The organism is Corallococcus interemptor, from assembly GCF_003668875.1.
Classification (GTDB): Bacteria; Myxococcota; Myxococcia; order Myxococcales; family Myxococcaceae; genus Corallococcus; species Corallococcus interemptor.
This window is the reverse complement of sequence record NZ_RAWM01000009.1, coordinates 1-115,343: the sequence shown is the minus strand read 5'-3', so window position 1 is coordinate 115,343 and position 115,343 is coordinate 1. Positions and strand designations below refer to the sequence as shown.

Below are 115,343 nucleotides of genomic sequence, written 5' to 3'. Positions count from 1 at the left end.
GCCGCCGTGAGCCCCTCCACCGCGTCGTCGATGGCCACCACAGGGTGGCCTTCCCGCTGGAGGATCTGGGTGACGGCCTTGAGGACGACGGAGTCGTCATCCACAACGAGGACCTTGGCGCGCTTGACTTGGTTCACGGCAACCTCTCGAGCTGCAGGGGAATGGGCAGGAAGACGGTGAAGCGGGAGCCCTGGCCCACGTGGGTGTCCACCTGGAAGGTGCCCCCGTGGTCCTGGACGATTCGGTAGGCGATGGACAGGCCCAGGCCGGTGCCCTCGCCGGGCGGCTTGGTGGTGAAGGACGGCTCGAAGATGCGCGGCAGGTGCTTCTCTTCGATGCCCGCCCCCGTGTCCGTCACCGCGAAGAAGGTCCGGTCGCCCTCGCGCCCCGTCTCCAGGGTCAGGCGGCCTTCCGCCTTGGGCAGCGACTGCAGGCCGTTCTGCAGCAGGTTGAGCACCACCTGCGCGAGCGTGCCGGGGTCGCCGTACACCTTGGGCAACCCGTCCTTCAGGCCCAGCTTCATCTCCACCTTGGGCATGGACTTGAGCTGCGCGCGGAAGAGGACCGCGGCGTCCTCCACGCACTTGGACAAATCAAAGAGGCGCCGGTCTTCCACGCGGCTGTGCCGGCTGAACTTCAGCAGGCTCTCCACGATGCGCTTGCAGCGCAGCGCGCTCTCTTCAATCAGCTTCAGCGACTCCAGGTCGCTCTCGCTGCGGCCCGCGTCGCGGGACATCAGCTGCGCGAAGGCGAGGATGCCGCCCAGCGGGTTGTTGATTTCGTGCGCCACGCCGCCCGCGAGCTGGCCCACCGCGGCCATCTTCTCCGTCTCGATGAGCCGGCGCGTCATGGCCTGCTCCTCCGTGACGTCGCGGTAGGTGCACACCGCGCGGTCGTCGCCCGCGAAGGGGTACGCGGCCACCACGTAGCTGCGCCCGCCCTGCTGCACCTCACCGCGCGCGCCCTTGCCCGTCTCCATGGCGGAGGGCAGCGGGCACCCGGCGCAGGGCGTGTCCCGGCCGAAGAGGTACTGGTGGCAGGGGACGTCCGAAGGCACCTCTTCGATGGAGCGGCGGGCCACCTGCGCGTAGGCGACGTTGGCCCGGCGCACCGCGAAGTCCCGCGCGCGCACCACCGCGAGCGGCGTCTCCATGCAGTCGAAGGACAGCTCCCACTCGCGCTTGGCCGTGGAGAGCAGGCGCGTGCGCAGCGCGACGCGCTCCTCCAGGTCCGCGTTGAGGTGCTTGAGCTCCGCGTTCTGCTCCTGGGTGACGCGGTAGAGCCGGTCGTTCTCCGCGTGGAGCGCGTACTGCTCGAAGGCGCTCTTCACCGTGAGGACCAGGTGGCTGTCGTTCCAGGGCTTGGAGATGAAGCGGAAGATTTCCGAGCGGTTGATGGCCTCTTCGATGGCCTGCTGATCCGCCTGGCCCGTCAGCATGATGCGCTGGGCGCGCGGCGCCTGGAGCTTCACCTGGTTGAGGAACTCCACGCCGTTCATGCCCGGCATGCGGAAGTCGGAGATGACGACCTCCGGCTGGAAGCGCTCCAGCGTGCGCAGGCCCGTTTCGGCGTCCGTCGCCGTCTCGATCTCCCACTCACCCCGGCGCAGGACCCGCCGGATGGACTTGAGGATGTTCTCCTCGTCGTCCACGAGCAGCAGCCGGCCGCGGGTGACCGGTTCCTGCGCCTGCGCTTGAGCTCCGAGGGTTCCCATGGACTTTCCGGGAATCGACATTTGCAATGGCCTTGCCAAACCAGAGATTTGGATAAACCCCGGCAATCACGCCTCTTTTCAGAGACATGACAAAAAGGGGCAAGGTCATTGTAGACCCACCGCCCCCAACCGGGTCAAATGAGACCCCGGGTTTTTGACCCGCTGGGTCAGCCTGCCCGTGAAGGCGGCGCCGAAAACAGGGGCGCGGGGGGGTGGAGGCAGATGCGGTCGCGGCCCTCGCGCTTGGCGCGGTAGAGGGCCTCGTCCGCGGTGAGCAACAGCTGTTCCGGGGTGAGGATGGCGCGGTGGGGGAAGCTGGAGACGCCCAGGGACGCGGTGACGCGCAGGGCACCCTCCGGGCCTGCGTGCAACTCGTTGATTCCCTTGCGGATTCGCTCCGCCACGGTGAGGGCGCCGGGCAGGTGGGTGCAGGGCAGGAGGATGGCGAACTCCTCCCCTCCGTAGCGCGCCACCAGGTCCGTCTCGCGCACGCTGTGCTGGAGGGAGGCCGCCACCTCCCGGAGGACGCGGTCCCCCGCCCCGTGGCCGTGGGCGTCGTTGATGTTCTTGAAGTGGTCCAGGTCCACGAGGATGAGCGACAGGCTCTCGTCGTAGCGCTGCGAGCGGCGGAACTCCTCGCGCAGCCGCTCCTGGAAGTAGCGGTGGTTGTGCACCTGGGTCAGGCCGTCCGTCACCGCCAGGCGCCGCAGCTCCTCCACCTGGGAGTGAAGTGACTTCAACCGCGAGTGCGTTTCGAGGCTCCGGTAGAGCCTCAAACGCAGCTCTTCGTCGTCCCATGGGGTCAGAATCACCTCACCCCCTCTGCGCAGAGCGGCGAGCCGCAGGGCCCGATCCTCCGGGGGCGCAAGAACCACCACGGCGGGTTGGGGCGCCGGTGGTGGTGGGGTGAGGGCCTCCAGCAGGGCCTGGGCCTGGCCTGGGTCGAGGCCACCGGAGCAGAGCAGGACGCCGTCTACCTCCTGGGTGAGCCCCAGCGCCTCCGGCCCGGAGCGCGCCACGCGCAGGGCGAAGTCCTCCGGGCCGAGCGTGCGCACCAGCTGAGGAAGCAGTGCCTGCGAATCGTCCACGACCAGAAGCGTGTAGGGCTGGGTTTTCACCGTGTCCCCGTAAAATGATGACTAGGCGGTACTATAGGGGTTTCCCACAAGAAGGGCCAAGAGGTTTGCCACCGGGGGGGCCGTCTGCTAGCGAGCGCGGCGTTTCCTTCCTGACGGAACGCACGCGACATGACGACCGTGGCCAAGTACCCGAGCATCAGCCTCTTCTTCCCCGCCTGGAACGAAGAGGACTACGTGGAGCGCGCCGTGAGCCGCGCACTGGAAGTGCTGCCGAAGCTCACCGACGACTTCGAAATCATCGTCGTCAACGACGCCTCCACGGACCGGACCCAGGAGGTCTGCGACGCGCTCGCGGCGAAGGTCCCCCAGCTGCGGGTCATCACGCACCCGGTGAACCTGAAGCTGGGCGGGGCGATGCGCACGGGGCTGGCGGCGAGCACGAAGGACCTGGTGCTCTATTCGGACATCGACCTGCCGTGGGACATGCGCGAGCTGGAGCGGGCGCTGCACCTGATGGAGTACCTGGAGGCGGACATGATCTGCGCCTTCCGGTTCGACCGCACGAGCGAGGGCTCCAAGCGCATCGTGTACTCGTTCGTCTACAACCTGCTCATCCGGGCGCTGTTCGACATCCAGATCAAGGACGTGAACTTCAGCTTCAAGCTGATGCACCGCCGGGTGCTGGAGTCGATGGAGCTCAAGAGCCAGGGCTCGTTCATCGACGCGGAGCTGGTGGTGAAGGCCATCCGCAAGGGCTTCCGCGTGTTCCAGATGGGCGTGGACTACTTCCCGCGCACGCGCGGCATCTCCACGCTGGCGTCGCCGTCCGTCATCCTGAAGATGGTGAAGGAGCTGGTGGCGCTGTACCCGGAGACGCGCTCGCCGCCGCCGCCGGGCAAGCCGGTGCGCCTGCCGCCGTCGGTGCAGCCGCTGCGCTCGGTGCAGGGGCGCGGGTAGGACGTCATGGCGTCGCGCACGCGGCTCATCGTCAACGCGGACGACCTGGGCCTGCATCCGTCACTGGACGCGGGCATCCTGCGAGCGCACCGCGAGGGCATCGTGACCAGCGCGACGCTGCTGGCCATGGGGCCCTCCGCCGCGGATGCGGTGGCGCGGGCGAAGGCGCAGGGGCTGGCGGTGGGCGTGCACCTGGCGCTGTCCACGCGGCTGCCGTGCGCGGCCCCCATGGAGGCCGTGCGGACGGTGGCGCCGGACGGGCGGCTGCGCGGCGACTGGGCGGCGTTCGCGAAGGCGTGGCTGACGGGGCGGGTGCGGCGCGAGGAGCTGGAGCGGGAGCTGTCCGCGCAGGTGGCCCGTGCCCGGGAGCTGGGCGCGCAGGTGGATCACCTGGATGGACACCAGCACCTGCACCTGTTGCCGGGGGTGCGGCCGGTGGTGGAGGGCATCGCCGCTCGCGAGGGGCTGCCCCTGCGGTGGCCGGACGCGCTGCCTCGCGCGTCGTGGCTGCGGGCTCCCGGGCCCGCGTTGAAGACGACGGTGCTGGCGGTGCTCGCGCGCACGGCGCCCCGGGCCCGGCCGGGCGTGCGGCGGGTCAGTGCCGGGGGCGTGTTCGAGGCGGGCCGGCTGGATGAGCCCGCGCTGCTGGCGGTGCTGGACGCGCTGCCGGCGGGGGACTTCGAGCTGGGGTGCCATCCCGGTGAGGGTGCGCCACACGTGCCGGAGGATCCGGCGTGGACCTACGGCTGGGGCGCGGAGCTGGCCGCGCTCACCAGTCCCCGCGTGAAGGCGAAGCTCGAGGAGCGGGGCGTCTCGCTGACGAACTACGGCGAGCTTCAGCGGGCTTCGGCGTCGTAGAGCAGGTGCGGCGTGGTGTAGCCCTGGCCCAGGCCCACGACTTCGCGCACCTCGAAGCCCGCGTCTCGCAGGAGCCGGACTCCGTCAACTCGCGGCTTGAGGACCATGCCTCCGCTGGCCTTGGTGCGGCCCAGCAGCGACACCATCACCCACTCCTGCGCGAGCGCCTTGGCGTGCTTCCAGGAGCGGTCGCCCTCCACCTCTTTCAAGAGGAAGCGGCCTCCGGGCTTGAGCAGGCTTCGCACGGACTGGAGGAAGCCCGGCCACTTCTCATCGGGCAGCAGGTACAGCACGTCGCAGACCACCACCGCGTCGAGCGAGTGCGGCTGCGTTCGCGCGAGGTCTTCCACCGAGCCCACGTCGAGCGTCACGTTGGGCAGTCGCGACAGGGCCTGCCTGGCCCAGTGCACCTTGCGCTCGTCCAGGTCCACTCCGAGCACCCGGCGCTCCGGCACCGCGAGCGCCATCACCGCGGACAGCAGGCCGTGCCCGCAGCCGATGTCCGCCACCGTCCCCGAAGGCAGGCGCGACGCCACCGCGAGCAGTGGGGCCGAGGATGCCCGTGCGTGCACGTGGAAGCGCTCGCTCGCGGGCAGGTGCGCGTAGAGCGCCAGGGCCTGGTCCATGAGTCCGCTCATGACACGTACTCCGCGGCTCCGTATGCCGCCGCCAGCGCCAGCATCACGCAGGCGCTCGTCGCGAGCACGCCCCACCTCATGCGCGGACGTTCCTTGAGCAGCAGCGCCAGCGAGAGGAACAGCGGGAAGGCGGCCAGCAGGTAGCGCCCCATGCCCATGAAGTCCTTGCTCGACAGGGCGGGCAATCCCACGATGGCCAGCGTGTAGACGCCGTAGCCCCACCCCAGCCGCTTCGCCGTGGGCCAGATGAGCGCCAGGGCGCCCACGGTGACGGCCGCGTGCCCCACGAGCCTCAGGCCGTCCGACAGCGACATGTCCCGGCTGAAGCCCTGGAACCAGCGCAGCTTCACCCACGTGCGCCAGCCCGGCTTCTGGTCCCAGCCCGGCGCGGACTGCACCTTCACGAACGCGAACGGATCTCCGAACGCCTTCCACTGGTAGAGCAGGTACAGCACGAAGCCCGCCGCCGCGAACACCGGCAGCAGGTCCACCCAGCTCCACTTCAGGCCGCGCTCGTGCTTCCACTCCAGCCGCCGCGCGAGCAGCCCCACCACCAGCGCGGGCGCCACCGGACGCGCCGCCGTGGCCACCGCCGCGAGCAGCACCGCCCACCCCAGCTGCCCCCGCTCCAACAGCAGGAACGCCGCGATGATGAGCAGGAGGAACAGCGCGTCCGAATACATGGCCCCATAGAGGAAGAACGCGAACGGGTAGAACGCCAGCAGCAGCCCCGCGTTCCTCGCCGAGTCCTCATCCGCGCGGGTGCGTGCCCACAGCGTGAAGACGTACAGCGCGCCCAGGCCACACAGCATGGTGACGAGCACGCCCGCGATGAACGTGTCCACGTGCAGCAGGCCCAGGCCGTGCAGCACCAGCGGGTACAGCGGGAAGAACGCCACCGGGCTCTGCTGGCCGGGCGTGTAGCTGTAGCCCTCCGTCGCGATGCGCGCGTACCAGCCGGCATCGTAATGCACCCAGCCCAACAGGACGGGGGCGCCCGGCCACGTCAGCCTCGCGGGGCTGTAGCCCTGCGGGAACGCAATCGCGGACATCGTCACCAGCGCGGTGCACACCACCAGGGCGGCGAGCCCGGCGGTCAAGACGGCACGAGGAGCGGAGCGGACCATTCGGGTCATGCCCTTGGTCCAGAACCGCCCCTCGCGTCAAGTCAGGCCCGGAAACACAGGAGAGGACCGTGTGCCCTCCCCTCCCCCGCCCCGGTGCGTCAGGCTGCCTTCAGGACTCGTAGAAGCCCTTGTTGGCGCGCACCTTCTCCACCAGCAGCGGCGCGGGCGTGAAGCGCTCGCCGTACTTGTCCTGATAATGCTCCAGCTTGCGCAGCAGGTTCGCCGGGCCCAGCGCGTCCGCGTACCGGAACGGGCCGCCCAGGAACGGCGGGAAGCCCAGGCCGAAGATGGCGCCCACGTCGCCGTCGCGTGCGCTGCGCAGGATGCCTTCACCCAGGCAGCGGATGGCCTCGTTCACCATCTGCAGCGCCACGCGCTCGGCCATCTCCGAAGCGTCCAGGGACTTGCGGTCCTTGCCGTGCGGCAGGAGCAGGTAGACCTGCGGGTCCACCTCCTTCTTCTTCCCGTTCTCGTACAGGTAGAAGCCCTTGTTCGTCTTGCGGCCCAGGCGGCCGTCGGACACCACGCCCTCCAGCGCCTTGGGCGCCGCCATGCGCTTGCCGAACGCGGCCTCCATGATGGGCCCCACCTTCTGGGCCACGTCGATGCCCACCTCGTCCAGCAGCGTGATGGGCCCCACCGGGAAGCCGAAGTCCACCAGCGCCTTGTCCAGCTGGACGATGTCCGCGCCCTCCGCCAGCAGGTACGCCGCCTCGTTCATGTACGGCGCGAGGATGCGCGACGTGTAGAAGCCCGGCCCGTCGTTGACGACGATGACCGTCTTGCCCTGCTTCTTGCCCACGTCCACGCAGGTCGCCGTCACCCACTCCGCCGTGCCCGGGTGCGTGATGATCTCCAGCAGCGGCATTTTGTGCACCGGGCTGAAGTAGTGCATGCCAATCACCTGCGAGGGGCGCTTGCTGCCCTTCGCCAGCTCGCCAATGGGCAGGCTGGAGGTGTTGGACGCGAAGATGGTGTTCTCGCCGGTGACGGCCTCCACCTCCGCGATGACCTTGTGCTTGAGCTTCAGGTCCTCGAAGACGGCCTCGATGACCAGGTCCACCGACTTGAAGCCGCTGTAGTCCGTGCCCGCGGTGATGTTGGACAGCTTCGCGTTGGACTCCAGGCGCGTGAGCGAGCGGCGCTTCACGCGCTCGTCCATCACCGTCTGCACCTGCTTGAGCGCGCGGCCCGCGCCCGCGTCGTCCTTGTCCTTCACGCGCACGGGCACGCCCTGGAGCACGCCGGCCACGTAGGCGATGCCGCCGCCCATGAGGCCTCCGCCCAGCACGCCCACCTTCTTCACCTCGCGCGGCTTGAGGTTGGGGTTGGCGGTGCCGTTCTCCTTCTTCAGCGCCGTGGTGGCGAAGAAGATTTCGACGAGGCGCCGCGACACGTCCGTGAACACCAGCTCGCCGAAGGCCTTCGCTTCCGCCTCCAGGCCCGCCTTGCGGCCGGACTCCAGGCCCACGCGGATGACCTGCAGCGCCTTCTCCTGCGCGGGGTACTTGCCGCGCGTCTTCTTCAGCAGCTGCTTCTTCGCCTGGTCGAACATCACCTTGCGGCCGAGCGGGTTGTCCTCCAGCGCCGCCTCCGTCCACAGGTCCTTGTTGATGAGCCCCTGGAAGATGCCGGCGATGCCCTTCTTCTTGCCGCTCTGGGCCACGGCCTTGAAGCCCTGGTGCGAGCGCTCCACCTTGAGCGTGCCCGCCGCCAGCTCCGCCGCGCGCTTGAGGGCAATGTCCTTGAGCATGGGCACCGGCACCACTTCATCCACGATGCCCAGCTTCTTCGCCTTGGACGGCTTGACGTTCTTGCCGGTGAGGATGAGGTCCAGCGCGGCCTGCGCGCCAATCAGCGCGGGCAGCCGCTGCGTGCCGCCGGCGCCGGGGATGAGGCCCAGCTGCGTCTCCGGCAGGCCCACCACGGACTTGGGGCTGTCCGTGACGATGCGGTAGTGGCACGCGAGCACCCACTCCAGGCCGCCGCCCAGGCACGCGCCGTGGATGGCCGCGACCACCGGCTTGGAGAAGGACTCCAGCCGGTCGAACTGCTCGTGCGCGCCTCGGCTGATGGCCTCCACGTCCGCGGGCGACTTGAGGGTCTGGAGGAAGTCGATGTTCGCGCCGGCGACGAAGTTGTCCTTCTTGCCGGAGATGAAGACGACGGCCTTCACCTCCGGGTCCCGCTCCGCCTGGAGGAGCAGGTCGGAGAACGCGGTGCCCACTTCGGGGGACAGCGTGTTCACCGGCGCGCCCGGCTGGTCCACGGTGATGACCGCGACGCCGTTCGTGACGTCGTAGCTCAAGCCCTGCTTCGCTTCGACTGCCTCTTGCTTGGTCGCCATCACGCACGCTCCAGGATGACCGCGGCGCCCAGGCCGCCCGCGGCGCAGACGGTGCACAGCACCGTGTTCTTGTTCCGACGCTTCAGCTCGTTCAGGGCCTGCGTGATGATGCGCGCGCCCGTGGCACCGAACGGGTGGCCGATGGAGATGGAGCCGCCCGTCACGTTCAGCCGCGAGCGGTCCACCTCGCCCACCGGCGCGTTGAAGCCCGCCTTCTTCGCGAACTCCTTGGACGCCAGCGCCTGGAGGTTGCTCGCCACCTGCGCGGCGAAGGCTTCGTGCATCTCCACCAGGTCGATGTCCGCGAGCTTCATCCCCGCGCGCTTGAGCGCCACGGGGGCCGCGTACGCCGGGCCCTGGAGCAGCTGGTCGCCCGGGTCCGTGGCCGCGAACGCGTGCGAGCGCAGGAAGCCCAGCGGCTCGTAGCCCAGCGCCTTGGCCTTCTCCTCGCTCATGAGCAGCAGGGCCGCGGCGCCGTCCGTCAGCGGGGACGCGTTGCCGGCGGTGACGCTGCCATAGCGGCGGTCGAACACGGGCTTGAGCTTGGACAGCGCCTCCAGGCTGGTGTCCTCGCGCACGATGTTGTCCTTCGTGGCGATCTGCTCGTACCTGGGCGGCACGGTGACGTGCATCACCTCGCCGTCGAACAGGCCCTCCTTCCACGCGCGGGCCGCGTTCTGGTGCGAGTTGAACGCGATGAGGTCCTGCTCCTCGCGGGTGATGCCGTTCTCCTTGGCCATCTTCTCCGCGCTCTCGCCCATCGTCTCTCCGGTGGAGTACTCGGCGATGGCGGGGGGCACGGGGATGAGGTCCTTGGCCTTGAGCTTCTGGAAGGGCTTGAGCTTGTCCGGCAGGCTCTTGCCCTTGGACGACGCGGCCAGCGCGTGCGCCAGCGGGCGGCTGGTGAAGATGGGCGCGTCGGACAGGGACTCGGTGCCGCCGGTGATGACGACGTCCGCGTCTCCCAGCGCGATGGCGTTGGCGCCGGCCACCATGGACTGGATGGACGTGGCGCAGGCGCGCGCCACCGTGAAGGCGTCAATGCGCTTGGGCAGGCCCGCCGCCAGCACCACTTCGCGCGCGATGGACGGCGCGGTCAGCGTGGGGATGACCTGTCCGAAGACGACCTGGTTGATTTCGTTGGGGTCCAGGTCGCTGCGCTGCACCAGCTCCTGGACCACCATGCGGCCCAGGTCCAGCGCCGTCAGGTTCGCGAAGACGGTGCCCGCCTTCGCGAACGGCGTCCGCAGTCCGCGAACGATGGCCACCCGCCGGTGGCCGTTGCGCTTCTCGCTTGCCATGTGTGCCTCACCCTCTGTGAAACGAGTGAGGCGCTTCTAACGGCGGGCAATGCACCGCGTCAACGTTGGATTGATTCTTGAGTCAACTGCTCGCCAGTCGGGCGGGCTGGGGATTGTTCAGTCGAGCGTGCCCTGGCGGAGGGCGGCGCCGTGCTTGTGGACCGCGTCCACGAGGAACTTCGCGGCGTCCGGGTCGGTGGGCGGGAGGATGCCGTGGCCCAGGTTGAAGATGTGCCCGGTGGGGCCGGCGCGGCGGAGGATGTCCTTCACGCGACCCTCCAGCTCCTCGCGGGGGAGGAAGAGGTGGAGCGGATCCAGGTTGCCCTGGGTGGCCACGTCCGGCCCGAGGATGCGGCGGCCCTCGTCCACGGGGCAGCGCCAGTCCAGGCCGATGACGTCCGCGCCGGTGCGCTTCAGCAGCGGCAGGTGCGGGGTCATGTTCACGCCGAAGAGGATGACGGGGACGCCGGTGGCCTTGAGCTCCGTCACCATGCGGGTGAGGTACGGGAGGCTGAAGCGCTCGAAGTCCCAGGGGGACAGCTCGCCGCCCCAGGAGTCGAAGATCTGCACAATCTTGGCGCCGGCCTCCACCTGCATCTTGAGGTACGGGATGAGGGTGTCGGTGAGCTTCTGGAAGAGGCGGTGGGCGACTTCGGGCTGCTCGAAGAGCAGGCGCTTGATCTGGATGTAGCTCTTGGAGCCGCCGCCCTCGACCATGTACGCGGCCAGGGTGAAGGGCGCGCCCGCGAAGCCGATGACGGGCACGGAGTCGTTGAGGGCCTTGCGCGTGCGGCGGATGGCCTCCGCGACGAAGCCGGTGCCTTCAACGGGGTCGGGGACGCCGAGCTTGTCGATGTCCGCGGGCGTGCGCAGCGGGTTGGGGAAGTGGGGGCCCTTGTCGCCCAGCTCCAGGTGGATGCCCATGGCCTCCACGGGGATGAGGATGTCGGAGAAGATGATGGCCGCGTCCACGCCCAGGCGGGTGATGGGCTGGACGGTGACCTCGGCGGCGAGGTCCGGGTCCTTGCAGAGGTCCAGGAACGCGATGTTGCCGCGGATGGCGCGGTACTCGGGCAGGTAGCGGCCCGCCTGACGCATCAGCCACACAGGGGTGGTGTCGGTGGGCTGGCGGCGCGCCGTGCGCAGGAGTCGGTCGTTCACGTCGTCACCTTGGGGAGGCGGGTGGGAGTCACGGGCTTCACGGACCGGGGTGTACCCTATCTCCATGACCCGGTTGAACCGCTTCGTTCCAGGGCTGCTCGCGCTCGCATGCATGGCCTGTGCGGCGGGGCGGACGGCTGCTCCCGCCCGGCCTCAGTGGCCGCTGCCCCAGGAGTTGGTCCGCTGGGAGCCGGTTCCCGGCGTGAGCGTCGTGGCACCGCGCCCCCCACCTGGAAGCTCCAGGTCAACGACCGAGACCACCCGCGTCAACTGTGGGCCCCTGCCGGTCCGCGACCCCACCGAGTGGCCCATGGGCCACCACCGGTTGAATTGCTCGTGGGAGGACATGAAGTCCTCCAGACAGTTCCAACTGCATTGGTACCCAGGCGCCTTCGAGGCTGGGAAGTCGCCAGAAGAAAACCTCAGGCGGCTTGAGCAGGATCTCGTCCAGCCCTTCGCACGCGACGAATACACGCGGTTGCCCGCCCCCTGGCTGGGCTGGGAATGGCGCGGCGTGGGTGAAGGAGAGCTGATCCGGGACCGATGGAGCGTCGTAGGAGACGGACTCCTCTTCCTTCAGGCGATCTCCGTCCAAGAAGATCCATACCCCGAGGCCGAAGCCTTCCTCGACTCACTGCGGGTCACTGACGTGAAGTGACGATTCAGCCGCCGTCGCGCCTACGTCACCTGAGCACCCGCGCCAGATAGGGCGCGGTGCGGCTCTCCTTCACCTTCGCCACCTGCGCCGGCGTGCCCTGTGCCACCACACGGCCGCCGGCGTTGCCCGCGCCGGGCCCCACGTCGATGACGTGGTCGCTGGCGGCGATGACGCGCAGGTCGTGCTCCACGACGATGACCGTGTTGCCCGCGTCCACCAGCCCCTCCAGCTGCGCCATCAGCTTGTCCACGTCCGCCGGGTGCAGGCCGGTGGTGGGCTCATCCAGCACGTAGAGCGTGTCGCCGTGCTGCGTGCGCTGGAGCTCCGTGGCCAGCTTGATGCGCTGGGCCTCGCCGCCGGACAGCTCCGTCGCGGGCTGTCCCAGGCGCAGGTAGCCCAGGCCCACGTCCCGCAGCACCTTGAGCGCGCGCTGGAGCGGCGGCTCCTCCGTGAAGAAGTCGAACGCGCCGTCCACCGTCATGCCCAGCACGTCCGCGATGTTCTTCTCGCGGTAGCGCACCTCCAGCGTCTTCGCGTTGTAGCGGGTGCCGTGGCACGTGGGGCACGGCGCGTACACGCTGGGCAGGAAGAGCAACTCCACGCTCACGAAGCCCTCGCCCTCGCACGTGTCGCAGCGGCCTCCCACCGTGTTGAAGGAGAAGCGCCCCGCGCCGTACTTGCGCGACTTCGACAGCGGCGTCGCCGCGAACAGCTTGCGCACGTGGTCGAAGAGGCCCGTGTACGTCGCCAGGTTGGAGCGCGGCGTGCGGCCAATGGGCTTCTGGTCCACCGTCACCAGCCGGCGGATGGACTCCATGCCCTCTTGGATGTGGCCCTCGCTCGCCACCACCGGCTCGCGGTCCAGTGGCTCGCCCTCCTCCTCTTCTGGCGCCAGCGTCTGGCCCAGCCTCGCCGCGACCAACTCCACCAGCGCCTGGCTCACCAGGCTGGACTTGCCGGAGCCGGACACGCCCGTCACCGTGGTGAAGACGCCCAGCGGGAAGTCCACTGCCAGCCCGCGCAGGTTGTTGCGCTTCACGCCCTCCAGACGCAGGCGTCCCGTGGGCTTGCGGGGCTCGCGGCGGCGCAGGGCCTCCTCCTCGAAGAGGTAGCGCCGCGTCCGGGACGACTCCACCTTCGCCAGTCCCTCCGGCGTGCCGCTGTAGAGCACCTGCCCGCCGTGCTCACCGGCGGCGGGGCCCACGTCGACGATCCAATCCGCGTGGCGGATGACCTCCACCTCGTGCTCCACCACGAACAGCGAGTTGCCCGCCTCCTTCAGCCGGTCCAGTGCCGTGAGCAGCGACTCCGTGTCCGCGGGGTGCAGGCCGGCGGACGGTTCATCCATCACGTACACCACGCCGAAGAGGTTGGAGCGCACCTGCGTGGCCAGCCGCAGCCGCTGCAATTCGCCCGGCGACAGCGTGGGCGTGCTGCGCTCCAGCGACAGGTAGCCCAGGCCCAGGTCCGTCAGCACCTGGATGCGCGCGAGCAGGTCCTTGGTGATGCGCTGGGCGACGATGAGCTTTTCGGGGTGCTCGCGGGCCATGACGTCCGCGTCCTTCCCCTTCCCTTCCGCCGTGGGCCGGATGAGTTCCGCGACCTGCTCCAGCGGCAGGCGGGACAGCTCGCCGATGTCGCGTCCCGCGAACGTCACCGACAGCGACTCGCGCTTGAGGCGCTTGCCCTCGCACAGCGAGCAGTCGCTGGCGACCATGTACCGGGCGACGCGCTTCTTCATCATCGCGCTCTGCGTCGTCGCGAAGGTGGTCATCACGTAGCGCTTCGCGCCCGTGAAGGTGCCCATGTAGCTGGGCGTCTCCTTGCGAGCCATGGCCCGCTTCACCTCCGCGGACGTGAAGCCCGCGTAGACCGGGACGGTGGGCTGCTCGTCCGTGAAGAGGATCCACTGGCGGTCCTTCTTCGGCAGGTCGCGCCAGGGCTTGTCGATGTCGTACCCGAGCGTCACCAGGATGTCGCGCAGGTTCTGGCCGTGCCACGCGGGCGGCCACGCGGCGACGGCGCGCTCGCGGATGCTCAGGGAGTCATCCGGCACCATGGAGCGCTCCGTCACCTCGAACACGCGGCCGATGCCGTGGCACTTGGGGCATGCGCCCGCGGGCGTGTTCGGAGAGAACGCGTCCGAGTCCAGCCGCTCCAGCTTCGGCGGGTACGTGCCCGCTCGCGAGTACAGCATGCGCACGGAGTTCGACAGCGTCGTCACGCTGCCCACCGACGAGCGCGATGTCGGCGCGCCCCGGTGCTGCTGGAGCGCCACCGCCGGAGGCAGCCCATCGATGGCGTCCACCTCCGGCACGCCGACCTGGTCAATCAGCCGCCGGGCGTACGGGGCCACGGATTCGAAGTAGCGCCGCTGCGCCTCCGCGTAGAGCGTCCCGAACGCCAGCGATGACTTGCCGGAGCCGGACACGCCGGTGAAGACCACCAGCGCGTCGCGCGGGATGTCCACGTCCACGTGCTTGAGGTTGTGCTCGCGAGCACCCCGGACGCGGACGAAGCCGGAGGGGTCGGAGGCCTTGGAGGTGCGCGGTGCTTTCGGAGGTGCCATGCCAGGGCGGACGTTGCCCACCCGACCGCGCGAGGTCATCCACGAAGCGAGGCCCCGCGTCGGAATCCCGATGCGCGCCGGCCCTCCTCCGTCTGGCAGAGGACAGGTCCGCTCAGCCGCCCGTCCCCGGCCGCTCCAGCCCGAGCGCCGCCGGCAGCACGTACTGCCCGAACAGGACCAGGGGGAACGCCGAGCCCGCATCATTATAGTGGCTGCCTGTGAAGGCCGCGGTGACGCCCAGCGAAGGCGCCACGAAGACGTACTGGCCTCCGTTGCCCCGCGCGAAGGTCACCTCCACCGGCGTGCCCTGGATGACGAAGCGGGCGCTCCACCACAAGAGGCCGTAGTTCACGTCACCCAGCGGCCCCAGCGCCTTGCCGGACTCCGTGACCCACGCCTCGGAGACCTGGCGCTCGCCGTGCCATGCGCCGCCGTCGAGCATCAGCTGCCCCACCTTGAGGAAGTCGCGCGGGCGCAGGCGCAGGTGGCCGCCAGTGTCCGTGCCTGTCTTGCCCGCGGGCTGCCAGGTGACGTCCTGGACCTGCATCGGGGAGAACAGCCAATCGCGCGACAGGTCCGCGATGGAGCGGCCGCTGACGTGCTCCAGCACCGCGCCCAGCAGCACCACGCCGCCCGTGCAGTAGCGCGTCACGGTGCCGGGTTCGTCCCGCATGGGCACGTCCACGATGAAGCGGGCCCAGTCGTCCGTGCCGTACATCCGCTCTTCGTTGCCGGGCGACTCGGGGTCCCAGCCGTCCTCCACCGGGTCCGGCGGCGAGCCCGGCCCCGAGGGCAGCCGCTTGCCTCCGCAGCCCATGAGACACACCACGCACAGCAGCGCCATCCGCTGAAGCATCGCTTCACCCGTCTTCGCACCGGCCCTGGACGCGCGGCAGCGTATGTCACGGGTGGACGCCATCGCGACTAGCGGTTCTTCGCGCCCTGCTCGCGGATGCGCGCTTCCTGTGCGCGCAGCTCGGGGGTGAACTCCGCGCCGAAGTCGTCGTCCTCGAAGATCTGGCGCAGCTCCAGTTCCACGTTGCCGCCCGCGTCGATGGACGGCCAGCGCTTGAGCCACTCCAGGGCTTCTTCCCGCGACTTCACCTGGATGATCGTGAAGCCGGCGATGAGCTCCTTCGTCTCCGTGAAGGGCCCGTCAATGACCGCTGGCTTGCCGTTCGTGAACTTCAAGCGCAGGCCCCTGCTGCTGGGATGCAGGCCCTCGCCCTGGATCATCACGCCCGCCTTCACCATCTCCTCGTTGTACGCCCCCATGGCGGCCAGCAGCTTCTCGTCCGGCATCACGCCGGCCTCGGTGTCCTTGTCCGCCCTGCGGATGATCATGAATCGCACGGTCGTGTCTCCTGCCGCGCGCCCTGGGGGCCGCGGGGGGTGTTCTTCGTCCTGCTTTCAGTGAGGCAACGAATGGGCCCGGGGGAAATCGACACGGCCTTTTATTTTTCCGCCGCGTCCTCCAAGCCCTCGCAATCACGGGGCTTTCCATTTCGGGGGCTCGGGTGTGACAGTGCCCCCATGCGCGCGGGAACGACCTCCACCGGGCCCAGGCCCTTCCCGTCCAGCGGGCTGCTGCACCCCGGGGTGCTGGTGGCCGTGGTGCTGCTGGTGCTGAACGACCACGTGTTCAAGGCGCGCTGGCCGTCGTGGTGGACGGGGAAGCTCTCCGACGTGGCCGGGCTCGCGATGTTCCCGGTGCTCCTCCAGGCGCTGTGGGAGCAGGCGTTCCAGCGGCGTGCGCGGGACTTCCGTCCGTCGTTCGCGGTGATGGTGGGGGCCGTGGTGCTGACGGGGCTGTGCTTCGCCGCCACGAAGCTTTCACCCGCCGCCGGGGATGCGTGGCGCTGGGCGCTGGGTGCGCTGCAGTGGCCCTTCCTCGCGCTGCGCGCGTGGCTCTCCGGCGTGCGCATTCCCCCGGTCCGGGCCACGGCGCACACGGTGGACATCACGGATCTGCTCACGCTGCCGGCGCTGTTCATTCCCCTGTGGCTGGGATGGCGGCGCGCTCGTGAACACGTCGCGCGTATTCCCGCGCGCGAGGAGTCTTCGCTGCCTCCTTGATTGCTGCGAGCTGTGCGCGCCGCTTCGCGGCACGTGTCAGACCCCCTTTTACAGTCGGCCCCGTCACGCATTGAACCGACAGGGGTCGTCATGTCCGCGCGTTCTTCCCAATCCCATACATCCACGCCTTCGAACATCCTGGAGCAGGTGCGGCAGTGCGCCGCGTCCGTCACCCGCTATCCGCTCGACATCCTGACGGAGCACGCGCAGCTCGAGGATGACCTGGGCATCGACTCCGTGAAGCTCGCGGAGATCGCCGCGGTCATCGCTCGCGAGTTCCACCTGCCGCCGGACCGGCTGCCGCGAAACGGCAAGGCGCGCACGCTGGGCGCCATCGCCGGTGCGGTGACGGAGGCGCTGGGAACGGTGCCGGTGCCGGCGGTTCCTGTCGCCGTGCCCGCGGTCGTCGAAGCGTTGCAGGCTCCGGACCTCCTGCCGCGTGTGCGCGCCGTGTTCGCACGCGTGACGCGCTATCCGGAGGAACTGCTCACGCCGCACGCGGACCTGGAGGACGAGCTGGGCATCGACTCCGTGAAGCAGGCGGAGGTCATGGCCGTGCTCGCGAAGGAGCTGGGGCTGGGCGAGGCGCCGAAGTTCTCGCAGCGCCTGCGCACGATGGCCGCCATCGCCGAAGCGGCGGGGACGCTGCTGCCGGCCGCGCCGCCCGTCGTGGAGGCCCGGCCCCGTGCGCCCGTCCACGCGGCCCCCGCGCCGGTCGTGCCGCGTGCGGAGCTGCCGTTCGCGGGGAAGGTCGCGCTCGTCACCGGTTCAGGGAAGGGCATCGGCCGGGTCATCGCGACGCGGCTGGCTCGCGCGGGAGCGACGGTGGTCGTCAACTCGTTCCACTCCCGTGAGGACGGTGAGAAGACGGCGCGGGACATCGTGGACGCGGGGGGCAAGGCGGTCCACCTGTGGGGCTCCGTCGCGCAGGAGGAGCACCTGGAGCGGATGTTCACGGTGATCCGTGACGAATTGGGCGGGCTGGACCTGCTCGTGTGCAACGCGTCCAACGGGCTCATCGGTCCGTTCGACCGCATCGCGCCGCGCGATTGGGACAAGGCGTTCCGCACCTGCATCACCGGCACGTACGAGTGCGCGATGCGGGCTCGTCCGCTGATGGCCGCGCGAGGGGGCGGGAGCATCGTCACCATGTCCACGTCCATGTCGCAGCGGTACATGCACGACCTGGGTTGCCAGGGCGTGGTGAAGGCGGGGGTGGAATCCCTCACGCGCTATCTGGCCGCGGAGCTGGCGCCGGATGGCATCCGCACCAACTGCGTGTCCGCGGGCCCCGTGCACGGCGAGCTGCTGGGGATGTTCCCGGATGCGCCGGAGCGCGTCGCGCGGTGGGAGTCCGCGACGCCCGGCGGGCGGCTGTGCACCGCGGATGACGTCGCGGACGTGACCGAGTTGCTGTTGGGGCCCAAGACCCAGCGCGTGAACGGCGCCATCTGGGTGGTGGACGCCGGCCTCTCCGGGACGGTGGACGGCCTGCTGCCGGCTGCTCGCGCGTCCTGACCCTTCACCTTTCCGGGAGCCATCACCATGAACTTCTTCGCCGTCCCGTATGACATCCACTTCGACGACACGATGGCCTACGGGAGCCATCACTTCCTCACCAACTTCAAGTTCCAGTGCGCGGGCCGGGAGCACCTGCTCTTCAGCCCGCACGCCTTCGAGGAGCCCGACTTCCGGCGCGACTTCGATCAGGTGCTGCTGCTCACCTACGAGGGCTACTCGCGCAACCTCGCCCCGGCCGCGCTGGGCGACAGGCTGGTGGTGCTGACGACGCTGGAGGCGCGCGGTGAGGTGTCCCTGCGTTTCTGCTTCCGCACGTTGAAGAGCGACGGCACGCCGGTGGCGTGCGGCTATCAGACCGTGCTCTGCGCGGACCGTCAGGGAACGCTGCGGGCATTCCCGGAGTCCTTCCAGCGCAGCTTCGAAACGCTGGCGTCGATCCACGAGCCGGCGGGGGCGAAGAGCTTCCGCGACCTCGCGCTGCAGGGAGGAAATGGAGTCCAGGCCATCTTCCCGGAGGCCGTGCGCGAACTGGCGCGCAGCCTGCTGGCGGACACGGCGCCGCGCGGTGTCTCGCGGACCGTGCACCTTCCGGATCCGGTGACGGTGCAGCATCCGGTGGCCGTGACGCCTCCGAGGATGACTCCGGTTTCCTCGACGGGGCGCGAAGCCACTTCCCAGCCGGTGCGTCCATCGGATCCTGTGGCGACTGGGTTCAGATTGCCCTCCGGTGCGACCGCGTTCCTCTTCGCCGGACAGGGCACGTTCGAGCCCGCGCTGTTCCTCCGGTTGAAGGCGCTCCAGCCGGAGCTGCGTGGGGAGCTGGCGGCGGTCCTGGAAGCCTGCCGTTCACAGGGCATCGACGTGGGTCCGCTGCTCGCGGCGGAGGACGTCGCGCAGGTGGGCCGGGCTCTGGACGCGGCGCCGCTGTTGGATCAGCTGGGCATCTTCCTGTGTGGCGTGCTGGGAGCCCGGTGGATGGAGCGCCAGGGCACGCGGCCGGACGTGTTCGTCGGTCACAGCTTCGGGGAGATCGCGGCGATGACCGCGGCCGGCGCGATGGACCTGCGCACGGGCGCGGAGGTGGTGTGCCGCCGCATCCGGGCGCTCCAGTCGGTGCCGGACGACCTGGGCACGCTCGCGGCGGTCGCGCTGCCGGAACCGGAGACCCTCCGGGCCGTGGCGGAGAGTGGGGCCAGGACCCTGGAGGTCGCGGGACGCAATCACTCGCGGCAGACCGTGGTCGCGGGGCCTCGTGCGGAGCTGGAGCGGCTTCGCGCGTTCCTGGAGCGGCAGGGCAAGGGCTTCACCTTCATCTCCAGCCGCTACCCGTTCCACCACCCGAGCCTGGCGCCCGCGGTCTCCGCGTTCCGCGCGAGCCTCGCGGACCTGGCCGTGCATCCGGCACTCGGGCCCATCTATTCGCCCATCGAACGGCGGGTGTACGGACGTGACGGATCCGAGCTGGCCCAGGCGCTCGCGTCCCATCTGGTGCGTCCCTTCGACTTTCCGGGCGCGGTGGAGACGCTGGTGAACGCGGGCTGCGCGCGGTTCGTGGACTGCGGCACGGGAGGACGGCTGACGCGCATCGTGCAGCGGATCCTCCCGGCGGACACGTCAATGACGCTGACGTCCGTGGACCGGGCCCTGCCCGTGGATGTGGCGCAGGGGGTCCCGGCCATCGCGGTGGTGTCCCTGGGCTGCATGCTGCCCGGCGGCGCGAAGGATCCGGAGTCGTACTGGCGGAACATCCAGCGTGGCATCAGCGGCATCGTCGACACGGGGCTGAGTCATCCGGACCAGGTGGTGGACTTCGTGGGCCCGGCGGTGACTCCGGACCGCACGTACACGCTGCTCACCGGGCGGGTCCTGGACAGCGACCTCGTGCCGCCCCCGGGCATCACGCCCGAGCGCTTCCAACGCTACGGCCGTGAGCAGCGCCTGCTGGCGATCGCGCTCACCCAGGCAATGGAGTCCTTGAGGTCCACCGCGCCGCGCGAGCCCGGACGCATCCAGTGCCTGCTCGGATCCACGGCGGACGGTTCTCCCGAGTACGACGACGCGCTGTGCGTCGAGGCGGGAGAGGCCCTGCTGCGAGCGCGGGGAGAGACGGCGCGGGAGTTCTCCACGCTGCTGCGTGAAACCCTGGGTGTCACCGCCACGGCCTCCGAGCTGGCGCCGCACCCGACCCTTCACGCGGTGGTGACGGACGTGGTGGGTTCGGGCGTGTCCACGGTGCTGCTGGACGCGGCCTGTGCGTCCTCGCTCTACGCCATCGCGCTGGGAATGAAGGCGCTGGAGCGCGGCGAGGCCGACCTGGTGCTCGCGGGTGGCGTGTTCTCCCCGGGCCCGGGCAACAGCTGCCTGTTCTCCCAGTTCAAGGGGCTCTCCGCGACGGGGAGCCGGCCGTTCGACGAGCGCGCGGATGGCGTCATCTTCGGCGAGGGCGCGGGCGTGGTTGGACTGATGCGCCTGGACGAGGCTGTCGCCTCGGGGCTGAAGGTGCACGCGGTCATCCGTGGCGCGGGGCTCTCCAGCGACGGGCGCAGCAGCTCCGCGAACGTTCCGCGAGCGGACGGACAGGTGGCCGCGATGCAAGCGTGCTACGCGGCGGCGGGCGTTGAACCGGAGTCCATCCAGTACATCGAGGCGCACGGCACGGCCACTCCGGCCGGAGACGCCACCGAGTTGCAGTCGATTGGCCGGGTCTTCGGAGGCAAGCGCAAGGGCCTCCAGCTCGCCAGCGTGAAGGCGCTGATTGGCCATGTCGGGTGGGCCGCGGGTGCGGCTTCGGTCATCAAGCTGTGCAAGGCGCTGGAGCACCGGAGCTTCCCGCCGCAGTCGAGCTTCGACCGTCCGGGTGCGGCGCTGCGGGCGCTCGGGCCGGACTTCGAGGTGGGCACGCGGGAGCAGCCGTGGCCGGAGAACGCGGACCATCCGCGCCGGGCGGCCACGAATGGCTTCGGCTTCGGCGGCACGAACGCGCACCTGGTGCTGGAGGAGTACCGGGGAGGTCCGCTCGCGCTTCAAGCCAGGGCCGGAGCCCCTGCCCGCGAAGAACTGGTGGTGGTGGCCGCGGACGGACTGTTCCCGGAGGCGCGCTTCGACGCCAAGGGGGTGCGGCTGCCCGACTCCGTGCGGCTGCTGCCGGACATCACGGAGGACATGGACCTCACGCAGCACCTGGGGCTCATCGTCGCGAGCGACGTCGTGAAGAAGCTCGGGGCCTTTGATTCGCTGCGGACGGGGACGGCCATCGTCCTGGGACTGGAGGGCAAGACGCGCCGGGGTGTGGAGGCCACGCAGCGCGTGCTGGCGGACTCCTTGCGGCGCAGGCTGCGCGAGCACATCCAGCGGTCACGGGACGCGGCGCGGCTCCTGCCGCTGGTGGACCGCCTCCACGCGGCGGTGGGCGCGCTGCGGCCCTCCGGGCCCTACACGCTCCAGGGGATGATGCCCAATGTCACGCCCGGCCGGGTGGCGGGGGTGCTCGACACCAAGGGGCCGAACTTCGTGGTGGACGCGGGTGCCGGCACGCTGGCCGCGTCGCTGCGGGCTTCACGGGCCCTGTTGGACAGCGGCTTCGACCTGGTGCTCGTGGGCAGTGCCCACGTGAAGCGACCGGGTGACGGGCTTGATGGGACCATGCCTGAAGAGGGCATGGCGATGCTGGCCGTGACCACGGTCGCGAAGGCGGAAGCGCGGGGCTTGAAGCCGCTGTGCCATCTGTCGATGTCCGAAGAAGCAGGCACCGGACCGGGCATCACGCTGCCGCCGCATTCCGCCAGGGAGGCGCAGGAGGTGCTGCGCGCGGTGAGGGCCGCCTCAGAAGGACAGGCCTCCACGCTGCGCTTCCACCTCGATGGCACGACTGGCGCGCGGCTGGTACTCCAGCTTCGCCAGTCGAGCAGCAAAAACCTGTCCGACAGTCGGACAGGTTTGGACAGCCCGGGCTGGAAGGTGCTCCCGCCTCAGCCGAGCCGCGAAAACCTGTCGAACAACCGGACAGGTTTGAACAGCCCCGGGCCTGAGAGCCGCCCGCCCCACCCAGGCTCCGGAAACCTGTCCGACAGTCGGACGGGTTCGGAGCACCGCGACGGGGCGGGGCTCCCGCCTAACCCGGACCGAGAAAACCTGTCCGACAGTCGGACAGGTTTGGAGCACCGTGATGGGGCGGGGCTCCCGCGGCAGTCGATCCATGGAAACCTGTCGGACAGTCGGACAGGTTTTGACCGCACCGGACGGGAGGAGGCGCCGCGTCAGCTGAGCCCCGGACGCCTGTCCGACAGTCGGACAGGCTTGAACAGCCCTGGCCCGGAGACGCCTGTCAGGCCTACCGGTGCCGTGCAGGCTCGGGAGGGGGCGGCTCGCGTGGAGGATGCGCGTCCACCGTCGACCTCGGCTCCTGTTCCGGAGGCCACTGACGGCTTCGACCACTCGGCGCCCATCCGCTACCACGCGCCGGTGCTCGTCGAGCGTCCCGCCCGGACGACCGGCACACTGTCCCTGCGTGGCAAGCGCGTGCTGTTCATCGCCCAGGACGAGGCCGTGGCCCGTGAGCTTTCCACCCAGGCCCACGACCTCTGCGGTCCTGAGTTCCGCATCCTGCACACAGGCGTCACCGATGCGGGCTCGCGGATCCATGGCATCGACCTCACCCGGGAGGAGACCGCGGAGGCCGGCCTGGATGCGCTCGGCTTCGAACCTCAGGTCATCGTCTCGGTGTGCCGGATGAACCCGGAAGAGAACGAGTCCTCCGTCGTCGCGGACACGGCCCTGCGTCACGAAGCGCTGGAGCTGCTCTTCCTGTCCGCCCGTCGCGCCTACGCGGGCCTGTCCGCTGGCACCGTGTCGCTGGCGAGCCTGTGCATCGGTGGCGTCGGTGCGCGCCGGACGCTGCATCCCGTCACCGGCCTCTTCGCCGGCATGCTCAAGTCCCTGGGCCGTGAGGTTCCGGCACGGAGCATCCGCGCCATCGCCACGGGCGTGCTTCCGCTCCGCACGGCGCTCGACCTCGTCGCGTCCGAACTGGGCACCGGCGACGACACCGGTCCCGTCGAGGTCTGCTTCGATGGCTCCGTCCGCTGCGTCCGGCTGCTTCAGCCCACGGATGTCCCCGCACGGCCCGGCGTCACGCTCACCTCCCAATCCGTGGTCCTGCTCACGGGCGGAGGCCGCGGCGTGACGGCCGTCCTCGCAGGAGCGCTGCTCAAGCGCTACGGCTGCAAGGTCGTCCTCCTGGGACGCAGCGACCCGTCGGATGCTCCCGAGCGCGTGCTCCAGGCTCGCGACGAGGACCTGGGCGCCGTGGAGCGCGAGTTCTACGCGTCCGAGCTCGCCCGTGACAGCTCGGTGCGGATGCCCGCGCTGCGAGCACGCTTCGAGCGCCACCTGGCCGTGCGCGAGCTGCGCGCCACGCTCGATGGACTCATGCGGCTGCCCGGCCAGATGACCTACCGCGCCGCGGACGTCACCCGTCCCGAAGACGTGGACCGCGTGGTGGAGGAGCTGCTGCGCGAACACGGCCGGCTCGACCTGGTGGTCCACGGCGCGGGTACGCAGGTCTCCAAGAAGCTCCACCGGCGCCGGCTCACGGAGCTGCGCGGCACGCTGGACACCAAGCTCTTGGGCCTGCGCAACCTGCGCGAGTCCTGCGCACGCCGCCTCCCCGCCCCCGTGCCCTTCCATGTCCTGACCTCCGCGTTCAGCTACATCGGCAATGACGGACAGGCGGACTACGGCGCGGCGAACGAGGCGCTGGACCGGCTCTGCGCCTGGGTCAGCGACGCGCGCCAGGACGTGCAGTGGTGCAGCGTGGGCTGGCTCGCCTGGGACGGCATCGGCATGACGCGCGGCTCGGAGTACCGCGTGCTCGGCGCCAGCCGCCGCCTGCGCGGCATCCGCGCCGGGGAGGGCGAAGCGCTCTTCCTCCAGCTGGTGGACGGCCAGCCTGTCCAACCCATCAACGTCCAGCTCACCGAAAGCGAGCGCGCCTTCTATGGCCTGGAGGTCATCGCCGCGCGTCCCACGCGCAGGGACCTCACCGTCGACGCGGCGAGCATCCCGTGCCTGGAGGACCACCTGGTCCGGGGCACGCCCACCCTTCCCGGCGCCTGGGCCCTGGACCTCATGTTCCAGGCCGCCCTGGACGACGCGCGCCCGGAGCTGCGCACCGTCACCATCGAGGACGTGCGCTTCTCCCGCTTCATCCGCGTGAAGCCCGGAGCCCGGCAGTCCCTGCGCGCCGAGTGCACGCCGCTCACCGACGACCCCGGCCAGCACAGCGTGCAGGTCAAGCTCACGGGAGACATCGTCCATGCGTCCGGCGTGGTGCTGGAGAAAGACCTCGTCTTCGCCGAGGCCCGCTTCACGCTGACGGCCGAGCCGCCCCGGACCTCCCCCAAGCTGGAGGCCGCTCGCGCCTCGGGCCACGGCGTGTCCGTGCACGACCCGCACTGCGCCGCGGGCTCCCCCATCGAGCTGCGCCGGATGTTCGACTGCCTGGAGGAGATCCGCCTGGAAGAGGATGCCCGCTTCGCACGGCTCGGGCTGCCGGAGGCTTCCCGGCAGGCGGGCCAGGCAGTGCCGGCGCTCGTGCTGGACGCTGCCCTGCGCCTGAGCGCGATGCACGTGGAGGGCGTGTCGAACGACGTGTTCGCCCCCGTGGGCGTCCAGCGGGCCACGTTCGACCGGGACCTGGTGGCGCATGACGCCAGGTCCCCTCGCCGCCTCACGCTGAAGTCGCTCGCCCCTCGCGTGGAGGGGGACCTGCTCCAGTGCGGCACCGTGGCGGCGCATGACGAAGCCGGCCGTCTGCGGATGCTCATCGAAGGCGGCATCGCCCGCCCCATGGCCTGAAACCCCTTCCTGCCTGAGGCAACCGCCATGAACGACCTCCCTTCTTCCCTTCCCTTCGTCCCGGATGACGCCAAGCGGCTCCGCTCAGAGCTGCGCCGAGTGCTGCCTCCGGAGGCCTTCGAACGACAACCCCTGCGCGGCGTCGTCGCGCTGTGCCTGGTGCCGGTGGAGGCGGCGCTCATCTGGGTGCTCGGCACCTGGACGCTGCCCCACTGGGCCTGCCTGCTCATCGCCTTCGTGCTGGGCCAGCTCGTCACCGCCGTGGGGCTCGCCGCGCATGAGGCGCTGCACCACTCGGTGTTCCACAGCCGCAAGTGGGAGAACGTGCTGGGCTGGGCGGGCTTCGCGCCCTTCCTGGTGACGCCGGGCAACTGGAGGGCCTGGCACGTGCAGGCCCACCACAGCGCCGCCAACGTCATGGTGCGCGACCCGGACATCCTCCCGCGCAGGACGGACTGGCACACCCAGGGGTTCGCGAAGCTGTTCCACGCCATGTCCCCCGGCTCCGGACACTGGCTGAGCTTCATCAGCTTCAGCCTCTTCTTCACCGCGCAGGGCCAGGCCTTCCTCTGGCACCACTGCCGCCTGCCCGCGTTCCAGCACGTGCACATGCACCGCGTGCGCGAGCGGGTGCTCACGGTGCTCGTCACCGCGGGCTGGGTGGGCCTGGGGTGGGTGCTGGGGCCGAGGGCCGCGTTCTACGCGCTGGTGCTCCCGCTGCTCATCGGGAACGTGACGTTGATGATCTACATCGCCACCAACCACTGGATGCAGCCCGCGTCGGAGGAGACAGACAACCCGTTCGTAAACACCGCCAGCGTGGAGACGCACCCGGTGATGAACTGGCTGCACTTCAACTTCAGCTACCACCAGGAGCACCACATCTTCCCGGCGCAGAGCCCGAAGTACGCCCCGCTCCTGCGCAAGCACCTGCGGGAGCTGAGCCCCCAGGCGTCCATCGTCTATCCGCACCTGCGCGCCCTGCGCACGCTGTACCAGCGCCCGGCGCTCTACTCCGAGGATGGCCAGACGTTGATGGGCCGCGACGGCACGCCGGAGCTGACCACCACGGCGCTGCGCCAGCGGCTCGAAGCCTCATGAGCCAAGGGGCCCGGAACCCCACGCGGTTCCGGGCCCGCGGGCCTCTATCTACCCGGCCAGTCCAGCGCGCCCCGGCTGGTCACCGTGCCGGTGGGCACGCCCAGCACCTGCGCCACGTCCGCGGGCAGGGGGCTGCCGCTGAGGTACGCCGGGCTGGAGGCGCGCACGGCGTAGTTGCGCAGGGCCTGGTTCACGAAGAACGGATCCCCACCCGACACGAGGTCGTGGCCATGGGCCTCCCAGCCGTGGGTCGCGCGCATCGCGGCCAGCGACGTGTAGTTCACGCCGCCCGTGTCCACCCAGTTGATCAACGACTTCCCGCTGCCACCGGAGCGGTAGTAGCTGTTGAAGTCCATGGCGGAGAAGAACGTGTTCGGCCCCGTGTTGGTGAAGTTGTTGTCCGAGCGCGAGGCCTTGAACGTGGTGATGTTCCCGCCCGACAGGATGTTGTTCACCACCTGCACGTTCACGGTGTCAGGCCCGATGTCCGAGCCGCGCCTGTCCTGCTCGTTGCGCGAATCGTCGTAGACCCACAGGTCGATGGCGGCGTTGTCCACCAGGGTGTTGTTGTAGATCTTCGTGTTCGCCGAGCACGTCTGGATGCCGGCGTACGTGTTGTCGTAGATGAGGTTGGACGCGATGATCCCCGTGTCCGACACCTCGTAGAAGATGCCGATCTTGTTGTTGCGGGAGATGTTGTGGACGATGACGCCGCCGCGGCAGTCCTCGTCACACCAGAAACCCGCGCCGCCCAGGTTGTTCTCGAAGACGTTGCGGCGCACCGTGAAGCCATTCATGTGGGCAATCTTCACGCCCGCCTGCGCGCACGAGCGCGAGCAGTTGGTGCCGAAGCGCTCCGTGTTGTTGGCGTTGACGATGTTCTCCTCCAGGAGCAGCCCGTCCGGGACGACCGTGGAGGAGTTGGTGGAGCCGTTGGAGCCCACGGCGGTGAAGCCGTTGTTCGCGAAGACGGAGCGGCGCACCACGCCGCCCTGGGGCTTGATGCTCAGCGAGCCCGCCGCCATCCGCGTGAAGACGCAGTTCTCCACCAGCGAGTTCGTCGCGCCGATGTACACGGCCGCGCTCGTGGTGCCGCTGTACTCGTTGGTCGCGTAGCGCCGGAAGCCCAGGCCCTTGAGCGCATAGCCGGTGTTGCCCAGCACCAGGGCCACGGGGCGCGCGGCGACCTCCACCGTGTGGCCCGTGGGGTTCGTCGCGATGTAGATGCGGCGGTTCGTCCAGTCGTAGAAGAAGTTGCCCGGCGTGGCCTCCGCGAGCGTCTTCACCTCGTGCACGTAGGTCCCGTCGATGAAGACCATCTGCGGGTCGCCCGCGGCGGGGTTCGCCGGGTCGCCATACATGTCGAAGTGAGCGCACGGCCCGGTGTTCGTCGTCGGCTGGGCGTCGTACTTGTACTGGTAGTAGCCGCCGTTGCAGAAGCTGGGCGTGCTCCAGTCCATGTACCAGTGCCCCGCGCCGTCGGACGTCCACGCCGAGGCGGGCTTGACGTCCGTGCCGTCGAACCAGACCTGTTCGTGCGGGTACGCCTGGATGGTCATGGGCTTCGTCGCGACCCGGTAGTTTCCCGCGCCGTTGTTGAGCCAGTCGCGGTACGTGCCACCGCGCACGACGATGGTCCCGCCGGACGGCACCAGCGCGACAGCGCGGCTGAGCGTGGCCACCGGCGCCGCCTGCGTCCCCGCGTTGCTGTCATTGCCATTCGTCGCCAGGAAGATGGCGCCCGAGGGGATGGCGTAGTTCGTGTCCGGAATCGTCGTGCCCGAGTTGTCCAGGCCGGTGAGGCCCGGGTTGCCCGCCGGGCCCTGGCCGTCCGGAAGCGCGTAGGTCACGGTCAGCTTCGGACGGTTGGCGAGCGTCGCGGCCTCCGACGAGTCCAGCTCCAGCCCGTCCATGTTCGTGTTGGCGTCCAGCACGAAGCCCTGGTTCGTGGCCGCGTTCGCGACCCAGCCCTGCACGACCGCGATGCCCGCCGCGTTGAGGTCCACGCCGTAGCTGCCCGTCGCGCCCGGCAGCAGCGTGGCGAAGGAGACAGCGCCCCGGTCCGCCGCGCCGCTCGCGCCAGCCCCGCTCCACGGTGAGCCGGTGGCCGCGAGCGTCCAGGTGGCCTGCCCTTCCGTCCACGCACGGCCCGCGGCGTAGACGAAGTAGCCCTCTCCGGTGGTGGAGTTGCGCACGTTGAAGGACAACCGGACGGCTTGCACCGTCGCGTTCGCGGGGATGGCGCTCACGTCGAAGCGGAGCAGTCCGTTCGTCGTCTTCCCCGAACCCGTGGGGTAGTCACGGTCCAGGCGGATCAACCCGTCCGCCCCCGCGTTGAGGGTGGGGCTGTTCTCCGAGAGCGTGGCGTCCGAAGCGCCGGTGTACGCGGCCGACGGCGAGACCTGCTCCTGGAACGACACCGTCACGGACGCCTCCAGGGCGCTGTCCACGGTGGAGGGGGCGTCCGCGTCCGGCGGTGCTTCGCCGCATGCCACGGCCAGCAGCAGGAGGACCGGCGCGCGGCCCCTGGACATCAAGGAAGGGAGGAAGGACATCAAGAGGGGAACTCCGTTGGGGGATGAAGAACGGAATTCTCGTTAAATCCGCCAAATTGTTGCGCGGGCTTGATGGCGCCCGGGCGGATGCACAACGTCCCCAGGTCCAATGCGGCCCGAGGCCGACCGCATGCCCGGATGCCGGACGTGAGGGCCCCGCGCCGACAGGCCAGGGCTCACTTTTCACGGAATCATCCGCACCTTGCCTCCCATCGGAGGCAATGGATGCTCACGGAGTCGGTCACAGGCGGTCCCCGCGTGGAAGTCTCTTCCCAGGCCCAGGCCCTTCATGAAGCGAAGGTGGAGGCCATTGCCCGGCAGCTGCGGCAGCGGAAGGGAAAGGGCCCCGCGTCCTTCAAGAAGAAGTCCCCGCCCCACAGCGTCCCCAAGCGGTTCGATGCGCGGCGCCGCGATGAGAAGGTGGACCTGAGCGACCTGGATCGGATCCTCGACATCGACACCGTGGGGATGACCTGCACGGCGGAGCCCGCGGTCACCTTCGACGAGGTGGTGCGCGCGACGCTGCCGCTCGGGCTCATTCCGTACATCGTCCCGGAGCACAAGACCATCACGCTCGGGGGCGCCATCGCGGGGTGCTCCATCGAGTCCATGTCCTTCCGCCAGGGCGGCTTCCACGACACCTGTCTGGAGTACGAGGTCATCACCGCGAAGGGTGAGGTGCTGCGCTGCACGCCCCGCGAGGACCCGCTCCTCTTCGAGATGATGCACGGCTCGTTCGGGACGCTGGGCATCCTGTCGAAGCTGCGCTTCAAGCTCGTGCGCTGCGCGCCCTTCGTCCGCGTGACGAACGAGACGCACGCCTCGCTGGAGTCCTTCCAGCAGGCCATCTGGCACCACTTCCAGGACACCGGCGTGGACTACCTGGACGGGCAGATCTTCTCCCCCACGAAGCACGTGCTGTGCGTGGGCCACTTCGTGGACAGGGCGCCGTACGTCCACCGCTACGACTGGCTCACCGCGTACTGCGAGAGCATCCCGCGCCGGGGCGAGGACTACCTGCCGACGTACGACTACCTCTTCCGCTACAACCGGGGCGTCACGCACGTCAAACCGAAGAACCTCCTGGCGCGGGCGCTGTTCGGAAAGCTCATCCACTCGGACAGCGTGCTGAGGACGGCCAACCGCTTCACCCAGCTGCTGCCGAAGAAGGACCCGCCGGTCATCGTGGACGTCTTCGTCCCCTTCTCGCGCACGGCCGGGTTCATGGACTGGTACCACCGCGAGATGAAGCACTACCCCGTGTGGTGCGTGCCCTTCCGGCGCACGCGCGACTACGAGTGGCTGACGCCGCGGTGGTGGTCCGGGATGAAGGACCCGCTGTTCCTGGACCTGGCCGTGTATGGGATGCCGCAGCCGCCGGGCCGCAACGTCTACAAGGAGCTGGAGGATGAGCTCCAGCGCGTCAACGGCACCAAGACGCTCATCTCGTACAACTACTACGACGAGGAGACGTTCTGGAGCATCTGGAACAGGGACACGTACCAGGCCGTGAAGCAGCGCACGGACCCGGACAACCTCTTCCGGGACCTATATGTGAAGACGTGCAAGGCGGCGCTGGGCCTGGACTCACCCCAGGCCCACTGAGGCTCTAGCCAATCTCCGTGCGCAGGTTCAGCGGGCCGGCGGGGACGCCCACGTCGTGGAGCGCGGGGTCGTCCTTCTCCGTCTGCCAGGCGTTGGCCTCCGTCACGGTCTTGCCGGTCGCCTCGTGGGTGATGGACATCTTGCCGTTGTGGCCCGCGGGGGAAATCTGGCTGGTGTCGAAGCCGCTCCAGCCCGTGCCGGAGCGTGATGGTTTGCGGCTCGTTCGTCTTGTTGGTGAAGGTGTTCGTGTACTTGAACTGGCCCTTCTGGCCCTCGTCGATGAGCTGCATGTTGCTGTTGTAGGGCGACCCGACGTTGTTCCTGGCCAGCCACGGCGCGTTCGCGGGGGCAGGCTCCGTGGAGCCGGCGGACGGAGGGCCGAAGCCGGGCCCCAAGAGCACGACACATGCCAGCCTTGGGGCTCCGTGAAATCAGTCACTTGGGACTGGCGCTCCCCGCTCGTCGCGATGACGCCGATCATCACCTGATGTCCCAGGTCACCAGGCGCGTTCTCCGACGGGGTGTCCGACCGGGCTTGCCTCGCGGTGGATCGCTGTCGAGTGGGGACGGATATATGAAGGACTCCCCCAGTAGCCCCTCCCTTCTCACAAGGAGGCTCCCCGTGAGCCAGGAAGCATTCATCTTCGACGCCGTCCGTACCCCTCGCGGCAAGGGCAAGAAGGGCGCCCTGCATGGCACCAAGCCGGTGTCGCTGCTCGTCGGCCTGGTGGACGCGCTCAAGCAGCGCCACCCGAACCTGGACCCGAAGCTCATCGACGACGTGGTGCTGGGCGTGGTGTCCCCCGTGGGAGACCAGGGCGCGGACATCGCGCGCACGCTGGTGCTGGCCGCGGGCCTGCCGGAGACCACCGGCGGCGTGCAGCTCAACCGCTTCTGCGCCTCCGGCCTGACGGCGGTGAACATGGCCGCGCAGCAGGTGCGCTCCGGCTGGGAGCACCTGGTCATCGCGGGCGGCGTGGAGAGCATGTCCCGCGTCCCCATGGGCTCCGACGGCGGCGCGTGGGCCATGGACCCCGCCACCAACTACGACACCTACTTCGTGCCCCAGGGCATCTCCGCGGACCTCATCGCGACCCTGGAGGGCTTCACCCGCGAGGACGTGGACCGCTACGCCGTGCGCTCGCAGGAGCGCGCCGCCCACGCGTGGAAGAACGGCTACTTCCAGAAGTCCGTCGTCCCCGTGAAGGACCAGAACGGGCTCACCGTGCTGGCCCACGATGAGTACATGCGCCCGGACTCCACCGTGGCCTCGCTGGGCCAGCTGAACCCGGCCTTCTCCACCATGGGGGAGATGGGCGGCTTCGACGCGGTGGCGCTCCAGAAGTACCACGCGGTGGAGCGCATCCATCACGTGCACACGCCGGGCAACTCCTCCGGCATCGTGGACGGCGCGGCGCTGGTGCTGGTGGGTTCGGAGAAGGTGGGCAAGACGCTGGGCCTCAAGCCGCGCGCGCGCATCGCCGCCGTGGCCACCTCCGGCGCGGAGCCCACCATCATGCTCACCGGCCCGCTGCCGGCCACCCGCAAGCTGCTGGACATCGCGGGCCTGTCCGTGAAGGACATCGACCTCTTCGAGCTCAACGAGGCCTTCGCCTCCGTGGTGCTCAAGTACCAGAAGGACCTGGACATCCCGGACGACAAGCTCAACGTCAACGGCGGTGCCATCGCCATGGGGCACCCGCTGGGCGCCACCGGCGCCATGATTCTTGGAACCGTGGTGGATGAGCTGGAGCGGCGCAACGCGCGCCGCGCGGTCGTCACCCTGTGCGTCGGCGGCGGGATGGGTGTGGCCACCCTCGTCGAGCGCGTCTGACCCTTCCCTCCCCTTTCAAAGACTTTCGAGCGAACACCATGAGCGAACAGAACACCCTGCGCTGGGAACAGGACGCGGACGGCATCGTCGTCTTGACGATGGACGACCCCTCCCAGTCCGCCAACACCATGAACGCCGCCTACGTGAAGTCCATGCGCGCGGCCGTGGACCGGCTGGTGAAGGAGAAGGCCTCCATCACCGGCGTCGTCATCACCTCCGCCAAGAAGACCTTCTTCGCGGGCGGCGACCTCAAAGACCTGCGCGATGTGAAGAAGGAAGCTGCGAAGCAGGTCTTCGACCTGGGCCAGGAGATCAAGGCGCAGCTGCGCACGCTGGAGACCTTCGGCAAGCCGGTGGTCGCGGCCATCAACGGCGCGGCGCTGGGCGGCGGGCTGGAGATCGCCCTCGCGTGCCACCGCCGCATCATTGCGGACGTGAAGGGCGCGCAGGTGGGCCTGCCCGAGGTGACGCTGGGCCTGTTGCCCGGTGGCGGCGGCGTGGTGCGCACGGTGCGCATGCTGGGCATCACGGACGCGCTGATGAAGGTGCTGCTCCAGGGCCAGAAGTACCGCCCGCAGGAGGCGAAGGAGCTGGGGCTGGTGCATGAGGTGGTGCCGTCCGTGGACGCGCTCCTGCCCGCGGCGAAGGCGTGGGTGAAGGCGAACCCGAACGCGCAGCAGCCGTGGGACCAGAAGGGCTACAAGATTCCCGGCGGCACGCCGTCCCACCCGGCGTTCGCGGCGAACCTGCCCGCCTTCCCCGCCAACCTGCGCAAGCAGCTCAAGGGCACGAACATGCCCGCGCCGCGCGCCATCATGGCGGTGGCGGTGGAGAGCACGCAGGTGGACGTGGACACGGCGTTCACCATCGAGTCGCGCTACTTCACGGAGCTCGTCGTCGGCCAGGTCGCGAAGAACATGATTCAGGCGTTCTTCTTCGACATGCAGCACATCAGCTCCGGCGGCGGCCGCCCCAAGGGCCATCCGCAGCACACCGCCAAGAAGGTGGGCGTGCTGGGCGCGGGCATGATGGGCGCGGGCATCGCGTACGTGTGCGCCAAGGCCGGCATCGACGTGGTGCTCAAGGACGTGAGCCTCGCCTCGGCGGAGAAGGGCAAGGGCTACTCCGTCAAGCTGGTGGAGAAGGCCGTCGCCAAGGGCTCCGTCACGAAGGAGAAGGGAGACGCGCTGCTGGCGCGCATCACCCCGGCGGAGGACCCGGCCGCGCTCGCGGGCTGCGACCTGGTCATCGAGGCCGTCTTCGAGGACGTGAAGCTCAAGCACAAGGTGTTCCAGGAGATTCAGGGCGTGGTGGCCCCGGACGCGGTGCTGGCGTCCAACACCTCCACCCTGCCCATCACCCTGCTCGCGGAGGGCGTGTCGCGGCCGCCGGACTTCGTCGGCATGCACTTCTTCTCCCCCGTGGACAAGATGCCGCTCCTGGAGCTCATCGCCGGGAAGCAGACGAGCGACGCGACGCTGGCGAAGGCCATCGACATCGCGGTGCAGATTGGCAAGACGCCCATCGTCGTCAATGACAGCCGGGGCTTCTTCACCAGCCGCGTCATCGGCACGTTCCTCAACGAGGCCATCGCCATGGTGGGCGAGGGCATCGCGCCCGCGTCCATCGAGCAGGCGGGACTCCAGGCGGGCTACCCCGCCGCCCCGCTCCAGCTGGTGGACGAATTGACGCTGACGCTGCCCCGGAAGATCCGCCAGGAGACGAAGGCGGCCATGGAGGCGGCGGGCCAGCCGTGGGTGGACCACGGCAGCTACGCGGTGATGGACGCGCTCATCGACCAGCACGGGCGCAAGGGCCGCTCCACCGGGGGCGGGTTCTACGACTACGCGGACGGCAAGCGCACGAACCTGTGGCCGGGGCTGACGCAGCACTTCACGAAGCCGGGCCACACCATCCCCTTCGAGGACATGAAGGAGCGGATGCTCTTCGCGGAGGCCATCGACACGGTGCGCTGCTTCGATGAGGGCGTGCTGCGCTCGGTGGCGGACGCGAACGTGGGCTCCATCCTGGGCATCGGCTTCCCGCCCTGGACGGGCGGCGTCGTGCAGTACATCAACGGCTACGAGGGCCCCACCGGCACCGGCCCGCGCGGCTTCGTCCAGCGCGCGCGCCAGCTGGCGGAGCGCTACGGCAAGCACTTCCTGCCGCCCGCGTCCCTGGTGGCGAAGGCGGAGCGCGGAGAGCGGCTCGAATAGCCCCGGTCGCCCCATGAGGATGCGGCGGGAGCATGACGTGGAGACACGGGTCGCAAGGCAGCGCACCTGTTTCGAAACCCGCGTCACGCTCCCGCCGGAGGCAGCTCCGGGAGGTTCAATACGCAGCGCGTTGGCCTGCCGGACTCGCGGTAGGGGCTCCGACCTGCCGGGTCCTTGCCTTGTCCCAGACGCCTGGCCGGTTTGACTGGCAAACATGAGCAGTCATTTGATTGATGCATGCTCAATCAAACCCCGGAGTACCAGTCCTGCATCCAGAGTTCCGAAAAGGTGTCCTGGCGAATTGATGAGCTGCTGCCCAAGGACACCGTGCTCGACTTCAGCCACCGCTTCCTGTCGGACGCGCTGACGGGGACGGAGGCCATCCCGTTCCTGAGCACGGAGGAGCGGCTGCTCCTCAATCAGATCCGCTCCAACAGCTACGCCCACCTGTTCCTGTTCCTGGAGGAGTACGCCGTCGCCCTGGCCGCGCAGCGCGCCGGGCTGGAGCTGCACGGGAACCCGACGCACATGCGTGCGCTGCTGCGCTTCACCGAGGAGGAGCTGAAGCACCAGCAGCTCTTCGCGCGCTTCACCGGCGCGTTCGCGAAGGGGTTCAAGGTCGCGCCGGCGCTGCTCGACAACCAGGTGGAGGTGGCGCGCGCCATCATGGCGAAGTCGAACCTGGGGGTGCTCATCTTCAACCTGCACATGGAGCTGATGACGCAGCAGCACTACCAGGAGACGGTCCGCTCCAACAAAGACGAGTCGTTGGACCCGCTGTTCTGCAACCTGCTCAAGCACCACTGGCTGGAGGAGGCGCAGCACACGCGGCTGGACTTCCTGGAGGCCCAGAAGATCCTCGCCGAATCGCCCGGGTCCCTGGACGCGGCGCTGGCGGAATACACGGAGCTGCTCCAGGCGCTGCGGGGGACGCTGAACGCCCAGCTCGCGCTGGATCTCCAGACGCTGGAGAAGGCGGTGGGGCGCACGTTCACGCCCGAGGAGCGCCAGCAGCTGCACGAATCGCAGGAGCGCTCCTACGTCTGGGGTTTCATCGGGATGGGGATGAAGGCGCCCCTCTTCCTCTCCCGCCTGCGCGCGCTCTCCCCTGTCGCCGAGCAGCGCGTGCTGGAGCTGGCCCCCACGTACTATTGCGCTTGAGCCGGGCCCGGCGGGGAGGGCCTTCTGCCCTCCCCGCGAGGAGGCTCAGAGCACGTTCGCCTTGGCCTGCTGCGCCTTGATGAAGACCTCGCGCAGGCGGGTGGCGACCTTGGGCATCACGTCCTCGAAGGCGAACTCGGCGGACTGCCGCAGGGCCTCCTGGCCCGCGGCGGCTCCGCCCAGCCACGCGGAGGCGCCCTTGCTCTTCTGGGACGCGCCCTCGAACAGGTCGCTCATCTGGACGGTGTCCTGGCCCCCCTTGGAGCGGACCGTCAGCTTCAGCTCCGACACGAAGCCGCCGGCGTGGACGTCGAAGAATTGGATCTCCGGGATGATGAGCACGTCCGCGTCGCCCAGGTCGTCCGGGCTGGAGGCCTCCTGGACGGACTGGAAGACGGTGCCCATCATCTGCGGGAAGCTGCGCGTGAGCGCTTCACCAATGGTGATGTTCCAGGTGTGCGCGGCCCCCAGCGCGAAGTAGCTGTCCGAGTCGATGCGCGCCTTCTGCTCCGGAGAGATGAAGTAGCGCGCACGGAGCGCCAGCGGCGTCCCGGCGTTGGACATGGGCGCGGGGCTCGGGCGCACCTGGTGGGTACAACCGACGCACGCGAGCAGCGCAAGCAAAGGCAGCACAAGGTTTTTGGGCATGGCGGCTTCTTAGCCCACCCGGCCCGGCCTCCCAATCCCACCTGGGGACGATACCCATGCGACGAGAAGGTATGCCCAGACCCAGGGGGCCTGGACACCCGTCACGCCGCCGTCACGCCTGCCATCAGGGCCTCTGCACGATGACAGACACCCGGGGTGAGCTGGCATTGAGGCATGGAGGAAGGCCGATGGCGTTCCGACAAGAGCTGTTCGACTCCGCGCCCATCCGGGTGCGGGTGGTGGAGGGCGCCTCCGAAACGCGGCGCTTCGTGCCGCCGCACCTGGAGGCGGACGCGGACGTGTCCATCGCCGGAGTCCACGACGCGGGAGGCGCCGCCGTGGAGGCGCTGCGGCGCGAGCCCGCGGACATCCTCTTCCTGGACGTGGACCTGGAGGACCTGGACGGCTTCCAGGTCCTCCACGAAGCGGGCAGCGCTGGTGAAGACGCTGCCCGAGCCCTCCCCTGCCCCGCGCTACCTGGAGCGGCTGGTCATCCGCGAGGTGGGCCGGGTGACGCTGCTGCCCGTGGAGGACGTGGATTGGATTTCAGCGGAGGACAACTACGTCCAGGTGCACGTGGGCGGCCCCGGCCACCTGCTGCGTCAGCCGCTGCGGGAGCTGGAGGCCCGGTTGGGCCCCGAGCGCTTCGTGCGCATCCACCGCTCCACGCTCGTCAACCTCCAGCGCGTCCAGGAGCTGCGCCCGCTGCTCCATGGCGAATACCAGGTCATCCTGCGCGACCGCACCACGCTGAAGCTCAGCCGCGGCTACCGCGAGCGGCTGGGCCCGCTGCTGGCGCAGGGGTGAAGGGGGAGACCTCCGCCGACGCCGCCTGGAGCCGGCATTGCGCCTCGGCGGCCCGCGCCTGCGCGGCCTCCGCGTGACGCCCCAGCGACTGCATGAGGGACGCGGCGCGCGCGTAGTGCCCCGCCGCCAGCTCCGGAGGCAGGACCTGTTCGTCGGAGCGCGCGGACGCCAGCAGGTGCGGCAGCGCATGCTCCGTCCAGCCCGCCCCCAGCCAGTGGTGCGCGAGGAGGATGGAAGGCGCGCCGTCCTCCTCGAACAGCGCGGCGAGCCGGGCGTGCAGCCCGCGCTCCTCGCCGGGCCCCATCCCCGCCCGCACCGCCTCCATCACCAGGTCGTGGCTGAAGCGCTCGCCCAACAGGACCTGCGCCGCCTCCAGCTCCGCCAGGGCCTCGTGCGCCTCCGCCGGTGTCACCTGGAGCCCCCGGGGCACCAGCGAGGCCCGGAAGAAGGCCCCGGCCAGCGCCGCGAGCCGCGCGCACTGGAGCGCCACCGGGGACAGCCCCTCCAGCCGCCGCTGGATGAGCGGGCCCACGCGTCCGGGAGGCGGCAGCCGCTGGGGCCACTCGCGCTGGAGCGAGTCCGTCTCCAGCAGGTGCTTCAGCGTCTCCACCACGTACAGGGGATTGCCGCCCGTGTAGCGGGCCAGGGCCTCCACGTGCGCCTCCGCGCCCGGCAGCCCCATGGCGGCCACCATGCGCCGCACGTCCTCGTCCGTCAGCGCGTCCACCTCCACGATGCGCGCGAGCCCCGCGTCGACGAGCCGTGACACGTGCATCCGCGCCTCGGGCGACAGCTCGCCCCTGCGGTAGCAGTCGATGAAGCGCAGGCTCCGGCCGCCCGGAGGCGCCGTGTCCGCCAGCCGGGAGAACGCGAAGGTGAAGGCCCGGGCGCTGGCCGCGTCCCAGTACTGCACGTCGTCCGCGACGCTGATGTCCTCGTGCTCGTGGAGCAGCTGGAGCGCCGCCACGATGGCGTCATAGAAGCGCAGCATGCCGGCCCCGGACGCCAGCGGCGGCAAGAGCCGCGGCTCTCCCAGCTCCGGGAGGATGCGCGACAGCTCCGTGCGCACCCAGTCCGGCAGCTTCACGTCCGGCCAGCGCCGCAGCTGCGTGCGGAAGGCGCGCGCCTGGGAAGCGAACGGCACGTCCCGGTCCCCCGCCCGCGCCTCGATGCGTCCCCAGCGGCCCTGCGTGGCCGCGAACTCCTCCGCGAGCCGGGACTTGCCGCTGCCGGGCTCGCCGGAGATGAACAGCAATTGGCCCGCCTCCCAGCCCGCCTCCAGCTGCCGCCACGCGGCCTCCCGGCCCACCAGCACCGGAGGCCGCAGCACGGACAGCGGCAGCGCGAAGCGCGTGGCCGGAGCGGGACGCGGGCGCGCCGGGGCCTGCTCCACCTCCCGCACCAGGGCGAGCGTCTCCGGCATGGGGGTGACGCCCAGCTCCCGGTCCAGCACGTCGCGCAGGTGCTCGAAGGTCGCGAGCGCCGCGCCCCGGTCCCCCTGGAGGTACTGCAGCCGGATGAGGTGACGGCCGGCCTGCTCGGATTCGGGCTCCTGCCGCGCCCATGCCCGGGCAAGCCCCAGGGCCGCGCTCCAGTCCCCCGCCGCGGTGAGCTGCGTGATGCGGGCCTCGCGCGCCTCGCGCACCCACCCCGCGATGCCCGCGCGGGCGCCGTCCAGCCAGCGCGCCAGCTCCGGGCAGTCATCGAAGTCGAAGCCGGCCAGCAGCGTGCTGTCCTCCGCGTCGACGCACGCCAGGGCCTCCGTGTGGGCGCGGGCCTCGGAGGCGGCCTTGAGGCACGCGGCGTCCACCGTCGACGGTGCGCTCAGGGCCAGCCGTTCGGTGTCGCCCTCCACCAGCGACTCCTCCCCCGTGGCGAGCCGCAGCCGGCGCAGCAGCTGCCGCAGGTTGCCGCGCACGGTGGTGGTCGGCGAGTCCGGCCACAGGAGGGAGGCGAGCGGGAACTTGGGCGAGGGCCCCTGCAATGCCAGCCACGCCAGCAGCGCCGCGGTGCGCCGCTCCAATCGCACCCGCTGCCCGTCAGGGCCGCACAGCCGCGCCAATCCCAGGACCTGCACCCGCCATTCCCTGCCATCCACCGGAAGTCGCCCAGGCGTCGCGTCGTCGTTCGAACGGCGCACTTTATATCGGCGGGCCAACGCCAGAGGCCCTTCATCCCCTCGCGGCGGCCATGGCGCCAGGAGGCACCATCTGTCGCCAGACGTGGGAGCAAGCCTCCGTCAGCCCATCCCGTCTGGAAATGGGCCACGGCCAGACGGGCGTTGGAGCGCTGGTGAAGGCCCCCGTGAAGCCTGGAGCCGCGCACGCCCCGTGCGCATTCATTCCCCATGCTGGCCTTTCGACAGTGCGGCCTTGGGTTGCTGTCGCTATCCGTGGCCTGGCCGGTGTTCGCGGCCGGACCCACGGCCTGGGGCGAAGGGATGATGGTGAAGGTCCGTCCCGACGACACCGCTCCCGGCACCGCCACCGAGGTCCGTCTCACCGCCGCGCGCAACGAGTTCGTCTCCTTCCAGGTGGCGCTGCACGGCGGAGACACCGGCCTGAAGGGCGTGCGCGCCCGCCTGCCCGCGCTGGAGGGCCCGGGCTCCAAGACGCTCACGGGGCCGGACGTGATGCTGTACCGGCAGACGTACCTCACCACGCGGCAGGCGTCCGTGCCCGGGCAGCCCGTGGGGCGTTGGCCGGACGGGCTGGTGCCGGAGACGGATGAGATTGCCAACGAGGCGCGCAATGCCTTCCCCTTCGACGTGCCCGCGCGGGAGGCACGCGCCCTCTGGGTGGACGTGCACGTGCCCGCGGACGCGCCGCCCGGCGAGTACTCGGGCACGGTGACGGTGGAGGCGGACGGAGGCTTCCAGCGGCAGGTGACGGCGAGGCTGACGGTGGTGGACGCGCGGATGCCCGGCACGGCCTCGCTGGCCTCGGCGTTCCCGCTGTCGCCGGGGCAGGTGTGCCTCGCGCACCTGGGGCACGCGGACTGCTCGCACGCGGAACTGCAGCCGTTGCTCGTGCGCTACCAGCGGCTGGCGCTGGAGCACCGGCTCACGCTGCCCAAGCTCTTCGCCAGGATGTCCGGGCCCCAGGCGTGGAGCGAGTTCGACGCGACCTGGGGGCCCCTGCTGGACGGCACCGCGCCCACGCGGCTGTCCGGCGCGCGGATGACGAGCCTGGAGTACACCGGGCCCCTCACCGGCGCGGGGCTGGCGGATTTCACCACGCACCTGCGCGAGCGCGGCTGGTTGGACCGGGCCTATGCGCGCATCGGCGACGAGCCGCCCCACGGCTCCACCTTCGAGCAGGTGCAGGCCGCGGGGACGCTGGTGCGGCAGGCCGCGCCCGGCCTTCGCACCCTGCTGACGACGAACTCCATCAACCTGGAGACCTACGCCCTGGGGCCCCTGGTGGACATCGTGGTGCCCCTGGTGAACCACCTGGAGGGCACGGAGCCGGGCTTCGTGGGAGACCAGACCGCGACCTACGGGAGCTTCCTCTCCCGTCCCGGAACCGAGTTGTGGACGTATCAGAGTTGCATGAGCCACGGCTGTGCGCCCGGCTTCCCCATGCCGGAGAACCAGCCGGGGGCGGGCTGGCCTTCGTACCTGGTGGACCGGCCCTCGGCGAAGGCCCGCGCCATGGAGTGGCTGACCTTCCTCTTCGGCGGCACGGGTGAGCTGTATTACGAGATGGCGTTGATGCTGCCCACGGCGTGGACGAACCAGTTCCACTTCAATGGCAACGGGGACGGGACGCTGTTCTACCCGGGCACGCCGGCTGTGATTGGCGGGACGACGGACGTGCCGCTGGCGTCACTGCGCCTGAAGCTCATCCGCCAGGGGATGCAGGACTACGAATGGCTCAAGGCGGTGAGCGACGCGGGAGACCCGGCCTTCGCGCACCAGGTGGCGCGGGAGCTGATTCCCACCGCGTGGCAGGTGCCGGACGACGGCGCCGCGTTCGATGCCGCGCGGCTGCGGCTCATCCAGCGCTACCAGGAGTTGACGCAAGGCAATCCGGCCGCGCCACGCATGGGCGCGGAGCCGGGGGATGCACCGGTGACGAAGAAGCCCGTGGCTCCGAACGTGCCAGGCGCCACGGGCGGCTGCGGTGCGGTTTCTGGCGCTCCGGTGGCGGGCCCCCTGCTGTGGGCGCTCTGGACGCTGGGCAGGAGACGCTCGTGCCGCCTCCCTACGCGGCCGAGCGCGAACGCCGGCGGCGCGTCATGCCCCAGGCGAACATCAGCAGCCCGCTCCAGCTGAGGCCCGCGGAGGTGCTCGCGCCACAGCCGAAACCTCCGGCAGGGGACGGTTCGTCGGGAGGCTGGACGCGCGCGGTGACACGCACCGGGAAGGTGCACGTGGCGCTGTTGCCCGAGGCATCCGTCGCGGTGGCCGTCACCAGCGTCGTTCCCACGGGGAACACCGCGCCGGACGCGTGGCTGTAGCTCAGCGTGGGGACGGAGACCGCGTCCTGCGCGATGGCCGCCGGGTAGTCCACGGCCAGGCCCTCTGGAGGCGCATCCTCCTTCTGCACCAGCGAGGGACAGGTGACCACCGGCTCGGTGGTGTCCTGGACGGTGATGGTGAAGGCGCAGGACGCCGAGTTGCCCGCGTCATCCGTGGCGGAGAGGACGACCTCGGTCGTGCCTGGCGGGAAGAGGCTCCCGGTGGGATGGCTCAGCGACACGCTGGGAGACACCGTCACCGTGTCGTGCGGGGTGGCCACGAAGAAGTCGACCCGGGTGCCCATGGCGTCCCGGGCCTCGACGGCCCTCGGAGCCGGGCAACCCACCTTTGGTGGCGTGGTGTCGCGCACCGTGACGGTGAAGGCGCATTGGCTGGTGTTGCCCGCCGCGTCCGTCGCCGTCGCGGTGACACGGGTGATGCCTGGCGGGAAGAGCGACCCGGGCGCATGGCTGACCACGAGCTCCGGCGTGGGCGTGACCGCATCCACGGCCGAGGGGGCCACGAAGTCCACGATGGCACCGGTGGGCCCCGTCGCCTCGGCGACGACGTTCGCGCCACACGTCAGGACCGGAGCCGTCCTGTCGAGCACCACCACGAAGAAGGCACAGCCGGAGGTGTTGCCGGCCTCGTCCGTCGCGGTGGCGACCACGCGCGTGGAGCCGACGGGGAAGACAGCGCCGCTGGCATGGCTCAACTCCACCTGGAGCGGGGCCGTGACCGCGTCCGTGGCCGTGGGGGTCGCGAACGTGACCGTGGCGCCGGAGGGGCCCGTCGCCTCGACCACCACCTCCGGGCCGCACGTCACGGACGGCGCCTGCGTGTCGCGCACGGTGACGAAGAAGGAACAGGTGTCCGTGCGGCCCAGCCCGTCCGTGACGGTGGCGCTCACGGACGTCGAGCCCAGCGGGAACTCCGTCCCGGAGACCTGGCTGTACGTCACGGAGAGCGGCCCGCGTCCAGCGGGCGTCGCGGCCGGGTACACGACGGAGGCGCCCCGGGCGCTGGTGGCCTCCGCCAGGACCGGCGAGGGACAGGTGACCTTTGGAGGAGGCGGCAGGGACACGGTCACGGTGAACGTGCACGAAGCACTGTTGCCCGCGCCGTCGGTCGCACGGACCCGCACCTGCGTGTCGCCCACGCCGAAGTGCGAGCCCGACGCGGCGCTGTACTCCACCGTGACGTCCGACACCGGATCCGAAGCGCTCGCGGCCGCGTAGGTGACATTGGCGCCCTGGAGGCTCGTGGCCTCCACCGCGAGGTCCGCCGGACAGGACAGCGAGGGCGGCGTCGTGTCCCGCACGGTGACAGGGATGGCACACGAGGCGGAGTTGCCCGCCGCGTCCTTCGCCGTGGCCATCACTTGCGTGGTGCCCACGGGGAACGTGCTGCCGCGCTCGTGGCTCAACGTCAGCGCGGGCGCCGACGTGACGGCATCCGTGACCGTGGGGGCCGGGAAGTCCACCGGGGCCCCGGTGCGGCCCACGGCCTCCACCACCACCTCACCCGGGCACGTGAGCACCGGCGCGGTGGTGTCGCGCACGGTGATGGAGAAGCCACAGGAGGCAGAGCGCCCGGCACCATCCAACAGCGAGGCGGTGACAGCGGTGCCTCCCAGCGCGAACACGCTCCCGGACGCCTGGCTGTACGTCACCGCGAGCGGAGGCTGGCCCGTGGCACTCGCGGCCGGGTAGCTGACAGGCACGCCCGAAGCGCTGGTGGCCTCGGCGACCACGTCCCCCGGGCAGGTGAGGGTCGCGGGCGGATAGGTGCAGGTGCCGCTCCCGCACGTTCCGCCCACGCACGCGCTCGAACAGCAGACGCCCTCCACGCAGAAGCGGCTGGTGCAGTCCGGATTGCTGCCGCACTTCGCCCCGTTCGCGGGGTCGTACACCAGCCGGAACCTCACCCGGAACTGGCCCGGCATCCAGTCATGGGGTTCGTACACCGCGAGGAAGCGCCCACGGCCCCAGGAGGCCAGCGAGAGCGGCGTCGTGTTCACCACGGTCAGGTCCAGCGGGGTCATGTTGGACAGGAAGAACCGCGACGCGTCGACCTGGGACAGGTCGGGCGCCAGCCGTCCACCCATGAGCTGGAGACTGGTCGGCGTGACCTCCCGCCAGACGAGCAGATAGACATTGCCGTCGAAGGCCACCGCGGGCACCTCCTTGGAGATGCTGGTGTTCGCGAAGAACGACCGGCCCCCGTTGTCCAGGACCGCGCCGTCCTGGGCCCGGACCCGCGCGCCGTAGACCTCGGACCGGGCGCCGCTCTTCTGGTCGGTCCAGACCGTCAGGAAGTGGCTTCCATCGAAGGCCACGGCGGGGGTCCGCTGCGCTTCGGCGCGGGTCGTGATGGGAAGGCTCGGGCTGTCCACCACGATGCCGTCCGAGGCGCGCACCCGTGCGCCATGGATGTCTGGATTGGTGCTGCCATTGCGCTCATCCGTCCAGGCCACCAGGAAATAGCCCGCGCCAAAGGCAGTCGCGGGACTGCTTTCGTTGAAGCTCCCCGTCGCCACCGCGATGCCGTCGGCGTCCAGCACGGCGCCGTCCGACGCCCGGATCCGCGCGCCATATACGTCGGTCCCGGTCCCGTTCCGGGAATCCTCCCACGTCACGAAGAAGAGCCCGTCCCCAGAAGCCACCTTCGGGTTCCCCTGGGGCTGGGCCGCGGCGCTGATGATGAGGTCGGGCGCGTCCAGCACCGCGCCATCCGACTCGCGGATGCGCACGCCGTGGATGTCCCCGTCCGGGCTGCCCAGCGCGCTGGCCCTCCACGTCACCAGGAACCGCCCTTCCGCGAAGGCGACGGAGGGCGTGCTCCGGCTGCGGCTCCCCGTGCCGAGGCGAACGGGTTTCGGGTGGAGCAGCGCGCCGTCCGTTGCCCGCAGGCGCATCCCGTAGATGCTGGAGGCGCCAGACAGGTCCCGGTCATCGCTCCAGACCACGAGGTAGCTCTGCGTGCCCGCGGCCACCACGGCATCGACCTCCGCGTTGTTCGCGGCGGAGAGCAACAGCGAAGGGGTGTCGAGCACCACGAAGTCCGACGCCCGCACCCGCACGCCGTAGATGTCCTGGAGCACTTCGGTCCTGTGCTCCCAGACCACCAGGAAGCGGGTCCCGTCGAAGAGTGCGGCGGGAGACTGCTTGTCCAACGAGGGGGACGCGGACAGGAGGACGCCCCCTGGATCCAGCAGCGCGCCATCCGCCTGCACCCGCCGGCCCAGGATGTCGGCCTGCTTGCGCCACACGACCAGGAAGCGGCTTCCGTCCGAGGCCACGGCGCTCGACTCCTGCGCCGTCGTGCCGCCCGTGGCGATGGCCAGCCCCTGCGGATCCAGCACCACGCCGTCCGAGCCCCTGACCCGCGCGCCGAAGGTGCCCGTCACACCGTCCCGGGCGTCATCCCAGGTCACGAGGAAGGTCCCGGCCATGGAGGCGATGGAGGGATGGGATTGTCCGCCCGCCGCCGTGGAGATGGGGATGCCCGCCGGATCCAGCACCGTTCCCGCGGCATCGACGCGGGCGCCATAGAGGTCGTCCGACATTGGGTCGTTCCGGGAATCACTCCAGGCCACCAGGAAGCGGCTGCCATCGAAGCTCACGGCGGGCGAGCCCTGGGCGCCGGGCCCGGTGCCAATGGGAATGCCGGCCGGATCGAGGACCACGCCATCCGACGCCCTCACCCGCGTGCCGTAGACGTCGCCGGGGGTCCCGTTCCGGGAGTCGTTCCAGACCACGAGGTACTGGGTCCCGTCGAAGGCCATCGCCGACGAGGACTGCCCCCCGGCGGCGGTGGAGAGGGAGAAGACGGAGCCCAGGCGCGAGCCGCTGGAGATTTCGTACCGCGCGCCCTTCACGGAACCGCTTTCATCCCAGGTCACCAGGAAGTGGCGTCCATCGGTGGCCACGGAGGGATGGGACTGATTGTTGGGACCCGTCGCCAGGCGAATGCCCTTCGGGTCCAACACCGTCCCGGTCAGCGTGGTCACGCGGGTCCCGATGACATCCTGGTTGCCGCCGTTGTCGACCGTCCAGATCACCAGGTAGGTGCCGCTGCTGGAGCTCACGGCGATCACCGGCTCGGACTCCGCGTTCCGGGTGGGCGCGGGCACCGGATAATCAATGGTCGTCTCGGATGAGGAGTCGATCGCGCCCAGCGCGGCCAACGTCTCCTGCCCGCCGGTGAAGCCCTCGGACTCGGAGCGATAGGCCTGGTTCACGCGGCGGATGACCGCCTGGAAGTCGATGGGAGGCGAGCCCTCCACCGGAGCACTCGCTGCGGGCTCCTCGGGCATCTGCGTGGGAGTGCAGGCGGTGAGGAGCAACACCAGACCGGCCGCGAGCACGGACGTCAAACGGAGAGGATGGCGGGAGGCCATGAGGACTTCCAGGTTGGGAAGAGAGGTGTCAGCCCATGCGCGACACGGCGGCACGCCGACAAGGACAGACGCTACCTGAAAGCCTGCTCCCTCGATAAGGGGGCCGCTCTGCGGTGCATCCTGACCCGGAGCCCGTTTTCAATGCCTTTCATGTTTCGCGCCGTTCAACGTCCGGGGGTAGATTGCAGCGCATGAAGATGCATCTCGCACTGCGAATCACCGCGCTGTCGCTGCTCTGCGGCTGCGCGACAATTGACACCTCGAGCCTCACGCCGTCCTGCCGCGACCAGTACGACGCGTGTCTCAACAGCTGCGCGAAGTCCTCCCCGCCCCCTTCGCGCCAGCCGCCGGACTCCGTGCAGGGCCACGCGGAGCGCCTGACGCCCGACACCCAGACGCCTGGCTGCGTCGACAGCTGCAACCAGCAGGCGAAGCGCTGCGGCTGAGAGCCCATGGCCCCGGAGCGCTACGAAACGCTGGATGGCTCCACGCCGGACGTCACCCCGCTGGCGGCGGAGGTCGGGCTCAAGCAGCCGTTGAGCGCCTTCACCCTGCTGGAAGGCGGTGACGTCTTCGAATCACGCGCAGGCCGTCCTCCCGCGGAAGGCCCCGCGAAGGCCCGCGCCTACGTGAGCGTGAAGCTGGAGTTCAAGCCGTACGGCGCACCGGCGGCGCAGGTGAAGCGGGTGCAGGAGGAAATCATCCGGCAGCTCTCCGGCAACCTCCAGCTCATCGCCCGGATGGAGGCGGCGCGGCCCCTGACGCTGGAGCTGATTCCCCCCGGGCACACGCTGGTGAAGTACGGCTATCCCCGGGCCGTGTCGCCCCAGGCGGCGGGCCTGTTCTGGGACCACCCGGACTGGCCCCGGGCCCGCATCGCGCTGAGACAGGACCGGCTGGAGTCGGAGCAGTACCTGGTGTTCCACGAGATGGCGCACGCCATCCAGGGACTGGCCTTCACCCAGAAGGAGAGCGAGCTCATCTACCGCACGATGCTCCGCACATACCGCAGCCGCGCGGCGGTGGACGAGGTCTTCGCCATCTACAGCGAGCGCGAGTTCGTCACCGGCGTCTCCGAGCGGGACCTGCGCGCACCCGGCGTGTACGGCATGGCCCGCCAGCGGTGGAACGAGGAGCACGTGTTCACCCGCTTCGTGCGCAACCTCTACTTCCCCTACAAGCCCCTGGCGGGCGGCACCGCGGGAATGACTTCGTCCAGCTTCGGTTGAGACGGCTTCCGGGCGCATGGTAGGAGGAGGCGGGCCGGTCGCCTCGGCGGAACATCATGGACTCCCCCGGTGCTGGACGGCCTCGTCGTCGGTTGACGCGAATCATCGCGAGCGCGGGCCTGATCCTCCTCGCGACGTTCGTCCTCCTGCTCATCGCGGTCGTGACCGCGTTGCACCACCTGGATCACCCCTGGCTGAAGTCGCGCGTCGTCGCGCAGGTGGAAGCCGCCACGAACGTGCGGCTGGACTACCGGACGGCGCGCATCGACGTGCTCTCCGGGCTGCGCATGGAAGGCCTGGTGGTGCGCACCCCGCCGCCGTTCCAGGACGTCGAGCCGGACCTCCTGCGTGTCGGCGCGCTGGAGGTCGCGTGGTCGTTTGGGGCGCTCGTGAACGGACCGGTCCGGGTGGAGCGGGTGGCGGTGCGCGACGCGACCGTCATCCTGGTGGCGGATGACCAGGGAACCACGTCCCTCACGAACCTGACCGGACCGCCGGAGCCCGAACCGCTGGACGAAGCCGCCCCCGGCACGTCCCAGCAGGTCGCGGAAATCTTCGCCGCCCCCTTCCCCGTCTCCAGCATCGCCCTGGCCAACGTGTCGCTGACCCATGTCCGCGTCCAGGGCCGCACGGTGGTGGACCGCTGGTCGCTGCGCGGGCTGGAGGCCGGCATCGAAGCGAAGCCCCAGGACAAGGCCTGGAAGCTCCTGGTGGACCTGGGGCGGACGGGAAAGCCCCTGGCCCTCACGCTGAACCGCGAGGCGCCCGCCGTCCCCGGAGCCGAGGCCCTGCTGGAGCTGGCCCTGTCCGCGGAGGTGAACGCGGACGCCGCTCGCGTGAAGATGGACCTGGACGTCGCGCGGCAGACCTTCGACCCGCGCTTCACGCTCCGCTCGCTGCTGCACGGCGCGGTGACGGCGAAGTTCGATACGGAGAAGCAGCTCACCACCGTCGACCTGGACCGCACGCGGCTGACCGACAGCGCGGAGGTGGAGGCCCGGGTGGTGCTGCCGGACTCGGCGGAGGTGCCGCCCGTGCTGACGCGGGCCCTGGCGAACGTGGACCTGGGGCGCCTGTTTCAAGGGCTCCCGGCGGACCTGCGCCCCTTCTCCGTGGAGAGCGGCAAGGTGCACCTGGAGGCCCAGGAGGTCACGCTCAGCGACATGCCCCAGCTGGGGGCGCAGGGACGGGTCGGGTTGGATGTCGACGTGGCGAAGCTCCTCTTCGCGCAGGAGGGCCAGCGGGTGGAGCTGGGCGATGGACGCCTCTCCCTGAACGCGACCCCGGATGCATCGCAGGGACTGGCCGCGAGGCTCACGTTCGCGCTCCAGGGGCTCGACGTCGGGGGCGCCACGCCGCTGCGCATTCCGAAGGCCTCCGGTGAGCTGACGGGGAAGCAGCTGCGGCCCGACCTCTCCTCGCCCTTGCGGGTCGCCGGAGACGCGGCCCTGTCCGCCAGGGTGGACGCGCTGGACCTGCGCGCGTCCGGGCACCGCGTGACGGCGGAGCGGATGGGCTTGAAGCTCCAGGCGCCGCTGACTGCGAAGCCTCCCTTCGCGCTGAAGGCGGACCTGCCCGTGGAGGCACTGCGGATCATCACCCCGGAAGGCCGCGAGGTGCTGAAGGGCCCCGCGCGCGTCCAGCTGAACGTGACGGAGGCCTTCCCCACGATGGAGGACCCGCGGCGGAGCAGGGCCCGCGCACGGGTGGAGCTGGACGTGGGCACGCTGCACGCGTCGCTGGACGCCACCAAGGGCACCGACGACGTGGCGTACGCGCTGGACGTCCAGACGCCGGACCTCGTCGCCGCGCGGCCGTACCTTCCGGAGGACGTCGCCGCGCGACTCTCCTGGAAGCAGCTGGCCGTCACGCTGACCTCCAAGGGCAAGCTGACGGCCCTCTTCGAGCCCTCGCCGCGCGTGGACCACCAGACGGAGCTGCGCCTGCAACGGCTGGGATGGGACGACGTGTCGGCCGCCACCGCCGCGCTCGTGCTGAAGTCCCAGGGCGACGCGTGGAAGCACAAGGGCGACCTGGACCTGAAGGTCGAAGGGCTGCGCATCGCAGAGACCGACGCGGGCACGCAACACCAGACGCTGTCGTTCGACATCGACCGCCGCAAGCTCGCGCTCCGGCTGGGGCTCAACGGCCGTGAGGGGCTGAAGGTCGCCGCCGACGCTGCGCTGGCATACGACCGGAAGGCCCGCGCGCTCCGCGTGGACGTGAAGGGGGACTTCCCGCCCCTGGGGCCCCTGTCGCCGCTGCTGGCGAAGGCGCGCGTGCCCCCGGAAGTCGACCCGTCGAAGCTCGCGATGACCGGCGAGCTGCACGGCACCCTGACCGGCCTCATCACGCACCTGGGCTCCGACGGCAGCTTCCGCCTGGCGCCCATGCCTCCGCGCGCCGCCAGCTTCGAGGGCAAGGCGCAGGTGGACCTGCGCGGCGTGCGCTGGAAGCAGGCGGACCAGACCATCAACGTCCCCGCCCTGCGCTGGCAGGGGGAATCCCACGCGGAAGGCCCCAAGCGGACCGTCCGCACGACGCTCGCGGTGGAGAAGCTCACCGTCAGCATGAACGAGCGCCGGCTGACGTTCGCGGACCTCTCCAGCGACAGCACCGCCACCTTCACCGACCAGTGGGAGAAGGGGGACATCGAGCTGAAGCAGCGGGTGAAGGTCCGCTCGCTGGAGCAGAAGCCGGCGCTGCCCTACCCCGTCCAGGACGTGGAGGCGTCGTTCTCCGTCCAGCGCAAGCCCACCGGCGTCATCCGCATCCCGGACCTGCGCCTGTCCAACGGCGGCACCCAGACGCAGCTGAAGGTCCAGGGCCGGCTCGACCTGAGCAACGAGCAGCAGCGCATGGGGCTCCGGGGCTCGCTGGAGCAGGACCTGGCCCACCTCGCGCGGGCCGGGCAGCTGGAGAGCAGCGGCAAGGCCACGGTGAACTTCCGGGTGGCGTCTCCGGACCTGACGGTGTTCCGCACCACCTCCAACCTCAAGCTGGAGAATGTGAACGTGCGGATGCCCGCGTCCGGCATCGTCGTGGAGGCGCTCAACGGCGACGTGCCGCTGACGGAGAACGTGGAGGTCTCTCCGGACGGGGTGCGGCTGCTCAACGACCTGGACGTCAATCCGTACTCGATGCTGCGCTTCGCGGATCAACACCCGCTGCTCACGCGCAGCGGCTTCATGTCCGCGGACCGCATCACCACGCCGTGGGTGACCATCGCGCCGCTGGCGGGCAACCTGGCCATCAACCAGAACGTGTTCTCCATGAGCCAGCTGGAGATGGGCGTGCGCGGCGGGCGCATCACCGGCCAGTGCATGCTGGACTACCAGGGCAGGAACTCCACGCTGGAGGCCCACGTGCGCGCCACGGGCGTGAAGTCCTCCCGGGGCGAGCCCTTCGACGGCAACGCAGCCATGGTCATCTCCGCCCGGGATCGCAGCATCAACGGCCGCGCGGAGATATTGCGCATCGGCAACCGCCACCTGTTGGACCTGCTCGACCTGGAGGACCCGCACCACACCGACCCCGCCACCAACCGCGTCCGCTACGCGTTGAGCCTGGGCTATCCGGAGCACGTGCGCGTGAGCTTCAAGCAGGGCTTCGGCAGCCTGCTCATCACCATGGGCGGCCTGGCCCGGCTGGTCAGCATCGATGAAATCCGCGGCATCCCCCTGGGCCCCATCGTCGACCGAATGATGACTTCCATGACCCCTCCGGAGGCGCTGCCATGAAACACCGTGGGTTGCTGCTGGTGGCCGCCCTCACCGCTCCCGGGTGCATCCGCGCCCCGGAGATCGTCATGGTGGACCGGGCGACGGCGCTCGAGGAGCAGGCCGCGGGCTCGTACAAGGACGTGGAGCAGCGGCTCGCCAGAGCGGGCATGAACCCCACGCCGGTGCCGCTGACGCCCAACCAGCTGGAGGACCTGGGCATCCAGCCTCCGCCGCTGGTGGAGAACCTGGGCAAGACGCAGGCGGACCGCGTGGACGACCTGGTGCGGCGCCACTGCGTGGGCGAGGGCAAGGACGGCCTGCTGGTGCTCACCCGGAAGCAGTGCACGGCCGGGCGCGTGTCCGCGGACGACGCCTCCCTCGTCGAGCGCGTGAACCGGGCCCGGCGCCAGCTGTGGCAGTGGATGAAGACGGTGCGCCCCGGCGTGCCGGAGGCCACGCTGCGTGAGAACTGGCGCCAGGCGCACGCGGAGGGCGTCGTCTGCGGCGGCTGGATGGAGGCCGAGGACGGCACCTGGGGAGAGAAGAAGTGCTGACCTTCCGGGCCCCCTGGTTCCTGGCCCTGGCCGTGCTCCTCGCGAGCGACGCCCGGGCCCAGGACGACGAGAACGACGGAGGCATGGTCCTGCCCGAGCGGCTCACCGTGGGCATGGGGGACCAGTTCCTGGGACAGCTGGCGCCCGACGAGAACCAGCTGCTGTTCGTGTCCAACCGGGACATCGCCACGGAGATCTTCAGCCAGGACCTGGAGAAGGGCCGCGAGCGCCGCCTCTTCGATGAAGGCGCGGACGTGACGTGGCCGCGCATCAGCCCCAATGGCAAGCAGCTGCTCTACATCTCCTTCCGCACCCAGGCCGGCGGCCAGCTGTGCGTGAGGGACCTGCCGGAGGCGAAGGAGCGCCACTGTCTGGAGGAGGAGACCAGCGCGCTGCAGGCGGAGTGGATTGACGACACGCACATCGCGCTGGTGAGCCGCGCGACCATCCAGGGAGACCTGCGGCTGTCGAAGGTCGCGCTGGAGGCCCGGTGGCAGGTGACGCCGCTGCTGGAGCGCAACCTGACCAGCCCCGCGTTCTCCCCGGACGGACGCTGGCTGGTGTACGTCCCCGTGCAGCGCTCCGCGCAGGAGGTGGGGCCGGGCTTCGCGGCGCGAGCGGCACCGCACCTGGAGGCCGTCCGGCTGGATGTCCCGGGCGCGGCCCCCGTCCCGCTGACGCTGGACATCCCGGGCAAGACGGGCCAGCCGGTGTTCGCGCGCGACGGACGCTCGCTGTACGTGGTGCAGTTCTTCACCGACTCCAACGGGGACGGGGTGATTGACGCGAGCGACAGCGGGGTGCTGTTCCGCGTGCCCTTCCCTTCCGAGCGCGACGACGCACCCGCGCAGGCCTCCGCCTCCAGCCCGGATCAGCTGACCAGCCAGGCGTGGAACTGCGAGTACCCCTCCCCCACCGCCGCGTCGGTCATCACGACCTGCTCCCGGGGCCTGTCGCTGGACGTGTACCGGCTGCCGCTGGGCGGGCAGGTGCCCACGCAATGGGACGTGGCCCGCCTCAACGAGGAGCTGGGCATGGTGGGCCGGCGCGCGGATCAGCTCATCCTCTACCGCCAGCGGATGCTGCTGGAGAAGCGGCCCAAGCTCCGCCGGCTGTTGCTGATGCGCCTGAGCCAGCTGCACCTGGCCAACGGCGACTTCGACGCCGCGGAGTACTACGCCCGGCACATGTCCACGGTGGAGGATCCCCCCACCGCCGGACTGTCGGAGCCCCTGCGGCTGCTCATCGCCCACCGCAAGGCCCTGAAGGAACGCGACCGGGGCCGCATGGTGGACGAGCTGCAGGAGGCCGAGCGCCAACGCATGGCGGCGTTGGACCCCGCCGCCGCGCCCAGCCCACCCTCCGCCGTCTACCGGCGCGTCATTCGCAGCGAGCTGGCGCAGTCCTCCGGCGACTTCACGCTCGCGAAGCAGGAGCTGGAGGCGGCCTGGCTCACGGACACCACGCCGCGCGCGGTGCTGGAGGCCTGGCATGAGCAGGCGGACGCGCTGTACCGCGAGCTGGACGACCGGCAGGCGCTGGTCGCCGCGGGACGCCAGCTGTCCCAGAACAAGGTCTTCAAGGCGGATGATCAGCTCGACTTCGCGCGCGCCGCCGTCCGGGCGCTGTACCGGGGACGGCCCTACGCGGAAGCGGACGCCGCCATGGCCCAGGCGCTCGCGGCGGAGAGCCCGGGGACGCCGTATGCGTTCGCCCTGGAGCTGGGCCGCCACGTCAACGCACTGAACGTGGAGCGCCCTCCCCGCCCCGTCCGGGACGCGCTGGTCGCCTTCTACAAGCAGCAGCAGGACCCGCTCCGCCGCCGCATGGTGGTGCAGGACACCGCCGAGCGCGCGGCGAGCCTGGGCGCCGACGGCGTGATGGAGGACCTGGCCACGCTCTACGTCGACGACACCCCGGCCGGCACCGAGGAGCGCCGCCGGGCGGAGCGGCTGTTCCGCCGCGCGCTGATGGGCCGCGCCTACCGCCGCATGGCGAGGGACAGGATGGACGAGGCCCGCGCGGACTTCGACCTGGTGACGCGGCGGACCGCGTCGCTGGAGAGCGCCGTCGAGTCCATGAGCCTGCGTCTGCGCGCGGGCGTCGCCCCGGAGCAGATCATCCAGGAGGTCACCACGGACGTCCCGGGCAAGGCGAAGTCGCTCTCGCACTTCGTCAAGGCCTACGTGACGACGCGCCGGCTTTCCAAGCTGGACGACGAAGCCCACGCCCAGGCGGTGAAGACCGGCCTCGCGGAGCTGCGCGCGGCGTGGCAGGAGCTCAAGAACCAGCGCGAGGTGCAGGCCCTCATGGGGGCCATCCACCACGAGGACTTCCTGCGCGGCCACAACCCCGCCGCCGCCGAGCGCGCCAACCGCCACTACCTGGTCGCCCTGGACCTGGTGCGCAACAACGCGCGCTACAAGGCGATGCTGCTGGGCGCGCTGGGCCTCTTGCACACGCAGGTGGGCAACTACCACATCGCCCTGGGCTACCTGGACGAGCGGGACAAGCTGCCCTACACGGACAACGGCGCGGGCCTGTCGGTGGCCCTGGCGCGGGCCCGGGCGCTCCTGCACGTCAACCGCGAGGCGGAGGCCGCGCAGGCGGCGGACAAGGCCCTGGCCACCGTGGAGGCCGCGCCGAAGCTGGCCCGGTTCATCCCGCTGGTGATGGACCGGGCGGCCCTCTACAACCTGGCCGCGGGCCGCTTCGAGCGGGCCCTGGCGCTCTACGACCGCGCGCTGCCCCCCATCGAGGCCGGCCCTCGCGACGAGGAGGGCCTGCGCAACCGGCTGGTGCTGCGGCTGGCCCGTGGTGGCGCGGCGCTGGGCGCGGACCAGGCCCAGCGGGCGCTGGACGACCTGGACCAGGTGGACCGGGAGCTGTCGACGCCCGCCGTGCAGGCCACGCTGAAGCAGGCCCACGCCACGCCCAAGTACGTGCAGCGCGCGTATCGCATCATCGCCGCGGGACTGCGCGCCAACGCGGAGACGCGGCTCGGGCGCAGGGACGCCGCCGCCCGAGCGCTGGAGCGGCGGCGCGCGCTCTTCCTGGAACAGTTCGACGAGCTGGACCGCGACGAGGACATCCGCGCGGTGACGCTGGCGGAGCTGCGGCTGGCGGAGAACGCCGTGGACCGCCGCGAACCCGCGCAGGCGGCTCGATGGCTGGGCAAGGCGCTGGAGCACGCGGACTCGCTGATGGCGCGCACCCACGCGCCGGTCGATGCGGGCCAGCTGGACGTGCTCTGGTTCGCGGCGCAGCTGCAATCCGAGGCGGGGACGCCCATGCCCTTCAACGTGCCCCAGCGGATGGAGCAGGCGCGGCGCACGCTGCTGGAGCAGCGCGACCCGGCGTGGCGCGCCTATCTGGCGTGGTTCAACATCTACCTGGCGCTCGACGGCGCCGGGCAAAAGCCAGTGCCTGCGCAGGAAGCCCGGAGCGCGGCCGAGTAGCGCGTCTGTCTTTTCGTCGACGTCTCGGACAGCCCCCCGGTCCTTTCATTGTCTCCCTCCCTGGCAATCCCTTGCGTGACGGGCGTATGCTTTTCCCCACGAGAGTGGGCCCGGGGGGGCTGGCAACTCCTGTTCATACCGTGCGGTCCGGTCGGAGCCTCCATGGGGGAGGTGGCTCCCACCCTCGATTGGCGCTTGCCGCGAAACGAGGCTGCCTGTGACTGTGAAACGCATCATTGGAGTGTTTGTCTGCTGCGGATGCACCGTGCTGGTGGGCTGCGGGACGCCAAGGCCTGCCCGGATCGGGCGCTCCCTGGCGCTGCCCAACGGAGAGCCCCGGACGCCATGCGAGAGTGAGGACTGGTACGACCTCGCGCCGGCCCGTATCGAGGCGAGGGCCCAGAGCGGCGTCGGGAACTACCAGGTCCATTACTTCAAGGACTACGAGGGCATCGGCGTCTTCAAGGTGGGCAAGGACCAACCCGAGCCGCTCGAAGGCTTGTGGGCCAGGCTGGGCGAACCCGAGCTCCAGCGCAGACATGAAGAGCGCCTCGAGCCCGTGAAAGCCGCGCAACGGCACAGCCTGTACTGGAGCCTGGGGAGCCTGGGGGGAATCGCCGCGGGGCTCGGGACGGCCGTCGCGCTCGTGGACAAGAATGATACCGCCGCCTCCGTGGCTGGCGTCACCGGGCTCGTCGCGGGCGTGGTGGGACTCGTGGGGGCCCTCGTGTCCGCCCCCACGGCCCGGGACGTCCTGGATGCGAACGCGCGGGCCAGCCTGCTCATGCCCGGGGAGGACGACGTGTTCGCGGGAAGGCGCGGGGTCAACACCCTCAACAGCGTGCGCAGGCTCCAGTGCGGCGGGCGGCCCGTGGCCTTCACGGAGGAACGTCCGGCGGATTCGCGCGTCGCGGAAGAAGCCGTCCCCGCGTCGAAACCCCACGTCGCGGAAGAGGCCGTCCCCGCGTCACAGCCACGGGATGCGCAGCAGCCCGCCACTCCGGTGAAGGCGCGCGGCGAGCCGCAGAAGCCCATCACCGTCTGGCCGCCGCCCTCCAGCCCCTGAGGGCCCGCGGACGGCCGCTGTCCATGATGGCGGCTGAAAAAGCGAAGGGCCCGGAACCTTTCGATTCCGGGCCCTTCTCAGTGGCGAGGAGTACGGGACTTGAACCCGTGGCCTCCGGCGTGACAGGCCGGCGTTCTAACCAACTGAACTAACTCCCCACAAAAATCTATATGGGCGGAACAGGGATTGAACCTGTGACCATCGCCTTGTAAGGGCGCCGCTCTACCGCTGAGCTATCCGCCCTGCGCGGCCCCGCCGTGATTCAGTGAGGCGGCTTGTACCGTCCCCATCCGCCCCCGTCAAGCATCTGTTTTCGGGGCACCTGAATCGCGCTCTGCCCCCTCGGCGGGGGGCGGATCCGACGACCGCGGATCCGCCTGCTAGGCCCGGACCTTCCACCGGCGCACGCGGCGGCGGGAACGGGGAATCATCACCACGGCGCCCACCAGCAGGGCCACCGGCACGAACACCAACATCGTCTGCATCATCGCCTCCATGCCCTACAACATACGGAGGCCGTCTGACATCCTGACGGGGAGTTCGTGACTTTCAGGAAACGACATTCCAACCCGCCGGGCTTCCGGCTGCCCTGGCGGGCAGGGGGCCGGACTGGCGGTGGGCGGGGCCGCTACCGCGTGACGTCGACGGTGTAGACGCCGTCACCGGACGTGGCGGTGCCCGTCACGTGGGTGCTGCCCGGCGTGCGGCGGACCTGGCCGGTGCCGTCGTCCTCGATTTCACCCGTGAGGGTGAGGTCCAGGGTGACGCTGCCCTCCAGGTCCCCGGTCATCTGGAAGGGCCCCTTGAGCGTCCCGGTGAACGTGCCGCCCGGGATGTCGCGCAGCTGGAGGGTGAGCTCCGGCTGCGCCGCCGTGTCCGTGCTGGAAGCGTAGGTGATGTTCACCGGGTCCTCGTCCCCACCCAGGGCAATCTCGCCATCGGAGTACCCGGTCATGCCAATGCGCAGGCGCATGCCCTTGTTGGCCGAGCTGCCCTGGTCCACCTGCCCGGTGACCACCAGCGTCCCGGAGGCGGCGCCCGCCGTGGACTGGGCCGGGATGTTCGCGCTGGACGCGGCGTTGAAGCCGGCGAAGCCCAGCTGCAGGGCCTTGCTCACGGACGGGTCCAGCCCGAGGTACGCGCGGCGGGCCTGCTCGTCGGAGCTGATGTCGTCATCACCGCAAGCCGTGAGGCCCAGGGACAGGATGAGGGAACACGCGACAGCGGTCACGGAACGCGAAAGGGGTCTGAGCATGATGGGAATCTCCTGTCACCCAAAGCCAGGAGACCCCGGCCGGTGACGACCGGCCACGCGCCTCAATCCCAGACGCATCAATCGACCGTCACCAGCACGAACTTGTTGTTGATGTCCCGGTCCACGGGCGTCACCACCTGGTCCGGCCGCGGCGAAGAGCGGCCCTCCATGCCCGGGCGCGAGGACTGCCAGCCCAGGAAGCCGGCCACCGCCAGGAACGCCAGCCCCAGCAGCGCCTCCGCGGACACCTGCGCCCGCGACGCCACCGCGCCCAGCGTGGCCGCGCCGGACAGCAGCAGCAGCGACACCGCGCGGGCGCCCGGTGACGCCTTCTGCTTCGCGCGCGGAGCAAACGCGTCGAACGCGAGGTACGCGCCGCAGGCCAGCAGCACCAGCGTCACCAGGTCCCCCCTCCACAGCGGGCGCGCGGCGAAAGAAGAAGTGCGCGCCTTCCCAGAAGGGGTACACGTAGTCGCGGCGCTCGATCATCATCCGAGCCACCTCGCCGTAGTGCGTCTCCCAGGTACGGCAGGAACAGGAGGGCCGCGAAGCTGGCGGTGGCCACCACGACGCGCGTACTGACGGGCAGCTGAAGCCACCCCTTCATCCCATTCGCGGAGAGGGTCCCCTTGCCGAGAATGGCCTCGGTGAAGGTCTGCTCCGGCTGCTGTTCGCCTTCGCTCGCCACGGGCTGGGGCTCCTTGAGTCGGTTCGGGCGGATGCCCCGTGCACACCGGCACGGGCCTCGGCTTTCTATCCCCGCCGCCTCCGCTGCGCTCCGGCATGTGCCGCATCCTGGGCGTGCGGCTCGCGCCGCGCGAGCGCCAGACCCTGGAGCTGCTCCTGCTGGGACTCGGCGACAGCACGGGCTTCGTGGTACGGCTGCCATCATCATGAGCCGCCGTTCCCGACGCCTTTTGACGACTGTCCTTGGAGCGTTCCTCCTGTGCTGCGTCTCGTTGCCGTCATGGGGCCAGACGCCGCCCACGCGCACCGCCCTGCGCGCCGCCCGGCTCTTCGACGGGAAGAGCGACCGGCTCCTTCCGGACGCGGTCGTGCTCATCGAAGGCACGACCATCCAGGCCGTGGGCAGCGGCCTCTCCATCCCCCCGGGGACACGGGTCATCGACCTGGGCGACGTCACGCTGCTGCCCGGGCTCATCGACGCGCACTCCCATCTGCTGCTGGACGTCGACCCGTCGAACGAAGGAGGCGGCCTCCTCACCCCTGTCGCCCAGAGCAGCACCGCCGAGCGCGCGCTCCTGGGCGCGAAGCTGGGCCGCGAGATGCTCGAGGCCGGTGTCACCACGGTGCGCGACGTGGGCAACTCCGGGGTCAACGGCGATGTGGCGCTGCGCAACGCCATCCAGCGGGGCTGGGTGCAGGGCCCGCGCATCTCCGCCTGCACCCGCGCGCTCGCGCCCCAGGGCGGGCAGTTCCCCACGCTCCAGCCTCCGGCCCAACCCCTCATCGAGCAGGAGTACGTCACCGTCTCCGGCGTGGAGGAGGCCCGGCGCGCCGTGCGGCAGGCGCTGGTGGACGGCGCGGACTGCATCAAGGTCATCGTCGACAACGGGCACAACCTCCTCTCGTTGGAGGAGCTGAAGGTCATCGTCGAGGAGGCCCACCGCATGAAGCGTCCGGTGGCGGCGCACACCACCACCGACGCGAGCATCCGCATCGCGGTCCAGGCGGGCGCCGACTCCATCGAGCATGGGTACTCCCTCCCCGATGACGTGCTGGCCCCCATGGTCCGCAAGCGCATCTTCCTGGTGCCGACGGATGGCCCGATGGACGCGTGTGACTTCTTCGATACCCAGACCGGCGACGCGGAGCGCCGGCGCCAGATGAAGGAGCGCTGCAGGAAGAACATGGCCAGGGCCCAGGAGCGCCTTCGCCGCGCGGTGGCCGCGGGTGTCCGGATCGCCGCGGGCTCGGACATGTACACCGTGATGCCAGGAATGACGCGAGGCCAGGCCAGCGTGAAGTGGTTCGTCGCCTATACCGAGGCGGGGCTCAAACCCGTGGACATCCTGCGCGCCGCGACCGTGAACGCCGCGGAGCTGCTGCGCATGCAGGACCAGGTGGGCTCGCTCACTCCGGACAAGCGCGCGGACCTGCTCGCGGTGGAGGGGGATCCGCTCAAGGACCTCCAGGCACTGATGCAGGTCCGCTTCGTGATGAAGGACGGACAGGTGGTCCTGGACGCGCGTCCTACGAGGTCGCCTTGAAGTCAGCGGCGGACAGGCCGTGCCGCTTGAGCAGGTCGTAGAAGTCGCTCCGGTTGCGCCCGGCCATCCGCGCCGCGGCGCTGACGCTGCCGTTGCTGCGGCGCATGGCCTCCGCGAGGTAGGCGCGCTCGAAGGCGTCGCGGGCCTCGCGCAGCGAGGGCAGGTCCCCGGTCCCGACGGGGACGCCAGGCAGCTGCGTGCTCTCCACGGGGGCCCGCTCCAGCGCCTGCCCCAGCCGGGGCACATGCCGCGGTTGCAGTTCGTCCGCGCCGGCCAGGAGCACCGCGGCCTCCATCTCGTGGATGAGCTCCCGGACGTTGCCGGGCCAGCCATAGCGCTGCAGCAGCTCCACCGTCGCGGGCGCCAGGCGCGGCGGGCGCAGGCCATAGCGGTTCGCCGTGCGCTCCAGGAAGAGCTGCGCGAGCAGCGGGATGTCCTCAACCCGCTCGCGCAGGGGCGGCAGCTCGATGGGCACCACGTGCAGCCGGAAGTAGAGGTCCTGCCGGAAGCGCTTCGCGGCCACCTCCTCCGACAGGTCCCGGTTGGTGGCGGCGACCACCCGCACGTCCACGGGCTCCTCCACGTCCGCGCCCACGCGCGTGAGCCGCTGCTCCTGCAGCACGCGCAGGAGCTTCACCTGCACGGACGGGGACGCCTCGCCAATCTCATCCAGGAACAGCGTGCCGCCGTTGGCCGCGCCGAACAGGCCCTCGCGCTCGCGCACGGCCCCGGAGAACGCGCCCTTCACGTGACCGAACAGCTCGCTCTCCAGCAGCTCCGGAGGAAGTGCGCCGCAGTTGACGGCGACGAAGCGCTCCGCGTTGCGGCGTGAGAGCACGTGGAGCATCCGCGCCGCCAGCTCCTTGCCGGTGCCACTCTCGCCGGTGAGCAGGACGGTGGCGTCCGTGGGGGCGATGCGGGCAAGCACCTCGCGTACGCGGGAGATGGCCTCGCTGACGCCCAGGAGCAGGGGCTCACCGTCCTCGCCCATGCGCCGCCGCAGCTCGGCCACCTCGCGGCGCAAGAGCGAGCGCTCGAGCGCGTGCGTGAGCTTCTGCATCAGCTCGTGGTCGTGGAACGGCTTGGTGAGAAAGCCGTAGGCGCCCTCCTGCATGGCCTGCACCGCGGTCTCGATGGAGCCGTGCGCGGTGAGCATGATGACGGACAGCTCGGGGGCCCGCTGCCGCACGGCCCGCAGGACGTCCATGCCGTCCATGTCCTCCAGGCGCAGGTCGAGCACCATCGCGTCCACGCGCTCCTGCGACAGCCTGCGCAGGGCGGCCTTGCCCTCGCCCTCCACCGTCACGCGGTAGCCGCGGGAGGTCATCCGCATGGACATGAGCTCCGCCAACTGGAGGTCATCGTCCACCAGGAGCACGTGGGGCTGCGGGCCGGTGGGTTCAGGCGTCAAGGCGGGCTCCAGGGGACGCGGGGTCCTCGAGGGGAATCCAGAAGATGAAGGTGGCTCCAGGCCCGGAGGTCTCCGCGAGCGACAGCTCGCCTCCGTGCGCGGTGATCATCTCACGCGCGATGGTCAGGCCCAGCCCCGTGCTGCGGCGCCCGCCGACCTCCAGGCTCGCGAAGGGGCGGAAGATCCACTCGCGCGCGTGCGCGGGCACGCCCGGGCCCTCGTCCGAAACGGACAGCTGGACCGCCGGCACGGAGCTGGCGGCGCCCGGGCGCTTGCGGCCCACCAGCTCACACGAGATGCGCACCGTCTTGCCCGCGCTGGAGACGGAGATGGCGTTGCTCACCAGGTTGGACAGGGCGCGTTCAACGAGCGCGGTATCCATGGGCGCGCGCACGGGCTTCGCGGCGGGTTCGTACACCAGCTGGACCTTGCGCTCGTCCGCTTCGAAGGCGAGGTCCTGGAGGACGTTCTGGACGATCTGCTCCACCGAGGCCCCGGCATTGCGCTGCAGCGGCTGGCCGGACTGCACGCGCGACAGGTCCAGCACGGACGTCACCATGCGGATCTCACGCTCGCACGCCGCCTGGGCGAGCTTCACCACGCGCGCCTGCTGCGTCGTCAGGGGCCCCGTGCTGCCATCCCCCAGCAGCGACAGCGCCTCGCGCACCCGGGCCAGCGGCGTGCGCAGGTCATGGGACACCGACGCCACGAAAGCGCTCTTGAGCTGATCCAGCTCCGCCAGGCGGCCGCGCATGCGGTCCAGGTCCAGCGAGAGCGCGCGCAACTCCTCGGGGCCGCGCAATGGAGGCAGCGGGCTGAAGTCCCCCTGGCCGATGCGGCGCGCATGCGTGGAGAGCAGCGCCACCGAGTTCGACACCGCGCGCGCCTGCGACAGGGCGAGCACTCCCGCGGCGAGGATGCCCAGCAGGCCGAAGAGCCCACCGGAGCGCAGCGCCGCCGAGCCGATGGAGCGCGCATGGTCCTCCTTCGCCTGGATGGCCAGGCGCATGTCCCGCGTGCGCTCGGACCACACCGTGGTCAGGACCTCGTCCAGGTGCAGCCGCCGCTCCCTCAGGGGAAATGACAGCATCGACTCACAGGTGCCGGCCTGCTCCAGCTGCAGGGCGTACTGCACGTAGTCCTGGGCGCTCGCGCGAAAGCCCGCCTCCAGCTGCTCCGTGCCGGCGCCGAGCGCGGTCTGGAGGTCCTGGCGTGCGCTGGCGACAGCGCGGTGCACGGAGGCCGCGCTGTCCTCGTGCTGCTCGCAGGCCACCACGCCCCGCCGCACCGCCAGCTCGAGCGCCCAGGCCGCGACGTACACGCGCTGCTCGCGCTCGAAGGCCGCGAGTTCCTCGTGCCCCACGCTCGCCACCACCTCGTGGGTGTGCATGAGGCCCACGGCCATCTGTGAGAACGCCGCCACCAGCAGCGCGGTCACCACCGCGTAGGACAACAGGAGCCGGGCGCGCAGTCGAAGCACCAACATGGCGCGCAATCTAGCGCGCGCCCGAGGGCGCGGCCCGGCCCTTCGCACGGCCGTCCGCCGGTCCCGACAGTGTCGGCCGGAGCCGACAGGAGGGCTGAAGGGCTGGACCGACAGGCGGCATCCGCTTCCCTCTGGGAGAGCCCGTGGCACGGCATCTGTAAGAGGCCGTCCACCATGCGTTCGACGACCGCTCTCTCCAAGCGACCCTTCTCGACCCGGCGTACGGGCGAGCTCCTCCAAAGCTGGCGCGAGATGGTGAAGCCCAGCAGCCTGCCAGCCGACGCGGCCGCAGGCCTCAGCGTGGCGTGCGTGGCCCTGCCGCTCAACGTCGCGCTCGCGACCGCCGCGGGCCTGCCCGCGAGCGTGGGCCTTGTCTCCGGTGTGGTGGCGGGTGTCGTGGGCGGTCTGCTCAGTGGCAGCCGCTACCAGGTCACCGGCCCGGAGGCGGCGCTCTTGCCCCTGGCCGCGGCCATCGTGGCGGCGCATGGGGCCGCGGGGCTCGCCATCGCCACGGTGCTCGCGGGCGCCATCCAGGTGGTGCTGGGGCTCGTGCGCGCCGGGCGTTTCGCGCGGCTCATCCCCCGCCCGGTGGTGATGGGCTTCACGGTGGGCATCGGGCTCCTGCTCCTCAACACACAGCTGCCCAGGCTGTTCGCGGTGGAGGACACGCACGCGAACGCCGTGGCGCTCGTGACCCAGCGCACCTGGGGCGCTCACGTGGGCTGGCTCGGGGTCGCCGCCGGAGCCCTGACGGCGCTGGCCATGGTGGCCCTGCCCCGCGTGCACAAGCGCATCCCCGCGGTGCTGGTGGGGCTGACGCTCGGCACCGTGCTGATGGTCACGCTCGGGGCGGGTTACGACGCTGTGGGCGCGCTGCCGCGCTCGCTGCCCATGCCTTCGCTGCCGTCCTTCGAGGGCGTGCACTTCGCGAGCCTCCTGCCGGCGGCCCTGGGCCTCGCGCTGCTGGCGTCGCTCGGCTCGCTGCTCGCGACGAGTTCTCTTGATGCGCTCACCGGTGCGCGCACGCACAGTGACCTGGACCAGGACCTCATCGGGCAGGGTCTGGCGAACATGGCGGCCGGCGTGTTCGGCGGCTTCCCGGTGATGGGCGCCATCGTGCGCGCCAGCGCGTCCATTCAAGCGGGTGCCCGCACCCGCGCCGCCTCCGTCCTGCACGCCCTGTGGCTCTTCGTGGCCATGGCGATGCTCGCGTCGCTGGTGGCTCGCATCCCCATTGCCGCACTCACCGCCATCCTGCTGGTCGTGGGGGTGCGCCTGCTCAATCTGGAGGGCCTTGTTGCCATGTGGAATCAGTCCAAGTCGACGTTGAGCGTGGTGCTCGTCACCGCGCTGGGCATTGCAGTGTTCAACGTGTTCGCCGGCATCGGGGCCGGGCTCGCGCTGGCGAGCCTCCTCTACGTGCGGCGCCATGGCGCCTTGCGGCTGGAGGTGCAGCGGGTGGAGGACGTGTCGCAGCTGCAGCGCGGCCTGCACATGCAGCCGCCGGAAGCGCCCAACGCCCCCGAGGCGCTGGACCTGCTGGTCGCGCGCGTGGACGGGCCCATCCTGTTCATCAACCACCTGAAGCTCTACGACCTCGTCGAGGGTCCGCCCTGGGCGAAGCTGGTGGTCGTGGACCTGGCGCGGGTGTCGCTGGTGGACGCCGCCGGTGTGGCGACGCTCCAGTACCTGGCGGAGTTCCTCGCCGTGCGAGGCTCGCACCTGGCCCTGGTGAAGGTGCCGCCCCACCTGGAGGCCGCGATGGAGCCGCTGACGCAGCACCTGCTCGAGAAGCGGCTGCACGGCTCGCTCGAGGGTGCGCTGCTGGGCGCGGGCCTCATGCCTCCCGCCCCCATGGAGGAGCCGGTCGTCCACCCCGCGCACGCGTCCATGGAGCCGGTCTCCCGCCCCGCGCACTCCGCGCAGTTGTAGGCGTGGCGCTGTCCGTGGGTTGCGGCCAGGCCGTAGCGAGCACCGAGGAGGAACTGTCGGATTCCTTCTCCCCGCAGAACGAGGTGTCCGCGATGGGCGGTGAGGGCGGTGGACATGACGGCGGGCCGCACTGCCCGCCTCCTCACTGCCCGGTGGCTTGCGGCCCCCACGGCGACAAGGTCCGCATCTGCCACCACGCGCCGCCCGACCAGCCGGGCTCGAAGACCATCGAGCTCTGCCTGCCCATCCCCGGCGCCTCGGCCCACCTGCGTGAGCACGACGAGGACACCTTCGGCTGCTGTCCGACGGACCACCAGGTCCGGGGCGGCTCAAAGGTGGAATCGGGCTCCCTGTCAGGAACCTCCCGGGTGAAACTGTCGGTGGCCGACGCAATGTCTGGCCGCGAGGGGGCCCGGTGGACCGCAAGGATGATGGCAGCCGCGAGGTAGTCGTTGGAACGCAGTATCCGCTCGGGCAGCTGGCCCGGGCGCTCCAGACGACCCAGGAGCACCCGGACGCGGAAGCGCGGGCCCGCGCGCAGGACAAGGTGCGTGCTTGGACGGAGGTCTTCTCCGGCATGCTCCAGGGCACGCTGGCCATCGGCTCCCGCGTGCCCGTGGCGGAGGTCCCCTCCTGGGCGACGCTGGAGGTCGCCAAGGGCGGCTTCGCCACCGGGCGCCTGCTGGCGGAAGGGGACCTGCAACCGCATGAGCAGGCCCTGCTGTCCCGGCTCCAACGGGACGACGACACGGGCAGCGCGCGAGCGGTGCTGAACGCGTGGTACCTGGGCGAGGAGGGGCTCGCGGAGCTGCGGCGAATGCTCCAGACGGGCGGCTATCGCATCCAGGTCCCCGAGGAGGGCGCGCTGCTCGTCGTGGCGTGGCTGCTCGACCATGATCAGGCGGAGCGCGCGCGAAGCCTGCTCGACCAGCTGGCGCCATTCTTCCCGCGCCTGCGCTTCTACCCGGTGCCGGCCACGACGCCCCAGTCGGACACGGCCTTCGTCCATGTGCGCGAGGTGGAAGCGACGCGAGCGGCGCTCAAGCAGGTCCGCGCGCGCCCCGCGCTCCAGCGCCAGTGGGAGTCCGCGAGGGTCTGGACGCCCCTGTATGACCGCCTCGTGGCGCTCTGGGCGGGGGCGTTGCGCGAAGCGCCCCTGGGTTTCCAGCTCGACGCGGACTTCAAGCAGCGCACGCACACCCTGCTCTCCGACATCGACGGCGCGCTCACGAAGCACACCCTCTGCGCCTGGCCCCGCAAGCCGCAGCTCTCCTTCGGCCGGCTCCTCACCGTGCTCAAGGACGTCGTCCACGCGCGCATGACAATCCTCCCAGGACAGGCGCGGCGCGTGCGCGGCATCCTCGACGCCATCACCCAGGCGCGTGGCCTTCCGGGCTCCGAGCGTCTGGACGCCCTTCGCACGAAGCAGCGGGAGCTGCTGGAGCGCCCGAGCGTCGTGGACTTCGCCCGGGAGACCCTGCGCCGGCTGGACGGACTGCCCGGGGATGCCGGGCTCGACTCACTCGAGGCCCTGATGGCGCCCGTGAAGGGCTTCGCCATCCCCGCCAGCATCGAGCGCAAGGTGCGGCTCTCCCTGAACGCCCCCGTGGAGACGCTGGTCGAGCAGCGCCTCATCCGCTCCAGCGAGACGCTCGCCCGCGTCGTGCCGCAGCTGTCCGCGCAGGTCCGGGCGCTCGGCATCTCGCAGCCCTCCCTGCGCGCGCTCTACGCGGCCCTGTACACGGCCTTCCGCCGGCGCCGCTCGCTGCTGCTCTTGAACCTGGAGTCCCAGGTGAAGCTGGAGGAGCTGCCGTGGGTGGCCGCCATCGACGCGTACCGGAAGCAAGGACTCACGCAGGAGTCGGCATCCAGGCAGACCCTGGAGCAGTTGCTACGGCTCACGCTGGGCGCGTTCCCGGAGGTGCTCCTGCCCAACAAGCTGCTCCAGGAGGTCCGGGCCCTGCTCAAGAGCGCCGGCCTCCAGGTGCCGGTGGTGGACGAGCTGGCCGCGGACATCTTCATGGGCACCTTCACGGAGAAGTTCCTGGAGGCCGCACAGCAGGCGCAGGAGCTGCTCGCGGGGACGCTGTACGCGCGCTACTACGACCTGCCCTCCGGGCTGCGGGAGATGAACGCCTCGAAGCACGCGAGGCATGAGGCCAGGACCTCGGAGGCCTTCGCGGCCCTGTGCACGGCCCGCGCGAAGGATGGCGAAGACAGCGCGCGGTGGAGCCCCGCGGCGAACGGACGGATCATCGAGCAGGCGCAGATCCTCACCACCCACAATCTGGCGACGCTGGTGGAGGCCCTGGACCTGCGGCCCGTGCTCGAACCCCAGCTGGAGGCGCTGGCGCTCCGCTGCTTCACGCGCGTGTGCGAGCTGCTGGAGGCGCGGCCGCCCGGGTACCACTCCAGGCTCCGGAACCTCAAGAACGCCGCCTATGCTTGGCGGCACATGCTGTTCTTCCTCTCGCTGCGGCCCGAGGCCACCCATCCGGCCTTCCTCCAGGAGGTGGAGGCCCGGCTCTCGCAGCGCGGAGGTGAGCTGCCCCAGCGGCTCGCGCCCGCCATGCTCGGGCTGCGCCACGTGGTGAGCGGAGGACGGATGAAGGACGCGCCCCCGGGAGCCCGGTGCTTCCTGGGGTGGACCTTGAATCGCCACTGGGCCCTGGGCACGGCCCCCTGAACACCTCAGGGGGCCGTCCCCATCAACGCATCAACGAATCAAGGCAGCGGCGACAGCTGGATGTTGTCGAAGTTCGTGTCCCAGCCGTTCGACGTCGCGAAGGTGACGGACGAGCAGGAGCCCTGCCAGTTCGTCACCACGTGGGTCACTTCTCCCGGCGTCAGGTTGAAGGTGCGCGTGGGCTGGTTGAAGCAGCTCAGGGTGAGCGTCGCGCCCGAGTCCCAGGTGAAGGCATCCAGGCCGACGACGGTGCGCGCCCCGTAGATGCTCAGCTGCCCCTGGTTCACGCCCCCGCCATTGAACGAGATGCTCTGCGTGGTGAACCCGCCCCAGGGCGACCCGAGGTACCACTTGTTCTGCACGAAGTAGAAGGGGCCGTGGGCACCGGTGATGGCCGCGTCCGCGCCGTCGAATCCATCGAAGGTGACCAGGTTCGTCGAGGCGCCAATGGGGATGCTCAGCGTGCTCGTGTTGTTGCCCGGCACGTTGTCCGTCTCGGAGGCGGTGACGATGGCCTGGAACTGGAACGTGCCGGCGACGGAAGGCACCAGCGTCATGCGGACGACGGCGCTCTGCCCGGCGGACAGGCTCGTGAATTCGCAGTGCATGACGTCGTTGGTCCAGTAGCCGCACGAGCCCGCCGACGTGGTCGGGTAGAAGGCGAAGGGCGCGAGTCCGGCGGGAACGGGGACGTCGAGCGTGAGGTTGGTGGCCGTCCGCGTGCCGTGGTTCGTCACCGTGATGTCGTAGTCGAGCGCTTCGCCCCGGACGCCCGTCCCGGCGGGGAAGTCATGCCGCACGGACACGTCGACCGGGGACGCGTCACCCGTCGCGGGCACGAAGGCGACGTCCACCCAGAAGTTGGCGTTGTAATAGGTCTCCGTGGGGAAGGCGCTGCCGTTGAGATGGCGCACGCCGTTGCCCCCCGGCGTCAGGGCGGACGGGGCGTGCAGGGGCGGCATGTCCACGCCCGCGCTGGTGAAGTAGTTGGACGTGATGCCGTAGTAGCCCCCGGGCGCGAAGTACGACACGACGTAGGTCGTATTCGCGGCGATGCTCACCGGCGTCGGGAACGCCAGCTCGCGCCAGCCGAAGCCGCTCTCCACGGGCGCCGTCACGGTGGTGCCCAGCAGCGTGCCGGTGGCGCTCCACAGGTGGCCCACGGCCGGAGGGGTGTTCGCGCCGCTCTTGTAGTAGCGGACCTTCGTCACCGTGCCCGCGACGTCCGAGTGGAACCGCAGGCCCACCTCCGCCGGCGTGGCGTCCCCGTTGATGCCGTGCGGATCCCCCGTCACCACGTTCCAGAAGCTGCAGGGGTTGCAGTTGCTGGTGCTCGCGAGCGTGGTGGCGGTGACGGTGGCGGACGCGGGCCCCACGTTGCCGGCGGCGTCACGGCCGCGCACGGAGTAGGAGTACGCGGTGGAGGGCGTCAGGCCCGTGTCGCGGTAGCTCGTGGTGGTGCCGGGCAGCTCCGCGATGAGCTGGCTGCCCCGGTAGACCAGGTGCCAGCGCGCGTTGCCCTGCGTCTCACCCGAGCCGTCCACGGACGCGTACCAGGTCAGGTCGATGGCGGTCGGCGAGTTGGGCGTCGCCGCCACGTTCGTGGGCGCCGCCGGGGGCGTGGTGTCATTGGGCTGGAAGGCCACGTCCACCCAGTAGTTGCTGGCCTGGTAGCTGTCGGCGGGGAAGCCGCTCGTGCCGCAGCGGTAGAGGCCGTTGCCGCCGCCCGTCCCGCTCGCGGGCGCGTGCAGGGGCGGCGCATCCAGCGCGGACGCGAAGCCGTTGCTCGTCACGGCGTAGTGCCCCGCGGGCGCGTAGTACGAGACGACGTAGTTCGTGTCGGCGGAGATGGTGACCGGCGTGGCGAAGCGCACCTCCTGCCAGCCGGAGGCCGTCTCGTTCTGGAACGTGGCGGTGGCCAGCAGCGAACCGGACGCCGTCCACAGGCTGCCGGTGTGCGTGCCGGTGTTGCCCGCGCCCTTGTAGAAGCGCACGCCCATGATGCGGCCCGGAGCGTCGCTGCGGAAGCGCACGCCCAGCTCCACCGCGCCGCTGTCATTCGCGGCCGCCACGGCCGGCACCGCGGAGTCACCGAAGAGGGCGCGCTCCCCCGTCAGCAGCGGCTGCGCGGCCTCGTCGGTGCGCGGTGTCTCCGGCTGAGAAGGATTACAGCCCAGCTGGAGGCAGGTGAAACCCACGACCCACGTCGTGACCCATCGTGATGCATGTCGAAGCATTGAGACTCCTTGGGGGGGAAAGACTGGCGATGGAATCTCACACATCACGATTTCATGGAAGAAGGGCCATTCCTGGTTAGCGTATGCAAATGAGGACCGTCGCTGAATGGAAGACCACGCTGCGTGCCGCGATGAAAGAGGCACTGCGCACCCGGAACGCCGCCGCCTCCGCGGTGCTTCGGGAAGCGCTCGCCGCCATCGACAATGCCGAGGCGCCCGACATCCGCGTCGCGCCTGCACCGGCCGGTGGCGGCATCGCGGGCGGCACGGTGGGCCTCGGCAGTGGCGAAGTGGCCCGGCTGCTCCTGTCTCCGGAGACGGTGGATGCGCTCATCCAGCGCGAAATCCAGGAGCGCCGGGACGCGGCCGCGCTCTACCTCCAGCTCGGCAGGCAGGAAGAGGCCCGCCTGCTTCAGACGCAGGTGGAGGTGCTCCTGGCGCTTTGAGCGCGCTCCGGGCCCGGACGTGTTCCCATCACGGGGACATGGCGCGCTGGACCTGCTCCAGGGGGTCCCGGCATTCGACATTCGCGGGTTCCAGGCGGATGCATTGGAGGACTCCGGCTCGTGAGCGCAGCCCGCGAGGAGCAGCACCGCGACACAGGCCACGACCGCACGCTTTGGGTTCGTGCAGGGCTCCTTCTTGAACGATAGCTCAGCGGACGCGGAAGACGGGCTCCACCCAATAGTTGGAGCTCTCCCAGCTCAGCGTGGGGAAGGTGCCCTCGGGCCCGTAGGCGAAGACGCCACCGTCCGCCTCCACGTGCAGCGGCTGGGCGTAGTACGGGATGACGAAGGCCTGCGAGGCCACGGTGTAGCCACCCGCCGGCGCGTAATACGACACGGTGTACGGCGTGTTCTCCTGCACGGCCACGTCCGGATACAGGTCCACCGTCTGCCAGCCGCTGCCCGGCCCGCCCTCCCCCACGAAGATGCCCGTGGCCAGCAGGACGCCCTGCGCGTCCCACAGGTGCACCACGCGCTCCTCCAGCGGCGCGCCCGGGTCCCGGTAGAAGCGCACGGCGTCGATGATGCCCGGCACCTCGCTCTTGAAGCGCACGCCCAGCTCCACGCCGGCCGTGTCATCGGACGCGAAGACGCCGGAGGGCGGTGTCTGCCACAGGCGATAGGCGGTGGGCGCGGGCGTCACCGGGGCCCGGTACGACGCGGCGCTGGTGCCGTACGTGTTGGACGCGCGCACCTGGTAGAAATACGCGACGCCATTCGTGGCGGAGGTGTCCAGCCACGCAGTCCGCGTGAGGCCCGACGCCACCTGCTGGTACGGCCCGGCCTCGGCCGTGGCGCGCAGGACTGAATACGTCCGCGCCCCCGACGCGGCATCCCAGCGCACCGCGGCGGCGTTGTTGCCGGGATAGGCCCGCGCGAAAAGCGGCGTCTCCGGAGGCGACATCTTGACCAGCGGCTCCACCCAATAATTGGAGTTGTTCCACGTCTCCGTGGGGAAGGTGCCGCTCGGCCCGTAGGCATAGACGCCGCCGCTCGCGGGCACCGACAGGACTCCGGCGCTGTAGCCGCTGGCGAAGAAGTCCTCGGTGACGGTGTAGCGCCCCTGGGGCGCGAAGTAGGAGACGACGTACTCGGTGTCCGCCGCCAGGGGGATGTCCGGGTAGAGATCCAGCGTCACCCAACCCCCGTGCGGCCCGCCCTCGCCCACCCAGACGCTGGTGGCGAGCAGTGCGCCGCTCGCGCTCCACACGTGCACCTCGCACCGGGAGAGGGGCACGAGGGGATCCCGGTAGAAGCGAACCTTGTCGAGGACACCGGACGCCGAACTCTGGAAGCGCACGCCCACTTCCACGGGCGTGATGTCCGAATCGAGCTGCGCGGGAGACGGCGCCGTGGTGCCGCTCCACAGCGAGGCGGTCGTCTGCGCACGCGCGAGCCCTGGCACGCAGAGCAGGAGGACGCAGAGCAGCGAGGAGAGCATTTCAATCCGCTTCATCAGGGACCTTCCGTCCGCGCGGGGCGGACGCGAATGACAGGCGGCGCGGGGGCGCCCCACGCATGTCTACTCCGATTCCAGAAAAAACAATCCTCTGATTGGCAAAGCCAGGGCCATGCCTGGTGCCCCCCTGACTGGAGAAGGCACCTGGTTCTGGCATCATGTCGCTGTAGCCATGAGGAATGACGATGCAATGCCCATGCTCGTATGACTGCAGCCACGAGATGCACCGGAACGACGGCGTAGCCGGGCTGCCTGCGTTCATCCTGGCAGCGCCAGGAAAGGATGAGGAGAAAGCGAAACGCCCAGCAACTGGCGATACAGGGCTGGCCCTCAATCGCATCCTGGCGTCCCTCCACAGTCTGCTTCCAGAAGTCTTCCCGTCTACTTGCCGGTACCAGTACCGGATCGCCAATGCGTACAGCAAAGCCCTGTACAAAAGCGATAGCAACAACAAGACCAGCCCAAACGTCAGCGACGTGGACACGGACGCCAACAAGAAGCGCCTGCTGTCTGAAGTCAAAGACGCGCCGCTCGTCATCGCCCTGGCCCCGTCAGCAAAGCGGCTGGCCCCATACCTGAAAGCCAATGGATGCAACATTCTGGATTTCGGCGAGCACCCTGGGCAGCAGGCAATCAACGGCGGTGCTTCCAAGTACAAGACCTACAATGGAGTAACGCTCAAGTCAGCCAAAGACCATCTGGCGGGGCCCAACGGAGCGACCATCCGCCGCCTGGCTCGCAGCAAGGAGCGACTGGAAATGCTCCTGAGCCAGATGCGGTATCACTCGTTCGCTGAGACGGGAATCCTCGGCGGCCTCAGGGCTCAGAAGCTGTTCGACTGTTTCATCGAAACATCCATCATTCCCAACACCCAGGCACTTCCGGAGCCCTGCGAACACTGCCAGGCGTTTCACCAAAAATGGACGAAGAACTGGGAAACGATTGAAGCACTCCTGCCCTTCCTCTAGCAGAAGCAAGCGGCGAGAACGGGCTGGAGGCCGGGTGGCCCCCTCCAGCCCGTTCACCGAGGGCGGAGCCTCAGGGCCACGGGCTCAGTAGCAGTAGCACTCCGTGCGCGTGCACCAGCCAGAGCTGAAGTTCAGCTCGATGCACTGCGCGATGCAGGCGGAGCACTCGTACGACGCGGGGGCCTCCGGGGCTGGCGTGAGGGCCTGCGTGGCGCTGAATGACAATGCGGTCCCCGCGACGACGGCCAGCAGGGTCTGTCCCGTCTTCTTCACAAAGCCTCTCATGAAAGCCTCCCGGAATGGGTTGACGTCGAACGGCCACCGCGAACTCTGCCACGGTTGCCCATCCCACCGCCGCCTCCGTCACCGTGCGCTGCTGGCCACGTTCACCGTGGCCGTGGCGCTGGCCGCGAGGCCGAAGTCCTCCTGGTAGATGCTCAGGTCCACCGTGTGGGTGCCTCGCGCGCCTGGAGGCACCGTCTTCGTCATCGTGAAGGTGGAGTCGCCGCCCGGCGGCAGGTTGACGCCCCATTCGGACCAGGCCGTGTCCCAGCCTTCCGGCAGCGTGGATCCGAAGTCGTACCAGACCCAATTGCACGAAGCGGAGTCGTTGTTGGTGACGCTCACAGTCCACGTGACGTCCTCTCCCGGGGCCGCCGTCACATTCGCCGGTGAGAGCGTCAGCGTGGGCGGCGTCGCGATGCAGCGCTCGACGACCTCCACCGTGGCCGTGCCCTGCACGCTCTGACTGCCCCTCGTGACTGTGACGCCCGCCGCGTAGAGCCCGAGCGGCGCGCTGTAGGGCACATACGTCTGGAGGCCCAGCATGCCGGAGCTGGCGGCGGCGAGCGTGCGCTGCGCGGGCAGCGGGTCGAAGCCCCAGCCCGTTGGAACGATGGGGGACAGCTGGAAGGTGCTCGGGCCGCAGCCGGCCGAATCCCGGTTGATCAACTCCAGCGCGAACTCCGGCCGCGCTCCGGGCCAGATGGCCGGCGCCAGAGGCGTCACCCGCACCTCGGGCGCGGCCTGCACGCAGGTCGTCGTGCGGTACTGGACGCGCACCGTCAGCCCCGTAGGCGTCGCCGCATCCACCGTGAGGGAGAGGTCGCTGTACGGGTCGTTCCACGTCGTGCCCGGCAGCAGGGCCGGGTCGTTCCAGGAGGACGTCCCCGGCGTGAAGTCGAGCAGGTGGGTGCCATCCCGCGTGTCCGCGTCCGCCAGGTGGATGAGCGCGCCGCCGAACACCTGGGACGCCAGCGTCGACTCGTAGAGCCCCACGGGCCGGCGGTACTCCACCCACAGCCAGTCGTTGACGCCCGGGCGCCTGCGCACCTGGAGCGCCTTCAGGCCACCGGACGCCACCACCGGCGCGAGCGTGAAGGTGCCGTCCGTGCCATCCACCCGGGCCACCGAGGAGGACGCCAGCCAGCCGATGCGCGCCTTGTGCGGCGCCGCGTAGTGGCCCAGGTTCCAATCACCCATCGACGAGAAGCGGTCCCCGTACTCGTCGATGGTCCCCAGGGTGCCCGGCATGCCCAGCGGCTCCGCGCCGAAGTCGCGCGAGCCCGCGTGGTTCAGTGACAGGTTGTGACCGGCCTCATGGGTCACCAGCTTCACGGCGGTGTCGTGGTTCGTCATCCAGTCCGCGACGAGCCAGGTCACGGAGGCCGTCACGGTGCCATCCGCCGTCGCGACCTGCCCGCAGGACAAGGTGGCCTGTCCCGCGTAGGCACAGCCCTGTGAGGGATTGGGGTGGACGATGAAGATGCGGTCGTACTGCCGGAAGTCCACGTCCGCGTCCGCAGCCCGCACGGCCGCGTCGCGCATCGCGTCCGTCTCCGAGCAGGAATAGGCGCGGTCCAGCGTGTACCAGCCCCGCACGGCGCCCGTGGTCGTGGTGCGGCCCCCGGACACCTCGCTCCAGTAGGTCGCCAGCGAGCGCTGCGTGGTGGAGAAGAACGCGTCATGGATGCCCTGCGGCGTGGCGGCGGGCTGGGGCATGCCCGGGAAGGCCGCGAGGATGACGAGGCTGCGTTGCACGCCCGTGACGCCGCACCCGCCCGAAGTGGCCTGCATGGCCGAGGCGTGGCGGTCCACCTCCACGGTCCGGGCCATGAAGCGCTGCCCTCCCTGGGCCCCGCGCACCGTCACCCGCTGACCGCCGCGCAGACCCTCCGGTACGCCACCGGTGAAGGCCAGCGGCAGGCGCTGGCCTCCGACGACGAGGAAATACTCCTCATGAGACGCCGTGAACGACGGCGCGTCCACGACCCGGACCTCGAGCTCACCCTGGACCACCTGCTCCGCTGGGCTGGCAACCTGGGTGTTACAGGCCGCGAGCCATACGGCCGCGACGATGATGCACAAGCGTGACATTTCCCCTCCGGGGAACGGTGGCCGGCACGGGAGTGCGCCTGGCAACCGCCGCGCGCCTTGTGCCCGCGGCTTCGCGCGTGCGCAATGCATCCGTCGAAGTTGTCACGCGGATTTCAAGCAGCTCAGCGCCGCGCCGCGCGCTCCTTAAGGTAGCGCTGGAAGAACTCCGGCTGCAGCCAGACCGTCATCCGGGCTCCCTTGCGCGGAGCGAAGAACGGTCCCGAGTCCACCCAGTCCCCTCCCGACCGCAGCCGGATGCCGAGGGTGTAGACCGGCTCCTTGAAAGAAAGTGTGAGGGGAAGGACTCCCCGCTGGACCACGACCGCGTCGTTGGGGACCGTGGGAAAGGCGACAACCTCCGCCTCCACGCCCACGGGGGCCTCAATGCGGAGGACGGCCTCATCTCCGGAGCCAGGCTCCTGGCGGAGCTGGTAGCCGTTCCGGCTGTCGAGGAGCGCGAACCAGTCCTCCCGCCTGTAGTCATCCACCCTGGCGCCGACCGTCATCCAGAACAAGCGCCACGCTGGCCTGACCCGGTTCCAGTACTGCTGCGCATCCGTGGCGTCCATGCCGCCACCCTGGCGAAGACCGTTGATGAGATCCCCCGACAGCATGTCGAAGAGGCTCGGGTTGTCATCCGCCGCCCCGGTTTTCCGTATGCCGCCAAGCCACTCCACGATTCCATCCTCGATGCGGTACAGCGGCTTGTCGTCCTCACGGACCTGCCGCCCAACTGCATCCAGCCTCCGTGCCACCAGGGACGCTCGCTGGGAGATTGAAACCCTGGACCGCCACGACGCCCGGCCCGCCTTCACGGCGAGGTCCGAGGCCTCGTAACGCGCATCCAGCTCGACCTCTCCTGGATCATTCCGCAGCCGTTCGAGCGTCGCCTGGATCGGGCGAAGTCCCAGCGCCGCAGTGAGCACGACTCCCTGGAGACGGACGGTGGCGGAGGGTGACGCCAGGAGCCGCTCGACACCGGGCAGCGCCAGTCCGCCGAGCGTTGCCAGCTTGTCTCTCAGCTCCTGGAGCCTCCGTCCCTCGATGCGCAGCCGTGAGACGGGGCGGCCATCGTTGCCGCAGAGCACCACCGGCTGCTCCTCGATGAGTTCGCGTGGAGCGGGCTCCACCTCCCAGAAGGCCACGAGCCCCTGGCCTCGGGCCACGGCCTTCGCGCTCAGCGCGCTGAGCTCCGGATGGCCGCCGAGCAGTTCGGGGTGGACCCTTCGCCTCGTCAGGAGCTGGATGAACTCGAGCAGGGCCGACCGTGCCTCGTCATCTCGGGCACCGGCGGCCAGGGACTCGAGCCCGGGCAGCAGCGATTCACCCCGGGGAAGCAGCCGCACCTGCGCCTCCGCACGCTGGGCGCGGTCCGCCGAGATGAGCCAGGCAAGCAGCTCCTCATCGCTCTGCGAGCCCGTGTCGGGCGCGAGTTGTTCCGGCTCCATCCAGGACCAGGGGGGACCGGCAAGCCGCTCCGCCAGGGGCGGTGGCCGCGCCGCGTAGACGCCTGTGGCGCCTCGGGAGGGGGCGCCCGCGGCACACGCGGCGGTCGTGATGGCCAGCATGCAGAGCAAGACCCGTGGCGCACCGTGCATCCTCAAGCGTCCACCTCCAGGCCAAGACTGTAATGCCAGACGGAAGAGTTCGTCACTCCGGGAGCAGCAGCCCGTCTTGAGCACCACCTCCACGACGTGGATGGACTCGGGACAGAAGTCTCAGCCAGAGTCCATCACCGTTCATACGGCACGGGCAGCGAAACCGGGTCGTCCAGGCGCACTCAGCAGCCGAACCGGTTGCAGCCGTAGTTGAAGCGGGCGTCGAACGCGAGCCCCATGAAGGTGTCGTTCGGGCTGCGATACAGCTCCTCCACGAGGCGGCTGGCCAGTGAGCTGGCATTGACGGAAGCCCACTCGGAGCCGTCGTTGTTGTCGAAGGGGCCCTTGAAGCCATCCTGCTGGCCGGTGACTCCCGAGGCCATGTCGCCGTCCTGCTGGCCCGCCATGACGAACACCAGGTGGCGCACGTTGTCGCGGCCCGGGTTGAGCGGCTGCGCCAGGAAGGTCCGCTTCTGCTTGTCATTGGCCACGCCGAAGTCCTCCCACCAGTGGTACTCCGGGCGGGTCTGCACGCTGTTGCAGGGCAGCGGGAAGCGGTTGCGGCAGCGGCGCACCTTGGAAGGAGCGCTTCATTCCGGGAGGCTTTCGAGGAAAAGGGAAGAGCAGAACCGCGTGGGGTGCGGAATCTACCCTTTCCCCCTCTTCCCGGAATGCCACGCATCGGGGCTGGCTGCTCCACGGGCTGGGAAGCGGAGCGTGCCCCGTTCAATCCTACGCGCCGCGCAGGGTCGCTTCGCGGCTTCTCTGGCTTCGCTACGGAACCGGGTAGACGCAGACGGCGAGCGCGCCGCAGCCGAACTCGACCGCGAGCTTGTTGCAGCCCGGCTTGAAGTCCGACCGATACATGGAATGGGTCTGGGTCCGGCTGTAGGGCCCATCGATGCCCACGCCGCTGTAGCTGATGGACACGGTGAGGCTGCCATTGCTCCCGGTGCCAGCAGGGATGAGCGTCGTGACGCTGCACGCGGTCTCCGTGCTCGCCTTCACCGGGATTCCCTCCCCGCCAATCTTCACGCTGGTGATCTTCGTCTCCCCGCTGTTGTCGAAGACCACGTAGGCGGTGGACGAGTTGTCGATGAGTTCGCCGTCCTTCAGCGTGAAGTCGCAGGCCCCGGGCGTCCAGGTGCCCTGCCGGTACTGGCCCAGGAACGTGTTGGTGCCGTTCTGGGGCTTGAAGCGCATGGTGGTGCCCTCGAACACGACCTCGTAGTCGGGCAGGTTGTGGTTCGCGTCCCAGCGGATCATCCGAGGGCTGATGAGCCGGCCCTTGTAGAGGCCCGCGGTGGGGGAGCCGGGCAGCTCGCACATGTACACCCGGTCCGACGACTGGCCCGCGATGCCGCCGTACGCGATGTCGGTCTGATAGCCGTACTCGCTGCCGTAGCGGTTCCAGATGCCGGTCACGACCATGCTGTCGCCGCCGGTGTCCGTGTCGTCATCACCGGCCACGCTGGTGTCACAGGCGCTCAGGGAGGTGGACAGGACGCAGCCGAGGAGGAGACGCGCGAGGGAAGAGTTCACGGGAGGGCCTTCGGTGGGGTGAGAGGGTTCGCGGCACCCCCATACCATCAAGGCGGCAAGCAGGCCTCAGGAGCAGTCCCTACGCGCCGCGCAGGTCCGCGGTCCTCAGGAACGCGGGCTTGCGCCGCGCGTGCGAGGCCTGCTCGTAGGCGTAGGCGAGCTTGAGCAACACGGGCTCGCTCCAGGCGCGGCCAATGAACGACACCCCCACCGGCAGCCCGTGCACGTCGCCCGCGGGCACCGTGATGGACGGATAGCCAGACACGGCCGCGGGCGTGGAGCTGCTGCCCAGCCAGTGGTCGCCCAGCACCAGGTCGATGGGACCCGCCGGGGCCTGCGTCGGCGCCACGAGTGCATCCAGCTTGTGCTTGTTCATCACCGCGTCCAGCCCTTCCGCGCGCGAGTACCGGCGGCAGGCCGCGAGCGCCTTCTTGTAGGCGGCGTCCGTGAGCGGGCCCTTCTTCTGCGCCTGGAGCAGCAGCTCCTGCCCGAAGTAGGGCATCTCGCGCTCGCGGTTCTTCTCGTTGAAGGCGATGAGGTCCGCCAGCGACCGCACCGGGGCGCCCTCGCCCAGCTGCGCGAAGTAGGCCTCCAGGCCCGCCTTGAACTCATACAGCATCACCTCCAGCTCGGGCTCGTCGAGCTTCGCCATGTTGGGCAGCACCACCGGGTCCACCAGCACGGCCCCCTGCGCCTTCATCAGCTCGAGCGCGCGCTCCACGATCGCGTCCGTGGCCGGGTGGTAGCCGAAGAACCGCTCGCGCGGCACACCGATGCGCGCACCCTTGAGCCCCTGGGGGTCCAGGAACTTCGTGTAGTCCGGATGGGCGCGGCCCTTGCCCGCGGCGGTGGTCGCGTCGCGAGGGTCCTCGCCCGCGAGCACGCTCAACAGCGCCGCCGCGTCCGCCACGGTGCGCGTCATGGGGCCCGCGGTGTCCTGGGTCGAGGAGATGGGGATGATGCCCGCGCGGCTGACCAGCCCCACCGTGGGCTTCAAGCCCACCAGCGAACACGCGGACGCGGGCGAGACGATGGAGCCGTCCGTCTCCGTGCCCACCGACACGGCGCAGAAGCTGGCCGCGGTGGCCGCGCCCGAGCCGGAGCTTGAACCGGAGGGCGTCCGGTCCAGCGCGTAGGGATTGCGGCACAGGCCGCCGCGTCCGCTCCAGCCACTGGTTGAATGCGTGGAGCGGAAGTTGGCCCACTCGCTGAGGTTCGTCTTGCCCAGGAGGACCGCGCCCGCGGCGCGCAGCCGCTCCACGATGAAGGCGTCACGCGAGGGGACGGCGCCTACCAGCGCGAGCGAGCCCGCGGTGGTCTGCATCTTGTCCGCCGTGGCGATGTTGTCCTTGATGAGCACGGGGATGCCGTGCAGCGGCCCGCGCGCGCCCTTTGACTTGCGCTCGGTGTCCAGCGCCTCCGCCAGCGTGAGCGCGTCCGGGTTCACTTCGATGACCGAGCACAGCGGCAGGTCCCCGGTGCGGTCGAGCGCGCGGATACGTCCGAGGTAGGCCTCCGTCAGCCCGCGCGCGGTGTACTTGCCGGAGTCCAGGCCCGCGCGCAGCTCCGCGACCGTCGCCTCTTCCAGCGCGAAGGTCCCGGGCGCGGCGGCGGCCGGCGCGGCGGCGCGCGCATCCCGGGCGGCCAGCGCCCCTGTCACCGCGGCGGCGGCCCCCAGGAGCGTGCGGCGGGAGAGACCCGCCGGGTTCACATCGGAGGCAGCCGTCTTCTTCGTCATGGAGCAGGCACCTGTTCTGGGAGGGGCGCCAAGTGGACCCGATTCCACCTCCAGGAGGAAGCGCCGCGGCGAGCCGTTGTGACAAGGCTGGCACAATCCCATCCAGGGGCGCTGTCAGGGGCGTGTGATACAGATTATGCCTCACCTGGAGATCCCCCCATGCATCTGCGTGCCCTTGCCTTGACCTGTCTCACCGCGCTCGCGGCCTGTGACAACACCCCCATTGAAACCGAGTCCGCGGAGGAGCTGGGCGTCAGCACCGCCGCGGAGACGGCGACCCGCCTCTACGCCACGGTGGGCAACAACGAGCTGAGCTTCGAGACGCTCGGCACCTTCGAGCAGCGCGACGGCGTCCGCGCGCTCATCCTCCGCGCCACCGCGAACCGCTACCTCGCGGACGTGCTCAGCTTCGTGCCGGACGACGCCTTCGGCGACGCGAACGTCATCAGCGAGCGCCGCTTCGAGATCGTCCTCCACGAGGGGCACGAGCTCAACACGGTGCTCTCCGGCCTGCCGCTCTTCGTCAAGGTCACCACCAACACGGGCACGCCGCGCGAGTACACCGCGCGCATCGTGGTGGCCCCGCGCTTCTACGACTTCCGTGGCGACTCGGGCATCTGGATCGACGAGGCCGTGACGCCCCGCTACGTCATCCAGGGCAACGACAATCTCCTCTACCGGGGCCACGCGTCGGTCTCCGGCTACGTGGACTGGCTCTCCGTCACGGCGCCCGACGGCATCCCGTCCGTCTACGGCCGGCCCAACTACAAGCTCGACTGGACGTACACGAAGCTGCACGAGGCCATTGATCCGCACACGGTCCCGCTCGCCTTCAGCGCGGGCGGCGACAATGGCGCGACGATGCAGAAGACCGCCCGGCTCGTGGCGCGCGTGACGGAGTTCGCGCTCACCGACGGCGATGCCTACGACGTCTGGCCCAGCCCGCCCTGCGACCCCGTCGTCTCCGCCTGCTACCTGTCGAAGCCCGCGGGCACGACGGACTTCAGCCAGTGCGGCACCTACCGTCAGGTCCTGCGCTGCACGTACTGAAGCAGTTGCCGTGAACGGGCCTGTTCCCTCATGGGTCTCCTGGGGGAGCGGGCCTTTCACCGGGAGTTGGGGTTCCTGCGCCGGATTCGCTAGAAACCCCTGCCGTGCCAACCCCCTCCCTCTCCCCGCGCAGCTTCGCGTCCTCCACGCTCGCGCTCTGGCTGATGGGGCTGGCCCTGTTCGGCATCTACACCGTGAGCGAGGCGCGGCTGCAGACGGACTCGCTGTGGTCCATCCCCTCCGCGGCCAGCATCCTCCACGAGGGCAACACCGACCTGGACGAGTTCCGGCACTTCTTCTTCCCGGGGACCGCGTACGCGCGCAACGAGGCGGGCGGCCACACGTACTACGTGTACCCGCCGGGCGTGATGGTCTCCGCGCTCCCGTTCCTGGCCGCCGCCGAAGGGCTCATCACCCTGATGGAGCCGGTGCTGCCCCGCCTGGGGACGTTCGGCGCGGAGGCGCTGGCCTGGCGGACGCTGTTCCGTCACACCGGCAGGGAGTACCTGGGCACCTTCGCCCGCACCGAGCAGCTCATCGCCTCGTTCTATGTCTGCGCCGCGGCGGTGGTGCTCCTCGTCACCCTGCGCAGGCGGGTGTCCCCGGGGGCGGCGCTCGTCACGGTGCTGCTCTTCGGGCTGGGCACCACGGCGTTCTCCACCGCCAGCCGGGTGCTCTGGCAACACGGCCCCGGGCTCTTCGCCATCGCCTGCGTCATGTTGCTCCTGGCCCGGCCTGAACAGACCGCGCGCACCGCGTTCCCGCTGGGCTTCTGGGTCGCGGCCGCCTACGCCTGCCGGCCCACGCACTCGCTCAGCGTCCTGGTGGTCACCGGGTTCATGGCCCTGCGCTACCGCCGCCAGCTGCCGGCCTACTTCGCGGGCGCGGCGCTCGTCGCGATTCCCTTCTGCGCGTACCACCTGTCGGTCTACGGCTCGCCGTTCTCGCCCTACTACCGTCACACGGTGGACCCGTTCGCTGGCCCGTTCTTCATGGCGCTGGCCGCCAACCTCGTCAGCCCCTCGCGCGGCCTCTTCGCCTTCTCCCCGTTCCTGGTGCTGGCCGTCGTGGGCTTTGTCCAGAAGTGGCGCGGCCGGAGCCTGGAGCCCTACGAGGTCGTCTTCGCCCTCATCGCGGTCCTGCACTGGGCGGTCATCTCCTCCTTCTTCATCTGGTGGGCCGGGCACTCCATTGGCCCGCGCTTCTTCACCGACGTGCTCCCGTACGTCGTCTACTTCCTCGCGTTCCCCGTGCAGTCGGTCCTGGAGGCGCCTTCACGGCACCGCGTCCTCACGGGCGTGCTGGCCGTGACGGCCGTGTTCAGCGTGTTCGTCCACTGGCGGGCATCCAATGCCTATGACGTCCACAACTGGAACTCCGTGCCGGTGAACGTGGATGCGGATCCTTCGCGCGTCTGGGATTGGAAGGACGCGCAGTTCCTTCGAGCCTTTCCCAAGGAGCCAACACCATGACGTCAGCGAAGCATCAGCCCATCCTCGCGCCCGGACTGCCCAAGCCCGTGGGCCCGTACTCTCCCGGCATGCAGCTGGACCGGCTGCTCTTCATCTCCGGACAGGCGGCGAAGGACCCGGCCACCGGCATCCAGGCCGAAGGCATCGAAGCGCAGACGGAAGCGGTGCTGCGCAACCTGGAGCGCATCCTCGTGGCCGGCGGCTCCAGCCTCCAGCACGTCCTGCGTTGCGGCGTCTTCCTGGTGGACATGCAGGAGTTCGCCCGGATGAACGCCGTCTACGAGCGCGTCTTCGCCGGTCACCGGCCCGCGCGCACCACCGTGCAGGTGTCCGCGCTCCCTGACGCGGGCCTGCGCGTGGAGATTGACTGCATCGCCTACGTGCCTTGATTCACCCGCATCCGGCTGGCAAGCGCCCTCCGGCTCAGCGCGGGAGGTCGAACTCCACATCCGCGCGGGCCCTGGACGTGGAGCACTGTCCCGACGAGGCCCCCGTCATGTCCAGGACGAGATGGCCCGCGAAGCGGGTGGCGTCGTTCACCCGCAGCTCCAGTGTCCCGGTCACCTGCTGGCGGACGTCGTCCTCCTGTATTTGCCCATAGCAGCCCGTGTGAACCCACGCCGCGCGGACGCCCGGACCGTGGGCTTCGCCCGGGGTGAAGGTGGGGTCGATCCCGGCCTGCACGGGGACCACCACCGCGCCGTCGATGCCGAAGGTCGCGGGCCCCGCGCCCAGAAGCGCCGTGTCGAAGCGCAGGTTGAAGCAGACGTTCGAATCGTCGAACAAGCCCCTGCCCTCGGTCTCCCATCCGCAGACCGCAAGACGGCTGACTTCCGGCGAAGCGGGGTCGTCCGGGGCGGTGAGGACTCCCTGCTGGACGTCACTGAAATACCTCCATTCCCCTTCGTACTCCGCCTGGACCGTCCCCAGCTCCCCCACGGGGTCATTGGAATCACAGGCAGGAAGTGACAACAGCCCCAGGGCGAGGAGTCCGCGGGGAGAGAAGGCGCGGGCGCAGCGGTTCGTCTTGGATTGAGGGCTCATTCGGGTTCCGGGGTCCCTTCCGTCCCCCAGGCTGTGGCGCGCACCATCGCTGATGTGGTGTCGCAAGTGAATCCGCGCCCCCACTCCCCTGCGCAACCAGGCCCGGGGGCAGCGTCCGTATTCCGTCGTGAAGCCCCGGGCCACCGGGGGCATCACCCTGGAGACCCCGTTGCAGACGTTTGACCTGTTCGCTCCCACCACCGAGGCGGAGCGCCACGCCCTGTATGCGCGCATGCGCGCGGAGTCAGGGCTCTGCCGCATCGCCCCCTTTGGCGCCTACGCCGCCGCCCGCTACGAGGACGTGCGCACCCTCCAGAAGGACGCGCAGCGCTTCTCCTCCGAAGCGCTCGCGATGACGGCGGAGCCGGCCTGGCTGGGCCCCAACCCGGTGGCGCAATCGCTTGTCACCCGGGATCCGCCGCGCCACACGCAGCTTCGCGCCATGGTCAACCGCGCCTTCGGTCCCACGGGCATGGCGCGGCTGGAGGCCCAGGTGCGCCACGAGGCCCTGACGCTGGCGGAGGCCGCGGTCTCCCAGCGCGAGGTGGACCTGGTGGACGCCTTCTCCTTCGTGCTCCCGCGCAACATCATCGGGCGGATGCTCGGCCTGGAGCCGTCCACCTTCACCGAGTTCAAGCGCTGGTCGGTGAACATGGGCCTCATCACCTCCGCCGTGCCGGCGCAGCACGCGGGCATCCGCGACACCGTGAAGGAGATGGAGGACTACCTCGGGGGCGTCATCACCGCGCGACGCCGCCAGCCGGGCGAGGACATGGTGAGCGACCTGCTGCGCGCCGAGGTGGACGGCCAGCGGCTCACCGACGCGGAGGTCCTGGCCTTCCTCTTCCTGCTGCTGCCCGCGGGCATGGAGACGACGGCGCAGCTCATCGGCAACGCGGCCATCCTCCTCGCGCGCCACCCTGAACAGCTGGAGCAGGCGCGGGCGGACCGCGCGCACATTCCGCGCTTCATCGAAGAGGTGCTGCGCTGCGAACCTCCCGCGCAGTTCGCCTTCCGCGTCGCCACGTCGGACGTGGAGCTGTCCGGGACGCCCATCCCGGCGGGCAGCCTGGTCATGGGGCTGGTGGCGAGCGCCAACCGCGACGAGCGCGTCTTCGAGCAGCCGGACGCCTTCCTCCCCGGCCGGGAGAAGGCAAGCCAGCACCTCTCCTTCGGCCATGGCATCCACTTCTGTCTGGGCGCGCAGCTCGCGCGGATGGAGGCCCGGCTCGCGCTGGAGGCGCTGGTCCCGCGCATCCGCGCCCTGCGCCTCGCCTCCCCCACTGTCGAATGGCTCCCGGGGCTCACCATCCACGGCCCCCGGACGCTGCCGGTGGAGCTGCTTCCGGCATGAACGACCGGGTTGCGGGACCCGCACCTGGAGCGACCCTGGGCCTTCACCCCTGGAAGGGGTGAGGGCTTCTTCGCCCCACCCTCCCCGCGTGCAACGGGCTTGTTATCGTGCGCGCCCATGAATGAGCCCACGGCCGTTACGGATCCACGCATCGGCTCGGTGTTGCAGGAGCGCTACCGCATCATCGAGCGGCTGGCCGCGGGCGGGATGGGCATGGTGTACCGGGGCGAGCGGCTGGAGGTGGGCAAGCCCGTCGCCATCAAGTTCCTCCACGCCTGGGCCGCCCGGGACGAGGACTTCCGGAAGCGGTTCCAGGTGGAGGCGCGAGCCATGAGCCGCCTCACCCATCCGTGCTGCGTGTCGGTCATCGACTTCGGCGTGGACCAGGAATCGCCGTTCATGGTGATGGACTTCGTCACCGGAGAGACCCTGCGGGGCACGCTGCGGGATGGTCCGCTGCTCCCGGCCCGGGCCCTGGGCACCGTGCGGCAGGTGCTCGCCGGCCTCGCCCATGCCCACGCGCAGGGCATCATCCACCGCGACATCAAGCCCGAGAACATCATCGTCACGCACGCGGAGGGGCTTGGAGAGCAGGTGCGCATCCTCGACTTCGGGCTGGCCAAGCTGCGCGACGAGGTCACGGGCCTGACCTCGGGGTTGATGCTGGGGACGCCGGCGTACATGGCCCCGGAGCAGATCCACGGCGAGCCGGTGGGCCCGCCCACGGACCTGTATGCCACCGGCGTGCTGCTCTACGAGCTGCTCACCGGGAAGAAGCCCTTCAACGCCACCAGCAACGCGGAGCTGCTGCGCATGCAGCGAGAGGTGACACCGCCCCGCTTGCGCGACGCCGTCCCTGACGCGGGCTTCTCCGCGGAGCTCGAAGCGACACTGGCGAAGGCGCTGGAGAAGGCCCCGGGGAATCGATTCCAGTCCGCCAAGGAGTTCCTGGCCGCGCTCGAAGCGGCCGGGGCGGGCCCGGCCGTGACGCCCGCGGCCGGTGATGCGCCAGAAGTGCCGCGCTCCTCGCCCACGCCAGCACGTCCCGGGGAGGACGCGCTCGCGACGCGGAACGTCCGGGCGCAGCCCCGCGCGACGCCCGTGGGCCTCCAGGCCGAAGTCCGCGCTCCGGAGCCCCTACCGGTGGCTCCGACGGAGGCCGTGGCCAGGAAGGAGGAGTCCGAGGCCACGATCCGCTCGGGCCCCATCACGTCCCCACCCGCCCGCAGCGGCGCGCGCCGGCTCGTGGGAGGCGCGGCGGTGCTCGGCCTGGCCGCGATGGGCCTTGGCTGGTGGGCGATGTCGTCAAGGTCCGCGTCTCCGGCGCCGGTGGCCTCGGAGCGCCCGTCGCCCACGGCCCCGGCGGTCGAGGACACACGGGCGGAGGCTCCGGCGTCCGCCACGGAATGGCAGCCCGTGGTGGAGCAGCTCCCGGGCATCGACGAGGTCCACCGGTTGATCAAGGCGCAGCGGCGCGACGCGGCCCTGGCGGCGCTGAAGAAGCTGGCGGCGAAGCACCCGACGAGCGCCTACGTCCGCTACCTGGAGGGGAACGTCGACTTCGACAACCTCCGCTGGGTGGATGGCGTGGCGGCCTACCGCGCGGCGCTGCGCAATGACGCCGCGTACCGCAACGCACCGGTCGTCATCCAGAACGCCATCCGCTGCCTCGTCAGCGACCGGTACCACGGCACCTGCCAGGACTTCCTGCGCCAGGACCTGGGCGAGGCCGCGGTGCCCGCGCTGGAGGAGGCGGCCCGCGAGCACCCCATGGCCAACGTCCGCTCCCGCGCCGCGTGGCTGCTGCGACAGCGCGGCCCCCAGTCCTCGACGGGCTCACGCTGAGAGGAAGCCATGCCCCTCAAGCGATACTTCACGCCCTTTCGCTGTGCCACCTACCTCCTGCTCCTGTACTGCGCCGCGCACACAGCGGGCGGAATGCTGGCGCAGGCGAGCCTGGGGGCGGAAGCCGACGCCGTGTTCGCCCAGATGAAGTCCGTGTCGTTCGACTTCAACGGGGCGGCCAGCACCTGGTATGGCTTCTGGTTCGGCTTCGGGATGATGGTGTCTGTCTTTCTCGTGTTGTCCGCCGTCATCGCCTGGCAGCTCGACAACGTGCCCGTGGATTCCTGGCGCGCGGTCTCGGGCATGGCCTGGGCGCTCGCGGTCGCGCACGCGGTGACGGCCCTCCTCAGCTGGAAGTACTTCTTCATGGGCCCGACCGTCTTCGGGATCGCCATCACGCTGCTGATGGCAGTCGGCACCTATCGAAAGGGTGCACGAGTGGCTGCCGCGCGGACCGCAATGGGTGGATGATGGGCGCATGTCGCCGCCTCCGGCCCATCCGTCCCTGACCTCACTGGTGCCCCCGCCGGGCGAGCTTCTTCGCACGCAGCGAAAAGCGGGCCGGTCCGCCGTGGTCGGCCTGATGCTCCTGTGGTGCGCCGCCTTCGTCAGTCCCTTCGTGACCTACCGGGCGGACGTGAAGGCCGCGGAGGGCGAATTGCTCGTCCACCTGTCGGACCGCGCGGGACTCCAGGCCCAGGCCCTGGGCGCGCACCTGGGCCTCTTGCGCTCGGAGCTGCAGCGGATGGCGGAGCACCCGTCGCTCCGGCCCGAGGATGGCGCCACGGGCCCCGAGGTGGCGCTCCTCGAGAACGCCTTTGGCCACACGTCGCTCTTCTCCGCGGGCGTCGCGCTGGTGTCCGCGGACGGCCAGCGCATCTGGAGCGACCCGGCGAACATGCAGCTCGGCACCACGCCGCTCGCCTCGCGCCCGTGGTTCCGGCGGATCGTGGAGAAGCGGGCCGCTTCGGTCGGACTGCTGGACGAGGAGGGCGGAGGGCTCGTCGCGGTCGCGGTCCCCATCGTGCGCGATGAACGGGTCGTGGGCCTCCTCGTGGGCGAGCTCGCGACGGCGAACGAGCTGCTCCCGGTGCATCGCGGGACGAACGAGTCCCTGGTTGCGCTGCTCGGCGAGCGCGGACGGCTCCTCCTGCCGGCCGCGCCCCCGCCCCTCCTGCGCCAGCCGGAGCTCGCCTCGCTCCTCCGCCCCATGGTGGATGCACCCGGGGCCGTGACGCTCGGAGGCACGCGGCTGCTCGGCGCGGCGGCGCTCGTCCCCGGAACCGACATGCTGCTCGCCGTGCTCGAGGACGAGGCGCGCGACCGCGAGCTGCTCAAGCGCCGCTACCTGGGCCAGCTCGGCTTCCACACCGCGCTGCTCGGCGGCGTGCTCCTGCTCTTCACGGTGCTCCTGCGCCGCTCCTATCGCTCGCTGATGGCGGCCGAAGAGCAGCTGCGCCGCCAGGAGACGATGGCGGCGCTCGGCACGGCGTCCTCGCTCATCGCCCACGAGGTGAAGAACGCGCTCAACAGCATGCAGGCCGCGCTCAGCATGATCCGCGCGAAGGGAGGCGAGACGACCCTGCCCGTGCAGGCGCTGCGCTCCCAGGCGGACCGGCTGGGCCACCTCGCCCGCTCGCTCTTGAGCTTCGCCTCCCCCCAGTCCACGCAGCGGCGCAGCTGTGAGATGCACCTGCTGGTCCAGGACGCGCTCCAGGCCGTGAGGCTGCTGCCGGAGGCCGCGGACGTCACCATCGATACCACGCTGCAGGAGGGACTCTTCGTGAAGGGAGACCCGACACTGCTGGTCTCCGCCGCGGACAACCTCATCCGCAACGCCGTCGAAGCCGGAGCCGTGGCGCACGACACCGGCCAGCAGCCCACACCCCGCGTCGAGGTCCAGCTGCTTCGCGACGGCGCGGAGGTGGTGCTCGTCGTGGAGGACAACGCGGGCGGCGTGCCCCCGGCCTTCGAGCCCCGGCTCTGGGAGCCCTTCGCGGTGGGCCGCTCGAAGGGCATCGGGCTCGGGCTTCCGATGGTGCGCACGGCCATCCGTGCGCATGATGGAGGAAGCGTTTCCTACCTGCGCGTACCCGGAGGCAGCCGCTTCACGGTCCGCCTTCCGCTCGAGAAAATGGCTTCATGAGCACCTCCCTGCTGCTCGTCGATGACGACCGGACCTTCTCCTCGCTCGCGGCCTCCATGCTGAGCCAGGAGGGATTCCGCGTCCGGGTCGCGCGCTCGCTGCATGAGACGCGCGTCGCGCTCGCCGCCGAGGCGCCCGACCTCGTCGTGCTGGACCGGCGGCTGCCGGACGGAGACGGGCTCGTCTTCCTGCCCGAGCTGCGAGCCCAGCTTCCGACGACCGTCGTGCTGATGGTGACCGCGCACGGCGACATCGAGAGCGCCGTCGAGGCCATCCGCGCGGGCGCGCGCGACTACCTCAGCAAGCCGGTGGAGATTGACGACCTGGTGATGCGCGCGCGCCGCGCGGCCAGCGACCTGCAACTCCAGGAGCGCCTGCGCCAGGCGGAGAGCGTCCTCGAGGGACGGCACCGGCTGGCGGAGTCCCGCTCGCCGGTGATGCAGCGCACCCTCCAGATGCTGGAGCGGATCGCCACCACGCCCAGAAGCCCCGTGCTGCTGCTCGGAGAGACGGGGACGGGGAAGGCGGTGCTCGCCCGTCATCTCTACGCCCTGCGCCAGAAGCAGGGGGCCTTCGTGCAGATCAACTGCGCCGCGCTCCCGGACACCATGATGGAGAGCGAGCTCTTCGGGCACGAGCGCGGCGCCTTCACGGACGCGAAGACGGCCCGGCGCGGGCTGGTGGAGCTGGCGAGCGATGGGCTCCTCTTCCTCGACGAGGTGGGTGAGCTGCCGCTCGCGCTCCAGGCGAAGCTGCTCACGTTCCTCGACAAGGGAGCCTTCCGGCGGCTCGGAGGCATGACGGAGCTCACGAGCACCGCCCGCATCGTGGCGGCCACCAACAAGGACCTGGAGGCGGAGGTCGCCGCCGGGCGCTTCCGCGAGGACCTCCTCTTCCGGCTCAGCGTGTTCCGGGTGGACGTGCCCCCCTTGCGCGAGCGTCGCGAGGACGTGCTGCCGCTCGCACGGACGCTCGTGCAGGAGCTCTGTTCGGAGCTCGGCCGGCGCCCGGTCCCCTTCTCTCCGGCCGCGGAGGAGCGCCTGGTGAGCTACCCCTTCCCCGGCAACGTCCGCGAGCTGCGCAACGTGCTCGAGCGGGCGCTCGTGCTCGAGGTCGGCCCCGCGCTCGAGCTGCAGTCGCTCGCCAAGGGCGGCGGCGCGCCGGCCCCGGCCGACCCCAACGCCTTCTCCGTGTCGGGCCCGCCCCGGCCGCTGGATGAGGTGGAGCGGCTGTACGTGCGGCACGTGCTCGAGCAGCTGGGAGGCAGACGCGTGGAGGCGGCCAAGGCCCTGGGGCTGTCCTACCCGACCTTCCTCCGCCGCCTGGAGGAGGCCTCCTCCTCGGAATGACAGAGTTAAAATCTCTTTCATCGCCTGGCGAGGGGCGATTCAAGTTTCTTTCATTCCCCCTCCGTCCCGCCGCCGCGCTCTCGACGGAAGAGGGCTGATCCAGGTCGGCACGACGATTGCGTAGCCCCCGCTGTCACCCCGGGCCCTGGTCTGGCCCGGCAGAGATGACAGGGGAGCTCAAGCAATGACTTCGGATGTAAAGGCAGCAGAGGCGAGACCGTCGTTGAAGACGATCCTCGCCTCGGATTTGCCAGCTTCGCTGGTGGTGTTCCTGGTGGCCCTGCCCCTGTGTATGGGCATCGCGCTCGCCTCTGGAGCGCCCATCATGGCGGGCCTCATTGCCGGCGTCGTCGGTGGCCTGGTGGTGGGCCTGCTGGGCGGCGTGCCGCTGCTCGTGAGTGGCCCCGCGGCGGGCCTCGCGGTGATGGTGTTCGGCTTCATCCAGCAGCTGGGCTTCGCCGTGACGTGCGCGGCGGTGGCCGCGGCGGGCCTCGTGCAGGTGGCGCTCGGCGGCCTGAAGGTGGCGCGGACGGCGCTGGCCATCTCGCCGGCGGTGATCCACGGAATGCTCGCGGGCATCGGCATCCTCATCGTGCTGGGGCAGGTCCACATCGTCCTGGGTGGCTCTCCGCAGAGCAACGCCTGGAACAACCTGCGGGAGCTGCCCGGGCAGGTGATGAACCTCCATGGCACGGCCACGGTGCTGGGCCTGCTCACGCTGGGCGTCCTCATCGCGTGGAACTTCCTGCCGAACGGCAAGCTGAAGAAGGTCCCCGGGCCGCTGGTGGCGGTCGTGGGCGGGACCGTGGTCGCGGCGGTGCTGAACGCGGACGTGGCCCGGGTGAAGCTGGCGGCGAACGCGCTGTCCGCCATCCAGCTGCCGGCGCTTCCGGAAGGCTCCATGTGGGGCGCCTTCATCGTGGCGGCGCTGTCGCTGGCGCTCGTGGCGAGCGCTGAGTCGCTCTTGAGCGCGGTGGCGACCGACAAGCTGCACACCGGCCCGCGGGCGAACCTGGACCGCGAGCTGCTGGCGCAGGGCGTGGCGAACACCGTCTCCGGTCTCGTCGGCGGTCTGCCCATCACCGGCGTCATCGTGCGCAGCGCGGCGAACATCAACGCGGGCGCGAAGACGCGCTGGTCGGCGGTGCTGCACGCGGTGTGGATGCTGGCCTTCGTGACGCTGTTGGGGGGCCTGGCGTCCTACGTGCCCCTGACGGTGCTCGCGGGCCTGCTGGTGCACGTGGGCCTGAAGCTCGTGAACCTGGCCCACATCCGGGAGCTGCGCCACCGCGGCGAGCTGCCCGTCTATCTCATCACCGTGGCCGGCGTCGTGGGCATCAACCTGCTCGCGGGCATCGGGCTGGGACTGGGCGCGGCCATCCTCCGGCTGCTGTGGCAGCTGGGCCAGGTGCGCGTGGAGACCCAGGCCGTCAATGGCACGCACCAGGTCTGCATCAGCGGAGCGCTGACGTTCGTCGGCGTGCCGAAGCTTTCGACGGCGCTCGCGAAGATTCCGGCGGGCTCTCGCGTTGAGGTGGACGTGGCCGTGAACACGCTCGACCACTCCGGCTTCGAAGCGCTGGAGAGCTGGGCGGACACGTACCGGAAGACGGGCGGCATCGTGAACATGGAGCCGCTCGAGGACGTCTGGACCCGTCGCAGCGCGCGTGCGGCCCCGTCGGCCGAGGCCGCCGCGCTCTCCCCTTCCTCCCCCGTTCATCACGTTTCGACTCTTTCTCCCGGAGGTGTGCAGTGAAGAAGCTCATCAGAGGTCTGCTCGATTTCCAGCGCCACACCCTGCCCTCGTACCGCGCGACCTTCGCGCGGCTCGCGAAGGGGCAGTCCCCTGACTGCCTCTTCATCAGCTGCTCGGACAGCCGCGTGGTGCCGAACCTGCTGGTCTCCACGGATCCCGGTGACCTCTTCACCGTGCGCAACGTGGGCAACCTCGTCCCCCCCGCGGTGACGGGCGGACAGCACTCCGCGGACCGCGGGGAGGCGGCGGCCATCGAGTTCTCCCTGGGCTTCCTGCCCATCGAGGACGTCGTGGTCTGCGGCCACTCCAGCTGCGGCGCGATGAAGGCCATCCTGGCCGGCGGCAACGTGGACGGCGCGCCGAACCTGGAGCAGTGGCTCGCGCACGGAGCGCCCTCCATGAAGGCGCTGCGGCAGAACAACTCCCAGGTGGGCGAGGGGCTGCCGGACGCGGATCGCCTCTCCCAGCTGAACGTGCTGGCGCAGCTGGAGCACCTGAAGACCTACCCCATCGTGCGCGACCGGCTCGCGGCGGGGACGCTGCGGCTGCACGGCTGGTGGTTCGACATCGGCGCGGCGCAGGTCCACGCGTACCGTGAGGACCTGGGCCGGTTCGTGCCCATCGATGAGACCGAGGGTGAGCGGCTGCTGACGTCACTGGCGGAAGAGCCGCCCGCGCTCCGCGCCGTGCAGTAAGGCGGCCTCGAGCCTGGATGCAAGAAGGGCCCGGCACCGGAAGGTTCCGGGCCCTTTGCTTTTCTCCCCTGTCGCCTAGAAGGGACGGATGTCCAACCTCCGCCCCTATCGCGATGTGGCTGACTTCGAGGCCATGAAACACCTCGTGACCCAGGCCTGGGCGGAGCGCGGCCCCCACGTGGAGTGCGCGGTGGGAGACCTGACCTGGCGCCTGCTGCGCAATGCACAGGTGCGGCCGGAAGAGGACATCGCCCTGTGGGAGCGCGCGCCCGGACACCTCGCTGGCTTTGCGTGGGCCTACGGCAACGGCGACGTGGACCTGCTCGGCCATCCGCTCGCACAGGCTGACGCTTTCGCGCGGGACGTGCTGTCCTGGGTTCGCGCACGCCACGCCACCCTGTGGGCGCTGGAGAGCAACGGCCCGCTGCTTGAGGCATTGCAGCGGCTGGGCTGCCAGCGCACCCCGAACGGCTGCTACCTGCACCTCGCGCTGTCACTCCACGCACGGCCACCCCCGCCGCCTCCGCTGCCCGCGGGCTACCAGGTGCGCGCGGTGCGAGGCCCCGAGGAGGTCGCCGCACGCGCCCTCGTCCACCGGCGCGGCTTCGGCACCGAGCGGATGACGACGCAGGTGTACGCGCGGCTCATGGAGGCGCCGCGCTACCAACCCACGTTGGACCTCGTCGCGGAGGCCCCCGACGGCAGCCTCGCGGCTTGCGCGCTGGGTTGGCTCGACGAGGCCAACGCCGTGGGCGAGTTCGAGCCGACAGCGTGTGTCCCGGAGCACCGGCGGCGCGGGCTCGTGCGCGCGCTCCTGTACGAAGGACTTGCGCGCATGCACGGGTTGGGCGCCAGGCAAGCCATTGTGTATGCCTTCGATGGCAACCCGGCCTCCGTCGCGCTCTACCAGTCCGCTGGCTTCAGCGTGGTGGACCGCAACCTCGGCCACGTCGTCCCAATCCCTTGACAGGCCCGGGCTTGCAAAGCCTTGCTGGCATCCACTGTGGCCCCGGTTGAACGATGGGCAGGGAGCGTGTCGCGATGGGTTTCTGGGACAAGCTTTTCGGGCGGGGCAATGTGGTCCGGGAGCAACGGGAGCCGGAGAAGAGTCCTCTGGAGGCCCGTGTGGCCAGGCTGCTCGAGGAGGGCGTGCAACTGGCTTCACGCCAGAGCTACGACGCCGCCGCGGAGCGCTTCAATGCAGTGCTCGTGCTCGCGCCCGACCATCCGCTGGCCCTCGTCAACCTCGCGGGCATCGCCCAGGACCGGAGCCACCAGGAGGAACAGGGCGCCAACCGGCCAGAAGTGATTGCACGGCTTGACCGCGAGGCCGCGGAGCTTTTCGAGAGGGCGCTCGCGGTAGCGCCTTCGCTGTCGGTGGGAGTCCGGACGCCCGTGCTCATCCGACTGGGCCGGCTGCACCGCCTGCTGGGTGAGCATGAGAAATCACGCGACACCCTGCTTCGCGTCGCGCGCGATGCCGAAGCGAGCGCCCAGGACAGGCAGACCGCCCGCGAGGAACTGACCACCACACATGCACGCCTCCTGGGTTTCCCTGAACGGAACCCGTCCGAGGCGGAGGCCAAGCGCTACGCCCGGCTCTGGCAGGAGGCCACCACGCCCATCAAGGGCCTGCTCGGGGACGACATGGACCGGCCCCTCTCCCAGGCCGAGGTGCGCCGATTCGAGACAGCGCGTCCGCTGCTCCAACAGGCCTTGGATTTGATCCCGGAGAACTGGGCCGCGGCGTGGACGTTGGGCATGGTGGAGCGCCGCCTGGGCAACGAAGCGCGCTCGCTGGAGTGTTTCATCCGGGCCTTCGAGCTCAACCCCTACAACCCGGACGTCTCCCGCGAGGCTTCAATCAGCGCGGGGCTCGCCGGGCGCATGGAGGACGCGGTGCGCTTCAGCGAGGCAGCACTCGATGTGGACCCGGCTGACGCGGGGCTGGTGGCCAACCTGGCCCTCAACCTGCTTCTGGCGGGGCGCGCCGCCGAAGCCCTGCCCCATGCAAAAGAAGCCGTGGCCCGCGCGCCCAAGGACCGCGTCTCCCAGGCGGTGCTCGCGTTGACCGAGCAGGTCGCCTCGGGGGCCCTGTCCGTCGAGCAGGCCCGGAAGAAGGCGCTGGGGAGATGACGTGTGAAGCTCCGCGGAGTGTGTCCAACTTCACTCGCATTGCTTGAATCCAGTGGATTCCAAGGTGAGGTATGCTTCAACCCGAAACATCCTCACCGGGAGACACACATGATGCAGACGTTGAAGAAGGCGAGCCGGGTGCTGTTCGCGATGGGCGCGGGTGCATTCGTTTCGTTTGGAGCCACGCTGGCGCTGTCCACGCCGGCGACCGCGGAGGCCTCGCAGGTGGAGTGCTACGCCGAGGAGTGCAACGCCAGCTGTGTGGCGAAGGGCTTCCGGCTGGGCAAGTGTTACAAGGCGGCTTGCACCTGCTTCTAGCCGCGTCCGTGGCGAGGCCCGGTGCCATTTCCGGCCCGGGCCTGGCCCACGCGTCCTACAGCTTGGACTCGAGCAGCGACTGGATGCTCTTCGTGCGGTCCTGCACGTCGTCGATTTCAGCGCCTCCTTGCCCATGACATCAATGGTGATGGCCTTGAGCGCCGCGATGAGCGGCACGAAGTACACCTTGGGCCAGCACTCTCCGCGCGACAGGTCCGTGCAACGTCGCGCGTCACGGTTGCTATGCGTGGCACCAGAACGCCACCAACCTGAGCGAACGCTGGGGCGACATCCAGCTGGACGAGGATCAGATCATGATCCAGTCACCCGGGACGTCGGACGTGACGATTGCCTTTATCGAAGCGGCGCTCGCGGACCCGGCGACTCCGGCCCTGGCGAGCTATCCGCCGTCCATCGGGACGGCGTGCGGCCTGGCGAACTGCTACGCGAATTCCTACACGACCGAGTACTGGGATGACCCGACGCTCAATGACAACCTCGCCACGGCCTTCGTGGAGATGTTGAATTGGGCGAAGGAGATCTATCCCGCGCAGGCCGCGACGTATCAGTCCATGCGCACCGCGTACGGTGACTTCCTGCGCCGCGCGCAGATGCCGCAACCCCAGCCTGCCTGGGCGCAGCAGTATGACAGCCAGATGCAGCCGCGCTGGGCGCGCAGCTGGGAGGCTCCGGCCATCGCGGGCCAGGAGAGCCAGGACGTCATGTGGGCGCTGCTTCGCCTCTACCAGCTGGACCCGGGCGTCCCGGCGAACCGCGCCGCGGTGGGCACCGCGCTCGCGTACCTGGAGACGGTGGACTACGCCAATGACACACTGCTCTCCCGCTACATCGAACTGGACGACACCGCTCCGTCAAACATCGGCTTCTACACGGTGAAGGCCGGCGGCTATCCCGCCCGGTTCTCCACCGCGCCGCCGACCTACCAGAACTACGCCTGGGAGGTCCCGTCGCAGCTCGCCGCCATCCGCGCGGAGCACAACCGGCTGGCCACGGATACGACCGTGATGAAGCGCTCCTGTCAGCAGCTGCGCGCCGACACGGCGCAGGCGGTGGACGCGGCCGTGAACAACGAGCGGTGGATCACCACGTACAGCCCGGCCGGTCCGCGCAGCGGCGCGACTCCAGGGGACTACCTGGACACGGCCACGTTCGTCCGGAACCTGCGCACGCTGGCCGAGTTCGTCACGCGCACGACGACTGACTGCACCGCGTGGAACTACTGAAACAGCGCGATTCACCCACGGTGTAGCCAGGGGCGTGGGTCGCCTCCCCGCCTCCTGTTTTTCTCGCGTGTGGCTCGCGTAGCATGTTCACACCTTGGACGGATTGACGTGGCTGACGGTGGGTGGCAGGGCCCGGCGCTGGTGGCCCGGGTTGCTGGTGGCGGTGGGCGTGGGTGCCTGGGTGCTTCGGGCCTTGCCGTTCTTCCATCGCGCCGGGGCGCTCGGCTACGTCGTGAACTACGACGAGGGCGTGTACGCCGCCGCGTCCGCGCTCCTGTGGAAGGGCCTCTTGCCCTACCGCGACTTCCTCTTCGTGCACCCGCCGGGCGCGCTGCTCCTGGGGGCTCCGGCCGCCGCCGTCGGCGCGTTCGGTGACCCGGCCAGGGGCTTCGCGCTGGCGCGCTGGCTGGCCACCGCCATGGGCGCGGTGAGCACCGTGCTGGTGGGCCGGCTGGCGATGCGGGCCTGGGGACCGGTGGCCGGCGTGGTGGCCGCGCTCGCGTACGCGATGCACCCGGAGGTCGTCACCATGGAGCGCGGGCCGTTCCTGGATCCGCTGCTCAACCTGTGCGGACTGGGGCTCGCGAACGTGTGGCTCCTGCCCTCGGGCCGGGCTCCCCTGCCCCGTCGCGCGGGGCTCGCCGGGGTGCTGGCGGGCGTCATGGCGTCGGTGAAGGTGCTGGGCGGCATCTGGGGCGCGGCGGCGCTGGTGGCCCGGGCGCCCGAGCTTCGCTGGAGCCTGGCGCGGCGCTTCGTGCTGGCCGCGTCGTTCACGGTGCTGGCCCTCGTGGGGCCCCTGGCCCTGATGGCCCCGGGCGCCTTCGTGCGCGACGTGCTGTGGTTCCAGTCCGCCCGCCCCGAGGACGGCGTCACGTCCCGCTCGGAGCGGCTGCTGGAGATGACCCACGAGCGGCGGCGCTACGCCCTGCTGCTCGCGGCGGTGGGCCTGTGCGTCGCGCTGGCGCGGGCCGTGCGGCGCGGCACCCGCGCCCAGGCCGCCCCCGAGCGCTTCGTCGCCACCGCGTACCTGCTCACCGTGGCCGCGTACCTCGCCGCGCACAGCTACTGGTCCAACTACAACGCGCTGCTCGCGGGGCCGGAGGCGCTGCTCGCCGGACTGGGCGCGGCGGCGCTCGTGGGCCTGGCCTCCGCGCGGGCTCGGCCCGCGGGCGCGGTGGCGTTCGGGCTCGTGCTGCTGGCGCCGCTGCACTCGCTGCGGGAAGCGCTGCGCGGTTCGGAGATCCGGCCTCCGGAGCAGGTCCTCCTGGCCCGCTACGTGCGCGAGCAGGTTCCGCCAGACGCGTCCCTGTGCGGCTTCGAGCCGGGCTGGGGCCTCCTGGCCGGACGGCTGCCGCCGAGGCTCCCGGGCCAGGCCGTGCCCCTGGACACGTACGCGCTGATGCTCCAGGACGCGGTCGCGTCCGGCACGCGCTTCCCGGACGCGGCGGCGGCCTTCGCCAGCGCGGACTCCCAGACGCGCATGCTCGCGCTCCTGGCGCGGTGTGACTTCGTGCTCCTGGGCGCGCGCGGCCAGTGGCAGCTGTCCACCGGCAGCCGCCGCTGGTTCCAGGCGAACTACTCGCGCGGCGTGTCGCCGGACTCCCCCGCCGTGGAGCTGTGGCGCCGCCATGAGCTGACATCCGCCTCCGCCACCGGCGCGTCCCCGTAGCTCGACACGCCGGGCGCTTGACGCCCCGCCGGAATCAGGGGACGAACCGGGCCCATGCCCTACACCCCCATCGTCGCCACGCTGGGCTACGTGATGTCGCCGGACGGCCAGCGGGTGCTCCTCATCCATCGCGACGCCCGCCCGGATGACGCCCACTACGGCAAGTACAACGGCCTGGGCGGCAAGATGGAACGCGACGAGGACATCGCCGCGTGCATGCGCCGGGAGATCCGCGAGGAGGCCGGCATCGAGTGCACGCGCATGAGCCTGCGCGGCACCCTGTCCTGGCCCGGCTTCGGCAAGCACGGCGAGGACTGGCTGGGCTTCATCTTCCGCATCGACGCCTTCACGGGCACGCCCCTGGACAAGAACCCCGAGGGCTCGCTGTCCTGGGTCCCCGTGTCGTCCATCCTGTCCCTGTCGCTGTGGGACGGGGACCGGCACTTCCTGCCGCTCGTGTTCGACGAGGACCCGCGCCCCTTCCACGGCGTCATGCCCTACGAGGGCGGCCGCGCGCTGAGCTGGTCCTTCACCCGACTGTAGGGCCGTCCTCCGACCAACGCTCGCGCGGGTTTTTCAAGCCGTCCCTCCCGCCCTGCCGCTACAACCGCCGCCTTCCCATTGGGACTCACGTGAAGGAGCGCGGCGCATGGACCTCATCGGACAGCTCTCGCAGCAACTTGGAGTGGATGGCACGCAGGCACAGGGGCTCGCGGGTTCGCTCCTGAAGCTCGTGCAGGGCACGGTGCAGGAGAAGGTGGGCCCGGACGCGGCCCGGCAGATGGACCAGGCCATCCCGGAGATGCAGGGCTGGCAGCAGCAGGCACAGGCCCAGGCCCCGGCGGGCGACGGCGGCGGCCTCATGGGCGCCCTGGGCGGCATGCTCGGCGGCGCGGGCGGCGGTGGAGGAGGCGGCGGCGGCCTCATGGGCGCCCTGGGCGGCGCGGCGGCCCACGCGGGCGAGGTGGCCGGCGTGGTGGCCATCCTCCAGCGCTTCAACCTGGACGCGGGCAAGGCCACCCTGGTGGCGCCCATCCTCCTCAACTTCCTCAAGTCCCGCCTGGACCCGGGCCTGGTGGGGAAGATCCTCGCCGTGGTGCCCCTGCTCGCGGGCGGCTCCGGCGGAGGCGGCGGTCCCCAGGGCGGTGGCGGGCTGGGCGGGATGCTCGGCGGCCTGTTGGGGAAATAGGACCGGGGGCCCGGGCCCCCGCCGGGCTACAGCGCCATCGTCCCGGCGATGATCTCCTTCATCACCTCGGACGTGCCGCCGCCAATGGTGAGCATGCGCACGTCGCGCCACGCCCGCGCGACGTGGGACTCCTCCACGTAGCCCATGCCGCCGTAGAACTGCTGGCAGTCATAGGCCACGCGCTGGGCCAGCTCCGTGGTGAGGAGCTTGGCCATGGCGATCTCCTTCACGGGCTTCTGTTTGCGTTTGCGATTGAAGAGCTGCACCGCCTGATAGGTGAGCTGCCGCGCCGCCTCCACGCGGGTGGCGTGGTCCACGAAGGTGTGGCGCCACACCTGGAAGTCCAGCAATCGCTTTCCAAACGCCTGACGCTCGCGACCGTAGCGGATGGCCTCCCGCAGCAGGTCGTCCATCACCGCCACCGTGTAGAGCGCCGTCACCAGGCGCTCCGCGTGGAAGCTGTTCATGATGTGGAAGAAGCCGTCGTTCTCCCGGCCCAGCACGTAGCGCGCGGGGATGCGGCAGTCCTCGAAGTAGAGGATGGCCATGTCCGACGAGCGGTGCCCCACCTTCTGGAGCTTCTTCGACACGCTGAAGCCCTTCACGTCCGTGGGCAGCGTCACCAGCGAGATGCCCGGCGCGCCCTCCCCGCCCGTGCGCACCGCCAGCACCAGGAAGTCCGCGCGGGCGCCGTTGGAGATCCACGTCTTGGCGCCCTGGATGACGTAGTCGTCCCCGTCCCGCCTCGCCGTGGTGCGCAGCCGGGCCAGGTCCGAGCCCGCGTCCGGCTCGCTCATCGCCAGCGCCGCGATGCGCTCCCCGGTGAGCGCGGGGGCCAGGAACTCGCGCTTCTGCTCGTCGGTGCCCAGCTCGTTGATGACCGGTGTGGCCATCTGCCCTTGCACCAGGAGCGACATCGCCACGCCGCCGTTGCGCGCGCGCGCCAGCTCCTCCGCGAAGGCGGCCACGTACCAGTAGTCCAGCCCACTGCCTCCGTAGGCCGGATCATGGCTGATGCCGAAGAAGCCCAGCTCTCCGCAGCGGCGGAACACGTCCCGGGGGAACTCGCCGGCCTGGTCCCACTCCAGAGCGTGCGGGGCCAGCTCCTTCTCGGCGAACTGACGCACGGTGCGGCGGAATGCCTCGTGCTCCGGCGTGAAGCGCTCATCCATGGCGCGGGATGCTGTCAGGGCCTGACCCGCGCTTTCAAGCCACGCGGGCCTCAGCGTGCGCGGATGAACGTGAGTGACAGGGCCTGTCCGCCCCGCTGGAGCGCGAGCACCGCGGGGCTGCCCGGCGAGCCCAGCTCCCGCCGCCGCGCCTCGCCCGTGTCCAGCACCACCGCTCCGTCGATGGAGCGCACCACGTCCCCGACCCGCAGGCCAGCGACGTCCGCGCCCTCGGCGATGCCGCTGATGACCACGTCCCGCCCCGTCATGCCGAAGCTCAGGCCCAGCCGTCCCGGCTCCACGCGCTGAAGCCCCAGGCGCCAGTCCCCCAGCGCCTGCGTCTTCCCCGCCGACAGCGTCACCCGCCGGTCCACCAGCTCCCGTCCCCGGCTCCACGCGGTGAGCCGGTGCGCGCCAGGGGCCAGGTCCTTCAACTCGAAGCGTCCGTCCGCGCCCGTGGTGGGCGACGCGATGCCATCCGCGTCCACGTACGCGCCCACCAGCGGTTCACCCGTGCGCGCATCCACCAGCCGTCCGGACACGCTGCCGCCCGCGTCCACCACCACCTCCACGATGGCCTCCGCGCCGGACGCAAGTGACACGTCCACCTTGCCCGCGCGCCCGTCCGGCAGCGTGGCCGTGACGGTGACGCGCGTGGGGAAGACGTCATCCACCTGGAAGGCGTCCCCGGAGAACTGGCGCTCCACGCTGGAGAGGAAGTCGTCCTCGCCGCGCGCCGCGGTGACCGTCAACGTGAAGCCCCGCACCTCGCGGCCTCCCGCCGAGCGCACGGTGCCCCTCAGCCGGGCCCCGGGCTTCAGCTGGAGCGTGAGCTCCTTCCGGGACGCGGACACGCTCACGGCCTCGCCCTGCCGTCCGCCGTTCGTGGACCAGACGCGCCACGCGTCCGAACCCAAGCCATCCAGCGCCAGCACCGCCTGACCGGACGCGTCCGTCATCTCCTCCGCCTGGATGTCCGTGTGCCCCGCCTCCGTGGCCATCACCGTCGCGTGGACGCTGGGCGCGCCGTTGGGCTCCAGCACCGTCACGCGGAGCGGCTTCTTCGGCTCGCCCACCACCAGGTCCACGTGGCGCCGGCCGCCGGCCTCCAGCTCCACGACCTGCTGCTGGTCGCCATTCTGGAAGCGCAGCGCGGACAGCCACGCGCTCAGCTGGTAGCGCCCCGCGCCCACGCGCATCGACCACGTGCCATCCGGCTTCGCGGGCACGTCGACGGACTCGGAGGCCGGCGCGTCCACCCGGTGCGCGGTGACCGTCACCGGGCCCGAGGGCCGCGCACCGTCCTCGGTGCGCACGGTGCCCTCCAGCACACCTTCGTCCACGAGCGTCAGCCGCGCCGTCGCGGTCTTCCCTGCCTCAACGCGCACGGGCTGGCGCACTTCGTCCTCGCTGTTCGCGCGGCGTGCCGCGACGAACACGGTGCCTTCCGGCACGTCCTCCAGCGTGAAGCGCCCCTGAGCATCCGTCACCGAGGGCAGCGCGTCCGGCAGCGGCAGCCACCGGAGCTGGGCCACCACCGTCACGCCGGGAAGCGGTGCCTGGGCGCCATCCACCACCGTGCCCTCGATGCGCCCCGGCGCAGCCAGCTCCAGCACCAGGTCGAAGCGCTGACCCGCGAGCACGCCCAGCCCCATGCGCGTGAGCGGCTGGAATCCCGGCGCGAGCACCCGCACGTCGTAGGCGCCCGGCGCGAGCCCTCCCACCTCGAAGCGCCCGTCCTCCTCCGAACGCACCTGGAGCAGGTCCGCCCGGTCGCCGTGCGCGCGCACGCCCACCGTGGCCCCCGCGATGGCCTCGCCCGAGTCCTTGCGCCGCACCACGCCCGCGAGCGACGCCGCGCCGCCCAGGCGGATCCGCACGTCCTTCACCGTCATGCCCGGCCCCACCACGACCGGGCCACCAGCCGCGCCGGTCTCCTCCCCATGGCGGGCCGTCACCTGGAACGACCCGGGCGGCACATCCAGCGAGAAGCTCCCCGTGTCGCCGGCCTCCACCTCCACCGCGCCGTCCTCGCCCCAGGCGCTCACGCGCGCTCCGGACGCGGGCGTTCCATCCGCGCGGGTGATGAAGCCCTCGATGAACGCGGAGCCGTCCAGTTCGACACGCACGTCCGTCCCCGGCACGTGCACGCGCGCGATGCGGTGGGGCGCATGGCCCGGGGCTCTCGCCTCCAACTGGTATTCACCGCGCGCCAGGCCGTGGAATCCGAACGCGCCCCGTGCGTCGCTGAGCGCTTCGTGCCGCGCCTCGTCCGGCACGGACGCGCCCGTCTGCAGGAACACGGGGAGCGCATCCTCGAAGCCGGTGTGCGGCGTGAGCGTCAGCTCCACCTGGGGCACCGGCGCGCCGCCCACGCGCTCCACCGTCAGGCCCGTCAGCGACACGCCGGGCTCCAGCACCAGGCGGACCGTGGACAGCGCTTCACCGCGGGGACGCGTCACCTCCGCGCGCGCCAGCGCCAGTCCTTGCGCGCGCGCGGTGACGAGATAGGGACCGGGACGCGCCGGCAACACCAGCGCGCCGCCCGCGTCCGTCCGCCCCTGTCCCGCCACGCGCCACGACGGCAGCCGCGAACCGGGGGACGCCGGTCCCCGCAGGTACAGCGTCACCTCCGCGCCCGCGAGCGGCCCGGACGCAGTGACGGCCTCCACGCGCAGCGCTCCATCCGCGCCCCGCATGGGCTGTTCCACGAGCGCGGTCGCTCCGCCTCCATGGCGCGCCGCGGTCCGCGCCGGGCCGGACGCGGGCGGAGGGGAGGACGTCACCGCTTCGCCGCGCACCCCCACGACGGCCGGCGCGGGGGCGCGCATCCAGACAAAGCCGCCGGCCAGCAGGAGCGCCAGCCCGGCCACCACGACGAACACCTTTCGAGACGCCATGCACCCTCCGGGAGAGGTGCGCCCCAAGACACCTCACCCGGTCCCCAGGTTCCAGGAAAGTGCACGCCGCGCACGCGCTACAGGGGCAGGAACGCGATCCGGATGCCCGCGGTGAACAGCGCGTGGAAGCCGTCATCCACGGGCGCGAGGTCCTGGTCCCGGCTGCCCACGCCGGTGATGTCCAGCGTCTGCGTCCCGGTGCGCACCGTGTACTGGCCCACGGACGCGCTGATGATGGGCCCCACCGACAGGCTCCGCGACACCCGCAGGTCGCCGCCCAGCGTGACGCGCGCGATGGTGGGCCCCCGGTCGTTGACGTGCGTGTCCACGTGCGTGGGGACGAACACGCCCGGAGCCACCTGCAGCTGCGTGTCCCCCTCCACGTGGCTCTTCAGGATTTCCAGACCCACGCCCAGGCCGATGTAAGGGTCGAAGCCCGAGCCCGGCCGGATGTGGTAGCGGACCTCCGGCCCCACGCGCCACTGGAAGGTGTCGCACTGGAAGCCCTCCGGGCACGACAGCGCATTCGTCTTCGTCAGCACCGGCTCCCAGCTGCCCCACACGCCCAGGTAGAAGCGCGGCGTCACCCGGAAGCCCAGCTCCGCGATGATGGGGAAGGAGATCTTCGCGGAGTCGGTGATCTTCAAATCCTCCAGGCCGCCCCCCGGGCTCTGGCCGTTCGTGTAGACGTAGCCCAGGCCGAAGCCCACGTTGCCGCTCACCGCGAACTGCGGCCCGATGCGGCCCATCTCCGCCTGCCGCGACATCCCCTCCGAGCTCGTCTCCGAGCTCGTGGTGGTGGACGTCGTCGTGGTCGTCTCCGTCTCCGCCTGGGGCTCCGGCGGTGGCTCCACCGGCTCCTGGGCTCCCGCGGAGGTGGCGAGTCCCAGCGCGGCGGCGAGCGACAGCGTCCAGCGGAACGGCGCATTCATCGAGGTCATCCGGTGCATCCTCCGTGTTCGGGATGGATGCGGACGGAAGCAAGCCGCCAGCGCCGTTAGAAGCCACCCGCCCCCGGCGCGCGCCGCCATTCGACAGACAGCCCCCTTCAGCGACCACTCGCGGACATCCACCCCACCCCACGGGGAGGCAACCTGGTGGGGTGGATGGGGAGCAGGGGCGCGGGAGGACCTGGGACGCGGGCCCGGCGCCCTGACCGCGATCCTCAATCTAGCAAGACGGCCCGGAAATCCAACGGGTTGACCCGGCGCAGGCCAGCGTTCACCTTGCACGGCCACCAACGCCCACGTAGCGGAAAGGAAGACGTCATGGCCGGCCAGGAGCTGTCGCCCGAGGCGCTCGCGCTCATCGCCGAGGAGGAGGCCCTGCTCTCCCGCGTCCAGCAGGCGCTGGCGGAGGCGCGCCGCCAGGCCGCGGGGCGCACGCTGGACACGCAGGGGCTCATGGCCCAGCTGGCGGTGCTGCGCGACGACGCCACCACGGCGCACGCCGCGGACCTGCCGCACGTCTTCACCCAGATGAACGAGGTGCGCTCCATGCTGGAGCGCCAGGAGTCCGTGCCGCTGCCGGACGCGAACGCCCCCTACTTCGCGCACCTGCGCCTGTCCGGCCCCACGGGCGCGCGCGACTACCTGCTCGGGCGCACCAGCTTCGCCAACCTCTCCGCCGGCGTGCGCGTCATCGACTGGAGATTCGCCCCGGTGGCCCGCGTCTTCTACAACTACGAGGAGGGCGACGCGTTCGAGGAGTACTTCGGCGACCGGCTCTCCGAGGGCGAGGTGGAGGCGCGCCGCCTGGTCATCATCGAGAAGGGCGTGCTCACCCGCATCAGCACCGGCCCGCACCTGCTCCAGCGCGATTCACAGGGCCGCTGGCACGCGCGCGGGCGCGACGCGACCTCCGTGCTCTCGGGCGGCACCGGCACCGCCGCGCGTCCGGGCTTCCTGGGCGTGGGCCGCGGCGAGACGCGCGTGGAGGACGCCTTCGGCGTGACGGCGCTGCTGGACGCGGAGCAGTACGCCGCCGTCAGCACCGGCCCGGAACAGCCGCTGCTGGTGCTGGGCAGCGCGGGCAGCGGCAAGACGACGGTGGCCCTGCACCGGCTGGCCAAGGTCGTCTTCGACGACGCGAAGACGTACCCGCAGGCGCGCACCCAGGTCGTCGTCCCGGAGGCGGGCCTGGCCCGGCTCACGCGCCGGCTGCTCGCGCCGCTGGGCCTGGGCAAGGTGTCCGTGGAGACGCTGGAGTCGTGGTCGCTGGCCACCGCGAGGAGCGCCTTCAGCGTGCCCGGCATCAAGCTGTCCCCGGACACGCCCGCGCTCGTGTCGCGCTTCAAGCGCCACCCCGCCCTGCGCCGCGCGCTGGCCGGCCGCCTGCCCGTGTTCAAGGGCAAGCCCCTGCCCCCCACGCTGGACCGGCTGCGCATCAAGCTGGCGGACGCGTACCTGGACCGCGCCTTCCTGGAGGCCGTGGTGGAGGACGCGAAGGGAGAGCTGCCGCGCACCGTGGTGGCGGAGGTGCTGGAGCACACGAAGCACCAGACGGCCACGCCGCTGTCGCGCCAGTACAAGGGCTTCGACGAGGACCGGCTCGTCACCGTGGACGGGCGCGCGATTGAAGCGGACACGACGGACGCGCTCGCGGGCACGGTGGACGCGGACGACCTGCCCATCCTCATGTTCCTCAAGGCGCAGCGGGGCGCGCTGGGCGCGGAGCGGCTGGCGCACGTGGTGCTGGACGAGGCGGAGGACTTCTCCCTCTTCGAACTCTTCGTCGTCAGCCAGCTGCTCGGCGACAGCCGCAGCTGCACGCTGGCCGGGGACGACGTGCAGCAGACCACCACGGGCTTCGCCGGCTGGGACGCCGCGCTGGAGGAGCTGGGCATCCGCGACGCCGCCACCTGCCGGCTCCAGGTGTCCTACCGCTGCCCGCGCCCGGTGGTGGAGCTGGCGCAGCACGTGCTGGGCACGCAGTCCCCGTCCAACGCCGCGAAGGCCGGCCGCGAGGGCGCGCCCGTGGGCTTCCACCACTTCCCGGACGAAGCCCAGGCGTGGCTCTTCCTGGGAGACGCCCTGCGCGACCTGGTGCTGCGCGAGCCGCACGCGTCCGTGGGCGTCATCGCCAGCAGCCGCGAGGCCGCCCAGTCCTTCCACCGCGTCATCCGGGAGATGCCCTGGGCGCGGCTGGTGCTGGAGGGCGACTTCTCCTTCGAGCCCGGCGTGGACGTGACGGACGTGGACAACGTGAAGGGCCTGGAGTTCGACTACGTCGTCCTGCCGGACGTCACCGCGCGCGCCTACCCCGCGGACGACGAGGCCCGCCGCAGGCTGCACGTCGCCGTCACCCGCGCCTCCCACCAGCTGTGGGTGGCCTCGTCCGCCGTGCGCTCCCCGCTCATCCGCACCTTCCCCGGCGCGGACGCGTCCCTTCAGGGCTGACGGCCGCCGCCCGCGCGCCACTCCTTCTGCCGCTGGGCGTGGGCCTCGCGGCGCGCGAGCGCGTCCGACTCCTGGCGGGGAATCTCCGCCAGGCGCGTGCGGTGCATGTTCACGCTCAGCTCCAACAGGCCCCGGTGCTCGGACGGCAGCTTGTCGCCGTAGTCCTGGAGCATCGTGGTGGCGAAGGCGATGGCGTCCTCGGACACCTGGCGGCGGTGCTCGTAGTACTGGTGCACCTCTTCTTCGGACGCCTCGTTGGACAGCACCTTGCCGTAGAGCGCGTTCCACTTCGCCTTCACGCCCTCGCGGCGGCTCAGCTCCGCCGGGTCCTTCGTGGGCGCGTCCATCTCGAAGTACAGGTTGCCCGGCAGCTTCGCGCGCAGCGCCTCCAGGTCCACCGGATAGGGGGCGGGCTCTTCATCCGGGGGCGCCGCCTGCACCTGCGCCGCCGCCGCGCCCACCAGGTCCAACCCGCCGTCCTTCGAGCGGGGCACCGCCGGGGTGGAGGCGAACACGGGCGGCGGCGAAGGGGCCTGCGTCACCGTCGCGGGCGGCGCGGACGGCGCGGTGTCCTCCGGAGCCTGCCCGCCAAAGACAAGCCACGCCCCCACCGCCAGGACCAGGACTCCCGCAGTGCCCAGGGGCAGCTTCCATCGCGCGTGCGTGCTCATGCCCAAGGCCATACCGCGCGCCCCGCACCCGCCGCAACCCACGCCATGCCCTCACACCGACGCGGCGCGCAATTGATACATTTAAAACATGTCCCGGCGCGTCAATTCCCAACCCCTGGCTGACGCGCAGTGACAATTACAATCCTTTCAGATGGAATGCTCCACTCTACGCGGAATTCACTATTTTCACCGCAAGCGAAGTTTCCCTGCTTCCGGCTGATAAACAAAAACGTATCATCCGCGGCCGCAACCCCACTCGAACTCCCCCTCTTGGAGGAAGCCGCATGAGAAGTTTTCTCTGGATGAGCCTTCTGGCCCTCTCCGCCCCCGTGGGCGCCGCGCATGCCGAAGTGCTGGTGGAAGGCATCGTCGACGTGCTGGTGGACGGCGGAAATACCTACCCCTGGCAGAAGGTGGCGCTGCCCGGCCTGAAGTGTGGCAACGGCTCTCAGTACAAGTTCTTCGTGCACAAGACGGGTTCGCCCAACGTGCTCTTCATGATGGAGGGCGGTGGCGCGTGCTGGGACTATGACTCCTGTAGCGGCCGCCTGGGCATCCTGGGCGCGGCGAACCCCAACGGCATCGCCGACGACTACATGACGCAGTTCACGGCGAAGTACGTGTCCCCCATCGTCAACGGCGCGGACCCGGGCCTGCCCTTCCGCGACCGCAAGGACATCGTCACCAAGGGCTGGAACATCGTCTACCTGCCCTACTGCACGGGCGACGTGCACATTGGCAACAACGCCAAGGTCTACACGGATACCACCGGCGGCCAGGCGCCGCTGACCTGGTACCACAACGGCTACAACAACACGCTGGCCGCGGCGAACTACGCCAAGCAGCAGTTCCCCAGCGTCCAGAAGCTGCTGGTGACGGGCTACAGCGCGGGCGGCACGTCCACCTCCGCCGGCTACTACTTCATCCGCAAGGCCATCAACCCGGCCAAGGGATACATGATCAACGACTCCGGCCCCATCTTCATGGCGCCGAACGCGAACTCCCTGTCGCGCTCGCTGCACAACCAGATCCGCTCGTCGTGGAACCTGGACTCCGTGTTCAGCCAGCTGCCGGCCAGCTTCAACATCAGCGACATGGGCTCCATCAACAAGATGGTGGCCACGGAGTTCCCGAACGACCAGCTCGCGTACACGGGCTACACGATGGACTACAACTACTCGCGCTATTCGTATGAGCGTTTCAAGACGCCCAACGACGAGGCGTCCATCCACGCGTACTGGAAGCAGGACCAGGATGCGTTCGTGACGGAGCTGAACAAGTACAACAACTTCAGCTACTTCATCCCGCACCAGCGCGCCATCAACGCCAGCCACTGCAGCACCATCATCACCTTCGTGGGCGCGCACGCCTGCCAGCGGATGGAGAAGAAGTACTGGTACGAGTACATCGACAGCCCGTGGCAGTCCTGGGCCTGCCACAGCGAGATGATCCCCATGGACGTCTTCCTGTCGCGCTTCATCAACAACAACCAGCGCATCCGCATCTACGAGCCCGCCAACAACTACAACAACGAGGACGCGGGCATGAGCATCCTCGCGCCCCTCATCAACGGCGCGCTCGGCGGGTAGTCCCCACCGCTGTCTGTCCCTGAAACGAAAAACGGGAGCGGGCCCCAGGGGTCCGCTCCCGTTGTCTTTTCAGGCCTGCCCTACCGGCTTCAGGTGAGGCCGGGCAGCGTGCCCACGTAGTCCGGGTGGCCGAAGCGGTCCACGTTCACGCCGAAGGCCTGGGCAATGGAGGTGAGCAGCTTGTTGTGCGCCACCGCGCCCGGCAGCGGGCTGCCCGGGCCCGGCCACGTGTCCAGCGGATCCTTGCCGGGGCGCAGGGACAGCATGCGGCCCATGCGGAACTTCCCGCCCGCGCCGCCCGCCAGCACCGTGGGGATGGACACGTTCATGTGGCCGGCGGCGTCCCCCAGCTCGTTCCCCCAGAGGATGAGGGTGTTGTCGAGCACCGTGCCGCTGCCCTCCGGGATGGACTTGAGCGTGTCCATCAGCCGGGCCACCTGTTCGGCGTACCACCGCTGCACCCGCACCATGCGCAGGCGGATTTCGGTGCGCGCCGGCTCGGACTGGGTGTCCGTGCGGTGGGCGATGTCGTTGTGGATGTCCTCGTCAATGCCAATCCACGGCATGGACGACCCGGGGATGGTCATGGTCACCACGCGCGTCAAATCACACGCGAACGCGCGGGCGATGAGGTCCATGTGCAGCTCGGTGAGCGCGGGCATGCTGTTGATGTCGCCCAGGTCGCTCTCCGAAGGCGCCTCCGGCCGGGCGCAGTTGAGCGCGCCGGTGTGGGTGAGCCGCCGCTCGATGTCGCGCAGCGCCGCCAGGTGCGTGTCCAGCTTGGTGCCCTCCGCGGCCGCCAGCCGCGACTTCAGCCGGGTGGCGTCCTTGACGAGGTAGTCCAGCAGGCTCTTGCGCCGGGTCAGGATGGCCTGCGCCTCCGCCGGGGAGCCGCCCAGGCTGGCAAAGAGCCGCTTGTAGACGTTGGCGGGGTTCAATTCGAACGGCACGCGCGAGCCGTTCTCCGTGAAGGAGATGCTGTTGTAGACGTGCTGGGCGCCGAACTGCTCGAAGGCGTGCAGCTGCAGCGAGCGGAACTGGGTGACGCCGCCAATGGTGTTGCCAATCACCTGGTCCAGGGACGGGCCGGAGGGCAGCTCGTCGCCGCTGGACACCTCCACCTGGCTGCCGGTGAGGAAGGTGACGGGGCCGCCCTCGTGGCCGGTGCGGCCGTGCTCGTAGAGGACGCGGTAGTCCAGGCCGTCCAGCACCAGGAGCTTGTCGCGGTGGCGCTGGAGCGGCTGGAGGACGGAGTTCTCGAAGTTGATGTCGTAGCCCGTGTCACTGCCCTTGGGCGTCCAGTACTCCGGCAGGAAGCCGTGGGGGGTGAACAGGGCGATGAAGCGCAGGGGCGCGGCGTCCGCCGCTTCGGCCACGGAGCTGGTGAGCAGGTGCGCGAAGGGCGCCGCCATGGCCGTGCCGGACAGGAGCTTCAGGATGCTGCGTCGGGAGAAGTCGCGGGGCATGGGAGTCAAAGCTCAACGGGTGGGCAGACGCCGCTGCGTGAAGGAAGCCGAGCGCACCAGGCTGACCAGCGCTTCGGTGATTTTCAGGTGGTCCGAGCGGTAGGGGCCCGTGCGCATGGCGGACAGCAGCTCCGTGTCCGAGGCGTGCTCGTCGCGGCCCATGGCGTAGCGCACCAGCTGCAGCGGCACGCAGTTGGCCAGCTCCTCGCTCGTCGTCAGGTAGCGCGCCAGCTGCGCGCCGCCGGTGAAGCTGCCCAGGTTGGTGGTGCCGTCCTTGGCGATCACCGCGCCGCTGGCGTCCACCGTGCGGCCGTTCTCCACCGTGCGGTGCTGGCCCAGGCCGTCGAAGTCCTCCATGCCGAAGCCCATGGGGTCGATGGTCTTGTGGCAGCTGGCGCAGTTCGGGTTGTTGGTGTGCGCCGCGAAGCGCTCGCGGGTGGTGGCGTCCTCCGACAGGGCCGGGGGAATGGTGGACACGTTGGCCGGCGGCGCGGGCACCGTGCGGCACAACAGGCGCGTGAGCACGAACTTGCCGCGCTTGATGGGCGAGGACGAGTCGAAGTGGGCGTACGTGGCCATCACGCCCGCCTGGGTGAGGATGCCCTGGCGCTCCGGGGGCAGCGTCACGCGGCCCAGGCCGGTGTTCTCATCCACGTTGGTGCGGTCCAGGCCGCCGTAGAAGTTGGCCAGCGTCTCGTCCACGAACGAGTACTTCGCGCCCATGAGCTCCTCCACGGAGCCCGAGTGGTCCTTCACGATGGAGTCGATGAAGGCGTCGCGCTCGCGGACCATGGAGTCGCGGAAGTCCACGCTGAAGTCCGGGTACACGAGGTTGTTCTTGTTGACCTTGGCCAGGCCGTTGAGCCCCAGCCACTCAATGAAGAACTGGCGCAGCTTGTTCTGCGCGGCCTCCGTCTTGAGCAGGCGCCGGGCCTGGGCCTCGCGCTCGTCGGGCGAGGACAGCGAGCCGGCCTTGGCGGACGCGAGCAGCGTGGCGTCCGGCGGCCCACCGGTCACCATGAAGGACAGCTCCGAGGCGACCTCGTAGGGGGTCAGCTCCACGACCTGGCCCTTGCGCGCGGTCTCCGGGCCCAGCTCCGTGCGGTACAGGAACGACGCGGAGGAGAAGAGCGCCTGGAGCACCAGCTCCGCGCCCGTCTCCATGGTCCCGCCCTGCTTGCCCTGGTTGAAGAGGGCCAAGAGGTCCGTCTCCTCCTCCGCAGTCACCGGGCGGCGGAAGGCGCGCTCACCCACCTTCTGGATGAAGGACCGCGCGCACTCATCCGGCGTCTTGCCCTTGGGGCACGCGTACAGGTCACTCAGCTGTGACTTGCCCTGCTCCGCCAGCGTCACCGCCGCGGTGTCCAGCTGATCCGCCAGGAGCGACGTCACCTGGAGCCGCTCGTGCGTGGAGAAGCCCAGGATGGTGTCCTCCGCCGCGAAGCCCTGGGCGATGTCCACCTCCGTGCCCAGCACCGCGGCGGCGGACTTGTTGTACTCGTCGCGCGTCAACCGGCGCACGCGCGCGGGCGCCGCCGCGCTCTCAGGTGCCGCGTCCTGCCCACCGATGTTGCCGGTGCAGGCGGAGGCGGACAGCACGAGAGCGGAGGAGAGGTAGAAACGACGCAGTGGCATGATGTCTGGCATTCCTCGCACCCGCGCGGCCTGACAGACGACCGGCGCACAGGCGGTCAGCATTGTAACGGTTGCTCCCCACGCGGACAGGGGGGATTTCATTTCCGGGCGTTTCCACGCTTGCCCGACAAAGAAGCCCTGCTCACGGGGCATGAAGTGCGTCCACGCCTGTCAGGTGCGCACACGGTGTGGGGACGACTCAGGGAGGGACTTCCTCGCCCCGCGCCTTCCACCAATTCTCACCGTACGAGATGAAGATCTGCTCACCAGGGTGGATGTCCCGCAGTGCGTGATAACGGAACACATCGCGGTCCTCCGCGCGGCCGTACTCCGCGTTGGGATCGCTCGCGTGGTTGTAGATCATCCCGTAGCCCATCACGAGCGCGACCCAGTTCCCATAGCGGTGCTGCTCGTGGCGGTGCCAACGAATCTCGAAAACATAGTCGTCGAGCGGTTCGCCCCGGCACAGGCGCTGAGGGACCTTGAGGTAGTGGCACTCCTCGATGAGCTCGCCCGCGGCGATGAAGACGTCGGTGAAGACGCCCATCCCCCACTCGCACGGGCGCACCTTCACGCCGGGGTGGAGGAACAGCGCCGGGCCCAGGTTCATGAGTGCTTCGTTCTCGCTTCCGGTGTCGTCCACGCTGGAGCGAACCATCGCGCAAGACGGGTGGCCACGGGAAGCCGTCACGAACGGGTGAAGCGCGCCTCGACCTGCCGTGAAGTCAGCCTGCCTGGCCGCCAGGCACGGGGCGGCGGCGGAAGGTGTGGCGCAGGAGGTACAGGCCGGGCAACAGCGGCAGCCAGAGCGTGAAGCCGCGCAGGAGCAGCGTGCCCGCGAGCGCCGCCTCCACCGGGACGCCGAAGAGGTTGAGCATGCCCACGGACGCGGCCTCGTAGGTGCCCACGCCGCCGGGGATGATGGACACCGTCTCCGCCATGGAGGCCACCATGAAGCTGACGAACACGGTGCTCAGGGGCACCGTCTGCCCCATGGCGCGGAGCATGGCGCCCAGCGTGGCCGCGTCCAGCACGTACACGGCCAGTTGCAGGACGACGCCGCGCGCGAGCAGCCCCGGGTTGAGCAGCATGCCGGGCGGCACCTCCGCGATGGCCTTGAGCAGCGTGCCCAGCGACGGGATGCGCCGCGCGAAGCGGCCCGGCTTCCACTCGCGGTGCCGCGTGGCCCAGAGGATGCCCAGGGGGATGATCAACGCCACCACGCCAAAGCCGGTGACGAGCCACTGGATCCACTCGTTGAGCTCCGAGCGGCGCCAGAGGAAGTACAGGCTCGCGCCCACGCCCAGCGCCTGCGCGATGTAGAAGCACAGCACCGTGAGCAGCACCGCGCCCGCGGCGGTGCCGGGGCTCGCGCCCTCGCGGCGAAGCCCCCGCCCCACGAGCAGCGACCCGCCCACGCCGCCGGTGGGAATCACCTGGTCGAACGCGAGCTTCATGAGCGACAGCCGCGCCAGCGACCACAGCGACGTCTTGATGCGCGCCCGGTGCAGGACCATCCACCAGATGCCCGCGACGCACAGGTAGGTGCCCACCTGGAACGCGGCGGCCACCAGCAGCCACGCGGGCCGGGCCTGCTTGAGCAGCTCCAGGAACTGCTTCTCCTCGTTGTGCCGCGAAAAGATGAACGCCAGCAGCACGGCGAGCAGCACCACCCCTGGAATCCACCAGCCCCGCCGCCGCTTCGCGGGAACCTCCAGCGGTTCCTCCAGCGTGGGGATGGGGTCGGCGCGAGTGCCCTCCATGCGGCTCCTTTCCGGGAATGGGATGGCTTCGGAAAGAATGCGCTTCATCGCCCCGGGGGGCAGGGTCCCGGGCGCGGCGGCCTGCCTGCCCTGCGTGCGGGAAGGCAAGCACTCGGAGGCCTGCTCGCGGCGGGCGGTCTGGTAGAAGCCCGCGCATGTCCGACGACATCCTCGTGCTGGCGTACGCCGGCTGTGACACCTGCAGGAAGGCGCTGAAGTGGCTGGAGGCGCGGGGCGTGGCCCACCGCGTCCGGCCCATCGTGGAGCAGCCGCCCACCGTGGCGGAGCTGCGCCAGTGGATTCCCAAGAGCGGCGTGTCCGTGCGCAAGTGGCTCAACACCAGCGGCCAGAGCTACCGGGCCCTGGGCAAGCAGAAGGTGGACGCGGCCTCCGACGCGGAGCTGGTGGAGTGGCTGGCGAAGGACGGCAAGCTGGTGAAGCGCCCGGTGCTCGTCACGAAGGACGCCGTCACCGTGGGCTTCAAGCCGGAAGCCTACGAAGCGCTCTTCGCCCTTCACGGTGCTTGAGGGCGGGCGGCCGGACGGGCCCCCGTCCGACCGTCGTCGCGTGCGGGGCGGGTTGCCACGTTGAGGGGGCATGGAAATCGGATCCAGACGCCCCTTGGGGGAGATCCTCCTGGAGCTGGGAGTGGTGGACAAAGGCCAGCTGCGGCTGGGGCTCGTGCACCACCACGAGGTCCATGTCCCGCTGGGACGCGCCCTGGTGAGCGAGGGCGTGTGCACGGAGGCGGACGTGCTGCGGGGGCTGGCCGTCCAGTTCGACGTGGACGCCGTGGACCTGGACCGGCACCCGCTGGACCGGTCGCTGACGAAGCTGGTGCCCGCGCGCATCGCCCGGCAGTACGGCGTCGTGCCGCTGCGGCTGGAGGCGCGCGAGGACAAGGAGGTCCTGCACCTGGCCGTGCCCGCGCCGCTGTCGCTGGACGCGGTGGATGACGTGCGCGCCGTGTCCGGCAAGGCGCGCGTGGAGCCGCACCTGGCCTCCGACAGCGCCCTGTCCCGCGCGCTCAGCGCCCTCTATGGCATCCGGGAGACGTCCGAGTCCTCGCCGGAGCCGCGCCGCCCCGCCGTGCCCCACCCGCCGCTGATGCTCTACGGCTGGCCGCCCGTCACCGCGGTGCTCATCTCCCGCACGCTCGCGCGCAACGGCATCCCGTCACGCGTCGCCACGCCGCTGGAGGTGCTTCATACGCGCGCGAACGACGTGGTGCTGGCCCCGCTCCAGGCCATGGAGGGGCTGCTCGCGGGCGAGGTCCACATCGAGGGCGAGCTCATCGTGCACGGCACCAACGACGACGAGGGCTTCGACCGGGCGCGCAAGCTGAACGCGCGCGGCTTCCTGGCCAACCCGCGCGACGAGGAGCTGCTCCTGCGCGCCGTGCGCAGGCTGCGTCCGGACGCGGGCAACGAGGACTCCTGGCCGCGCCACTCCTGACAGGGGCTACGGGGCCGCTGACGTCGCCGGGGCGGCGGCCTGCATCGCCGGCTTCACGGGCGCGGGGCGCGCGGTGTGCTTTTCGTCTGGAGACGGGGCCTCCAGGCCCAGCACGCCCAGAACCTCCGGATAGACCTTGTTCGCGAAGTAGCGGCCGCCGGCCACGGTGAAGTGCACGCCGTCCGTCATGCGCAGGCGCATGGGCTTGCGGAAGCCCTCCACGCGGGCCTGCTTCAGCGCCTTGCCGCGCGCGTCGGTGAAGTAGGGCCGCGTCTCCAGGTGCACGGCGTCTCCACGCCCGGCGATGACCTCCCGCTGCAGGTCGCGGATCAGCGTGAGCTTCTGCTCGAAGCGCTGGCGGCCCGTGGCGGGCAGCTCCAGCCAGACAATCTTGCGGCCCGGCGCGGAGATGGCCGTGACGAAGTCGGTGAGCCGCTGGCGGTATTCGCCCTGCCAGTCCGGCTTGCCCCAGGCCACGGTGGCGCGCCCCTGACGCGTGTGCAGGGCCTGCCCGTCGTTGCCGCCCAGGATGACCACCACGACGTCCGGCTGGTGCTCCTGGACCTCCTGCTGACCGACCTCCAGCCAGTCGAAGAAGTCCGGGCGCGCCAGGCCCGTGGAGGACTTCGCGCGGCGCTCGCAGCGGATGCCCGGGTGCGCGGCCAGCTGGTTCTGGAGGTACTCCCCGAAGCCCGTGGCGATGAGGCTGTCACCCAAAAGCAGCACGGTGCGGCGGGGCGCGGGCGCCGGGAGGGCGGCCCGGGCCGGAGCGGTGGGCAGCACGGGCGAGGCGGTCAGCCCGGGGGCGGATTCCGGAGCGGCCTGGGCCGCCGTGGACAGGAACGCCAGGAAGAGGAGCGCGCGAGAAGGACGGGTCGACATCGGCGGAGGCGAAGCTACTTCCCGGACCCCGCGTCCGTACAC

84 protein-coding genes and 2 tRNA genes (1 of these 86 running past the window's edge) are annotated in these 115,343 nt (G+C 70.3%); 46 read left to right on the top strand and 40 right to left on the bottom strand.

All coding sequences use genetic code 11. The features are described 5' to 3' along the window. The 3 genes from D7X96_RS05665 to D7X96_RS05655 all read right to left on the bottom strand — a co-directional run. Nucleotides 1-137, bottom strand: partial view of a sigma-54-dependent transcriptional regulator gene (locus tag D7X96_RS05665; protein ID WP_120546159.1) — the start only. 1,336 nt of this gene lie to the left of the window's left edge; the window shows 137 of its 1,473 coding nt (coding positions 1-137); it begins with the start codon at nucleotides 135-137; its stop codon lies beyond the left edge, outside the window. Next, complete coding sequence (locus tag D7X96_RS05660; RefSeq protein ID WP_120546160.1) at nucleotides 134-1,714, bottom strand: ATP-binding protein; 1,581 nt, start codon at nucleotides 1,712-1,714, stop codon at nucleotides 134-136. The genes D7X96_RS05665 and D7X96_RS05660 overlap by 4 nt, the downstream gene beginning before the upstream one ends. A gap of 167 nt (nucleotides 1,715-1,881) precedes the next feature. Then, the gene (locus D7X96_RS05655) at nucleotides 1,882-2,832 is read right to left on the bottom strand and encodes a diguanylate cyclase (protein ID WP_120546161.1); all 951 of its coding nucleotides are present in this window, start codon (nucleotides 2,830-2,832) and stop codon (nucleotides 1,882-1,884) included. A 138-nt stretch (nucleotides 2,833-2,970) separates the two neighbouring features. Between D7X96_RS05655 and D7X96_RS05650 the strand changes: the two genes are divergently transcribed. Together D7X96_RS05650 and D7X96_RS05645 are read left to right on the top strand one after the other, a co-directional pair. Next, the gene (locus tag D7X96_RS05650; RefSeq protein WP_120546253.1) at nucleotides 2,971-3,750 is read left to right on the top strand and encodes a glycosyltransferase family 2 protein; all 780 of its coding nucleotides are present in this window, start codon (nucleotides 2,971-2,973) and stop codon (nucleotides 3,748-3,750) included. Between the two features lie 6 nt (nucleotides 3,751-3,756). After that, on the top strand, nucleotides 3,757-4,608 hold the full coding sequence (locus tag D7X96_RS05645; RefSeq protein WP_120546162.1) for a ChbG/HpnK family deacetylase: 852 nt from the start codon (nucleotides 3,757-3,759) through the stop codon (nucleotides 4,606-4,608). On the opposite strand, the gene D7X96_RS05640 is transcribed toward D7X96_RS05645, so the two are convergent. The 5 genes from D7X96_RS05640 to hemE all read right to left on the bottom strand — a co-directional run bounded on the left by D7X96_RS05640 (nucleotide 4,587) and on the right by hemE (nucleotide 11,182). Continuing rightward, nucleotides 4,587-5,246, bottom strand: a complete 660-nt coding sequence (locus D7X96_RS05640; protein ID WP_120546163.1) for a class I SAM-dependent methyltransferase — start codon at nucleotides 5,244-5,246, stop codon at nucleotides 4,587-4,589. The two genes, D7X96_RS05645 and D7X96_RS05640, sit on opposite strands and share 22 nt — an antisense overlap. Continuing rightward, nucleotides 5,243-6,382, bottom strand: a complete 1,140-nt coding sequence (locus D7X96_RS05635) for a mannosyltransferase family protein (RefSeq protein ID WP_370450079.1) — start codon at nucleotides 6,380-6,382, stop codon at nucleotides 5,243-5,245. The genes D7X96_RS05640 and D7X96_RS05635 overlap by 4 nt, the downstream gene beginning before the upstream one ends. Before the next feature lie 100 nt (nucleotides 6,383-6,482). Then, entirely contained in the window at nucleotides 6,483-8,720 is a 2,238-nt protein-coding gene (gene fadJ / locus D7X96_RS05630; RefSeq protein ID WP_121769187.1) for a fatty acid oxidation complex subunit alpha FadJ, read from the bottom strand. Continuing rightward, the gene (gene fadI, locus D7X96_RS05625) at nucleotides 8,720-10,021 is read right to left on the bottom strand and encodes an acetyl-CoA C-acyltransferase FadI (protein WP_121769186.1); all 1,302 of its coding nucleotides are present in this window, start codon (nucleotides 10,019-10,021) and stop codon (nucleotides 8,720-8,722) included. The genes fadJ and fadI overlap by 1 nt, the downstream gene beginning before the upstream one ends. Nucleotides 10,022-10,138: 117 nt before the next feature. After that, nucleotides 10,139-11,182, bottom strand: a complete 1,044-nt coding sequence (gene hemE / locus D7X96_RS05620) for a uroporphyrinogen decarboxylase (protein WP_120546167.1) — start codon at nucleotides 11,180-11,182, stop codon at nucleotides 10,139-10,141. Nucleotides 11,183-11,528: 346 nt separating this feature from the next. Here hemE and D7X96_RS05615 point away from each other — a divergent pair, with 346 nt between their 5' ends. After that, complete coding sequence (locus tag D7X96_RS05615; RefSeq protein ID WP_120546168.1) at nucleotides 11,529-11,840, top strand: hypothetical protein; 312 nt, start codon at nucleotides 11,529-11,531, stop codon at nucleotides 11,838-11,840. Nucleotides 11,841-11,865: 25 nt separating this feature from the next. Here the strand turns inward: D7X96_RS05615 and uvrA are convergent, their stop codons facing one another. From uvrA to D7X96_RS05600, 3 genes are all read right to left on the bottom strand, one after another. Beyond that, nucleotides 11,866-14,409, bottom strand: a complete 2,544-nt coding sequence (uvrA, locus tag D7X96_RS05610) for an excinuclease ABC subunit UvrA (protein WP_121769185.1) — start codon at nucleotides 14,407-14,409, stop codon at nucleotides 11,866-11,868. A gap of 112 nt (nucleotides 14,410-14,521) precedes the next feature. Next, nucleotides 14,522-15,328 (bottom strand): serine hydrolase domain-containing protein, encoded by an 807-nt coding sequence (locus tag D7X96_RS05605; protein ID WP_244219456.1) that lies wholly within the window; start codon nucleotides 15,326-15,328, stop codon nucleotides 14,522-14,524. 5 nt (nucleotides 15,329-15,333) lie between these two features. Beyond that, nucleotides 15,334-15,762, bottom strand: a complete 429-nt coding sequence (locus D7X96_RS05600) for a YciI family protein (RefSeq protein ID WP_120546171.1) — start codon at nucleotides 15,760-15,762, stop codon at nucleotides 15,334-15,336. 180 nt (nucleotides 15,763-15,942) lie between these two features. Here D7X96_RS05600 and D7X96_RS05595 point away from each other — a divergent pair, with 180 nt between their 5' ends. The 4 genes from D7X96_RS05595 (at nucleotide 15,943) to D7X96_RS05580 (ending at nucleotide 25,962) form a co-directional block, all read left to right on the top strand. Continuing rightward, on the top strand, nucleotides 15,943-16,485 hold the full coding sequence (locus D7X96_RS05595) for a hypothetical protein (RefSeq protein ID WP_121769183.1): 543 nt from the start codon (nucleotides 15,943-15,945) through the stop codon (nucleotides 16,483-16,485). Nucleotides 16,486-16,575: 90 nt separating this feature from the next. After that, entirely contained in the window at nucleotides 16,576-18,003 is a 1,428-nt protein-coding gene (locus D7X96_RS05590) for an SDR family oxidoreductase (RefSeq protein WP_121769182.1), read from the top strand. Between the two features lie 27 nt (nucleotides 18,004-18,030). Continuing rightward, nucleotides 18,031-24,861: a type I polyketide synthase gene (locus D7X96_RS05585; RefSeq protein WP_121769181.1), complete on the top strand. Its 6,831-nt coding sequence runs from the start codon at nucleotides 18,031-18,033 to the stop codon at nucleotides 24,859-24,861. A 27-nt stretch (nucleotides 24,862-24,888) separates the two neighbouring features. Next, on the top strand, nucleotides 24,889-25,962 hold the full coding sequence (locus D7X96_RS05580) for a fatty acid desaturase family protein (RefSeq protein WP_120546175.1): 1,074 nt from the start codon (nucleotides 24,889-24,891) through the stop codon (nucleotides 25,960-25,962). Between the two features lie 44 nt (nucleotides 25,963-26,006). Here the strand turns inward: D7X96_RS05580 and D7X96_RS05575 are convergent, their stop codons facing one another. Further along, entirely contained in the window at nucleotides 26,007-28,517 is a 2,511-nt protein-coding gene (locus D7X96_RS05575; RefSeq protein WP_121769180.1) for a DNRLRE domain-containing protein, read from the bottom strand. Nucleotides 28,518-28,775: 258 nt separating this feature from the next. Between D7X96_RS05575 and D7X96_RS05570 the strand changes: the two genes are divergently transcribed. After that, on the top strand, nucleotides 28,776-30,122 hold the full coding sequence (locus tag D7X96_RS05570; protein ID WP_244219455.1) for an FAD-binding oxidoreductase: 1,347 nt from the start codon (nucleotides 28,776-28,778) through the stop codon (nucleotides 30,120-30,122). Between the two features lie 4 nt (nucleotides 30,123-30,126). Here D7X96_RS05570 and D7X96_RS41390 read toward each other — a convergent pair whose 3' ends face one another. Next, nucleotides 30,127-30,261 (bottom strand): hypothetical protein, encoded by a 135-nt coding sequence (locus tag D7X96_RS41390; RefSeq protein ID WP_279637352.1) that lies wholly within the window; start codon nucleotides 30,259-30,261, stop codon nucleotides 30,127-30,129. A gap of 483 nt (nucleotides 30,262-30,744) precedes the next feature. On the opposite strand from D7X96_RS41390, the gene D7X96_RS05560 reads away from it, so the two are divergent. The 3 genes from D7X96_RS05560 (at nucleotide 30,745) to D7X96_RS05550 (ending at nucleotide 35,333) form a co-directional block, all read left to right on the top strand. Continuing rightward, nucleotides 30,745-31,956, top strand: coding sequence for an acetyl-CoA C-acetyltransferase (locus tag D7X96_RS05560; RefSeq protein ID WP_121769178.1), 1,212 nt, complete (start codon nucleotides 30,745-30,747; stop codon nucleotides 31,954-31,956). 38 nt (nucleotides 31,957-31,994) lie between these two features. After that, nucleotides 31,995-34,172, top strand: coding sequence for a 3-hydroxyacyl-CoA dehydrogenase NAD-binding domain-containing protein (locus tag D7X96_RS05555; RefSeq protein WP_121769177.1), 2,178 nt, complete (start codon nucleotides 31,995-31,997; stop codon nucleotides 34,170-34,172). Nucleotides 34,173-34,409: 237 nt separating this feature from the next. Continuing rightward, a complete protein-coding gene (locus D7X96_RS05550; RefSeq protein WP_120546181.1) occupies nucleotides 34,410-35,333 on the top strand; it encodes a diiron oxygenase in 924 nt (307 codons plus the stop codon). 45 nt (nucleotides 35,334-35,378) lie between these two features. Here D7X96_RS05550 and D7X96_RS05545 read toward each other — a convergent pair whose 3' ends face one another. After that, entirely contained in the window at nucleotides 35,379-35,981 is a 603-nt protein-coding gene (locus tag D7X96_RS05545; protein WP_147442595.1) for a hypothetical protein, read from the bottom strand. Between the two features lie 438 nt (nucleotides 35,982-36,419). Here D7X96_RS05545 and D7X96_RS40765 point away from each other — a divergent pair, with 438 nt between their 5' ends. Beyond that, complete coding sequence (locus D7X96_RS40765; RefSeq protein WP_244219454.1) at nucleotides 36,420-36,788, top strand: LytTR family DNA-binding domain-containing protein; 369 nt, start codon at nucleotides 36,420-36,422, stop codon at nucleotides 36,786-36,788. Here D7X96_RS40765 and D7X96_RS05535 read toward each other — a convergent pair. Then, nucleotides 36,739-38,886 (bottom strand): ATP-binding protein, encoded by a 2,148-nt coding sequence (locus D7X96_RS05535; protein ID WP_121769192.1) that lies wholly within the window; start codon nucleotides 38,884-38,886, stop codon nucleotides 36,739-36,741. The genes D7X96_RS40765 and D7X96_RS05535 overlap by 50 nt on opposite strands. Nucleotides 38,887-39,135: 249 nt before the next feature. Here D7X96_RS05535 and D7X96_RS05530 point away from each other — a divergent pair, with 249 nt between their 5' ends. After that, the gene (locus tag D7X96_RS05530) at nucleotides 39,136-41,064 is read left to right on the top strand and encodes a DUF4091 domain-containing protein (RefSeq protein WP_121769174.1); all 1,929 of its coding nucleotides are present in this window, start codon (nucleotides 39,136-39,138) and stop codon (nucleotides 41,062-41,064) included. On the opposite strand, the gene D7X96_RS05525 is transcribed toward D7X96_RS05530, so the two are convergent. Continuing rightward, the gene (locus tag D7X96_RS05525) at nucleotides 40,994-45,652 is read right to left on the bottom strand and encodes an HYR domain-containing protein (RefSeq protein ID WP_121769173.1); all 4,659 of its coding nucleotides are present in this window, start codon (nucleotides 45,650-45,652) and stop codon (nucleotides 40,994-40,996) included. The two genes, D7X96_RS05530 and D7X96_RS05525, sit on opposite strands and share 71 nt — an antisense overlap. Nucleotides 45,653-45,843: 191 nt before the next feature. Here D7X96_RS05525 and D7X96_RS05520 point away from each other — a divergent pair, with 191 nt between their 5' ends. The 6 genes from D7X96_RS05520 (at nucleotide 45,844) to D7X96_RS05495 (ending at nucleotide 55,681) form a co-directional block, all read left to right on the top strand. Continuing rightward, the gene (locus tag D7X96_RS05520) at nucleotides 45,844-46,098 is read left to right on the top strand and encodes a hypothetical protein (RefSeq protein WP_147468246.1); all 255 of its coding nucleotides are present in this window, start codon (nucleotides 45,844-45,846) and stop codon (nucleotides 46,096-46,098) included. Nucleotides 46,099-46,104: 6 nt separating this feature from the next. Beyond that, entirely contained in the window at nucleotides 46,105-46,881 is a 777-nt protein-coding gene (locus D7X96_RS05515; protein WP_121769171.1) for a hypothetical protein, read from the top strand. A gap of 92 nt (nucleotides 46,882-46,973) precedes the next feature. Continuing rightward, on the top strand, nucleotides 46,974-50,621 hold the full coding sequence (locus D7X96_RS05510; protein ID WP_306449599.1) for a hypothetical protein: 3,648 nt from the start codon (nucleotides 46,974-46,976) through the stop codon (nucleotides 50,619-50,621). Then, complete coding sequence (locus D7X96_RS05505) at nucleotides 50,618-51,157, top strand: DUF1318 domain-containing protein (RefSeq protein ID WP_121769169.1); 540 nt, start codon at nucleotides 50,618-50,620, stop codon at nucleotides 51,155-51,157. The genes D7X96_RS05510 and D7X96_RS05505 overlap by 4 nt, the downstream gene beginning before the upstream one ends. Further along, a complete protein-coding gene (locus D7X96_RS05500; RefSeq protein WP_121769168.1) occupies nucleotides 51,151-54,615 on the top strand; it encodes a TolB-like translocation protein in 3,465 nt (1,154 codons plus the stop codon). Before D7X96_RS05505 ends, D7X96_RS05500 begins: the two co-directional genes overlap by 7 nt. Nucleotides 54,616-54,880: 265 nt before the next feature. Then, a complete protein-coding gene (locus tag D7X96_RS05495) occupies nucleotides 54,881-55,681 on the top strand; it encodes a hypothetical protein (RefSeq protein WP_121769167.1) in 801 nt (266 codons plus the stop codon). 81 nt (nucleotides 55,682-55,762) lie between these two features. Here D7X96_RS05495 and D7X96_RS05490 read toward each other — a convergent pair. From D7X96_RS05490 to D7X96_RS39900, 4 genes are all read right to left on the bottom strand, one after another. Then, nucleotides 55,763-55,839, bottom strand: a tRNA-Asp gene (locus D7X96_RS05490). Nucleotides 55,840-55,852: 13 nt separating this feature from the next. Beyond that, a tRNA-Val gene (locus D7X96_RS05485) sits at nucleotides 55,853-55,924 on the bottom strand. A 385-nt stretch (nucleotides 55,925-56,309) separates the two neighbouring features. Beyond that, nucleotides 56,310-56,936, bottom strand: a complete 627-nt coding sequence (locus tag D7X96_RS05480) for a hypothetical protein (RefSeq protein WP_147442596.1) — start codon at nucleotides 56,934-56,936, stop codon at nucleotides 56,310-56,312. Nucleotides 56,937-57,013: 77 nt separating this feature from the next. Further along, a complete protein-coding gene (locus D7X96_RS39900) occupies nucleotides 57,014-57,337 on the bottom strand; it encodes a hypothetical protein (protein ID WP_158616115.1) in 324 nt (107 codons plus the stop codon). A gap of 325 nt (nucleotides 57,338-57,662) precedes the next feature. On the opposite strand from D7X96_RS39900, the gene D7X96_RS39895 reads away from it, so the two are divergent. Both D7X96_RS39895 and D7X96_RS05470 read left to right on the top strand, forming a co-directional pair. Continuing rightward, nucleotides 57,663-57,833, top strand: a complete 171-nt coding sequence (locus D7X96_RS39895) for a hypothetical protein (RefSeq protein WP_158626557.1) — start codon at nucleotides 57,663-57,665, stop codon at nucleotides 57,831-57,833. Further along, the gene (locus tag D7X96_RS05470; protein WP_121769166.1) at nucleotides 57,830-59,167 is read left to right on the top strand and encodes an amidohydrolase family protein; all 1,338 of its coding nucleotides are present in this window, start codon (nucleotides 57,830-57,832) and stop codon (nucleotides 59,165-59,167) included. The genes D7X96_RS39895 and D7X96_RS05470 overlap by 4 nt, the downstream gene beginning before the upstream one ends. Here D7X96_RS05470 and D7X96_RS05465 read toward each other — a convergent pair. Both D7X96_RS05465 and D7X96_RS05460 read right to left on the bottom strand, forming a co-directional pair. Next, a complete protein-coding gene (locus D7X96_RS05465; protein WP_120546192.1) occupies nucleotides 59,151-60,578 on the bottom strand; it encodes a sigma-54-dependent transcriptional regulator in 1,428 nt (475 codons plus the stop codon). The genes D7X96_RS05470 and D7X96_RS05465 overlap by 17 nt on opposite strands. Next, nucleotides 60,568-62,064: a HAMP domain-containing sensor histidine kinase gene (locus D7X96_RS05460; protein WP_120546193.1), complete on the bottom strand. Its 1,497-nt coding sequence runs from the start codon at nucleotides 62,062-62,064 to the stop codon at nucleotides 60,568-60,570. The genes D7X96_RS05465 and D7X96_RS05460 overlap by 11 nt, the downstream gene beginning before the upstream one ends. Nucleotides 62,065-62,238: 174 nt before the next feature. Here D7X96_RS05460 and D7X96_RS05455 point away from each other — a divergent pair, with 174 nt between their 5' ends. Both D7X96_RS05455 and D7X96_RS05445 read left to right on the top strand, forming a co-directional pair. Further along, nucleotides 62,239-63,996 (top strand): SulP family inorganic anion transporter, encoded by a 1,758-nt coding sequence (locus D7X96_RS05455; RefSeq protein ID WP_121721865.1) that lies wholly within the window; start codon nucleotides 62,239-62,241, stop codon nucleotides 63,994-63,996. 415 nt (nucleotides 63,997-64,411) lie between these two features. Continuing rightward, entirely contained in the window at nucleotides 64,412-66,682 is a 2,271-nt protein-coding gene (locus D7X96_RS05445) for a hypothetical protein (protein WP_121769164.1), read from the top strand. 38 nt (nucleotides 66,683-66,720) lie between these two features. Here the strand turns inward: D7X96_RS05445 and D7X96_RS05440 are convergent, their stop codons facing one another. Next, nucleotides 66,721-68,880: a DUF4082 domain-containing protein gene (locus D7X96_RS05440; RefSeq protein ID WP_244219453.1), complete on the bottom strand. Its 2,160-nt coding sequence runs from the start codon at nucleotides 68,878-68,880 to the stop codon at nucleotides 66,721-66,723. 128 nt (nucleotides 68,881-69,008) lie between these two features. Here D7X96_RS05440 and D7X96_RS05435 point away from each other — a divergent pair, with 128 nt between their 5' ends. After that, entirely contained in the window at nucleotides 69,009-69,365 is a 357-nt protein-coding gene (locus D7X96_RS05435; protein ID WP_121721868.1) for a GatB/YqeY domain-containing protein, read from the top strand. Nucleotides 69,366-69,573: 208 nt separating this feature from the next. Here D7X96_RS05435 and D7X96_RS05430 read toward each other — a convergent pair whose 3' ends face one another. Beyond that, nucleotides 69,574-70,881, bottom strand: coding sequence for a DUF4082 domain-containing protein (locus D7X96_RS05430; RefSeq protein ID WP_121769162.1), 1,308 nt, complete (start codon nucleotides 70,879-70,881; stop codon nucleotides 69,574-69,576). A 224-nt stretch (nucleotides 70,882-71,105) separates the two neighbouring features. Between D7X96_RS05430 and D7X96_RS39490 the strand changes: the two genes are divergently transcribed. Continuing rightward, nucleotides 71,106-71,852, top strand: coding sequence for a hypothetical protein (locus D7X96_RS39490; protein ID WP_147468245.1), 747 nt, complete (start codon nucleotides 71,106-71,108; stop codon nucleotides 71,850-71,852). Between the two features lie 84 nt (nucleotides 71,853-71,936). On the opposite strand, the gene D7X96_RS05420 is transcribed toward D7X96_RS39490, so the two are convergent. The 6 genes from D7X96_RS05420 to D7X96_RS05395 all read right to left on the bottom strand — a co-directional run bounded on the left by D7X96_RS05420 (nucleotide 71,937) and on the right by D7X96_RS05395 (nucleotide 79,106). Further along, nucleotides 71,937-72,137 carry a hypothetical protein gene (locus tag D7X96_RS05420; protein WP_147468244.1) on the bottom strand — a complete coding sequence of 67 codons (201 nt, stop codon included), beginning with the start codon at nucleotides 72,135-72,137 and terminating at the stop codon, nucleotides 71,937-71,939. Nucleotides 72,138-72,215: 78 nt separating this feature from the next. Beyond that, nucleotides 72,216-74,228: a zinc-dependent metalloprotease family protein gene (locus D7X96_RS05415; protein ID WP_120546202.1), complete on the bottom strand. Its 2,013-nt coding sequence runs from the start codon at nucleotides 74,226-74,228 to the stop codon at nucleotides 72,216-72,218. Nucleotides 74,229-74,350: 122 nt separating this feature from the next. Beyond that, the gene (locus D7X96_RS05410; protein ID WP_147468243.1) at nucleotides 74,351-75,796 is read right to left on the bottom strand and encodes a hypothetical protein; all 1,446 of its coding nucleotides are present in this window, start codon (nucleotides 75,794-75,796) and stop codon (nucleotides 74,351-74,353) included. 212 nt (nucleotides 75,797-76,008) lie between these two features. Next, complete coding sequence (locus D7X96_RS05405; protein WP_121769158.1) at nucleotides 76,009-76,401, bottom strand: hypothetical protein; 393 nt, start codon at nucleotides 76,399-76,401, stop codon at nucleotides 76,009-76,011. A gap of 199 nt (nucleotides 76,402-76,600) precedes the next feature. Next, on the bottom strand, nucleotides 76,601-77,368 hold the full coding sequence (locus D7X96_RS05400) for a hypothetical protein (protein ID WP_120546205.1): 768 nt from the start codon (nucleotides 77,366-77,368) through the stop codon (nucleotides 76,601-76,603). Between the two features lie 79 nt (nucleotides 77,369-77,447). After that, entirely contained in the window at nucleotides 77,448-79,106 is a 1,659-nt protein-coding gene (locus tag D7X96_RS05395) for an amidase (protein WP_121769157.1), read from the bottom strand. A 159-nt stretch (nucleotides 79,107-79,265) separates the two neighbouring features. Between D7X96_RS05395 and D7X96_RS05390 the strand changes: the two genes are divergently transcribed. The 3 genes from D7X96_RS05390 (at nucleotide 79,266) to D7X96_RS05380 (ending at nucleotide 82,017) form a co-directional block, all read left to right on the top strand. Then, nucleotides 79,266-80,156 (top strand): hypothetical protein, encoded by an 891-nt coding sequence (locus D7X96_RS05390; protein ID WP_147468242.1) that lies wholly within the window; start codon nucleotides 79,266-79,268, stop codon nucleotides 80,154-80,156. 104 nt (nucleotides 80,157-80,260) lie between these two features. Next, complete coding sequence (locus tag D7X96_RS05385; RefSeq protein ID WP_121769155.1) at nucleotides 80,261-81,628, top strand: hypothetical protein; 1,368 nt, start codon at nucleotides 80,261-80,263, stop codon at nucleotides 81,626-81,628. Then, nucleotides 81,625-82,017, top strand: a complete 393-nt coding sequence (locus D7X96_RS05380; RefSeq protein ID WP_120546209.1) for a RidA family protein — start codon at nucleotides 81,625-81,627, stop codon at nucleotides 82,015-82,017. Before D7X96_RS05385 ends, D7X96_RS05380 begins: the two co-directional genes overlap by 4 nt. A gap of 34 nt (nucleotides 82,018-82,051) precedes the next feature. Here the strand turns inward: D7X96_RS05380 and D7X96_RS05375 are convergent, their stop codons facing one another. Then, entirely contained in the window at nucleotides 82,052-82,672 is a 621-nt protein-coding gene (locus D7X96_RS05375) for a hypothetical protein (RefSeq protein WP_147468241.1), read from the bottom strand. A 169-nt stretch (nucleotides 82,673-82,841) separates the two neighbouring features. On the opposite strand from D7X96_RS05375, the gene D7X96_RS05370 reads away from it, so the two are divergent. The 14 genes from D7X96_RS05370 to D7X96_RS05305 all read left to right on the top strand — a co-directional run bounded on the left by D7X96_RS05370 (nucleotide 82,842) and on the right by D7X96_RS05305 (nucleotide 98,373). After that, nucleotides 82,842-84,026, top strand: a complete 1,185-nt coding sequence (locus D7X96_RS05370) for a cytochrome P450 (RefSeq protein WP_121769154.1) — start codon at nucleotides 82,842-82,844, stop codon at nucleotides 84,024-84,026. A 117-nt stretch (nucleotides 84,027-84,143) separates the two neighbouring features. Then, a complete protein-coding gene (locus D7X96_RS05365) occupies nucleotides 84,144-85,871 on the top strand; it encodes a serine/threonine-protein kinase (protein ID WP_120546211.1) in 1,728 nt (575 codons plus the stop codon). Between the two features lie 9 nt (nucleotides 85,872-85,880). Next, entirely contained in the window at nucleotides 85,881-86,342 is a 462-nt protein-coding gene (locus tag D7X96_RS05360; RefSeq protein WP_121769153.1) for an LIC_13387 family protein, read from the top strand. Between the two features lie 7 nt (nucleotides 86,343-86,349). After that, nucleotides 86,350-88,017, top strand: coding sequence for a sensor histidine kinase (locus D7X96_RS05355; RefSeq protein WP_120546213.1), 1,668 nt, complete (start codon nucleotides 86,350-86,352; stop codon nucleotides 88,015-88,017). Next, nucleotides 88,014-89,366 carry a sigma-54-dependent transcriptional regulator gene (locus D7X96_RS05350; protein ID WP_120546214.1) on the top strand — a complete coding sequence of 451 codons (1,353 nt, stop codon included), beginning with the start codon at nucleotides 88,014-88,016 and terminating at the stop codon, nucleotides 89,364-89,366. The genes D7X96_RS05355 and D7X96_RS05350 overlap by 4 nt, the downstream gene beginning before the upstream one ends. 184 nt (nucleotides 89,367-89,550) lie before the next feature. Beyond that, nucleotides 89,551-91,122 (top strand): SulP family inorganic anion transporter, encoded by a 1,572-nt coding sequence (locus D7X96_RS05345; protein WP_121769152.1) that lies wholly within the window; start codon nucleotides 89,551-89,553, stop codon nucleotides 91,120-91,122. Beyond that, nucleotides 91,119-91,817 (top strand): carbonic anhydrase, encoded by a 699-nt coding sequence (locus D7X96_RS05340; protein ID WP_120546216.1) that lies wholly within the window; start codon nucleotides 91,119-91,121, stop codon nucleotides 91,815-91,817. The genes D7X96_RS05345 and D7X96_RS05340 overlap by 4 nt, the downstream gene beginning before the upstream one ends. Before the next feature lie 88 nt (nucleotides 91,818-91,905). Then, nucleotides 91,906-92,784, top strand: a complete 879-nt coding sequence (locus tag D7X96_RS05335) for a GNAT family N-acetyltransferase (protein WP_121769151.1) — start codon at nucleotides 91,906-91,908, stop codon at nucleotides 92,782-92,784. A gap of 158 nt (nucleotides 92,785-92,942) precedes the next feature. Further along, complete coding sequence (locus tag D7X96_RS05330) at nucleotides 92,943-93,953, top strand: tetratricopeptide repeat protein (protein ID WP_158616117.1); 1,011 nt, start codon at nucleotides 92,943-92,945, stop codon at nucleotides 93,951-93,953. A 108-nt stretch (nucleotides 93,954-94,061) separates the two neighbouring features. Beyond that, nucleotides 94,062-94,271 carry a hypothetical protein gene (locus D7X96_RS05325; RefSeq protein ID WP_120546219.1) on the top strand — a complete coding sequence of 70 codons (210 nt, stop codon included), beginning with the start codon at nucleotides 94,062-94,064 and terminating at the stop codon, nucleotides 94,269-94,271. Nucleotides 94,272-94,585: 314 nt separating this feature from the next. Next, nucleotides 94,586-95,515, top strand: a complete 930-nt coding sequence (locus tag D7X96_RS05320; RefSeq protein WP_120546220.1) for a pectate lyase — start codon at nucleotides 94,586-94,588, stop codon at nucleotides 95,513-95,515. 94 nt (nucleotides 95,516-95,609) lie between these two features. Next, entirely contained in the window at nucleotides 95,610-97,184 is a 1,575-nt protein-coding gene (locus D7X96_RS05315; RefSeq protein WP_147442601.1) for a glycosyltransferase family protein, read from the top strand. Between the two features lie 54 nt (nucleotides 97,185-97,238). Continuing rightward, a complete protein-coding gene (locus tag D7X96_RS05310; protein ID WP_121722939.1) occupies nucleotides 97,239-97,727 on the top strand; it encodes an NUDIX hydrolase in 489 nt (162 codons plus the stop codon). Between the two features lie 106 nt (nucleotides 97,728-97,833). Continuing rightward, the gene (locus D7X96_RS05305) at nucleotides 97,834-98,373 is read left to right on the top strand and encodes a DUF2780 domain-containing protein (protein ID WP_120546223.1); all 540 of its coding nucleotides are present in this window, start codon (nucleotides 97,834-97,836) and stop codon (nucleotides 98,371-98,373) included. Nucleotides 98,374-98,399: 26 nt separating this feature from the next. On the opposite strand, the gene D7X96_RS05300 is transcribed toward D7X96_RS05305, so the two are convergent. The 3 genes from D7X96_RS05300 to D7X96_RS05290 form a co-directional block, all read right to left on the bottom strand. Beyond that, entirely contained in the window at nucleotides 98,400-99,545 is a 1,146-nt protein-coding gene (locus D7X96_RS05300) for an acyl-CoA dehydrogenase family protein (RefSeq protein ID WP_120546224.1), read from the bottom strand. A 50-nt stretch (nucleotides 99,546-99,595) separates the two neighbouring features. After that, nucleotides 99,596-102,442, bottom strand: a complete 2,847-nt coding sequence (locus tag D7X96_RS05295; RefSeq protein ID WP_121769150.1) for a carboxypeptidase regulatory-like domain-containing protein — start codon at nucleotides 102,440-102,442, stop codon at nucleotides 99,596-99,598. 77 nt (nucleotides 102,443-102,519) lie between these two features. Further along, nucleotides 102,520-103,383 carry a hypothetical protein gene (locus tag D7X96_RS05290; RefSeq protein WP_120546226.1) on the bottom strand — a complete coding sequence of 288 codons (864 nt, stop codon included), beginning with the start codon at nucleotides 103,381-103,383 and terminating at the stop codon, nucleotides 102,520-102,522. A gap of 327 nt (nucleotides 103,384-103,710) precedes the next feature. Here D7X96_RS05290 and D7X96_RS05285 point away from each other — a divergent pair, with 327 nt between their 5' ends. Then, the gene (locus tag D7X96_RS05285; protein WP_121769149.1) at nucleotides 103,711-105,840 is read left to right on the top strand and encodes an ATP-binding domain-containing protein; all 2,130 of its coding nucleotides are present in this window, start codon (nucleotides 103,711-103,713) and stop codon (nucleotides 105,838-105,840) included. Here D7X96_RS05285 and D7X96_RS05280 read toward each other — a convergent pair. Further along, entirely contained in the window at nucleotides 105,831-106,511 is a 681-nt protein-coding gene (locus tag D7X96_RS05280; protein ID WP_120546256.1) for a hypothetical protein, read from the bottom strand. The genes D7X96_RS05285 and D7X96_RS05280 overlap by 10 nt on opposite strands. Before the next feature lie 302 nt (nucleotides 106,512-106,813). On the opposite strand from D7X96_RS05280, the gene D7X96_RS05275 reads away from it, so the two are divergent. Beyond that, a complete protein-coding gene (locus tag D7X96_RS05275) occupies nucleotides 106,814-108,100 on the top strand; it encodes a pectin acetylesterase-family hydrolase (RefSeq protein ID WP_279637351.1) in 1,287 nt (428 codons plus the stop codon). An 89-nt stretch (nucleotides 108,101-108,189) separates the two neighbouring features. Here D7X96_RS05275 and D7X96_RS05270 read toward each other — a convergent pair whose 3' ends face one another. The 4 genes from D7X96_RS05270 to D7X96_RS05255 form a co-directional block, all read right to left on the bottom strand. Further along, the gene (locus D7X96_RS05270; protein WP_120546229.1) at nucleotides 108,190-109,566 is read right to left on the bottom strand and encodes a DUF1552 domain-containing protein; all 1,377 of its coding nucleotides are present in this window, start codon (nucleotides 109,564-109,566) and stop codon (nucleotides 108,190-108,192) included. A gap of 12 nt (nucleotides 109,567-109,578) precedes the next feature. Continuing rightward, nucleotides 109,579-111,201, bottom strand: coding sequence for a DUF1592 domain-containing protein (locus D7X96_RS05265; protein WP_233610063.1), 1,623 nt, complete (start codon nucleotides 111,199-111,201; stop codon nucleotides 109,579-109,581). A gap of 199 nt (nucleotides 111,202-111,400) precedes the next feature. After that, nucleotides 111,401-111,844, bottom strand: coding sequence for an SET domain-containing protein-lysine N-methyltransferase (locus D7X96_RS05260; protein ID WP_233610064.1), 444 nt, complete (start codon nucleotides 111,842-111,844; stop codon nucleotides 111,401-111,403). Between the two features lie 82 nt (nucleotides 111,845-111,926). Continuing rightward, a complete protein-coding gene (locus D7X96_RS05255; RefSeq protein WP_120546231.1) occupies nucleotides 111,927-112,964 on the bottom strand; it encodes a lysylphosphatidylglycerol synthase transmembrane domain-containing protein in 1,038 nt (345 codons plus the stop codon). A 155-nt stretch (nucleotides 112,965-113,119) separates the two neighbouring features. Here D7X96_RS05255 and D7X96_RS05250 point away from each other — a divergent pair, with 155 nt between their 5' ends. Together D7X96_RS05250 and D7X96_RS05245 are read left to right on the top strand one after the other, a co-directional pair. Then, nucleotides 113,120-113,491: a Spx/MgsR family RNA polymerase-binding regulatory protein gene (locus D7X96_RS05250; RefSeq protein ID WP_121769148.1), complete on the top strand. Its 372-nt coding sequence runs from the start codon at nucleotides 113,120-113,122 to the stop codon at nucleotides 113,489-113,491. 70 nt (nucleotides 113,492-113,561) lie between these two features. Next, nucleotides 113,562-114,419 carry a GspE/PulE/PilB domain-containing protein gene (locus tag D7X96_RS05245; RefSeq protein WP_120546233.1) on the top strand — a complete coding sequence of 286 codons (858 nt, stop codon included), beginning with the start codon at nucleotides 113,562-113,564 and terminating at the stop codon, nucleotides 114,417-114,419. Between the two features lie 6 nt (nucleotides 114,420-114,425). Here D7X96_RS05245 and D7X96_RS05240 read toward each other — a convergent pair whose 3' ends face one another. After that, entirely contained in the window at nucleotides 114,426-115,301 is an 876-nt protein-coding gene (locus D7X96_RS05240) for an SGNH/GDSL hydrolase family protein (RefSeq protein ID WP_121769147.1), read from the bottom strand. Nucleotides 115,302-115,343: the final 42 nt, after the last annotated feature.

What these genes read in the sequence shown, in the direction of transcription:
- D7X96_RS05660 (WP_120546160.1), bottom strand. Translation starts at nt 1,714, where the DNA reads ATGGGAACCCTCGGAGCTCAAGCGCAGGCGCAGGAACCGGTCACCCGC.
- D7X96_RS05645 (WP_120546162.1), top strand. Translation starts at nt 3,757, where the DNA reads ATGGCGTCGCGCACGCGGCTCATCGTCAACGCGGACGACCTGGGCCTG.
- D7X96_RS05640 (WP_120546163.1), bottom strand. Translation starts at nt 5,246, where the DNA reads ATGAGCGGACTCATGGACCAGGCCCTGGCGCTCTACGCGCACCTGCCC.
- D7X96_RS05635 (WP_370450079.1), bottom strand. Translation starts at nt 6,382, where the DNA reads ATGACCCGAATGGTCCGCTCCGCTCCTCGTGCCGTCTTGACCGCCGGG.
- fadJ (WP_121769187.1), bottom strand. Translation starts at nt 8,720, where the DNA reads ATGGCGACCAAGCAAGAGGCAGTCGAAGCGAAGCAGGGCTTGAGCTAC.
- fadI (WP_121769186.1), bottom strand. Translation starts at nt 10,021, where the DNA reads ATGGCAAGCGAGAAGCGCAACGGCCACCGGCGGGTGGCCATCGTTCGC.
- D7X96_RS05615 (WP_120546168.1), top strand. Translation starts at nt 11,529, where the DNA reads ATGAAGTCCTCCAGACAGTTCCAACTGCATTGGTACCCAGGCGCCTTC.
- uvrA (WP_121769185.1), bottom strand. Translation starts at nt 14,409, where the DNA reads ATGGCACCTCCGAAAGCACCGCGCACCTCCAAGGCCTCCGACCCCTCC.
- D7X96_RS05605 (WP_244219456.1), bottom strand. Translation starts at nt 15,328, where the DNA reads ATGGCGTCCACCCGTGACATACGCTGCCGCGCGTCCAGGGCCGGTGCG.
- D7X96_RS05595 (WP_121769183.1), top strand. Translation starts at nt 15,943, where the DNA reads ATGCGCGCGGGAACGACCTCCACCGGGCCCAGGCCCTTCCCGTCCAGC.
- D7X96_RS05590 (WP_121769182.1), top strand. Translation starts at nt 16,576, where the DNA reads ATGTCCGCGCGTTCTTCCCAATCCCATACATCCACGCCTTCGAACATC.
- D7X96_RS05585 (WP_121769181.1), top strand. Translation starts at nt 18,031, where the DNA reads ATGAACTTCTTCGCCGTCCCGTATGACATCCACTTCGACGACACGATG.
- D7X96_RS05580 (WP_120546175.1), top strand. Translation starts at nt 24,889, where the DNA reads ATGAACGACCTCCCTTCTTCCCTTCCCTTCGTCCCGGATGACGCCAAG.
- D7X96_RS05575 (WP_121769180.1), bottom strand. Translation starts at nt 28,517, where the DNA reads ATGTCCTTCCTCCCTTCCTTGATGTCCAGGGGCCGCGCGCCGGTCCTC.
- D7X96_RS41390 (WP_279637352.1), bottom strand. Translation starts at nt 30,261, where the DNA reads ATGTCCATCACCCACGAGGCGACCGGCAAGACCGTGACGGAGGCCAAC.
- D7X96_RS05555 (WP_121769177.1), top strand. Translation starts at nt 31,995, where the DNA reads ATGAGCGAACAGAACACCCTGCGCTGGGAACAGGACGCGGACGGCATC.
- D7X96_RS05550 (WP_120546181.1), top strand. Translation starts at nt 34,410, where the DNA reads ATGCTCAATCAAACCCCGGAGTACCAGTCCTGCATCCAGAGTTCCGAA.
- D7X96_RS05545 (WP_147442595.1), bottom strand. Translation starts at nt 35,981, where the DNA reads ATGCCCAAAAACCTTGTGCTGCCTTTGCTTGCGCTGCTCGCGTGCGTC.
- D7X96_RS05530 (WP_121769174.1), top strand. Translation starts at nt 39,136, where the DNA reads ATGCTGGCCTTTCGACAGTGCGGCCTTGGGTTGCTGTCGCTATCCGTG.
- D7X96_RS05525 (WP_121769173.1), bottom strand. Translation starts at nt 45,652, where the DNA reads ATGGCCTCCCGCCATCCTCTCCGTTTGACGTCCGTGCTCGCGGCCGGT.
- D7X96_RS05520 (WP_147468246.1), top strand. Translation starts at nt 45,844, where the DNA reads ATGAAGATGCATCTCGCACTGCGAATCACCGCGCTGTCGCTGCTCTGC.
- D7X96_RS05515 (WP_121769171.1), top strand. Translation starts at nt 46,105, where the DNA reads ATGGCCCCGGAGCGCTACGAAACGCTGGATGGCTCCACGCCGGACGTC.
- D7X96_RS05505 (WP_121769169.1), top strand. Translation starts at nt 50,618, where the DNA reads ATGAAACACCGTGGGTTGCTGCTGGTGGCCGCCCTCACCGCTCCCGGG.
- D7X96_RS05480 (WP_147442596.1), bottom strand. Translation starts at nt 56,936, where the DNA reads ATGCTCAGACCCCTTTCGCGTTCCGTGACCGCTGTCGCGTGTTCCCTC.
- D7X96_RS05470 (WP_121769166.1), top strand. Translation starts at nt 57,830, where the DNA reads ATGAGCCGCCGTTCCCGACGCCTTTTGACGACTGTCCTTGGAGCGTTC.
- D7X96_RS05460 (WP_120546193.1), bottom strand. Translation starts at nt 62,064, where the DNA reads ATGTTGGTGCTTCGACTGCGCGCCCGGCTCCTGTTGTCCTACGCGGTG.
- D7X96_RS05455 (WP_121721865.1), top strand. Translation starts at nt 62,239, where the DNA reads ATGCGTTCGACGACCGCTCTCTCCAAGCGACCCTTCTCGACCCGGCGT.
- D7X96_RS05435 (WP_121721868.1), top strand. Translation starts at nt 69,009, where the DNA reads ATGAGGACCGTCGCTGAATGGAAGACCACGCTGCGTGCCGCGATGAAA.
- D7X96_RS05430 (WP_121769162.1), bottom strand. Translation starts at nt 70,881, where the DNA reads ATGAAGCGGATTGAAATGCTCTCCTCGCTGCTCTGCGTCCTCCTGCTC.
- D7X96_RS39490 (WP_147468245.1), top strand. Translation starts at nt 71,106, where the DNA reads ATGCACCGGAACGACGGCGTAGCCGGGCTGCCTGCGTTCATCCTGGCA.
- D7X96_RS05420 (WP_147468244.1), bottom strand. Translation starts at nt 72,137, where the DNA reads ATGAGAGGCTTTGTGAAGAAGACGGGACAGACCCTGCTGGCCGTCGTC.
- D7X96_RS05415 (WP_120546202.1), bottom strand. Translation starts at nt 74,228, where the DNA reads ATGTCACGCTTGTGCATCATCGTCGCGGCCGTATGGCTCGCGGCCTGT.
- D7X96_RS05410 (WP_147468243.1), bottom strand. Translation starts at nt 75,796, where the DNA reads ATGCTGGCCATCACGACCGCCGCGTGTGCCGCGGGCGCCCCCTCCCGA.
- D7X96_RS05395 (WP_121769157.1), bottom strand. Translation starts at nt 79,106, where the DNA reads ATGACGAAGAAGACGGCTGCCTCCGATGTGAACCCGGCGGGTCTCTCC.
- D7X96_RS05390 (WP_147468242.1), top strand. Translation starts at nt 79,266, where the DNA reads ATGCATCTGCGTGCCCTTGCCTTGACCTGTCTCACCGCGCTCGCGGCC.
- D7X96_RS05380 (WP_120546209.1), top strand. Translation starts at nt 81,625, where the DNA reads ATGACGTCAGCGAAGCATCAGCCCATCCTCGCGCCCGGACTGCCCAAG.
- D7X96_RS05375 (WP_147468241.1), bottom strand. Translation starts at nt 82,672, where the DNA reads ATGAGCCCTCAATCCAAGACGAACCGCTGCGCCCGCGCCTTCTCTCCC.
- D7X96_RS05365 (WP_120546211.1), top strand. Translation starts at nt 84,144, where the DNA reads ATGAATGAGCCCACGGCCGTTACGGATCCACGCATCGGCTCGGTGTTG.
- D7X96_RS05360 (WP_121769153.1), top strand. Translation starts at nt 85,881, where the DNA reads ATGCCCCTCAAGCGATACTTCACGCCCTTTCGCTGTGCCACCTACCTC.
- D7X96_RS05355 (WP_120546213.1), top strand. Translation starts at nt 86,350, where the DNA reads ATGTCGCCGCCTCCGGCCCATCCGTCCCTGACCTCACTGGTGCCCCCG.
- D7X96_RS05350 (WP_120546214.1), top strand. Translation starts at nt 88,014, where the DNA reads ATGAGCACCTCCCTGCTGCTCGTCGATGACGACCGGACCTTCTCCTCG.
- D7X96_RS05345 (WP_121769152.1), top strand. Translation starts at nt 89,551, where the DNA reads ATGACTTCGGATGTAAAGGCAGCAGAGGCGAGACCGTCGTTGAAGACG.
- D7X96_RS05335 (WP_121769151.1), top strand. Translation starts at nt 91,906, where the DNA reads ATGTCCAACCTCCGCCCCTATCGCGATGTGGCTGACTTCGAGGCCATG.
- D7X96_RS05325 (WP_120546219.1), top strand. Translation starts at nt 94,062, where the DNA reads ATGATGCAGACGTTGAAGAAGGCGAGCCGGGTGCTGTTCGCGATGGGC.
- D7X96_RS05320 (WP_120546220.1), top strand. Translation starts at nt 94,586, where the DNA reads ATGATCCAGTCACCCGGGACGTCGGACGTGACGATTGCCTTTATCGAA.
- D7X96_RS05310 (WP_121722939.1), top strand. Translation starts at nt 97,239, where the DNA reads ATGCCCTACACCCCCATCGTCGCCACGCTGGGCTACGTGATGTCGCCG.
- D7X96_RS05305 (WP_120546223.1), top strand. Translation starts at nt 97,834, where the DNA reads ATGGACCTCATCGGACAGCTCTCGCAGCAACTTGGAGTGGATGGCACG.
- D7X96_RS05300 (WP_120546224.1), bottom strand. Translation starts at nt 99,545, where the DNA reads ATGGATGAGCGCTTCACGCCGGAGCACGAGGCATTCCGCCGCACCGTG.
- D7X96_RS05295 (WP_121769150.1), bottom strand. Translation starts at nt 102,442, where the DNA reads ATGGCGTCTCGAAAGGTGTTCGTCGTGGTGGCCGGGCTGGCGCTCCTG.
- D7X96_RS05290 (WP_120546226.1), bottom strand. Translation starts at nt 103,383, where the DNA reads ATGACCTCGATGAATGCGCCGTTCCGCTGGACGCTGTCGCTCGCCGCC.
- D7X96_RS05285 (WP_121769149.1), top strand. Translation starts at nt 103,711, where the DNA reads ATGGCCGGCCAGGAGCTGTCGCCCGAGGCGCTCGCGCTCATCGCCGAG.
- D7X96_RS05280 (WP_120546256.1), bottom strand. Translation starts at nt 106,511, where the DNA reads ATGAGCACGCACGCGCGATGGAAGCTGCCCCTGGGCACTGCGGGAGTC.
- D7X96_RS05275 (WP_279637351.1), top strand. Translation starts at nt 106,814, where the DNA reads ATGAGCCTTCTGGCCCTCTCCGCCCCCGTGGGCGCCGCGCATGCCGAA.
- D7X96_RS05270 (WP_120546229.1), bottom strand. Translation starts at nt 109,566, where the DNA reads ATGCCCCGCGACTTCTCCCGACGCAGCATCCTGAAGCTCCTGTCCGGC.
- D7X96_RS05265 (WP_233610063.1), bottom strand. Translation starts at nt 111,201, where the DNA reads ATGCCACTGCGTCGTTTCTACCTCTCCTCCGCTCTCGTGCTGTCCGCC.
- D7X96_RS05255 (WP_120546231.1), bottom strand. Translation starts at nt 112,964, where the DNA reads ATGGAGGGCACTCGCGCCGACCCCATCCCCACGCTGGAGGAACCGCTG.
- D7X96_RS05250 (WP_121769148.1), top strand. Translation starts at nt 113,120, where the DNA reads ATGTCCGACGACATCCTCGTGCTGGCGTACGCCGGCTGTGACACCTGC.
- D7X96_RS05245 (WP_120546233.1), top strand. Translation starts at nt 113,562, where the DNA reads ATGGAAATCGGATCCAGACGCCCCTTGGGGGAGATCCTCCTGGAGCTG.
- D7X96_RS05240 (WP_121769147.1), bottom strand. Translation starts at nt 115,301, where the DNA reads ATGTCGACCCGTCCTTCTCGCGCGCTCCTCTTCCTGGCGTTCCTGTCC.